Origin of the sequence: Acinetobacter sp. XH1741 (assembly GCF_041021895.1) — a bacterium.
In the GTDB taxonomy this organism is placed as follows: domain Bacteria; phylum Pseudomonadota; class Gammaproteobacteria; order Pseudomonadales; family Moraxellaceae; genus Acinetobacter.
Genome location: NZ_CP157428.1, coordinates 171,385 through 286,727 on the forward strand (window position 1 = coordinate 171,385; position 115,343 = coordinate 286,727).

The following is a 115,343-nucleotide window of genomic DNA, read 5'->3' on the forward strand; positions in this document are numbered from 1 at the left end:
CAAGCACGTTTGCAACAGCCATCATTAAGCCAATGTGTAAAATAGCGTGTCCTGTCGGGATAAAGAAACTCAATGCAGCCAAATTGGTCATAAAATTACCAATTTTTGACAAAGCTGAAGCATGCAAGAAATCAACTTGTAAAAAACGGATAAAGAAGAAAATAAAGAAACTACCTGTACCTGGCCCAAAAATACCGTCATAAAAACCAATCGCTAAACTACCTATAGCAGCTAAAATCAGCATTTTATTAGTAATTTTTTGCTCAGTGTGAACCTGCCCGAAGTTCTTTTTAACTAGCGTATAAACGGCGATCACAATCAACATCACGAATACGAAAGGACGTAATACAGATTGAGGAATAAGCGATAGACAAGCTGCTCCAGCAAAAGAGCTAATCAGAGCACAAACTGCAATAACTGCTAAAAGCTTCCATTGCAACTTCACTCTTTTTGCAAATGTATAAGCAGCCGATGCCGTACCAAAAATGGATGAGACTTTATTGGTACCAATCACAGTAGCAGTCGACATGTTAGGAAAAGTACTCATGATACCTGGAATCTGGATGAGTCCACCGCCACCAACAGCAGCATCAATAGCTCCCGCAGTAAACGCAAAAAAGATCAAACTAAGGATAACATCCCATTCCATGCCCATGCTCTATACTCTATATCTACTACAAATTTAAGATACGTTTAGGTACCAACCGTTTTTTATCGGTAATCTCGGCTAACCCCAAACAGCGCTCACCCGAAAAAACCAACACTTCTGCTTCTGCAATATGATCAATATTGCTTTCCAGACCATTCGAAAAATATTTTTCCCGTCCTTCAGGAACCTGAATTTTTAAGAAATGGTCAATTGGAGCATACACCGGAAGTAATAAAGCTTCTCTTTGCTCTTCCGTTAAGCTTTCTAAATATTCAATCGTGTAACTTGGAATTAACTCAAAATGGCCAGTTTGAATACGGTGAAGCATAGTAAGGTGCCCACCACAACCCAGCGCTGTTCCGATATCTTCACCCAATACACGAATATATGTTCCTTTAGAACAAGTTACATCTAGCGTGATACTGTTTTCAGTAAATTCAATTAACTCTAAAGCATAAATCGTGACTGGACGTGCCTCACGCTCAATCTCTATCCCTTTTCTAGCAAGCTCATATAAAGGTCTACCTTCTTTTTTCAAAGCCGAGTACATAGGCGGAACTTGTTGAATATCGCCTCTGAACTTTTCTAGAGTTTGTTCAATAAGCTCTTGGTTCAGAACAGGAATAGAACGCTCCTGTAAAACTTCACCTTCTACATCACCTGTCGTCGTGATTTGGCCCAATCGAACTGTTGTACGATAGCGTTTTGTTGAGTCCAGCAAGTAATGTGAAAACTTAGTCGCCTCTCCTAAACAAATAGGTAGTAAGCCGGTCGCTAATGGATCTAATGCGCCAGTATGACCCGCCTTTTGGGCACGATAGAGCCAACGCACTTTTTGCAAAGCGGCGTTTGAACTTAGCCCTAATGGTTTATTTAATAGAAATACACCACTGATATGGCGACGAGAAATTTTTTGATTTTTTGTCGTCATTTTTACTGGAACACAAAGCTTGAAAAAAGTGCCGACATGTTAGCAAATTCGGCAGGATATTTTCAGAATATTTAGGTGCCTTTTCACTTATTTTATGGCACATTAATAATCGAGTAAAAAAACAACAAATTAAAACTTAAGGAAGATATCTTTATGCAAAGGATGCAGAAAAAGATATGGTGGTGCGTGCTCGGTTTTTTTATTTTGAGCCTCATCGCATGTGTGTATTGGCTAAGTCCAGACTCAAAAAACTCTTCATCTCAGGTGAATAATAGCGGAGCTAAAAGCTTAGCACCCACGTCTCAAACCACCTTAAATTCACCGCTAAACGAAGAGAATTACCATAGCAAAAGTCAGCAAGGCACTGAAGTTAACTGCCAATTAAAAATTGATAGTTCTCAACATTTGGTCGTTAACAGCCAGACCCGAGATTGCTTTGAATATTTTATTACCCAATATGGCGAAGCCAATTTACAACAAGTTAAAAGCCATTTTGAGAAATTTATACAAGATCAGTATTTAGAACCTGTTCGCTCACAGATTATAGATTTATGGATACGTTATTTAAAATATCGTGAACAACTTGCACAAATTCAATCACCCCAATCTAAACAGCAAAATCAGAATTACTTTCGAAAGATTTTTGACTCAATTCAAGATATAAGAAAACGGTTCTTCTCTGCCTCTGAAATTGAAGGTCTTTTCTCGAGCGAAGATATCTATCAGAACTACACTCTAGATCGAATGCAAATACTTGAGAACTCTTCTTTAAGCGAAATTGAAAAAGCACGGAAGCTTAAGGAACGTTTTGAACAACTTCCAGAAGACTGGCAACAAAACCTGCAAGAGCTATCAAAACTTGATGACTTACATACGCTGACCAAACAAATTAAAGCTCGCAATGGTTCAGCGGAGGAACTGCGTCAAATGCGTACAGCACTTGTAGGAGCTGAGGCAACGCAAAGACTAGAAACATTAGATACACAGCGTAATGCTTGGCAACAGCGAGTAACTAGCTACTTAAATCAACGTGATGAAGTCCTACATAGCAATATGAGTGACAGTGCCAAAAATCAAGTGATTCAACAACTACGCCAGCAACAATTTAACTCATCACAAGAACAACTTCGTCTTCAAACTTTTGAACAAGTCCATGATCAAGGAGGTGAACTACCATTTAACTACTAGGCTTTTCTATTTCAATAGTTAGCCAAATCTTATCCGGCAGTAAAAGCTGCTGCTCATACAAAATAAAAATAGTGAGTAAAAAATGAAAAGGAACTTAAAATTTTTCTGTGCTGCAATATTCTCAGGACTGAGTATTTCAGCAACCCATGCCACAAATGCAGAGCAAGCAAACAGCTCATTTGTCTACTCGAATTATGCACAAACCAAATATCCATTGGTATTTAACCACGGGATGGCTGGTTTTAGCCGAGTTGGAACAGATACATTGGGACTTGATTATTGGTATCAGATTTTGCCTGACCTTGCTCGTAATGGAGGAAATGTATGGGCAACGAGAGTTTCACCGTTTAACTCAACCGAAGTTCGCGGAGAACAACTCGCTCAACAAGTAGAAGAAATTATTGCCATTACTGGCAAGCCTAAAGTCAACTTGATCGGACATAGCCACGGGGGGCCTACAATTCGCTATGTGGCTGGTATCATGCCAGAAAAAGTTGCTTCGCTTACGACTATTGGAGCACCTCACAAAGGATCTCCAATGGCAGATGTCATCTTGAACGTTGAGGGTACTCCTCTGTCTGGACTGGCAACATTAGTAAACTGGTTTTCAGCAGCAATTACGTGGGCAGAAGGCCTAGATCCAACCCGTTATCCTCATGATTCTTTAGCTGGTGCTCACAGCTTATCTACGCAAGGTTCTGCAAAATTTAATGCTCAGTTCCCAATGGGTATACCGACCACTTCTTGTGGCGAAGGTAGTTATCAAGAGAAAGGCATTTATATGTATTCATTCTCAGGGAATAAAGCACTCACAAATCCATTAGATCCTTTTGATATTGCATTAGCTGGAAGCAGTCTAGTTGTCGATCCGTTTGGAGATAATGATGGCCTAGTTTCGCGGTGTAGTGCCAAATTTGGTAAAACTATTCGTGATGACTACAACTGGAACCATCTTGATGAAGTCAATCAGGTACTTGGTATTCGCTCTATTTTTGCAGCAGACCCAGTCTCTGTTTATCGTCAACATGCTAACCGTTTAAAACTTCAAGGACTGTAATTTTTAAATAAAAAAAATGCGCCACTGGGCGCATTTTTTACTCGCTATAAGCTTACGCTTTACGAGCTGGTAATTTTTCACGAATACGTGCAGCTTTACCAGACAAGTCACGAAGGTAGTAAAGTTTAGCACGACGAACGTCACCACGACGTTTCACTTCGATTTTAGCAACAACTGGTGAGTGAGTTTGGAATACACGCTCAACACCAACACCGCTAGAAATTTTACGTACTGTGAACGCAGAGTTCAAACCACGGTTTTTCTTAGCGATTACAACACCTTCAAATGCCTGAAGACGTTCACGATCACCCTCTTTTACTTTTACTTGGACAACAACTGTGTCACCTGGTGCAAAAGCAGGGATATCAGATTTTAACTGTGCATTTTCAACAGCTTGAACTAAAGGATGTTTACCACTCATTGTGGGAATCTCCAATATGTGCGGAGTCAGAAGAGGTCTGGGGTTCCGCTGGGGATAGAGGCTAAAGCGCATATCAACCCGTTTATCTTTCCCTTTACGACAACACGTCTATAAAGAGCCTTTAAATATACATAAAACTATTCATTAAATAGAATTATGCTTTAACTCGAAGCAAAGCTTCTCGTCCTGTTTTAGAACTTTCGTTCCTAAGAACAGTGATTAAGAGTTACCACTATTCTTTTGTGTATCTTTTAGCCATTTTTTCTGCTGCTTGGTCAACTCTACTTGTTCAGCCAACTCTGGTCGACGTTCTAAAGTTCGTTGATATCGCTGCAAAAAGCGCCATTTCTCAATATTGGCATGGTGCCCCGATTTTAAAATTTCAGGAACATCCAACCCTTCAAACTGGTCTGGCTTAGTATATTGCGGACAATCTAAAAGACCATCTACAAAAGAATCTTGTATCGCTGATTGCTCATCTGACATTACATTTGGCAAACGGCGAATAATACTATCAAGCAACACCATGGCAGGCAGTTCACCACCCGATAAAACATAATCACCAATTGACCATTCCTGATCAACATAATGCTGGATCAAACGCTCATCGACGCCTTCATAACGTCCACACAATACAATTAAGCCGTCATAATCAACAAACTGTTGTACTGCCTGTTCATTTAAAGTTTTACCTTGTGGAGACATATACACCACAGGTACATGAACACATCCTGCTTGCGCAGCAAGTTGTTTGGCATGGGTAATTGCTTTTGCTAAAGGCTCAGCCATCATTACCATTCCAGGGCCACCACCAAATGGACGTTCATCCACTCTTCGGTAACTCCCTTCAGCAAAATCACGTGGATTAATACAAGTGACTCGTACAATGTCACGTTTTGCTGCACGCCCGCTAATCCCGTAGGCTGTAATCGCTTCAAACATTTCAGGAAAGAGCGTAATGACTGCAAAAAACACCGCAGACTCCTCTATTTTCCTGCTGCGTTAATCCTTTTAAAAAGGATTAATAATCTACGCCCCAATTGACGTAAATGCGACCAGCTTCAAGATCAACACGTTGTACTACATCTTTATGCCAAGGGATCATGCGTTCTTCTGAATCAATACTGTCTGGTGTAGCGCGTACAACCATCACATCATTGGCTCCAGTTTCAAACAACTCATGAATTTGCCCTAAGTTAACTTCTTGTTCGTCATCATTAAGTCCTAACACTGTTAAGCCTTTTAAATCTGACCAGTAGTACTCGTCTACATCTGCTTTTGGCAGTTGAGATTTAGCAATCCAGATATTAGCGCCAACCAAGCTTTCTGCTCCTGTGCGATCACTCACACCTTTTAGAGCGACAACGAGGCCTTTGCCATGTGTTTTCCAACGTTTTACATCTATTGTTTGCCAACCGGCCTTGGTCTCAATGTACCAAGGCAGGTAGTCAAACATGTTGCTCATAGGTTCTGTATTGGAATACACCCAGAGCCACCCATTCAATCCATAAGCTGAACGTAACTGTCCAATCTGAATACGATCTTCGGGAACATTCTGTGTTGGTGTCATGGGCTACCTACTACAATAATTATGCAGTAGCTTTTTTAGCTTGAGCAGCTAAAGAAGCAACACGTTCTGAAGGTTGAGCACCTTGAGAAACCCAGTGAGCAAAACGGTCTGCGTCTAAACGAAGTTTTTCTGCTTGACCTTGTGCAGTTGGGTTAAAGAAACCGATACGCTCGATGAAACGACCATCACGTGCATTGCGGCTATCAGTCACAACGATTTGATAGAATGGACGTTTTTTTGCGCCGCCACGTGCTAAACGAATAACAACCATGATAAAAGCCTTATAATTCTTACGGATTATCCCTGCGCCGACCATCGGCAACACTTCAAACCCCTTTCATAGAGGGCGACATTCTACGTGATTTTCGCCCTGAAAGAAAGATTAAATTTTGAGTTATCCGCAGTTTTGAATTTAAATTTATTTGCCATCCCAATTCGAAGTTGCAGAAGGAACGCAAGCTGTACCACTATTAATATCTGTTCCCTTTATCCAGCAACGCTCACCACGATAATTTAGAACAATATGCCCATCACCAGCCTGCGGAGTATTTGCAATCGGTGTCGCAGTCAATACCCATGTTTCAGCAGCCAAAGAACCTGATGCAACAGGGGTCACATTAACTGTATAAAGCGGTGTACCTTGTATAGGATAAGATGTAGCAATATTTAAATCAGAACTCGTTGCACCCGTTACTTTAAAATTTGCAATTTTGTAGCGTTGGATCTGCATAGCAATCTGTTGCAACGTAGTTTGCATGTCCACACGCTTAGTACGGCGAATATATTCTTGATAAGAGGGGTAAGCTATCGCCGCTAAAATCGCAATAATTGCTACAACAATCATTAGTTCAATTAAGGTAAAGGCTTTTATTTTATTTACCAAGGCTCAGCTCCAGTGCCACAAGTGATATAAGTAACATTGCTAGTGGCTTTATTCTTGCAACGTAATCCATTACTACCCAACAAATAAGTAAAATTATTAGGATCGGAAGCCTCTGCCCTGATAACCCAGTTTTGCCCTAAAACTGTAGGATCTGTTAAGGGTTTCGTTGTATCGTCACCATCCCGTACCGTTATTCGGTATTTAATAGCACTACCCGGTGCTCCGACAGGCAAATTTACTGGGGCTGTAGACCCGGTAGAGAAACCTTTGTAATTAAAATTTCTAGATTTCTGACGTGCGAGTTGCACTGCGATTTGTTGCATTTGCTGTTGTGCACGTGAAGCATCAGCTCGTAGAACATAGGCCTGATATGAAGGGATTGCAACTGCAGCAAAAATAGCAACAATCGCAACCACAACCATTAGCTCAATAAGAGTAAAGCCTAAAGAATACGTGAATTTACGTTTCATCACCTATTCCTTCTTAACGAACATACCAGCGCTGTGGTATTAAACACATTTTACTACTATTCGAGGCAATAATACCGCCGATAGTGGTAACACCACGATTACCCATATTTACACAATAGTTCTTATTATTGGGACTTCCACCCCCATTACCACCACCACCATCATTATTATTACTACCACCATCATCTACCACTGTAGTATCTTGAATACCGGCTCCTTGCGAACAAGTTGTACCAGGCGCACACTGAAAATCACCATTATTTTCAGCTGTTAGAGTAGATTTGCTACATTGTCCAAAAGGCATACAGAACTGATTTAAAAAGCTTTCACCTTTTACTCCTGCTCCACAATCTCCAGACATACCTGCTTTTCCACCATCAAAAGTAGAAACAAACATACGATGATTTAATACGATTGGTGTTGCAAATACTTTAGCATCTTGAATATTGGCCGACTTGAATCGATAGAACCATCCACGGGTAGCAGAAAGTAAAGCGACTGCACCATCATCATAAGTATTCCAGTTTGAATTAGTAATTTCCCCCAATTGATTAGTATTTGTGATTGGAGTTTGATATACGAAATCAGCTTTATATAAATTTCTATCTGCTACATCTTTGTCGTAAATATTATATACCGCATCATAATTATAACCTTGGCCCGATGCGTACTGAGCTAAAGGTTTACTACGATTACCACTACCAATGGAAACAACAGCAAATGTTGTACCATTATAGTCATATACTGAAAATGCAGGCATTTCATAGAAACGTGGACTAGCCGCACCATTATTTAAATTCAACAACAATTTTGGTGGCTTGGCAAAGCTTGCATTCGTTGCAGCGGTATTATCTAAATCGATACGGAATAGTTGCCCACCTAAATCACCAAAATAAAGATGATCAATCAAACCATCACCATTTCGATCTTCAGTACGAATTTCGCTTACTACGCTATATTTTAAATTATCAGATTGAGTATAGGCTTCAGCACCTTGAGCTGTAGTCGCTTTAGCACTAGCCCACCAAAGCAGCTTACCGTTATCAGCGTCAAACATATATACACCTGCACCTTGACTAATGCTAGGGTTATAGGTATCACTCTCATAGCCTTCATCATAACCACCGCCAACAAACATTACTCGTTTACGCTCAGTAGTTTTACCATCGCTTTTCTTCCAATTTACCCAACCAATACTCGGCTTAGACCAACTTTGGCCCATATTACTTAGCGCAGCATAAGTGTTACTTGAACCGTTATAATAAGTTTTTTGCTCATCGGGAGATATTTGGAACAGTAATTTCGGATTGCTCATATCTTGCAAATTGAGTGCATAATAACTACGCCCCCCCATTCGCAAACCGCCATAAACAATCTGTTTACCCTCTTGAGAACCATAACCTTTACCGACAGTAAGTCCTTTTCGACTACTATCTAATACATACTGAGTATAACTAGCCCAAGGTCCATCAACGCCATAATATAATTGGTCAACTCCTCCATTCATGGCATCGTTTTTCAAAAAAGCTTCTGGTTGTTTTTCGATCATCTCATTTGGTACAAAAGTGAATACCTCTTTTCCACCATTACTATCCACAGAAGTACTATCATTTTTGCCTGCCTTGACTATATGTAAAAGCCCCTGTGTTGTGCCAAATAAGACATAGTCTTCACGATTTTGAGTATCAATTACACCATTTGCATATGTAATTTGACCGCTATTGGTAATTAATAATGGTGAGGAGTGCATTAATGCACCAATTTGTCTTAAAGAAGTGGATGGAGTCGCATTAAGAACTAAATGATCAGGGTCCTTTGCTTGAGTCACAGTCATTGGATACCCAAGCAACGCCATTAAATAACCACGTTTCCCGTCAGTTTGGTAAGTTGTATCTGTTAGATCTGACTTTTTAATTTGTCTTAGAGTTGTTGTCGTTGAACCGTCTGCACTTCGATTCGTTAAAAGATTACGATTCTCTTGTGTTGTTTGATTCATTGTTAGGAGTAACTGTGACCATGCTCCTCCTTTTAGAGTGTAGCTATTACTTCCAGGCGTATTGGAATCAGAATTATCATTTGTACTGTCATTATCGGTATATGCCCAAAAGTCACGATTTGGAAGTATTTGTCCCTTTGTAGCAGTTGCCGTACTAATTAAAGTATTATTATCACGGTCTTTTAAAATCCCATTAACCACTGCATATTTTTTGAGATTACCCGCCCAAAGTTGATAGTTTTTATCTGGAGTCGGTTGGAACTGAGGAAAATAAGCTTGCTTTTGTAATACAGCAGGGTTAAGACTATCTTTAGGAATTGTAGGTGAACCTGTGGTCACAGCAGGAATCTCAGATCCTAGATCACCAAGAAATGCATTTACACTATTTACAACGTCTTGAGAACTTGAACCAGAATACCAACCACCACTTGCATTAACACCCCATTTTGCAGCTTCTTTTTGATTAGCTGATGCGGCAGAGTTATTAATATTTGCCAAGTTCTCCGCTAAAGAAAGCGATCTATTAAAGGATGGAATAATATTAAAATCACTTCCAAAGCCAACAACAGCAGTCTTAATCTTTAATCCAACAGGGTTACTACCATTATTTAGTAAAAATTGCGAGAACTGTTGAATACAATTCCAGCCTGTGTCACTGTCTGTACAAGCAAACGACTTACCGTTTAAAGCTTTCGTCATTAAACTCGATGCAGAAGTATTACTATTTGGCTCTCCATCAGTTAAAACATAAATGCCTTGACCACTACACTGCGTAGTTGTCCCTGTCATTTGTTTAGTAATGCTATCAGGACGTACATAGTTTCCTCCGCTAGTTGCACCTACCCCAGCATAGTTGAAACCACTATTAGTTATCCCTTGAGTGCTTGTACCCATTAAAGCTGCTGCTGCCTCTGCATAAGCATGAGCTGTCGGGGTACCTCCTCTAGCACCAAGTTTCGCAATTTCTTCTATTAATAATCTTCTTTGAGTTTTACCATTGACCACTGCATCCAGACGTCGAGCAGGAATACGAACCTGACCTGTTAAATTGTCTGCAGCAGTCGGCTCACCAGAAGTATTAAATTGTGTTGGACGGGAGAAAGTCGTCAGACCAATTAATTTATCATCAGAAACAGGTAAGATTCCTTTACTAGTATTACCGTTAAGCAGATCAATCATGCCATCTTTTACACGAGTAATACGGTCAGGATATTGAGTATTTGGACCAGCCTTATAGTAATAAGTACTATAATTTGAAGACATTGAGGTCAAACCACTAGTAGAAGGTGCACTCTTTAACTTAGTTGTACAATCACTTTGCGAACTCGAATTACCACAGCTATACCAAGATGTCCCATACTTCATATAATAATAAGTTGGAGCAGTTGCAGTGCAATAATATCGCTTGTATTCGGCAACACCATTACTAGACAACACATTGTTATAACCAGTTTGTACAACATTACTTGGAATATCACATGCACTAGCATCATTTTGAAGCTGCGGATATCCCATAGAACCCGAGATATCTAATACAAACATTAAAGTAATATCACCAGCTTTTGCTTTTTGATAAATATCAATATCACTCGCCTGACTTACACTACTCGCTACTAAGCCTGTGCATAAAGCAGCTATGGCACTTGTTAGAAGCTTTGGATGATATGAAAACTTTAACTCTCTCTTATCCATTATTATTTTCCCCAATTAATTAAAATCTTGTGCAATAGTGTATTCAGTGACATTGGTCGTAAATGGGACATTTAAGCTAGCTAGACATTCAGTTACTGATTTCAATGGATTATCCAAATCAGATTTATTAGTAACATCTGGCGCTGCTGTTCCATCTGGGAGTGTCACTTCACTCATGTGTTGTTGTAGACATTTATTAATATCAGCGCGACTCACACTACTTAAACTTGGCATTAATGACACAGCAAAGACCTTGACTCGTTTAGCTTCTTGGACTTGTCCTTCTTTTTCATCGAGACCACGAGTTCTTGTATAAAATGGATCATCCTCTCCTACAGTCGAGAATTTAACTGCAACCTGAGTCATGACTGCCTTACGGCCACTCGTAAACCAGTTGTTGTTTGTATCAAGCGCATCACAGTATCCATCTGTACCTAATGCATTATTAGTAGGTGTACTATTCCCGTCTATCCACTGCATTAAGCTGGCACGACTAATATTAAAAAAGTCGCTTTGATCTCCGCGATAACAAAAAACTAATTCCTTATTTTTGTCATTTGCATTGCTGATATAACCGAATAAACCAGTTGCACTTAAACTTTGGATCAAGTTAGTTGGATTTTCTATTTGAAAAAAAGAAGAATCTGAATTCTGCAAAACCAATTGCTGTACTTGGCTATTAGTTGCTATATTCAAACTAATCAAACCCTTACGAATTGCTATCGTACCAACAATCATAATTGCAACTAAGAAAATGAGTACAACAATTAACGCTGAGCCACGCTGCTTCAGTTTCATTCCCCACGCTCCCCAAATACATTACGTAAGGCAATTGTTTGTGTTATCACTTGACGCAAATATTTTTTTGTAGAATTTGCAGGCTTTTTGACGGTAATAGTTTGGTCTAACACTGTAAATTGTTGATCATCTTTAATTGCGACTTCTGCACCTACAGGTTGTAATGAGCGGGTTAATAATCCGATTTGTACCGAAACAATACGTGGGCGAGGAGCTGTTAAACTTAAATAATCATGTACCGAAATATACCGTCTACCAGAATCCCCCTGAACATTCAGTAAAACCCGAAAATAGTCTACGCGTTTCATTATAATTTCACCTGCATCCCCATAACGAGTTATCGCAGTTGGATTCCCCGTTAGTGGGTAATAACCAGCATCACAAGCAAGTGCTAAAGGTTGATTAGGTTCATCACTATTATTATTGGTATCTTTTCGTAAAAAATATCGTTGAACTATGACCTGACGTCCACTGGCAAGAGGAAAATTCAGCTTATTCCCTTCACAATCTGTACCGCCTATATATTCATCATCGGCTTGAGTCGGGGTACCTTTTGTATCAATCGTATATTGTGGTACATATTGAATAACGAGTTGGTCACTAGCAATATCACTCCCATTACTCTGGACGTTTGATACTCCAGTCCATGCATTAGCACTACCAATCGCATCTCCCTGACTGCGCGAAAGTAAACTGGTGTTAGCAGTTACGCCAGCAATAGTTTTATAAAGATTGCTAAGAGGTTCATTAGCTGCATCTTTAACAGAGTTAGTCGCAGATGTTAAAACAATACCGCCATAAGCAGTTTGATCATTAATAATTGCTTTGGGATTATTTAAGTTTGCAAGACGAATATCTTGGGTTAAATAGTTAAGTCCAAAATTAGCATTATCTTGCACATCAGAGACCCCCATCTGCATAGATAAACTTTTTTGGCTAGTTAAAAACAATAATATTGCAGCTGCAGTAATGATAAGACCTAAGGCTAATGAAAGTATGAGTTCGATTAATGTAAAACCTTGATATTTTTTCATTTTAATAGGTCTCCATAATCACGCAAGTTGAATTATCATTATATGAAGTATCTTGGGTACAATCTCCCGCACCAGTGCCATTCGTTGCACTGGTGTCCCCCCATGCAATATAAATACATTGCCGATTATTAGTTTTTGGACAAGCAACCATATTGATAGTCATGCCCAAGGAAGAGACAGTTTTAGCAACTTGTGCGACATCGAAATCAGCTAAATCCGTATCACTACAATTGTCTTGAAAACAATTTTTAACGAAGTCTTTTTGTTTACTCGGATCTTGAAGTTGTTGGCTATACACAGCTAAAGAATTACGATTGACTCTAATACGTTCTGCTATATCACGCGCTATCGTAATCGCCTGTACACGTGAGGTACTCTCTGAACTTGCTTCTAATGCTCTGTATTGCAAAGCAACAAATCCTAATATACCTATTGCTAAGATCAGCAAAGCAACTAAGATTTCAATCATCCCCATACCACGTTGGTGTTCCATCCTATTCATGAACATGTCCCCGCCGTGTTTGACTGAATTACCCCCATCCTAGAAATACTAATAATTTTTGATTTATTACCCGCGGCTTTATTACAAATTTCAAATGTAGTATCTCCGGTTGCATCCTTTACCAAACCGGACATCAAAAATATTATGGAGGTAGCAGATCCCGTCTTTAATTGAGCTTTTCCACTTGGCATCCAATTGATTTGATTATCAGTATCTGCAATATAAGTAGAATTTAATTGCACTGTTATTTGTCTACGCTCTACTACTGCTTTCATACGTGCCTGATTTATAGTTGATACCAGATCTTCTGTACTTCTATTTAAATTTTGGTTAATCAACATATCCCCAAATGTTGGCGCAGCCATCATTGCAATAATAGCCATCACCACAATTGTTACCATGAGTTCAATTAAGGTGAACCCTTCTTGCGGAGTAATTCCCCTCATCCCCATAACCCCAATAAATTTAAAAATTTTTATTTCTATATAAATTTTACTTCTTACTTTTACAAAACGAATACAAACCAGATAGATGGTATAAAAAAACAGATAACTGTCATATCACAATTATCTGTTTAACTATTTTAAAATCAGTATGTTAAATAAGTCACACTTTATGCTTGAGTCACATGAATACGCAATTCTTTAGGAAGACTAAAAGTAATATTTTCTTCACGTCCTTCTAACTCTTTAGGAGCTTGAGCACCCCAATCTTGTAAACGCTGAATGACTTGCTTAATTAAGATTTCTGGAGCTGAAGCGCCTGCTGTAACACCAATTTTGCAAGTATCATTGAACCATGATTGTTCAAGTTGATCAGCATTATCGACAAGATACGCGGCCTTACCCATACGTTCAGCGAGCTCACGTAAACGATTTGAATTTGATGAATTAGGTGAACCAACAACCAGTACCACATCGCATTTTTCAGCTAAGTCACGTACCGCATCTTGTCGGTTTTGAGTTGCGTAGCAAATATCATCTTTACGCGGTCCTTGAATTTTTGGGAATTTTGCACGCAAAGCATCAATGACTTTTGCTGTATCATCAATAGATAAAGTTGTTTGAGTAACAAAAGCCAATTTTTCTGGATGTCTTACCTGCAGGGCCTCCACATCAGCCTCATCTTCCACCAGATAAATGTCCCCACCTTTTAATTTGTCATATTGTCCCATCGTACCTTCAACTTCAGGATGACCTTCATGACCAATTAAAATTGCTTCAGTTCCTTCACGAGCATATTTAGTTACCTCAATATGTACTTTAGTCACTAAAGGGCAAGTCGCATCAAAAACTTTTAAGCCTCGACGCTCTGCTTCTTGCTGAACTGCTTTTGAAACACCGTGCGCACTGAAAATGACAATAGAATCATCTGGAACCTGATCCAGCTCATCAACAAAAACCGCCCCTCTTTGACGCAAATCATCTACTACGAATTTATTGTGTACAACTTCATGACGCACATAAATAGGAGGATTAAAGCATTCCAAAGCCCGATTGACGATTGCTATGGCTCGATCAACACCGGCACAAAAACCACGCGGATTAGCTAACACAATTTCCATAACAGCCTCAAAATTTATAAAAATAGGGGAACTTCTATTAAATATTTGCAGTTAAAACTATTCAGTTTAAACGCACGGTACACTACAATAGCGAAGATATTTTATCATATCAGGAAAAATATCATGTCGGGTCTATTGTTTGTCGTTTCTGCTGCATCAGGAACGGGCAAAACATCTTTGGTGAAAGCCCTACTTGACCGTGTGAGCAATTTACATGTTTCAGTCTCGCATACTACCCGAGGTCAACGACCAGGTGAGTTAGATGGTGTTCACTATCACTTCACAACAAAAGATGAATTTCTAGACCAGGTCAACCAAGATGGTTTTATTGAATACGCTGAAGTATTTGGTAACTATTATGGCACTTCGCAAGCAACCGTAAAACAACAGTTAGCTCAAGGACATGATGTCTTGCTTGAAATTGACTGGCAAGGTGCAGAACAAGTACGTAAGCTTTTTCCTGAATCTAAACAAATCTTTATTTTACCCCCTACCCAATTTGATTTACGCCAGCGCTTATCTAACCGCGGTACAGATTCTGTTGAAGTTATTGAACATCGTCTAAGCTGCGCTGTTGAAGACATGCAGCACTATGTAAATTTTGATTACATCATTATCAATGATGACTTTAATAAAGCCCTACATGAGATTGAAGCTGTGATTACAGCAAATCGTTTAGTCTTGTCACAGCAGGCAAAACGCCATCAAACTTTAATTCAAGACTTGATTACTCCTCAACCAAAACAGGAATAACTTGAGTCTAGAACGAAAGCCTTTTATACTATTTAGTCTGTTCAAATTCACCATTCCAAAACGAGAACTTTTATGGCACGCGTCACCGTTGAAGATTGTTTAGATCATGTAGACAACCGTTTTGAGCTTGTGCTCGTTGCAAGTAAACGTGCTCGTCAATTGGCACGTCAAGGCATGGAGCCAACTGTAGAATGGGATAACGACAAACCAACAGTTGTTGCTTTACGTGAAATCGCTGTAGGCCACGTAACAAAAGAAATTCTTAAGCAACGTGAGCAAGATTACCAAACTTCTAGTCTTGATCTTGCCCTTTCTACAAACAGCTTAAATTTAGAAGGTTTTTCTTTCTAATTATTCCTGTTTCTATAAAAAACCATCGTTTTTTTGCGATGGTTTTTTATTTGGATTCATCCATATTAAAAACATATTGAGAAAAGCAATTATTTTCATTGAAAAAAAAATACACTTTTTCAAACGAAAAAATTGACAAGTTCCGCAATATGCTTTTCATTAAGAAGTAGATAGATTTAGTTTTTTAAGCAACAGAAAAAGGGTGGTCTATGCCAGGCGAAGAGGTCAGCCAAGCCAAGCAACAGCTCAAATTAATTATCGACCCTTACTTATCAGTAAGTGAAGTCGAGAAAGTGCTTGCTGCCTGTGATTTTGGAGATCTGGCACACACTGGTATTACCCGTAAAAGTGGTGAACCCTATATTCTGCATCCGATAGCTGTAAGCTGTATTCTTGCTAACATGCGTTTAGATGCTGAAACTTTAATGGCTGCACTTTTGCATGATGTTATTGAAGATACGCAATATACAAAAGAAGATATTACTGAGAAGTTTGGTCTAACAGTTGCCGAGCTAGTAGACGGCGTAACCAAGCTAAGTCAATCAAGCGATAAAGAATATAATAAAGCAGCTTCATTCCGGAAAATCTTGCAAGCCACCTTACAAGATCCGCGTGTCATTATTATTAAATTAGCAGATCGCTATCATAATATGACTACTTTGGGTGCCTTACGTCCTGATAAACGTGCACGTATTGCCCAAGAAACTTTTGATATCTTTGTACCTATGGCAAGGTTAGTCGGCATGAACGAAATGGCTGATAATCTTGAAAATTTGTGTTATCAAAATCTAGATTTAGATATGTTTGATAACGTTCAAAATGCCTTACTCCAAACTAAACCAGAGCGATGTAAATACCAAAGTATCTGGGAACAAAATCTTGCAGAGCTTCTGCACAATTACCATATTCAAGGCCGCATTAAAAAGAAAAATAATAATATTGAGCTATTACGCCATTTCGTTAAAAATGAGATGGATTTACAAGAACTTACTCATAGCCATGCCTTTGAAATCGTTTTACAGTCTATCGTTGACTGTGATCGTTTATTCGCAGCCTTAAAAGAAAATTTCCAAGTCATCGAATATCAAGATCATATCCGTCGTCCATTACCGGGTGGTAATCAGTCTTTATTGATCAAGCTCAAAGGCGAAAAAACGACACTATCGCTTACCATTCAAACTGAGCTCATGCGTAAAGCTGCTCGTTTCGGCGTTGTACTCGGCGAAAATGCTCCGCAAACTTGTCGCTCTGCTATTCAGGCATCAATGCAAAACTTAAATACACTCATTGATGGCGAATGCGCTAAAACAACTTTTAATGATTTACTCGATTACTTACATCAAGAAAAAATTTGGGTCTATACCCCACACGGCCAATTGCATGAATTACCACAAGGTGCAACAGTAGTTGACTTCGCCTATTCAGCAAGCCTTTTCTTGGGTAACCATGCCGTAGGTGCGAAAGTTGATGGTGAAATTAAACCACTTTCAACACCATTAGTTAGTGGGCAAGTCATTGAAATCATCACTGATGTTTTAGCGACTCCAAATCCAGATTGGCTGAGTTTCATTAACACCCAGAAAGCTCGTCGCGCTTTACAACATGTACTCAAAGACCAAGATATTGAAGAACAACGTTTAGTTGGTGCTCAAGCACTATCACGAGCATTAAAACTCTTTAATCGTTCAATCAATGATCTTTCAGAAGCAGATTGGTTAGATCTCTTACAATGGCGTCATATTGATAATAAAGATGCATTATTTGAGCAAATCGCAGTCGGTGACTTACTTCCCCAACTTGTAGCTAACCATTTATTTGCAAATGACAAACATCCACAAGTAGAAAATTCAGACCGATTAATTCAGGGTACTGAAGGCATCGATGTTAAATATGCTCACTGCTGTAACCCTGTATTGGGCGATCTAATTCAAGGTCATTTAACACGCCGCGGATTAATTGTGCATCGCATCCGTTGTCATAATTTAATTCATGAACAACATTTGCACCCAGAAAATATTATGCCACTTCAATGGAAAGCAGATGACGTAGATGATGTACGTTTTACTGCCTACCTTGCGATTTATATGACAATGAATGATGAACAGGTATCAGATCTTATCTATCAATGTCGTAAAAATAATGCAGGGGTAGAAATGGTGCATTCCAATGAACAACGAACGTTCTTCAATATTGTGGTGAATAATCGTAAGCATATTGCAAAAGTCATTCGTGATTTGCGCATGCATTATGGGTTCCCACGTATTGAGCGTTTAGATGCTCCAGCTCCACAAGCGGAAATTTCCAAAGTTAGCTAAAATTTGTTCTGCTTTACTAAAATCTAACTTTCCAGAAGCACATAATTAATTAAATCGATGATACTTTTGTCAAAACGTATCATCGATTATGATGGAAAAAGATTTAATCAAGGAGAACCAAATGTCCCGCCAAGTTATTCATACTGAAAATGCCCCTGCTGCTATCGGCACATATTCTCAAGCCATTTTAGTAGGCAACACCCTCTATCTATCAGGGCAAATTGGTTTAGACCCTTACAGTATGGAACTTGTAGAAGGCATTGAAGCTCAAATCCGTCGTGTATTTGATAACCTAAAAGCAGTATGTGAAGCTGCAGGTGGCTCACTTGCAGATATTGCCAAGCTCAATATTTTTCTTACTGATTTATCTAACTTTCAACTTGTAAACCAAATTATGGGTGAATATTTTGCTCAGCCCTACCCAGCTCGTGCTGCCCTTGGAGTAGCAAGCCTGCCTAAAGGTGCTTTAGTGGAAATGGATGGAATTGTTATTATTAATCAATAATATAAACATTAATCAAATAACCAGTTTTTATAATATTTAGCTCTAAATTAAATACCATCTATATTTAAAAATCTAAATAACTTTTAGATTTCCACTTAGGTGGTATTTTTTTATCCAAAATCCCAATAAAGATAAATGAGATTTTAAATGAATTTCATTGACAAACGATAATAATTATCAATAATATCAATTATCGCATTTATATTTGGGGATCACTCCCATGTACGTTTGCTTGTGTCGTGGCATTACCGATCAGGATATTAAAGACGCTATTGAAAATGGCGCTGAAAGCTATCGTGAAATTCGCGATTTGCTTGATCTAGGTACTTGCTGTGGACGCTGTGCACCTGAAGCACGTGCTATTATTAGTGATGAATTAGCAGAAATTGCTGCGCGTATTTCTGTCGCTGCATAATAAAAATTAATATTTAACAGAAAATTATTGACTCCTCCACCGCTTTTTGCGGAACTTTAATTGTTCCTCATTCAAGCGGTTTTTTTTGGAAGGAAATTCAGCTTTACCAATATTGTGTTGTTTTTGATTGCGATTTTCATTTGCTGTTCTATAAATTACTCGCCATATCTATGATTGTTCACTAAAATGAATTCATAGATTGCCTTAATTGAATTTAAGGCAGAAATTGTTTTGGAGTAGCTACAATGAAAGGCAATCGTGATGTCATTAATCAGCTCAACCAAGTGCTGTATCATCATTTAACTGCAATTAATCAATACTTTTTACACTCTCGCATGTTTAATGACTGGGGAATTGAACAATTAGGTTCTGCTGAATATAAAGAATCAATTCGTCAAATGAAACATGCTGACAAAATTATTGAACGTATCTTATTTTTAGAAGGTCTTCCTAACCTTCAACACTTAGGTAAACTTTATATTGGTCAACACACAGAAGAAGTTCTACACTGTGACATTCGTAAAGTAAAAGAAAACATTGAAGCGATTCAAAAGGCAGTCGCTTTAGCTGAAACAGAACAAGACTATGTGACTCGCGATCTTGTTCAAGAGATTTTAGAAAAAGAAGAAGAATATTGGGATTGGTTAGATACTCAAATTGATCTTATCGGTAGTGTTGGTATTGAAAATTATATCCAGAGCCAAATGTAATTTCTCATAAAAAAATCCCCTTGTACTCAAGGGGATTTTTTTATTTATCTTTTAATAATTGTGGCAGTGTTATTTGCTGCCCATATAAATGCTGCAAAATAAATATTTGCTGTTCTGCTTGCTCTACTTTTCCATTATAAGCAAGCAATTGAGCGTATTTACGTAAGTTATATGGGGTTGCTTTGTTCTTCACGAAATTCCCCCATTGAGCTAATTCCGCTTCTGATAAGGTTATTTGGGGGCTAAGCTCAATCCACTTTAAACGTCGCTCAAACTGCGTTAAAACAAAAATCTGGCTACTTCCCATCAACTCAGCATTTGGCTGCTTATTTTTAAATAGCAAGTTACTATTCATCACATAGACATTGTAGTCGCGCCAAATCGCAACAATCAGTACTAAACTGATCCCCCAAATGAAGCGCAGAATCTGTTTGCTAAGCTCAATACCTTTTAGTACAGGAGTCTGTGCTTGAATTACACCTAATAAAAAACCACAAGTCAGCAAGAAATAAGCATAGCGCTGCGGAAACTCTAACATTGCATGAATAAGCACGGTACACACCATCATTATTGCAATAATCGAGATCGTTTCTTTCGCTTGCTGATTTAAAAAAAACAGCCAGCATGCAAAGTAAGCAATCATCACTGTACCAATTGGAACACCATTCCAAATAATAAGATCTAGCAGCACATTATGAGCACTGGTCGTCCACTCTGAAGTTGGAAAAAGAGCATAAGCTGACATTTGAGCAACACTGGTTTGATTCCAACCATAGCCCAACCAAGGGTGTTGCTGAACAGCAAGTAACATTTGCGTCCAAATATTAAAACGCAAATATCCAGAGCTTGCCCGCTCAGCCAAGCTACTCGCCTGAGTTATGTCTGTATGTGACCATGCCTCAATTAAGCTTGTAAGGAATGGTAAAATAACGCCAGCCATGAGGAAAAAACCAGCACACCATAATAAGCCTTGAAATAGTCCAAAACGCTTAGGTTTATTAAACTGCTTAATGACCCAATAGATAAGTAAGAATGGAAAAACAACCCAGGAAGTTCGGGATTGGCTCAGTACAACTGCAAATAAAACAGTCAATGCTGATGGCAAGAGTAACCAAACTGATGCTTTATTCTTTTCATATAAATATAAGCACCCTAATAGCCCCATAATGAGAAAGGTTGCCATATTGTTAGGTTGGCCAAAATTACCATAGGGGCGATTACCAATCAAATGCAGCATATGTGCAAAATGTGTATCAATATTTAACCACTGACAAATCGCTATAAGGCTAGTTGCAACTGAAACAATAACAGTAAGTAAACTAAACCCTGTAAAGATTTGATCCCGCTGTTGTTGATCTAGTGATAGGTTATAACCTGCCACCACCATAAACCAGAAGCCCAACAAGTAAAGTGAACTTAGCAAAGCTGTACTAAAATCGAAAACTAGACCAAAAGCCCACTGCACTAGTGGAATTAAAATAAATGGCAATAGTAACAATTGTGCGCGTGGAATTTTAATATTTTGATGAAAAAGTGCAGCTAAGACACTTAGACCTGCCGCAAAAGTACTCATCTCGCTAGAAAACATCACCCAAGGGGTATAGTGAAATGGCGATAGCCACGCAAAACCTAACAGAATTGCTGCGAGGAACAGAAAGAATACTTGCATAGTGACAGGTTATAGGCCAAAAACTTGAGAAGGATTATACATGGAAGAAAGTGAGAAGAATTAGCTTGTATATGTATCTTCTCACAAGAGTTCCTAACTTATTTCCATGGTCTCAAATCTACAATTTTAACCACTTGAGCTGAGTTTTTATCCATTAAAACAACCATATCTACAGTATTTGCTTTTAAAGGAACCCATGAATTAGCTTCTGGATATTTTTTCAAAATATTTTCTACATCTTGTTTAGAGTTATATTCTTTAAGTCTTTCTAGATTTTGTAAATGTTGTAAAAGTTGTGATTTTATTTGACTCAATTCTTTATAGTTTTTTGGATCTTGTGCTAAAGCTATTCCACTGAATAACTCTTGAAACATTTCTTTCTGCTTTAATTGAGGAACATTAGAATATTGGATACCAACAAATTTTGGACCTAAACATGAAGGTTGATATGATTTAGAAATCACTTCATTATCACGTATTAATTCAAATTGATCGACACTGTATACTATCCATACAGGTCTGCCTTTAAATACATGATAACAGCCAAAAAGAAGCGCACTAATTTGAAAAATACAAATAATAGTCAAATCAAATTTTAGAGTTTTCTTACCTTCTTTATAAATAAATAAACCTAGTAGGGGCCCAACAATAACATCGACTAAAATTAGTAAAAATAATATATGTTCCAATCCAGTTGCTTTCTGCAAAGGAGTGGGATACCACATAAGAAAAATACAACAAAGCAATAAACTAATGACTATAAGTGAAAAAGTTATATGTACTATAAAAAACTTAATACGTTTACTCATATGTAATCCAAGTAAAAAGCTGGAATAAATCCAGCTTTTTACTTTAAAAATTAATTAGTTTTTACAAGAACCAGGAAGATATTTTGCATCAATATTTGTATCATTTTTAGTGCCTGCCGCTAAAGTAACACCTGTAGGTGTTGCAGCATTACCACAAACCCAAGTAACATTCTTAGCTGCGTCTACACCAGGAATAAGGGTTAAGATTTTTGCAGCTAATGCATTACTATTCGCTTTGTTACCATAAGTTACGTTTACAGCACCCGAAGCTACAGCAATATCAGTCACATAGTTACCTTTATAATCAGTACTTGTACCACCAGCACATGCTGCAGAGGCATTTTTACCACAGACTGCTGCTTGAATATCGGTTGGCCATGAACCAACATCTGTATAATAGTCATTGACTGCAGTTTTAACACCACCTGCCATATTAAGACCTTCAGTCACTTGTGAGCGAACTGTATAATCTTGATAAGCAGGAATCGCGATTGCCGCCAAAATACCGATAATCGCAACAACGATCATAAGTTCAATTAATGTAAAACCTTTTTGTGCATTCATAGCCTTTTCCCCAAAGATTGTATATCTGTTTTTATATAAGCTTTTTCAGCTATCAACTATATAGCATCAACTGTGCCAACTTTTATTTTAATTTAAAAACAATAAGTTATGATTTAAAACTGTTAAGCTTAAAAGTATACTAGGCAAATAACTGACGAAAATTGTCACTCTAATTTTATTAGGACTGAATCACCAATAAAAACTACTCCGTAGCCTACTTCTTTTTTTTATTCTTTAATGTGATAAAAATCTCTTTAAAAATAGTTAAATAGGTGACATTTTTTGTCAGTCGTTACATCAAGAATTAATTTAAAAAACAGCTAAATTTTTATGGAAAAAAACTAATTTATAATAATCGGTGCATTCCCCAATTCATTTAGTTGATCTGGCAAGTTTTCATCGTAAAAGCGTGACATCACATCACCAATTTGCTGAACACCAATCACTACAGCTTGTAAATACTGTTTTTGTTTGAGCTGCTGCACAATAGACGCACAAATCTGTTGCCACACTTGATCAGTGGTCGCGTTTCTAATACCACGGTCAAATACAATTTCAACTGTGCGTTCACATAAGTTTAAATAGAGCAGTACACCACTATTGAGCTCTGTATCCCAAACACCAAGTTCTGCAAATAATTGCTGCGCCCTTAAGCGCGTATTTTGTCGATACGCTTGTGAACATGGAATATGGCCTTCTATAACGACCTGTATTTCACCGGCGTGTCCAAGTTCTGCCTGTTGTACCGCTTTAGCGATAGTTTGCTTATCTTGTTTGGTAAAATATCGGCTACTAGCTGGGAAATAACATAGGTGTTTAAACCAACGTTTTAGACTTGGCTCTACCGTCCCATCAATTTTGGGCTGAGTAATGATATGCGTTGTTTCTGACGTTGTTACCATGAGCCCGATGCACCTCCACCACCAAAACGACCGCCACCACCACCGTAGCCTCCTCCACCGCCGCCGAAGCCTCCACCGCGTCCACCACCACCGCCAGAACCGCTAAGAATAGCCTGTAAAATAAGCTGGGCAATTGAGGTAATGAGTAAAAAGAAGATACCAAATCCAAGTAGTAAACTAGTAACCAAGCCAGCACCGTTTACAAAGCCTGCCACAGCTGCGGCAACACCTGCTGTAGATGCACTAAGTGGTCGACCAACAATAAAAGACCCCACAATTCCTGCAATTAAAATAAACAAAGCCATTGTGAGCGTTGTTTGTTTAGCTTGCTGTTCTTCAACAGCTTGATGTTGGCGTTCTTTTAAATCCTGAGCAGCTTGCTGAGCAACTTCCGGATCTAAATTTAAAATCCTTCCGATTTCATCAAGACCTGCATTTAACCCTTGGGCATATTGGGCTTGTTTAAAATAAGGTGTAATTTGGTTTCGAATAATCCGGCTCGCAACAATATCGGGTAATACACCTTCTAAACCATATCCAGTGAGAATTTGTATGCGATGATCATTAACTGCAACTGCGATAAGCAAACCATTATCTCTTTTACTCGAACCAAGTTGCCACTTTTCGCCTACCCGCAAGGCATAATCAAAGATATCTTCTTGACCAGTAGTTGGCACAATCACAATACCTATTTGCGCCTTACCTTGTTGGTATAGATTTAAAATTTTCTGATTAAGCTGCTGCTTTTCAGCCTCACTCAAAATATTAGCTTGATCAATCACAGGTTGATTTAGTGTAGGCAAACCACGAATTGATTCACCATCAGCCATATCACTCGCAACCTGAGCTTGAGGGGCGGCACCCGAAGCAGCCTGTTCATTTACTTTAGGCTTCGATGCTTGAGCTTGCTGCTGTTGAATAATTTTACCAGCGACTACCGTATCGGTTTCATCTGTAGCAGTGGCAATGTTATTCTCACTCCAAGCCGCATTCTGAAACAGAACACCGCAGCAGAGCAGAATTAAGGTAATAACAAATACCCTAATTTGCTTAGACTGAAGCAATATAGTATTTCTCATGCGGCACTCCCTTGATTCAGATTAATCAAAAGAAACTTTTGGAGCCTGTTGAGCCGATGCTTCGGCAGAGAAATTGGCTTTTGGATGCATACCAATCACTTTTGCAGTCACTGCTTGCGGGAACTGACGTACATAAGCATTATAGTCTTGTACCGTTGTAATATAACGATTACGTGCGACTGCAATACGGTTTTCTGTACCCTCAAGCTGAACTTGTAGTTCCTGGAACTGAGTATTGGCTTTCAAATCTGGATAATTTTCTGAGACTGCAATAAGACGAGATAACGCCCCAGTTAACTGGCTTTGTGCCTGTTGGTATTTTTCAAGTAATGCAGGATCTTCTAAAACTTCTTTATCAACCTTTAAACCAGCAACATTTGAACGTGCTTGGGTCACTTCAGTTAATACCTGTTCTTCATGCTTCGCATAGCCTTTTACTACATTCACAAGATTTGGTACTAAATCTGATCGACGTTGATATTGGTTTTGTACTTCAGACCAAGCTGCTGTTACAGCCTCATCTTTAACTTGCAAAGTATTATAGCCGCACCCAGAAAATAGTAAGGTACTGGCAAGTGTCGTCGCGATCGCTAATTGTTTCAACGTTTTCATCGTCACATTATCCTCAAGTTTTTCTTTATATTTTTAACCTCTTGACCCGATTGTATGATGAATTTGGCATTATTGTGTTGCTTTTATTTTATAGATTTAAAAAAACCGGATCTTAAAATCCGGTTTTTTACTTAGCTTAGCCTTTGGGCTTTTTCCTCTTGGAAACTTGCCATTTGATATTCATCTGCTAAATAACTTTTCCAGTAATCGACCATATGCCCATAATCTTTTTGGCTGGGATGAAAGTCTTTTTTGTAATAGGTAAAGTATTCGGGAGCCAGCTGAACAAGCATTTTAATAAGCAAATATAAACCAGATATATTTCCTCCCAATTTAGGCAAGCTCCTCCATTTATCTTGCCAAAATAATCTTGTCGTTCCATAAAAAGCAAGGCTTGCGAAGCCTGTAGTAACACTACGCATGAGTAAACGGCGAATACGGTCATCACCATATACGTGTTGATAGACATCAAATGCAACTGAACGATGTTCAATTTCTTCAATTGCATGCCAGACCCAAAGTTTTAAAGCATCTTGATCCAGAGTTTTTAATAATTCGGGATGCTGTAAAATATACCCTCCTAGCAAAGCGGTAAAATGCTCAAATGCGCAGGTAAGGGCCAGCTGTAATTTAGGCGAAATCGTTCTTAAATATTTATCACGCTCATCTAACCAAGCCTGAAAACGATCCAGATTGTAGTCATCACGGCGCCAAGCTTCATTAAACTCACTATGGGCTTTCGAGTGCATAGCCTCTTGCCCAATAAAAGCTGCAATCTGTGCCTGTAATTGAGGGTCGGAAACTTTATCACGTACATTACGCACACTATTTACAAAAAACTGCTCCCCTACAGGAAATGTTGAAGAAAGTGCAGTTAAAAAATGAGACATCAAAGGTGAATTTGCAAAATAATAGCGCTTAATTGCCTGAGGATTAAACTCAAGGCGACGTACTGTAATACCCAATGCTTTTCGACGATTTAAATATGATTTTTCTGACGTCATACCTGCGATGTTCATACTCAACACCTATTGTATTGAAGAAGGAAGCTTTGAGTATGTCGTGGGCTTATACAGTCAAAAAGGGCAAAAAAGCTTATTGTATATGCCAAAAGCATCAAACTGATGAGTGGAAAAAATAAAGCCTGCATGTCGCAGGCTTTATTAAAAACTTAAGAAGTGATTTTTAAATTAAACACCGAGGTAATCCAAAATGCCTTCAGCAGCTTGGCGACCTTCCCAGATCGCAGTAACCACAAGATCTGAACCACGCACCATATCGCCACCCGCAAAGATTTTTGGGTTTGATGTCTGGAATTTGAATTCTTGCTTTTCAGGCGCAACAACACGGCCTGAACCATCAAGATTAATATTCGCATTACCAAACCAATCCGCAGGACTTGGACGGAAACCGAAAGCTAGTAAAACTGCATCAGCTGGCAATACTTCTTCAGAACCCGGAATTGGCTCAGGGCTACGACGGCCACGACTATCTGGTTCACCCATTTGTGTCGTTACTACTTTGACGCCTGTCACTTTGCCGTTTTCACCAACAATTTCGATCGGCTGACGGTTAAACAAGAATTTTACGCCTTCTTCATACGCATTTTTTACTTCGCGTGCAGAACCCGGCATATTGCTTTCATCACGGCGGTATGCACAAGTAACATCGTGAGCACCTTGACGTAGTGAAGTACGGTTACAGTCCATTGCAGTATCACCACCACCAAGAACAATAACTTTTTTACTATCTAAGCTGATGTATTCACTTGGGTCTTTTTCCCAACCTTGGCAACGGTTCACGTTAGAGATTAAGAAATCAAGCGCGTCATAAACGCCATCAAGATCTTCACCTGGGAAACCACCTTTCATGTAGGTATAAGTTCCCATACCCATGAACACTGCATCATATTCTGCAAGTAATTCATCAATAGTGATGTCTTTACCAATTTCAGTATTTAAACGGAATTCGATGCCCATACCCGTGAAAATTTCACGACGGCGTTTCATGACATCTTTTTCCATTTTAAATTCTGGAATACCGAATGTAAGTAAACCACCAATTTCAGGACGCTTATCGAATACAACCGGTTTAACACCACCACGAGCTAGAATATCCGCACAGCCTAAACCCGCTGGACCAGCACCAATGATTGCAACTTTTTTGTCAGTCCATTTTACGCCTGACATATCTGGACGCCAGCCCAAAGCAAAGGCTGTATCATTGATATATTTTTCAGCATTACCGATCGTTACTGCACCAAAACCATCATTTAAAGTACAAGCACCTTCACATAAACGGTCTTGTGGGCATACGCGACCACATACCTCAGGTAGTGTGTTCGTTTGATGACAAAGCTCAGCAGCTTGGAAAATTTGGCCTTCAGCGATGAGTTTCAACCAGTTAGGAATGTAGTTATGTACAGGACATTTCCATTCACAATAAGGGTTACCACAGCCTAAACAACGGTGAGTCTGATTAGTGACCGTTTCCGATGTAAAAGGTTTATAAATTTCCACAAATTCTGCTTTGCGGACAGTAATATCTTTTTTCTCTGGATCTTGACGTGGTACATCCAGAAATTGAAAGTCATTATTTAGGCGTTCTGCCATGTCTCTCTCCGTGGGTAGGCGCGGATTTCCTTGTTGCCCGCACCTGCCTATGTCTTTGCAGTCGTGGAATTATTGTGGGTCAGCTTGTGTTGTTTTCAAAAGTGATTGCAAGTTAGCAGCTTTTGGTTTTACAAGCCAGAATTTACGGCTGTAGAAATCGAACTCATTGCGGATTTTATAAGCCCAAGCACTACCAGTTTCTTTGATGTGCTCATCGATAATACGCAACAAGAACTCTTTATGATCTTCCATAGATTCTGTTGAAATACGATTTAAATCAATCAATTCGTGGTTATAGTAATCTACGAAGTCATTATCAAGGTCAAGTACATAGGCAAAACCACCAGTCATGCCTGCACCGAAGTTATGGCCTACTTTACCAAGTACGGTCACCACACCACCTGTCATATATTCACAGCAGTGATCACCTGCACCTTCGATTACAGCAAATGCGCCAGAGTTACGAACTGCAAAACGCTCACCTGCTGTACCTGCTGCAAAAAGCTTACCGCCAGTTGCACCATACAAACACGTATTACCAATAATTGCTGTATTTTGTGTTTGGAAAGGTGAACCTTGTGGTGGGAAAATCGAAATACGACCACCCGCCATACCTTTACCTACGTAGTCGTTTGCATCACCTTCAAGACGGATGTGTAAACCACCAGCATTCCATACACCAAGTGATTGACCCGCTGTACCTATTAAGTTCATGACAACCGGATGTGCTTCCATGCCTAAGTTACCATAGCGACGAGCAATTTCACCTGACACACGAGCACCGATCGAACGGTCACAGTTCACGACATTAAAGTTGAACTGGCCACCTGCACTTGACTCAATTGCAGGAAGCATTTCAGCAACCATTTTCTCAGCTAATACGCCTTTATCAAATGGTGCATTACCTTGTACTTCACAGTACTGCGCTTTACCTTCAGCAGAAGGATGTGAAGTTAACAGTGCACTTAAATCAAGGTGAGCATGTTTTTCAGTTTCACCCGGCAACACTTCAAGTAAATCAACACGACCAATTAAGTCTTTCAGTGATGAAACACCTAATGCCGCTAACCATTCACGCGTTTCTTCCGCAATAAAGTGGAAGAAGTTGATGAGCATTTCTGGCTCGCCAATATAGTGTTCTTGACGTAAATGATCTTGTTGAGTTGCAACACCGGTCGCACAGTTATTTAAGTGACAAATACGGAGGTATTTACAACCTAAAGCGATCATCGGTGTTGAACCAAAGCCAAAGCTTTCAGCACCTAAAATTGCTGCCTTGATCACATCAAGACCAGTTTTTAAACCGCCGTCAGTTTGTACACGCACTTTGCCACGCAAGTCATTTACACGAAGTGCTTGATGCGCCTCGCTAAGACCCAATTCCCATGGAGAACCCGCATGGTGAATTGATGAAAGTGGAGATGCTGCTGTACCACCGTCATAACCAGAAATGGTAATGAAGTCTGCATAGGCTTTTGCAACACCTGCTGCAATTGTTCCTACACCCGGTTCAGATACCAACTTCACAGATACCATGGCTTTAGGGTTAACTTGTTTCAAATCAAAGATAAGTTGAGACAAATCTTCAATTGAGTAAATGTCATGGTGTGGAGGAGGTGAAATAAGTGTTACACCCGGTACCGAGTAACGCAAACGTGCGATTAAGCCATTTACTTTACCGCCCGGTAACTGACCACCCTCACCTGGTTTCGCACCTTGAGCGACTTTAATTTGTAGCACTTCAGCAGAAGTTAAGTAAGCAGGCGTCACACCAAAACGACCAGATGCAATTTGCTTAATTTTCGAGTTACGAATTGTGCCGTAACGCGCAGGATCCTCACCGCCCTCACCCGAGTTTGAACGACCACCAATCGTGTTCATCGCAATCGCAATCGCTTCATGAGCTTCTGGTGAAAGCGCACCTAAAGACATCCCTGCCGAGTCGAAACGTGGCAAGATATCTTCAACAGATTCAACTTGTTCAACTGGAATCGGATTGGTTGTTTTCAACTTAAATAAGTCACGAATTGTCGCGACCGGACGGTTATTTACCAACTCCGCATATTCTTTAAAGTCTTCGTATTTACCAGAGCGGACTGCTTTGTGTAGCGAGTTAATCACATCTGGGTTGAACGCATGGTACTCTTTATCAAATACGAATTTAAGTAAACCACCTTGATCAATTGGTTTACGATTTGACCAAGCTGTTGCTGCTAATTTTTTCTGGTCTTTTTCAAGGTCAACAAATGTAGCACCCTGAATACGACTTGGGACACCTAAGAAACACTGATCTACCACTTCAGAAGATAAACCTACTGCTTCAAAAAGCTGACCACCACGGTAAGAAGCAACGGTAGAGATACCCATTTTTGAAAGAACTTTTAGTAAGCCTTTTTCAATACCTTTACGGAAGTTTGCTTGCGCATGGATTGGATCACCTAAAAGCTCACCCTTAGCAATCAAGTCGTTGATTACGTCATATGCAAGATATGGATAAACTGCTGTAGCACCAAAACCGAGTAACACCGCAAACTGGTGCGGATCACGTGCAAAACCAGTTTCAACCATGATGTTTGCATCAGTACGTAAACCAGTTTTGATGAGGTAATGGTGTACCGCGCCAGTTGCGAGTGCAGCGTTTGCAGGTAAGTAACCTTGACGAATATTTTTATCTGTTAAAACAATTAAAGTTTTACCATCACGAACAGCTTGTGCAGATTCTTCACAAATACGGGTAATTGCCGCCTGTAAACCTTCTGTTTCCGCATAGTTCAAATCAATATCAACTGCTTCATAACCCGGGCGCTCAATGCTACGGATTTGCTGCATTTTTGAATTTGACAAAACAGGGCTAGAGATGATGATACGATCAGCATGCTCAGGGCCTTGCTCAAATACATTCTGCTCACGACCTAAACAGGTTTCGAGCGACATGACAATTGACTCACGCAGTGGGTCAATTGGTGGGTTGGTCACTTGAGCAAACTGTTGACGGAAATAGTCTGTCACATGGCGTACTTGACGAGACAATACAGCCATTGGCGTATCATCACCCATCGAACCAACAGCTTCCTGACCACTTTCAGCAATTGGACGTAATAACTGATCGCGCTCTTCAAATGTCACCATAAACATTTTTTGAGCTGCTTTTAAAGCATCGCCAGTTAAACCCTTATCAACCAATTGTTCTTCAAGTTCTGGATTTGCATTTAAACGAATCGCATGATCACGTAACCATTCACGGTACGGACGCATGTTTTTCAGATGAGTACTCACATCTTTAGTATCAAGGACTTTACCTGTTAAGGTATCGACTACCAAAATTTGGCCCGGGCCTACACGACCTTTAGACACTACATCTTCAGGCTCATAACCCCACACACCAATTTCAGATGCCAAAGTAATGTAATCATTTTTGGTGATCACCCAGCGCGCAGGACGCAAGCCATTACGGTCAAGCATACAGATTGCATGACGACCATCTTGAATAACAAGACCAGCTGGACCATCCCAAGCTTCCATATGCTTAGAGTTAAACTCATAAAATGCACGTAAGTCTGCATCTAAAGTTTCTACGTTTTGCCAAGCTGGCGGTACAAGCATACGTAAGGCACGGAATAAATCCATACCGCCACCGACCAAGATCTCAAGCATGTTATCCAAGCTTGAAGAGTCAGAACCCGTACGGTTTACAATCGGGTTAAGCTCAGTAAGACCAGGTAATAATGGGTTTTCAAATTTAGGAGTACGCGCCAATGCCCAGTTACGGTTTGCCGTAATGGTATTAATTTCACCATTATGCGCAAGATAACGGAATGGCTGTGCCAAAGGCCAACGCGGTAAGGTATTTGTAGAGAAACGTTGGTGGAATACCACAATATGTGATTTTAAACGCTCATCAGCCAAGTCAGTATAAAACTCAGCAATGGCAGCAGGCATCATTAAGCCTTTATAGCTAATCACTGTCGAACAAAGCGTAGTCACATAAAATAGCGGATCATTTTGAAGTTGTTGTTCCGCACGACGACGTGCCAAGAATAACTTACGGTTGAACTCAACCTCTGTTACACCCATTGGACAGTTGACAATAACTTGTTCAAAAGCAGGTAAAGATTGAAGCGCAATCTCACCTAATGCATCGTTGTTTGTAGGGACAATACGCCAAGCGAGTACACGTAAACCTTCTGACTCGATTTCTTTTGTTAAAATATTTTTAGAGTGCTGTGCTAATGCTGGATCAATATTTAAAAATACCGTACCCACAGCAAAAATTTCACTTAGTGTAATGTCACTCAGTTTTTTTGCTTCATCACGGAAAAATTGCTTTGGCATCGCCAATAATAAGCCGCAACCATCTCCCGTCTTGCCATCTGCGGCAATACCACCACGGTGCGTCATGCAACTTAAACTGTGAATCGCGGTTTCTACTAGATGATGACTTGATTCACCCTTCATATGGGCGATCAGTCCAAAACCACAGTTATCCTTAAACTCATCAGGCTGGTATAAACCTTGAGCGGGAGCTACAGTATTAGGCGATGGCATGTGCATAGCGTACCCTTCTTTCAATAAGGCTCTTTCGAGCGTCAAACAAACAACTTCTCTTTGCGATAGTGCCTACGGATGATGGTTAGCTCAATGTTTCGCAAAAAAAAATTTTGGGCGGATAAGCCAATATACGCTGTTCAATAATTGCGTACACTGGTTTTTGCTAGAAAAATGTTTTGACTTATTTCGCACTCTTTTAAAGCAGTTCGACCCCACGACTCTGCATAGAATTCACTTCTTAGAGGGCTAAAATAGTTTGCAGCACATTAATAAGCACAACAATAAAGCAAAAACTATGCCAACCTAAAAAAATTGGATTAAACCTTTATAATTATTAGAAATATATTTGTTTTATTCGCGTTATCACCTAGAAAAATGACCAAATATGCACCAAATATGATCAAAAAATATTATCACAACCTCACATTGCACCATTTTTGCGCAGAAAATTGGTTGGTTTAGTTTCCTTTTGTGCCCTCATTTGTAGCATTTTTTGGTTGATTGTCATTTGTACGAGTTTGATTCGGCTTATTAGGTTGATCAATATTAGAATTTGATTGCTGCACATCAACCACATTTCCTTGTGCATCACGGCGAACAATTGTCGTTTTTGTAGCTGAATTAGTTGCAGGTGCTTTCGGCTGAGCATTTATAGCGCCGCTAGTGCCTGACATTAATAAAGACTCATCAATGGTAGGCAAAGCTGCTGGGCGCAATCTAACTTCATAAAGCTGATTATTACCCCCTTTCATCTCATCTGCCCCCAAGTCATTTACCAATGAGGCATAACTTGAGAACTGCTGTGGCTGAGGTTTAACTGACTCAGGTAAATGGAGATTAATTTGTGTTAATTGTTGAACCGCATCTTCTGAACGTTTATATATCCCATAAACTAACACGTACTGTTCTGCTTGCTGTTCCCCACTTAAGCGGAAATAAATAAATTTATTACGATCGGTACGATTCTTTAAAAAGTTTTTAATGATGTCTTCATCAGAGGCACGGAACAGTTCAAGCGTCCATTGTTTTTTATTTTCATTAATAAATTTGGTACCACGAAATTCAGGCTCATGCTCACCCGAAGCAGCAACAGTGCGTGTAGTCAAATCGAGTGGACGCACTTCGTCAGCCAAAGCACCCAAATTAGGTGTAGTCGCAACTTTTTCTGGTTGAATTTGTACAGGTGCTTCAGAATCAGCGGACTTTTCAACTTCAACCAGTTTTTTGCTATCGGTAATGACCCAAAAAATAAACGCGAGGAATAAGCAGGCAATACCACCAACCAACCAGATATATTGTTGAACATTCTGCCAAAGTGTACGTGATACAGTCATGCTTTACCTTATTTGTTATCCGTGTTGATTTGCCAAAATAGCCTGTTTCATCAATTCGACATCAAAGTCTTTAGTAATTACAGCTTGTCCAAGTTGCTTTAACAACACCAAACGTAATTGCCCATTCAGAACTTTTTTGTCATGAGCCATATATCCAAGGAAATCATCCAATGGAATTTGTGGACATGATATCGGCAAATTAGCACGTTGAATGATTTTTTTTGTACGAGCTAAATCATCATTTGAGATCCAGCCCAAACGCTGTGATAAGTCTGCCGCCATGACCATACCTGTTGCTACAGCTTCACCATGCAACCATGTACCATAACCCAGATATGACTCAATCGCATGACCGAACGTATGACCTAAATTTAGTAAAGCACGCTCACCTTGCTCTTTTTCATCATTCGCCACAATACGCGCTTTATGAGCACATGAACGATAAACTGCTTCAGCAAGTAGGTCAGCATCTCCTGCAACCAACCCATCCATGTTTTCTTCAAGCCAAACCAAGAAATCGACATCACCTAAAAGTGCATATTTAATGACTTCGGCTAAACCAGCTGACAGTTCACGTTCTGGCAATGTCTTTAATTGTGCCATGTCAGCTAAAACGACTTGTGGTTGCTGAAAAGCACCTAACATATTTTTGCCAAGTGGATGGTTAATGCCTGTTTTTCCACCAACACTTGAGTCTACTTGTGAAAGTAATGTGGTTGGCACTTGGACAAAATAAACGCCACGCTGGAAACAAGCGGAAGCAAAACCAGCCATATCTCCAATCACACCACCACCTAAAGCTAAAACCGTACAATCACGATTAAAACCTGCTTCAAGTAATGCATCAAAAATCAAATTTAAATGCTGAATATCTTTGTATTTTTCACCATCAGGCAAAATACATGTTGCAACCGTTTTACCTAAACTTTTTAAAGCATCTTGATAATGGCTTAAATATAAAGGTGCAACCGTAACATTGCTTACTATCATGACCTGTTGACCATGAATATAAGGTTCTAATAGTTGTTTCGGGTCAAGTTGACTACCAATAAAAATAGGATAACGGCGTTCGCCTAATTCAACATGTAAAGTTTGCATGAATTTATAAAACCACTAGTCAGTTCGTCTATTTTAACTTGTTCGATAGAATAAGTTGCAAAATCTTTTGTGCAAGATCACGTGCAGCACCTTGATTAGTTTCAATCGTATAGTGTGCAACTTCACGATATAAAGGATCTCTGATCTTTAATAAATCCCGTAATTTCTGTTCAGGATTTTCAACTTGTAATAAAGGTCTGTTTTTATCGCGATAAGTTCTTTGTAGTTGTAATTCAACAGGAGTATAAAGATAAACAACGATTCCACGTTGTTTTAAAAATTCTCGGTTAGGTGCTTGAGTAATTGCGCCACCACCAGTTGCTAACACCAATGCTCTACGTGAAGTCAGCTCATTTAAAACCACTGTTTCACGAGTACGGAACCCCACTTCTCCTTCTTTTTCAAAAATCCAAGGAATAGTCGCCCCTGTCTTGCGCTCAATTTCATGATCACTATCTAAAAATTCACGCCCTAATAGTTCTGCTAAATGACGTCCAACGGTTGTTTTTCCTGCCCCCATGGGCCCTACCAAATAAATATTTGGTAGGGTTTCAAACGCTTTGCTTGGCAAGGCGCCACCTATTTCAATTGCTTTCATTAAAAAATATATTAATGATTTCTCGCTAAAGTGTCATTAACAATTCGTGGTGTTACGAAAATCAATAACTCTTGTTTATCATCAGACTTTACATCTTTTCTAAATAAACGACCGACTAAAGGAATATCACCAAAGAAAGGAACTTTAGTTTGGGTGTTCGTCGTTGTTTGCTCAAATACACCACCTAAAATGACGGTTTCTCCATTATCAACTAGCACATTGGTATTAATATTATTCTTATTCAGAATTAATTCACCATTCGGTGCTTCACCCGCTACAGAGTCCTTAGAAATATCTAATTTCATTTGAATCTTACCATCAGGTGTAATGCTTGGTGTAACATCAAGACTTAAGAGCGCATCTTTAAATGATGTCGTTGCTGTAGAACCAGCACCAGAAGTGGTTGTCATTAGATAAGGAACTTGTTGACCCGTAGCAACTTTCGCAGTTTGCTTATCAGCAGTCATCACTTTTGGAGTCGAAATAACTTCACCATAGCCATCAGCCTGTAAAGCCGAAAGCTCTAGATCCAACATAAAGTCAGACATACTAATGAGACCAAAGGCAATACTTCCCGCTGGATTAGACACGCCTAAATCTACGTTTAAGTTGTCTGGACGCTCAATCGTATACTTATACCCCCCAGTAGTTTCATCTTTTTTAGGGTCACGTAAGTTCCACAAGGTTGTTTCACTACCACCAACCAATAAATTTTTATTATTGGTAATACCTTGCGAAAGAATACCCCACTTTACCCCAAGTTCTTTTGTAAATGAGGTAGAAGCTCTAACAATACGTGCCTCAACCATAACCTGTTTGACTTGTACATCAAGCAACTCAATCATTTTACGAACTTTATCAATATTTTGTGCTGTATCATTTACAATCAAGGTATTAGTGCGTGTATCAGCAACCGCGCTACCACGAGAGCTTAACAAACTTTCTAAAGCAAGAGCATCTGAATTGGTAGTACGGTTTGCAGCTGCCCCTTTTGCATCACGAGAATCTTCGATTAACTTAAGTACATCAACAGCTTTCGCATAACTCATACGGATATAATCTGTTTGGATCGGTGCCAACTTAATAGTTTGTGCTAAAGCTTTTGCCTGATCATCCTCTGCTTTAATTAACTCCGCAACTGGAGCAATCCAGATCACATTTCCATTACGGCGTTTATCAAGATTCTTAGTTTTTAAAATAATATCGAGTGCTTGATCCCAAGGTACATCTTTTAAACGTAATGTGATATTACCCTGCACACTATCAGCCGCCACCATATTAATGCCTGTAAAATCAGCAAGTAACTGTAAAACACGGCGCACTTCAATATCTTGAAAGTCTAGTGAAAGTTTATTCCCAGAGTAATTTGGTGTTTTATATAAAGATGTTACATTCTTATCTTGTGGGCGCTTAAGACTGATTGTTAACTTATTTTCAGCCTGATATGCCATATATTCATAGCTACCAGATGACTGAATCGTAATCACACCCGTGCCTTTATCATTATAAGCATCAACACTTGAAACGGGAGTCGCAAAATCATTCACATTTAAACGGCGCGCTAAATGTGTAGGAATTTTCGTGCCTAAAGTTTTTATAACAACTTTACTGCCTTGCTGTTGAACATCTACAGGAGTATTACTTCCTAAAAGGTCTACAACAACTAATCCCTCACCCTGACTACCGCGTTGAAAACCAATATTTGAAACGCCTTGTGGCTGTACTTGAGCAACTGGTATAGGCTTGTTACTGGTTTGAACCGAATTGATTTTTAAAATAAAGGTATTGCCTTCTACACGCGTTGTAAATGCACCGGCATCCTTTAGATTTACAGTCAAACGTGAGCGCTGGTCATCTGAGGTGATATCAACTGAACTTGCTTCATTGGTTGTAACAGCAATTTTAGATTGTTTAAAACCTTGCTGTGTCTTATCAAAATCCAGAATTAAACGCGAAGGATTTTCAAGTTGATAAGCTTGTGGTTGTGGTGGCAAGCCATTAAACATAACTCTAATTTCTGTGCCCTGACCTGCAATTTGCATTGGTACAATATTGGTCATGCTGACCTGTGCAGATGCAGCCTGCATAATTGCAATCGCTACAGCCCCCATAGAAAACTGACGGAATACCTGATTCATTGTCTGACCATCCCCAATTAAATAATCTTTAAAAATACTTTTTCGTTGTTATTCCCTAGGTCTTAGGGTGCAGGCCCAATCAGGACCAATGTTCTCGGTCTCTCAACATAGCCTTCTCGACCATCTGGTACGATCTCGACCAGATCAATTTGGGTCGGACTAATATGGGTAATACGGCCTTGATTCATACCCATATAATTACCCACTTGCACTCGTTCAACTTGATGATCTGGTGTCTGAATAAGAGCCAATATTTGGCCACTATTATTACGCATGCTTCCCTTCATATTTAAAGCTTCAAGTGCATAACTTTCTAATGGCTGAGGAGCACGTGAGAAATTCGGATAAACCCGTTTCCCCGCCATAATTTTAAGTTCAGCAGCAAGAGAACTTGGCATAAATGGGCTTTTTAATTGATGCGCTGCATAATTAAATTGTGGCACTGGCGTAAAAATCGGAGCCGGCTCAATAGGCAACGGTGGTTGATTCCGGATATTTGCCATTTGTTGATTAACAGCATCAATGCGTGAATCACATCCCACAAGAGCAGCACAAGCCAAAATACAAAGAGTAATTTTCTTAATTTTCATCATAACTCTCCTATTTCGGCTGAGCATTAGTGCTCGTTGGAGCAGGTGATGCTGGCGCCTTGGCCGGTTTTGCCGGTGCGTCTGTTACTTCTACATAGCGATACGTTTTCGCTTTAATAGAGTAATTTAGTACAGGAATATCTGATTTACTGTCTTTATCAGGAGCAGCTTCCACAACAAAATCATGCATGGTCACAATACGTGGTAAAGCAGCGATACTACTTACGAAAGCACCAAAGGCGTGATAATCGCCAGTTGCCTCTATGGCAATCGGTTGCTCAATAAAGATTTCCTGTTTTACTTCATTTTCTAGACGGATATTCTTAAATTTCAATCCAGAATTAACGCCTGTTAAGTTGATATCTTCAACTAAACTAGGAATCTCTGTTTCTTTTGGCAACTGCTCTAATTGCTGATTGAAATTTGCCTGCATTTCTTGAAGCTGCGCTTGGTACTGCTGTAAGTTACGTAATTTCGAATCTTTTTCTCGAAATTCATTTAATAAATTACTTTCTTGCGCTTGAGCATTATCAATAGCTTGTAATTTTGGCTGAATCACAACGAAATAACCCAAAGCCAATACGGCAAAGAAAATAAAAATCCAGCATGTAATTTTTACAGATATTGGCCAACTACCATAGTTGTTCATATCAAGCGTATTAAATTGCTGAAGGAATTTATCGAAATTAAATTTCTTTTTCTTTACAGTTGATTGTTCTAATGCCAATTCTTGAAGTTCATCTTGACTCATTTGGCTGCCCCCGCACTTTTATCTACGGATGGTTTATCAGCATCATCAGTTGTGGTCACGCCCATTTCCCCCAAATCGACAGTCACAACAAAACTACCGTAGTGGTCTTCTACCCTAGGAAGAAGAGAACTCGCAGTCTTATCTTTTTTCTCTTCAGTAGCCAAAAAAGAGTTCATAAATGCATTACGATACCAAGGCGATGCTTCAAGATTACGAAGTAATTCAGCAACTGTATTTGGACTTTCCGCTTTACCTTCAATCGTAAATTTATCCCCAGTTCGGCTAAACTTAGTGAGATACATTGCTGGTGGTGTAACTCGAACAAGTTCATCAACCAGTCTTACGACTACTGGGCGTTGGCTTTGTAAACCCTGAATCAACTTCATACGCTCAATGATGGCATCGCGCTGTTCTTGTAAACCGTTTAATGCTTTTAATTGTTGATCGAGGTTTTGATTGGTACTTGTAATCAGTTGATTTGCCTGTTCTTGATCATTTAATTTTTGATCAAAATAAAACCATCCCCCAAATACGGTTGTAATTCCTAAAACGACTACCCCAAAGCATAAAGTTATAAATTGTTTTTTTCGTTGCTCCCTCAGCGCTTCGCGCCAAGGCAGTAAATTAATTGTTGCCATTAATTAAAACTCCTTAAAGCCAAGCCACATGCCACCATTAAAGATGAAGCATCATTTTCAATTTTTTGAACATCGACTTGAGGAGAAAAACCCATTTGTAAAAACGGGTTAGCAATAGTGACACGATAACCTAATTTTTGCTGTAAAAGCTTCGCAAGGCCCGGAATATTGGCATTGCCGCCTGCCAGTAAAATATGGTCTATTTCGTTAAACTGAGATGAAGAGAAGAAAAATTGTAATGAGCGCGCTGCTTGCTGAACCACAGCATCTAAAAATGGCTCTAGAACTTCGATGTCATAGTCATCAGGTAAAGAGCGATCTTTTTTTGCTCGACTCGCTTCTTCTAACGACAAACCATAACGACTTTGAATTTCAAGCGTGAGTTGTTTACCACCGAAAACTTGTTCTCGGGTATAAATAATTTTGCCATTTTGCATGACAGATAGTGTTGTCATAGTATGACCAATATCTAAAATCCCTATGGTATTTGCACCCATGGGTAAGCTATCAGCAAACACACTAAAAGCGCGCTCAACAGCATAACTTTCGACATCAGCCAATTTAGGATTTAAATCTGCCAATTCAAGGACTTCAACACGTGTTTCAACGTTTTCAGTTCTTGTTGCAACCAAAAGTACATTTACACGATTGGGATTCGCAAGGCGATCAGGCAAAACCTCAAAATCAAGGCTCACCTCATCCAACGGGAACGGTATATACTGCTCCGCATCAACGCGAATCTGAACTTCACGTTCGTCGTCGCTCATATCTGCATCCATTTCGATGGTTTTATGAATCACCGTCGAGGTCGGAACAGCAATTGCAGCATTACTGGTCTGGGGATTTGCTAAACTCATCGCCCTTTCCAAAGCTTCCGCTACTGCTTCTGGATTTAAGATATTTTTTTCAACTACACTGTTTTCAGGTAAAGGCATCAAAGCATAGCTTTCTACCCAATATTTACCGTTCTTGACAGAGAGCTCTAACAACTTAACAGAAGTCGAACTAATATCGACGCCCATTAACCCCTTATTAGGTTTACGATATAACCTGAGCACACTATTGTCCTATTATTTTTTTATCCCCAAAAAAAATTACAAACCAATAATCTCGGTCTTTATTTTTACACGGATACAATATCTCATCTAACAATCCGCATGTCTAAAGGCTATACTGACCACAATTAGTTTGTATTCGATCTTATTAAAGCTTACTTATCATGAAAAAGCTATCCAGTTTGGGCTTCGTGCGTCCAATTTTTTTGATCATTATTATTATCTTAGTCTCACTTCCGATGGGATTTTATGGCATGTATCTCTATATTGCCCCAACCCTTCCGGAAATGAGTTCATTAAAGAAAGCACCGCTTTTAAAACCACTGCAAGTCTATACAGCTGACAATCAACTTATTGCTGAGTACGGTGGTAAACTTTCTATTCCGGTTGAATACAAACAAATTCCTCCTGCTTTTATTCATGCATTCCTAGCCGCAGAAGATTCATCTTTCTTTGAGCATAGCGGTATTAGCTTTAAAGGTTTAGGCCGTGCGCTAAGTGAAAGCGTGACTGGTTCTGATGTGCAAACTGGTGGTTCGACTATCACAATGCAGGTGGCAAAAAACTATTATTTAAGCCCAGAAAGAACCTTAAAACGTAAGCTAACAGAAATCTTTTTAGCTCGAAAAATTGAGCAGAATTTATCTAAAGAAGACATCTTAAGTCTTTATGTAAATAAGATTTTCTTAGGTAAAAATGCATACGGTATCGCAGCTGCTGCAAAAATTTACTACAACAAGAGTATTAATGAGCTTAGCATTGCCCAAATGGCGATGATTGCCGGCTTACCAAAAGCACCATCTAAATATAATCCAGTGGTTAACCCTGAGCGTGCTCTTGAACGCCGTAACTGGATTTTAGGCCGTATGTTACAGCTCGGTTATATTACTCAAGCACAATATCAAAAAGCTGTTGCTGAACCGATTAATTTAAGCATGCCGAACCGTGATCTAAATAATATTCATCCATATGCAGGTGAAATGGTTCGTTCAGAGCTTGTAAAACATTTTGGCGAACAAGCAATTGACTCAGGCTATAAGGTTTACACCACAATTAATGCCAAACGTCAGGCGATTGCAGAAAAATCTGTACAAGATGGGCTTGAAGCTTATGACCGTCGTCATGGCTGGCGTGGTGCTGAAGCTCACGATAAGCCTTTAAGTGAATTTAGAGCCTATGCCAATACCTATCCAGCAGAAGTGACTAAGGTCAATAGCAGTTCTTTTGAAGCCTTAATGCAAGATGGTTCAACAGTCACTGTGCAATGGTCTGGCATGTCATGGGCCCATCCCTATCGCAATGCAAATAGCGTAGGTCCCGCACCTTCGCGCGCATCTCAAATTGTAAAAGTAAAAGATATTGTACGTTTACGTCCAAATGACGCTAAAACTGCATGGTCTTTAGTCCAAGTTCCAAAAGTTCAGGGACAGCTCATTGCAATTAATCCAAATGATGGCTCAATTGAAGCAATTGTGGGTGGTTATAACTTCTATCAATCAAAATTCAACCGTGCTTTACAAGGCTGGCGTCAGCCGGGTTCTACAATCAAACCATTCCTCTATGCGTTAGCGTTAGAGCGTGGTATGACCCCTTATAGCATGGTCAACGATAGCCCTATTACCATTGGCAAATGGACACCGAAGAACTCTGATGGTCGTTACTTAGGTATGATTCCATTACGCCGAGCTTTGTACTTGTCGCGTAATACTGTATCTGTAAGACTTCTACAAACTGTAGGGATTGAACGTACTCGTCAATTATTTATGGATTTTGGTTTACAAGAAGACCAAATTCCACGTAACTACACCATTGCTTTAGGTACACCTCAAGTGTTACCAATTCAAATGGCAACGGGTTATGCATCGTTTGCAAACGGCGGTTATCGCGTTCAACCTCACTTTATTCAACGCATCGAAGATGCATACGGTAAAGTCATTTACGAAGCTAAACCAGAGTATGCGTGTATTCCATGTATTAATGCCCCTGAAACAACTCAAGATGCACAGGCAACCACACCTGATGATCAAGTTGTAGAAGTGACCAATAAAGAGTTAGAGCAAAAAGAAAAGGCAGCTAAACAGCTTAACCTTAAACAGACTGATAAAAACAACAGTCAATATCGTCAAGCTCAGCGTATTTTAAAATCAAGCTCTGCTTATGATATGGCCAATATCTTACGTGATGTAATTGAACATGGTACAGGTCGTGCTGCGCTTAAAATCGGTCGTAGTGATTTAGGTGGTAAAACAGGTACAACTAACGATGCAAAAGATGCTTGGTTTGCAGGCTTCAATGGCAAATTAGTTGCGATTACTTGGGTCGGTTTCGACCAACCAACAACACTTGGCCGCCGCGAGTATGGTGGTATTGCAGCATTACCAATCTGGATTAACTTTATGGATCAATCCCTTAAAGGTACTCCAGCGGCTTGGGTTAGTTTAGAAAAAGATGCACAAGCTCCTATTTCTCGCGACAAACAAGCAGGTGTTACTGAAGTAGGTGATAAGAAAACCTATCGTGCTGCACCACCACTCGCACGCCCACTCTATCGTCCTGCGCCACCACAACCGAAAGCGAACACCAACAATGACTTTGATGATTTGCCTGGTGAGGAAATTGTAATTCCGTCTAAAGCAGCGCCTCCAGCGATGAAGCCTTCACAAGGCACAGCGCCGAAGCGTGACAAAGATGAATTAGAAAATTTGATTAATCAAATTGAGTAAATATAAAAAAGCCATCGTTAGATGGCTTTTTTATTACGCTTTTGAAAAAGATAAATTTGAAAAGATGCAGTAACTTGCAAATGTGGTTGCTGCTCTAACTGCATACGGCGCTCTGGGGATGCTTTATAAGCATAAGGCGTCATAGCAATTAAGTTTTTTAGGGCTTCTTGATCAAGTAATAAAGGAGCATCTATAACTTGCTGTTCTTTTAACTCAAATAGATCTTGCAGTTGTTCAACAAACTTTTGTGGGGTGTGTGGATTGACCTGTTCAAAGAGTACTTCACGCATTGCATATAAATGCTCCGTTGCGGGAGTCACCACAATTAAATAGCCATCATCTTTTAAAACACGCAAAATTTCTGTCTGTGGAATCGGACTAAAAAGGCTTGTGCATACATCCATACTTTGATCAATCACAGGCAAAGTTGCGCCTGTACCGACCACCCAAGTCACTTTGTCGTTTAACTTTGCTGCGCGCTGTACTGCATTTTTAGCAATATCCACACCAATACATTGCTCAACAACATGTTGCATCGCACTGGTGTAATATCCCTCACCACAACCAATATCGAGTACAGCTTTGGCTTTAAGTTGCTTAAGCAAATCAACTACAGCTTGCTGTAAAGGTTGATAATACCCACCCTGTAAAAAAGCACGACGTGCATCAACTGACTCTGGTGTATCACCCGGATTTTTACTATGTTTGTGCTGTACAACATGCAGGTTCACATAACCTTGTTTCGCAATATCATAGCTATGGCCCTGTTCACATCGCCATGTTTTACTTACTAACTCAAGTCGTTGACGACAGACAGGGCACATTAAATTTTGCATAGTCACTTAATTATTCTCTTGTTCTTTTTGTTGTAAATAAACTTTTGCTTGTGTTCCAACAAATGTACGCCCTGGGTTTGTACCAGAAATCCATTCATCTATTTCAAACAAATCAAATAAACCAATTTTGATTAAAGTAGGAACAGCAAGTTTTAATTCCTCTTCAATTTGGCCTCTTTGTCCCGCATTATACAAATCAATGTTATACAGCATAGTCGCAACTGTTCCAGTTTGTACCTGACTACCATCTTTGAGTACGACTTGAGGTAATACTTGCCCATCACTAACCACTTTTTGATTAATCACAGATAATTGGTCTAGCCCAACAACTTTTGTCATTTACCTCTCCAATAAAAAAAGCCAGTAGAAACTGGCTTTATATTGATACCAAAATAATCTCTAGCGCAATTTTAAGGTCATTAAGCCTAAAACCACCAGTATAATCGTAATGATCCAGAAACGAATAACAACTTGGGTTTCTTTCCACCCTTGCTTTTCATAGTGATGGTGCAATGGCGCCATCAAGAATACACGCTTATTCCGCATTCGTAACGAACCGATTTGTAAGAATACAGATACCGCTTCCATCACAAAGACACCGCCCATAATCGCAAATACGATTTCTTGGCGTACCATCACAGCAATTGTTCCAAGCATCGCACCTAGAGCTAAAGCCCCCACATCGCCCATGAAAACTTGCGCAGGGTGTGCGTTATACCAAAGAAATGCCAAGCCTGCACCAATCATGGCAGAGCAGATTACAACAAGTTCTGATGTGTATTTCACATATGGAATATGCAAATAATTAGCAAAACGGATGTCACCAGATAAATAAGCAAATACACCTAAACCAGAAGCAACCATTACGACTGGCATAATCGCTAAACCATCTAAACCATCTGTTAGGTTCACTGCATTAGACGCACCGTTAATCACCAAATAAGTGAATACAATAAATGCCAAACCTAAAGGAACAATAGACAGTGGAATTGAAAGATTCTTAAAGAAAGGAATCAATAAATCCAGCATATTTGCTGTGTGTTCTGCATTAGATTGTTCAGTTGCAATTAAATATAACGCGATACCAGCACCAAGTGATGCAATAGAAGTCCAGAAGAATTTCTTACGAGCAGGTAATCCAGCATTATCTTTATAGCGAATTTTAATCCAGTCATCTGCCCAGCCAACCGCGCCGAACACAACCATTACACCAAGCACAATCCAAACATAAGGGTTAGATAAATCCGCCCACAACAAGGTACTAATACCAATTGAGAGCAGGATTAAAATCCCGCCCATTGTTGGTGTACCCATTTTTTTGGCATGATTTTCAGGAGCAAACGAACTTACTGCCTGACCGTATTTTAACGCTTGTAATTTACGAATCATGATCGGTCCGAGAACCAAACCAATGGTCAGTGAAGTCAATACACTGAGTAAAGAACGTAATGTTAAATAACGAACGACCTGAAACGAACTGTGATAGCCCGCAAGGTGTTCAAACAACCATAACAGCATTTAAAGTTTCTCCATCAAATCAGCCATCAACGTTTCCATATGAGTAAAGCGAGAACCTTTAAACAGGAAACTCATGGACTGGGGTTGATGTGTTTGGATTAGATTGATTAAAAATGGAAGCGCATCAGCTTGAGTCTGAAATGCTTTCAATTTATTAGAATGAAGGCCTGCACCTTCGAGAGCAGCTGAGGCAAACTGCCCAACTGCAATAATATGGTCTAAAGGAAGCTCGGCGAGATCACGACCTAAATCGTGATGTTCTTGCCAACTGCTATCGCCTAACTCACCAATATCCCCCATCACCATGACTTTAATGCCATTTTGTTGAAGTAATACTTGTGCCGCAGCACGCATAGAGGTTGGGTTAGCGTTATAAGTGTCATCAATAAATAAGTAAGGCGCTTTTTGAATAAAGTTCAAACGGCCTTTTGCACCTTGTGCTTGTTCCAGACCTTGTACAATATCTTCTAAGCTTATTCCTAACGCTAAAGCGAAGGCTACAGCTGCCGTTGCATTTTGTACATTATGCTCACCAGCAAAAGGCAGTCTTACCAGACCAGAACCTTGCGGTGTATGCAACTTGAAATTAGCAGACTGCGGCAATAACTCGATATCTGTTGCAAAGACATCACCACCTGTACCAAAGGTAGAGATTTGATAACCTTTTGCAGCTTCACGGATCTCATTGGTAAAGTCATCTTGTTGCGGAACGATAGCAACGCCCTGCGGCAAAATATGACGATAGATTTCCGACTTAGCGCGGCAAATACCATCACGTCCGCCGAACTCGCCCAGGTGGGCAGTACCAATATTTAAAATACCCGCTACATGCGGCTGAACAAGTTTTGATGTGTAATCAATCTCACCTTGATGACTCGCTCCAAGTTCCATCACGGCATACTGATGTTCCTTGCGAAGTTCAAGCAACATCATAGGCACACCAAGGTCATTATTTAAATTGCCTCGGGTGATCAATGTAGGTGCTAAACGAGATAATATGCTTCCAAGCATCTCTTTCGTGGTGGTTTTACCACTACTTCCCGTCAAAGCAATTACTTTTAATTGTGGGTTTTGCTCACGACGATAAGCACCTAGATGTCCTAAAGCCAAACGGGTATCAGCAACCACAAGTTGAGCAATATCAACATCTAAAGGACGCTCAACAATCGCAATTTGGCAACCATTTGCAGCGACTTGCGCAACAAAATCATGCGCATCAAAACGCTCACCTTTTAGTGCTAAAAAGGCATCCCCACTTTCTGCATGACGCGAATCAGTCAAAACACGTTTAATTTCAGTTTGAGGTATCTGGTCTTTATGCCAGTAACCTTGGGTTGCCTGTTGTAATTGTTGAGCTGTCCACGGTTCCAAAGGCACGGTACTGGTGGTTGAAGTATGCATAATTTGTCCTATTGTGCAGGGTAAGCAGCATCTACCGTATGATGTTGTGCCTCAATTGCAGATTGCACTTCAACCACATCATCAAACCAGTGACGCACGCCATTAATTTCTTGATAATTTTCATGACCTTTTCCAGCAATAACAACAACATCACCAGCTTGAGCTTGCTCTACAACAAATTTAATTGCTTCACGGCGGTCATGAATTTCATGCATACGGTGCCCTGAAAAATCTATTCCTTGCTTCATATCAGCAAAAATTTGCTCAGGGTCTTCTGTTCTTGGGTTATCTGAAGTCAAAATAACCGGATTTGCACCATCTAAAGCTGCTTGCGTCATCAAAGGACGTTTACCACGGTCGCGGTCCCCACCACATCCGAAAACGGCCCAAAGTTGATTCGAAACATGACGTTTTAATGTTTTAAGCACTTGAATTAAGGCATCTGGCGTATGGGCATAATCAACAACAAATAGTCGCTCATCATCACGAATCACTTGCATTCGGCCCGGTGCACCAATCAGTTTGGGTACAAAACCAGTCAACGCTTTTAAATCAAAACCTGCTTGCTCTGCCGCAATGAGCGCAGCAATCAAATTTTCAACATTAAAATGGCCTAATAATGGGCTTTCTACAGCAAATGAACCTTGCTGACTTACCAAATTAAATGTTGCACCCGCTAGGCTATAATTTAAATCGGTAATGTAATAATCAGCTGTATTTTGAGTAAGCGAATAAGTCAAAATTTTAGGTTGAGCAGGATTACTCTTCGCTGAATTAATCATTACATCTGCATGTGCATCATCTAGATTAATTACAGCAACTTTTAACGAACTGAACTGGAACAAACGAGCTTTCGCTTCTGCATAAGCTTCTAAAGTGCCATGGTAGTCCAAATGATCACGACTTAAATTACTATAAACAGCAATTTCAATATGAGAGCCATTGAGACGACCCTGTTCAAGGCCATGCGAACTTGCTTCTAATGACGCAAAGGTTGCCCCTTGCTTAGCATAGTCATGCAATGCCTTTTGTAATTGAAGAGCATCAAGAGTGGTATGAGTCGAAGGAATTAAGTCCGGTAAAATACCATTACCAGTCGTTCCCATCACTGCGCAGCGTTGCTGTTGCGAACTAATTAATTCAGCAATTAAACGAGAAATCGTGGTTTTACCATTAGTACCTGTTACAGCAATAATCCGTAAAGGCTTAATGCTATCAGTTCGCTGCAAATAATCTTTTTGCCACTCCCCCATACGCTGACGTACATCAGGGCAGACCCATTCATTTGCTACATCTAATTTAGTTTCGCTAATTACGGCCAATGCCCCATTCGCTAAAGCAGTTTCAGCAAATGTGCGTGTTTTTTCAGGTTGGCTATAACTGGTCAAAGCAATAAAAATTTGACCCGTTTCAACTTTACGACTATCTAAACTAAAGCCATGAAATGGCTGTTGAGGCCATTTTGCATCAATCTCGATCGGATTAATTTCTTGAAAAGAAACAGTCATAGCTTACCTGCGAATAGGATTTTCTGGAGTATTAAGTGGTTTATCAAGCGGCACATTCATTAAACGTAGTGACTCTTGCATAATACGAGCAAAAACTGGGGCAGCAACTAAACCACCGTAATAACGACCTTGCGGATTTTCCACAACCACAATGACAGCTAAACGTGGATCACTAATTGGTGCGACACCAGCAAATAAGGCACGATATTCACTATTTGAATAACCTTTACCATCGGCACGCAATTTATGCGCCGTACCTGTTTTACCACCTACTCTATAACCCGGAATATTCGCTTGTTTTGCAGTACCGCCAGGCATAGTTACTTGTTCAAGCATTAACAAGACTTGATCTGCAATTTTTGGATTTAGAACTTGCTCGCCTTTAGGTGGTTGGTCCAATTTATGCAAGCTCAGTGGCATTTTGACACCATGATTTGCAAGCATGGCATAACCTTGGGCCAACTGGAGAATCGTCGCATTTAAACCATAACCATATGCCATGGTTCCAATTTGCGAAGAATTTAATTTACTAACAGGCAAAACTAAACCTGAGCTTTCCCCTGGGAACTTTACTGCTGAGCGCTTACCAAAACCAACACGATTAAAGAAGCTCGGCAATGTCTGTTTCGGAAGTGATAATGCAATTTTTGCAGAACCAACGTTTGAAGATTTAATAATGACACCACTTACGGTCAAGGTACCGTAGTTATGGGTATCACGAATCGTATGCCATCCCAAACGCATTGAACCAGGAGATGTATTTACAATCGTATTTGGTGTGTATTGGCCTGTTTCCAATGCAGCAGAAATTGTAAAAGGTTTCATGGTTGAACCCGGCTCGAACATATCGATCGCACCACGGTTACGCATAGCATCTTTATTAGACAAGCCATTCTTATCATTTGGGTTATATGATGGCCAACTGGTCATTGCCAGAATTTCACCAGTTTTAACGTCAACTGCAATTGCTGTTGCTGAACGTGCATTGTTCGCCACACCAGCCGCCGTTAATTCACGATACATGATGTACTGCAAACGAGAGTCGATACTGAGCGTGATATTTTCGCCTGGTTCACCCTCACGAATAACTTCTGAAACTTTTAAACGATTACCACGCTTATCACGAATAACCTTTTGTTCACCATCTACTCCAGAAAGCTGCTTATTCAGCTGCATTTCCAAGCCTTCAACACCTTTACCATCACTATTGGTCAAGCCAATAATCTGAGCATTCGGTTGTGGCTGTGGGTAATAGCGTTTGTAAGTTTTCTCTGCATAGACCCCTTGGAAGTTACCTTTCATAATAAGGTCAGCTTGTTGCGGAGGTACTTCTTTTTTCAAAACCAGATAACGAGAACGTGGGCGTGCATTCATCTGTTTCTTAAGATCAGCACGATCAACGCCAACGACATCGGCAAGCTCATCTAAATTTAAATTTTTATCTGGTAACTGACGTTTTAACTTACGGTTGTTCGGATCTTCTTTTAATTCCGCCGTAATTTGATCATATAAATGTTTAGTATCAAAATAATCACGCGGATCAAGCACGATTTTCATGATTGGACTACTGATCGCTAAAGGTACGCCATGGCGGTCACTGATCACCCCACGCATAGCCTCTATACGTTCAGTACGTAAAATATTGGCATTTGCCTTATTTTGTAAAAAGTCTTTATTAATGACTTGAACATAAAATGCACGTGCAATTAATACCACAAAACACAGTAGCACCACTGCCCAGAGCAGATAAAACCGCCACATATCAAAGGCAAGACTTGGTTTTTCCGAAATAGACTGCTGTTTTTTTCGTGTTTGCTTTGTTCGCTTATCTACCATACAGCAAGGCCTTACTTATTTTGCTCTGAGGTCATCGGTAAAGAAATTACCACCGTTTCTGCAGCAGGTGGCGAAAACATTCGTAATTGTGTGACAGCACGCGTACCAATTTGAGCAGTCGCACCAAAGGTCTGTTGCTCAATCAATAAACGTCCCCATTCAGCATTGAGGTCATCACGTTCACGCATATAAGAGCTTAACTCTCTATAATCATGACGGTATTCAAATACCTGCAATACAACCATCATGGCACTGATAAAAACCAATGCCACCATGACTGTATACACCACAACTTTTTTGACCACTTTTTTTTCTGTGGTTTCGATTTCATCACTGCTTTTCATTACGCGCCTTTTTGTTCCAAGCGTTCAGCAACCCGAAGCCATGCACTACGTGAACGTGGATTCGCTTTTACTTCTTCTTCACTCGCACGAACCCGTGAAATTTTCTTTAATCTTCTCGTATCAATTTGCTGCTCTGGCATACCCCAACCAAAATCTTCAGCTAGAGTTGATTCCTTCTGAATAAACTGTTTGATCAAGCGGTCTTCAAGCGAATGGAAGCTGATCACAGACAAACGTCCTTTTGGTTTAAGCAAGTCTACAGCTTGCGGTAAAAATACTTCAATATCTTCTAGTTCTTTATTAATAGCAATACGAATTGCCTGAAACGTTCGTGTCGCCGGATGTTTATGCTTTTCCCATTTTGGATGAGCTGTTTTTACAATTTCAGCCAATTGAGCCGTAGTATCTAGTTTTCCAGCTTGCTTAATTGCTTTAGCTATACGTCGACTATATCGTTCTTCACCATATTGATAAATAATATTAGCCAACTGTTCTTCTTCAATTTCAAGTAACCATTCAGCCGCAGTCAAACCTTTAGAGTTATCCATACGCATGTCTAAAGGACCATCTTGCATAAAGCTAAAGCCGCGTTCAGCTTGGTCTAACTGAGGAGAAGAGACACCTAAGTCTGCCATAATTCCATCGACACTTTGCACCCCAATTTCCTGCATTTGTTCTTTAATATCAGCAAAACTTGCATGAATAATGGTAAATCGTGGGTCTTCTTGTGCCAAAGCAGCTGCAACTTCTAAAGCTTGAGGGTCTTTATCAAAAGCATAGACTCGAGCATTTTCATCGAGTTTCGACAATAATAAGCGCGTGTGCCCACCTCGTCCGAAGGTTGCATCGATATACACCCCTGTTGTGCGATCTGCCAATAAGCTTTCAACGGTCTCAAAAAGTAAGACAGAAATATGCGACATAGGAGTTAAATCATAGCGTAAAAATGTAACTGCACATTATCACCTTGTTTGCGTTTAACACCAAACGGCTTTTTGTAGGAAAATATTAATTTTTCATAGAGAAAACCGTTTTTTTGCATTTTTTAAGCAAAATAAAAAGCAAGTTCACCTTTTCAGGCTTACTTGCTTCATTATGAAAAAGTTAAGTAATTTTTAAAGTACGACTTTTCCCATCTTTTATTTACTGTTTCCCATCATAAATCTGATCAAAAATAGCACCATTGGCAAAGTGGGTTTTTTGAGCTTTCGCCCATCCCCCAAAAACATCATTAATCGTAAATAATTTAATTTTTGGGAATTGTGCTGCATATTTAGCAGCAACTTGAGGATTACGTGGTCGGAAATAATGTTTCGCTGCCAACTCTTGACCTAAAGGAGAATATAAAAAGTTGAGATAGCCTTTTGCTAAAGTACGGTTACCATCTTTGTCGACAGTTTTATCGACAATCGCAACAGAGGGTTCTGCCAAAATTGAAATCGATGGATAAACAATTTCATATTTGTCTTTATCAAGGCCTTTGGTTGCCAGTAGGGCTTCATTCTCCCAAGAGAGTAGAACATCTCCAATTCCACGCTCAGCAAATGTAGTAAGCGAACCCCGTGCTCCAGAATCTAACACCTTAACGTTGTGATAAAGTTTTTTAACTAACTCTTTTGCTTTAGCATCATTTCCACCAGGCTGTTTTAAAGCATATCCCCATGCAGAAAGATAAATCCAACGTGGTGCTCCACCTGTTTTCGGATTCGGAGTAATAATTTCAACACCCGGTTTGGTTAAATCATTCCAATCATGAATATTTTTTGGATTGCCTTTTCTAACTAAAAATACAACGGTAGAGGTATAAGGTGCAGAGTTATTCGGGAACTCTTTTTGCCAGTTTGGTTGGATATATCCTGCTTTAACAATTTCATCAATATCATTGGCTAAAGCCAAGGTCACCACATCTGCTTGAAGACCAGTAGCTACTGCACGTGCCTGTTTGCCAGACCCACCATGCGATTGTTTAAAATCAACATCCTGACCTGTACGTTGTTTCCAGAATTTTCCAAAAGCCTGATTATATTCTTGATAAAATTCACGGGTTGGATCATAAGAAACATTTAAAAAAGTAGTGGCCGCTTGCACAGCGGTTACCGCTAACCCCATATATGTAGCGACTGCAATAATTGCTATTCTTTTCATTTATAAAAACCATTTTTACTTTTAACCCTACTATATTTTTATTTTTTTGTTTTTCAATCAAACAGTTATACAAATAAATGTTTTACTAATCACTTTAAAAGATATAGTTAACTCTATTTGTTCCTTCTGCTTTTTGAAAATTTTTGTAATTATTCTTATAGTTTATTTATAGACTTCACTTTATCTACACATTAATTTGTTAAATAATGAGACGTAATGGATACAGATAGGCTACATTTAAAAGGTACCAACGTAAAATAAAGGTATTTTTTGTAAAAAGTGTGACATAGTTCTACTTTTTTATTAAAATTTATGTTTGAATCGTAGCGTTACCGTAATTTTACATCTGGTTAAACTCAAAAAATAGATGAAATGTACTGAGGGGATGAGTAAAAAATGAAAATTAGTTATGGAAAAGCTTTGAGTTTGGGTTTGGTGCTAAGTCTTGCATCACAAATGTCTGTTGCCGCAGCACTCAAAGATACACCGAGCAAAAGCATGTCGGATAGACAGTCTTCGCTTATTGAAAAAGCATTAGATCAACAAAAACGTAATACCATAGCCTTACCATCAACAGATGATGAGCTAAAAGTACTCAACACAATTCGTGTGACACCGACACAGAACTTTCTTGCTGTTCAGCACGAACGTTTTTCACGTTTTGTTCAGGCAATATTCCAGCCACATACCTCTTAATATTTGAAACGACCCCTCATCGTTTCAATTTCAGCCCAGTCTGTCGTTAAATAAAAACGTCAGAATACTGGGCTTTTTCGTTATAATAGTTCCAATTTTTATTCTGACCCATTATCTATGAAAGTTCGTACTCGTATTGCACCTTCTCCTACTGGTTTCCCACATGTTGGTACTGCCTACATTGCTTTATTCAATATGTGTTTTGCGAAACAACATGGTGGGGAATTTATTTTAAGAATTGAAGATACAGACCAACTTCGCTCTACACCAGAATCTGAAAAAATGATTTTAGATTCTCTACGCTGGTTAGGTTTGAATTGGTCGGAAGGTCCAGATGTAGGCGGCCCTCACGCTCCATATCGTCAATCAGAGCGCATGGGAATTTATAAGCAATACGCGTTAGAACTTGTTGAAAAAGGCCATGCTTTTTACTGTTTTGCTACAGCAGAAGAACTTGACCAAATGCGTGCTGAACAGCAAGCGCGTGGTGAAACACCAAAATATGATGGTCGTGGTTTAAAACTTTCTCAAGAAGAAGTAACACGCCGTCTCGAAGCGGGTGAACCTCATGTCATCCGTATGAAAGTTCCAGAAGAAGGTGTATGTAAATTTAACGACTTACTCCGTGGGGAAGTAGAAATTCCTTGGGCACAAGTCGACATGCAAGTTCTTCTTAAAACAGATGGCTTACCGACTTATCATCTAGCAAACGTAGTTGATGACCATTTAATGGAAATCACTCATGTATTGCGTGGTGAAGAATGGCTTCCATCTGCACCAAAGCATCAATTACTTTACCAATATTTTGGTTGGGAAATGCCAACGCTTTGCCACATGCCTTTGCTACGCAACCCGGATAAATCAAAACTATCTAAACGTAAAAACCCAACATCAATTAACTACTACCGAGACATCGGCGTTCTACCAGAAGCCTTATTAAACTATTTAGGCCGTATGGGTTGGTCAATGCCAGATGAACGTGAAGTCTTTACTCTTCAAGACATGATGGATCACTTTGATATTCAACGTGTATCTTTAGGTGGGCCAATCTTTGATGTTGAAAAACTCAATTGGTTAAATGGTCAATGGATTAAAGGCTTAACACCAGGCCAACTTTTAGACCGATTACTGACTTGGAAGAATGACCGCAATACGCTAGAAGATATTGCTGCTGCAATTCAACCGCGTATTAACTTACTTTCTGAAGCTGTGAACTGGGCCGGTTTCTACTTTAACCATATGCCACAAATTACAGCTGAAATGTTTGAAAGTAAAAAATTGACACAAGAACAAGTTCGCCAAAGCTTACAATTTGCAATTTGGCGCCTTGAAGGTCAGTTTACTTGGAATAACGACACGGTTAGCCAAACTTTAATGGACTTGGCAAATCAGATGGGTATTAAATTACGTGATTTTATGCCAGCGTTCTTTATTGCAATTGCTGGCTCCACTAGTTCTACACCAGTGATGCAGTCAATGGTGACGATTGGTCCTGATTTAACCTTTGCTCGTTTACGACATGCATTAGAAATTGTTGGTGCACCGAGTAAAAAAGAGGTAAAAAATTGGGAAAAGCTCAATGAAAGCTTAAAATTGCCGAAAAATGAAGCAACTAGCGAAGCTTAATACATTTTTTTATTGACGTGTGGGCGCATTAACCCTAATATTGCGCTCACACAAACTGGGGCCATAGCTCAGTTGGTAGAGCGCTACAATGGCATTGTAGAGGTCAGCGGTTCGATCCCGCTTGGCTCCACCAAGATCCTTTGTGTTTGCCTCATCAAGTCCCTATCGTCTAGAGGCCTAGGACATCGCCCTTTCACGGCGGTAACCGGGGTTCGAATCCCCGTAGGGACGCCATTTTCTATTATAAAAACTCATTTAAAGACTCTTTCGTCACCTTCCTGACTATTCTTTGACTGCTTCTTGATTGCACATTTGTCTATTTTATCTAAAATAGCGTCTTTCTTAAATTCTCTCAATGTGTAATGTAATATGCAGCCATCTGACAATCAACTAGATGCTCAGCATCAGAACAGTACTGCACCTTTAAAAAGAGCCATGAGTACACGCCATCTTGTGATGTTATCGCTAGGTGGAGCAATCGGTACTGGTTTATTTTTGGGTTCAGGGGAAGTCATTTCACAAACTGGACCTATTGGCGCAATTATTGCCTACATTCTTGGGGGTGCAATTGCCTACATGGTCATGCTCTGCTTAGGAGAGCTTGCTGTCCACATGCCTGTTTCGGGCTCTTTTGGAGCATATGCCCAAAAGTACATTAGCCCAAGCACAGGTTACATGATTTCATGGATGTATTGGCTGACCTGGACAGCAACATTAGGAACAGAATTTACTGCTGCTGCTCTACTTATGCAGGAATGGTTTCCACAAATTTCCATGTGGATTTGGACACTGATTTTTGCCATTACGATTTTTGGACTAAATATTAGTTCAACCCGAGTATTCGCCGAGTCAGAGTTCTGGCTAGCACTGGTTAAGGTCGTTACCGTTATTGCCTTTATTGTGCTTGGGTTATTAGCCATTTTTGGTTTAATCCCTTTTCATGGCGCCCAAACTGCTCCTCTGTTTAGTAATTTAACAGCCCAAGGCTGGTTCCCACACGGCTTCCTTCCTATCTTTACTACCATGTTGATTGTGAATTTTGCGTTCTCTGGAACAGAGCTTATTGGTGTCGCTGCTGGTGAAACGAAAGATCCTGCGCAAAATGTCCCGAAAGCAATCAATGCTGCGATCTGGCGCCTTCTTATTTTCTTTGTCGGCACTATTATTGTGATTAGTGCATTACTTCCTTTCCAACTAGCAGGTTTAAGCAGTGAGAGTGTAAGTAGTAGCCCTTTCGTTACAGTATTTAATTACATCGGTATTCCATATGCTGATGACATCATTCGTTTTGTAATTATTACTGCTCTACTCTCTGCCGCAAACTCAGGCTTGTACGCAGCTTCACGAATGATGTGGTCTTTATCAGAACAAAAACTACTTCCAAGTGTATTTTCCACACTTTCAAAAAGTGGAACACCTATTGTTGCTTTGGTTGTTACCATGTTTGGTGCCATCCCTGGTTTATTGTCGGAACAGTTCGCACCTGAAACTATCTTTAAAAATTTACTCGGGGTGGCAGCCTTTACCATGGTGATTGTCTGGATGAGTATTTGTTTAAGTCAGTTCAATTTCCGTAGGCACTGGTACCGTTCTGGACATACAGTTAAAGATTTAAAATATGCCGCGCCGTTATTTCCTATCGTTCCAATTTTAGGTTTTCTATTCTGCTTTATTACCTGTTTAAGTATGGCAGCGGACCCTCAAATGCGTGCTGGTTTTGTAGGTTGCTTGATTTTTACTGCTTTATGTTATGTCAGTTATTTTATTTTTTACCGCAATAAAGCTTAAGTGCTTGTAATTAAAAAGTGTAGCAAAAAGCTACACTTTTTTTTGCCTAGATACTGGCTTTATAGAACCTGCCGTTGTAGATTAAAATTTATATTAAAAACAATTCCTTGTATACAATGAAAATTATATTTATCCATGGGATGAATCAGCAAAATTACACAGCACATCGTTTAAAAGAACATTGGCTAAGGGTATTTAGACTGGGTTTAAAACAACTGCACTGTAGAGTGAACTTAAGAGACTTACATATACATATGCCATTTTATGGCGATTTAATGAAGAAATATCAACTCTCTAACCAGTTAGACCTCAACACCTTACTTCCAAAAAATTTTAATATTCATTTACCTGTTCATTTACACCATCAACCTGCTGGACCGAAGGAACATACCCCCTTTGTTCCCCATCTTCCTGTTTCAACAGATCAGTCAACACAAAGCTTATCAGAGCGTTTATATCTGACATCTCAATTGGTAAAAGATCGTGTACTTAAAGAAATGGTGGTGCTTTTAAATAATTTTCCAAAATTACATGAGAGCTTAATTCAACAATTCTTGATTGAAACATATATGTATTTATCGAACCCCGATTTTATGTATGAAGTTCATCAAAGAATTTTAAAACAAATGCATGATGATGAGGATTGTATCGTCGTTGGGCATTCTTTGGGTTCCGTGATTGCATTTCACTTATTATCAGATCCGTCCTATCATTTTTCAGTAGAGCGCTTTATTACTTTAGCTTCACCTCTCTCTTTTCGGGTCATACAAAGCAAACTTCCCATTCCGATTGAACGCCCAAAATGTCTAAAAGGTGATTGGTACAACTTTTACTCAAAAGATGATTTTTTAACGGCCTTCCCGCTAAGTGAAGCACCCTTTAACTTTGATCCACCCATTATTAACCAAGAAATTTTTACCTTTGCCAACCAACCTCATGAAATTGTAGGTTACTTACAACACCATGCCGTAATTAAGGCAATTATTGAACCTTTCCAATAAAAATACCCCTAAATGTATATATTTTCTACAATTTGAGTTATTTTTAATCGCTTGACCGTTTTTTTTAATATTTCTTCAGAAAACTATTTGACACTTTTATTAAATCGACCTAATATACGCCCACCTCTGAAACGTCCCTATCGTCTAGAGGCCTAGGACATCGCCCTTTCACGGCGGTAACCGGGGTTCGAATCCCCGTAGGGACGCCAATATTTTTCAGATGTATGCCTCAATAAGTCCCTATCGTCTAGAGGCCTAGGACATCGCCCTTTCACGGCGGTAACCGGGGTTCGAATCCCCGTAGGGACGCCAAATTCTAAAAAGCCACTGCATCATGACAGTGGCTTTTTTCTTATCTAAACAATAAAAAAGCTGATCACAAACCAGCTTCTCATCATTGTAATTTAATTCGCAATTCCAACTTGAACCTCAAGACGACCTGATTGAACTCGTAGGCCTTTTATTTCAAATTGATCGACCAGTTGCTGCACAAGCTCACGGCTTTCTCTCAAAATATTGAGCCCGGGTAAAATACTAAAGTCCGTTAAGTTTAAAAGCTTCTCAACCATCCATGAACGGTTATTAATAAAGTCAATAAAGCCTGCTTGCTCGAGGTCAATAAACCACATACGGTGACCATCACGCTGAATACCCGGAATATCACGAATTAAATGATTAATCAGCGATGGTATAGGCAGCATGTTAATGACTTCAAACCCCACTCGCCCAATACGACGAACTGCCCAATTCGATAATGTCCCGCCATGACGGATTTGCACATCTAGACTTTCATCCATTTGGCGTAGGCGTAAAAATTTTTCTTGGCCAATTCGACATTCTAACACCCGAAAATCTAAACTCAGCCGATATAGAAAACGGTGGTAGTGTCCATCAATTTCGACCTGAAACCGATCATTCCCACATTGAACTTTAATATCATCAATTTCTGTACGATCTATTCGTTTACGAATTTGACTGTTTAATAGCATTTCAGGCAAATATAGATTTAATGTACTTTTGCCTAAAAAAGTACGCGCCATAATCAACGCAACTTGTCTCGCAGTTTCACTGGTTTCAGACACCATATCTCTAACAGTCCCTGCTGCCAGATTAGTCATGCCAACGACTCCACGCTTAGTATGAGACGTCACATGATCTAAGGCATCTAAAGCTGCATCTGCAACCTCTGCAAGATTACGTGTCGTGTCGCTAGCAAATCCGACGGCATCATGAGCATGTTGCAAGGTCTTATGCAGCAAACGGCGTGAGAATGACAGTTTTATAGGGTCAGGATTCCCTGAAACTGCTGATGTCGTTATAGGCTCCGACTTATTGTCATCTTCTTGACCCAAGTCCCTCTCCTTTTTATATTTCTTTCGCATCCTATTAATGAGCAGTTCAACTCATTTCCAGTGTTAAACACACTTGGTTTTTATCTAGATTAGCATGCTCTACAGTATTATTTTAACTTTTATGTGTACGAACAAATCATCATTTTTTTATATATCGTTGTTTCAAAAAAGTATTTTACATCTAAGCCTCACATCACTTTTTTAATGCTCTACAAATTTTTTCCTTTCTTTGCATTTCCGTTAGAATAGATTCAAATTTAATGTGGAGTTGTCATGCAATATCGTTGCCCTCAATGTCAAAGTGTTAAAATTATGCCTGTGAGCCAAGGTGTTAATATTGCCAAGCCTGTTGTGCCTAAAAGCTTAGTAATTTTAGTTCCTGCAATTTTTGTGCTTTTACTCTTGGTTGTTATTAGTATTTTTATGTGGATTTTTGGCAATGGTGCAGGCAACTCTCTTCAAATTGCAACAGTAGTTGCTTTTGTTGTCACTGTAGGTGCAGGTTTTATGTTCTGGCGCGATTTGCCTGACTTTAAATTGTCTATGCAAGCATTTATGCAGTCACAAAAGCACTGGAAATGCCGTGAATGCAATCATGAGTGGGATATCTAATAAAGCTTCACATCAGCTTAATGCTGATGTGAATGTGTCTTGTCTGCTTCATCATGCTCGTGTGGAGCATGTTGAGCGATATGCTGACAGTTGATCTCGGCATCATCTTCAATTTGCAGTGTCACTTCGCCAATACCGTGCTCATGCGAAAGCATTTCAACAGCATCTTGATAGAGCTTAGTACGATCAGCTTCAGGCGCAAATAAGTGCACAGTTAAGTGAATATTTTTAGAAGTAATTGCCCATACTTTGAGTTGATGAATACTTTCTACGCCATTTAAAGAAAGTAAATCAGTACGTAACTTTTCAATATCCACCTCTTCGGGTACACCTTCGAGCAAAATATTAATACTTTGTTTAAGCAGAACCCATGTACGTGGTAATACCCAAAAACCAATCAATACTGCAATTATTGTATCGACCCAATACCAGTTGGTGAAGTAAATAACAATCGCACCAATAATTACGCCAACCGAGCCTAACGCATCACTCAATACTTCTAAATAAGCACCTTTTACATTTAGGCTGTTATTGGCACTCGACATGAGAATTTTCATTGAGATAAGGTTAATTACCAAACCAATGGTTGCCACAATCAGCATGCCTACACTTTGAATTTCAGGTGGCTTAGAGAAGCGTATATAGGCTTCATATAAAATATAAATCGCCACCACAAACAGCATAAGCGCATTAAATAAAGCAGCCAGAATTTCAAAACGTTGATAGCCAAAAGTACGTTTATCATCGGCAGGACGCTTAGAAATCTGAATGGCGACCAAAGCAATTGCTAAAGCAGCTGCATCGGTAAACATATGCGCAGCGTCAGAGAGTAATGCCAAACTTTGCGTGATTAAACCAGCAACCACCTCAACAATTAAAAATGTCGAGGTGAGCGCTAAGGCAATCGTTAATTTTTTGGTATTGCCTTCAGCCACTACAGCATGACTATGATCATGACCATGATGTCCACCCATTTTGCGGACTCCTTATTATTTATCTTTATCTTGAAGTAAAAGTAACCATACATATATCGCTACTTTTACCCGCTATAAACACTTTTTTGACCCAAATTCTGTTTCAAAAAAGATATCTCAAATCGATGACATTATGAATGCTCAGCTTTTTCAGCCTTACTTTCATTCATCCATCGATAAATCACTGGCAATAGAACCAAAGTTAATATCGTAGATGAAATAATGCCACCAATGACGACTGTTGCCAAAGGCCGTTGTACTTCTGCACCCGTTCCTGTTGCCAAAGCCATTGGAATAAAACCAAGTGAAGCTACGAATGCTGTCATTAATACTGGACGTAATCGTAATACTGCTCCTTTCCAAGTTGCCGCATGAACATCTAAAGTTGCTCTCAGCTCTTTAATGAACGTGAGCATGACCAAACCATTCAATACAGCAACACCCGATAAAGCGATAAACCCAACCCCAGCAGACATAGAAAGCGGAATATCTCTCAACCATAGAGCCACTAATCCACCAGATAAAGCGAAAGGAACTCCACTAAATACCAGTAAGCTGTCTTTAAAATTACTAAATACAGCCATGAGCAACACAAATATCATGATAAGCGCCATAGGTACGACGATTTGCATTCTTGCGGTAGCAGAAGCAAGATTCTCAAATTGACCTCCATAACCTAACCAATAACCGCTAGGCAGCTTTTGCTGTGCCAATTTGCTTTGCATCTCTTGTACAAAAGACCCAAGATCACGATCACGCACATTTGCCGTCACAATGACACGACGCTTGCCATTTTCACGGCTTACTTGAGCAAGACCCAAAATATTCTCAACCTTAGCGACGTCTTGTAACTGAATCAGACCACCGTTTGGTAGGCGAATCGGCAATTGTGCTAGCTGCTGCGGTGTACGCATGTTTTCCTGCAAACGAATCACAAAATCGAAACGTCTATCACCCTGTAAAATTTGCCCTACACTCTGTCCACCAATACTGGCAGCGACAATATCCTGAATCGATTTGACTGATAATCCGTACTGGGCTGCCAATGCATGATCAACATCGACATTAAGTAGTGGTAAACCATCGGTCTGTTCAACTTTGACTTCACTGGCACCTGAAATGCTACGTAGCTGTTGGGCTATTTTTTCCGCTTCCTGATTGAGGACTTGCATATCGTCCCCAAACACTTTAACCCCGATATCACTGCGTACACCTGAAATAAGCTCATTAAAACGTAGTTCAATCGGTTGTGAAAATTCACTGTTATTACCAGGAATCTGGTTCACGAACTGCAGCATTCTGGCACGTAGTTCATCTATCGTTTCTTTAGGGTTTGGCCATTGATCGTGTGGTTTTAATAAAACAATACCATCGGAAATATTCGGAGGCATGACATCTGTAGCAACCTCGGCCGTTCCTGTTCTTGCAAAAATGGCTTTAATTTCGGGAAAAGCTTTCAATAACTGCTTTTCGACGTTTTCTTGAATTCTAAGTGATTCCTCTATACCAGTACTCGGTGCGCGCATGAGTTGCAGTGCAAAATCACCCTCACTGAGTTGAGGTGCGAACTCACTCCCTACTCTTGTGGCAATAGCACTTGTAAGAATTAAAATACTGACCGCTGCTGTGACCACAACATATCGAAAGGCATAAGCTTTATCGAGTAAGCCTGCATAGGTTTTTTTCAAAGTCATCATCCAGCGACTTTCTTTTTCCTTCACTTCACCTGTAATAAACAGAGCTACTGCTGCCGGTACAAAGGTTACAGATAAAATAATTGCTCCCAATAACGCTAGAACAACGGTCATTGCCATAGGATGGAACATTTTTGCTTCTACGCCTGCTAAAGCAAAAATTGGCAAGTAAACGACCATAATAATGATCTGACCAAAAATTAATGGTCGTCGTGCCTGTTTCGCTGCGAGAAACACCTCTGTGAAGCGCTCTGAGCGTGTTAATAAGCGACCTTTTAAATGCTGCGCTTCAGCTAAACGCCGAATACAGTTTTCAACAATAACAACCGCACCATCGACGATGATCCCGAAGTCCAAAGCACCCAAACTCATCAGGTTGGCACTGATTTTCTGTTCTGCCATACCCGTTAAGGTAAAAAGCATTGCCAAGGGAATAATACATGCAGTGATTAACGCGGCACGAAAGTTCCCCAAAAAAATGAAGAGAATAACGATGACTAAAATCGCCCCTTCAATCAAATTTTTGGCTACTGTTTTAATCGCTTTATCTACAAGGTTACTACGATCATAAACTGTTTCAATTACAACGCCCTGAGGGAGGGATCTTTGAATTTCCTGAACTTTCTGATCAATCGCCTTGGCAATGGTTTTACTATTTTCACCCATCATCATCATGGCGATACCTAAAACAGTTTCCTGACCATTATAGGTAGCACCGCCAGTACGCAAGTCATGACCAATCGATACCGATGCCACATCGGCAACCCGTATAGGTAAACCGTTTTTCGTGGCAACCGTAACGTTCTGAATATCTTGTATAGATGTCAACATGCCCGGTACACGAACTGTGAGTTGCTGGCCGTTCTCTTCAATAAATCCCGCACCGCGATTTTCATTATTATTTTGAAGCGCATCTTGTAAATCGGTCAGTGGAATCTGCAACTGCTGTAACCGCGTCAGATCTGGCGAAACCACATAGGTTTTGTTGTATCCACCAATACTATTAACCTCAGCCACTCCTTGTACACGTTGTAACTGGGGCCGAATAATCCAGTCTTGAATTTCACGCAGGTCCATCGCGCTATAGGCTGAACCATCTGCCTTTTTAGCATTTGGCTCTGCTTTTACGACCCATTGATAAATCTCACCGAGTCCAGTTGAAATTGGAGACATTTGCGGATCAATGCTACCCGGTAAAGCACTCTTAGCTTCTTGTAAACGCTGGTTAATTAACTGTCTTGCCCAGTAAATATCAGTGCCATCTTTAAAGATAATAGTGACCTGAGAAAGACCATATCTGGAAATTGAACGAGTCTGTTCCAGATTTGGAATACCTGACATGGCATTTTCAATCGGGTAAGTAATTCTTTGTTCAACTTCCGGTGCTGTAAAGCCACTGGCCTGACTATTGATTTGTACCTGTACATTGGTGATATCCGGTACGGCATCAATTGAAAGTTTCTGGTAGCTATAAATTCCAACACCAATCCAAGCAATAACAAACATCATGACCCAAATGGCGTTGTTAATTGAAAACTGAATGATCCGATCAAACAAACCTTCAGCCTTGGGCAAATCAGGTTTATTAATGTCCATGCTCAGCCTCCCCTTTTTCAAGTTCAGACTTAAGCAAGAAACTACCTTGGGTCACATATTGCTGCTTTTCAGTAATTCCGGATTTAACTTCTACCCATTTTGCATCTGAAGAATAATTACCTAACTCGACTACAACAGGAGCGAAATGAATTTTGTCTTTCTCCTGTTTGGTAACAAAGACCACATTCTTTCCATCAATCTGTTGTACCGCTGCCTTATTAACCCGTAATACAGTCGCTGCATTATTCTGTTTAAGTAACACATTGACCATTAAGTTAGGACGTAATTCTTTTGAAGGTGTCAGTACCTTGGCACGAACTTGCAAACGACCAGTTTGGCTATCTGCTTCCGAAATTAAACTTTGCACCTGTGCTTTAAAAATATTGTTGGTTTGCAGGGATTTAAATTCAATTTCCTGATTAGGCTGAATATTGGTATTTGTACTTGGTAATACAAACTCAACCCATAGTTGATCTAGGCGATCAATAACAAATAACTGTTTATCAGGACCGATTTGCTCACCAATGACAATATCCTTACTACTGATTACACCGCTTAAAGGTGCTGTTAAAACATATCGTCCTTTACTTGAGCGAGTCGCTCCCAATGCACTTAAACGGCTATTTGCAGCCTGCACCTGAATTTGCGCCTGACGATAAGCATTGTAAGCTTTCTGATAATCTTGACGTGCTGAAACACCTTGTTCCCACAATTGTTTTTCACGCTGATAATCTTGCTGAGCTAATGTCAGCGCCTCTTGCGCCATACTTAAGTTAGCTTGCTGATCGACCAAATCCGGTACAAATAAAGTCGCAAGTGCTTGCCCCTTTTCAACTTGCTGTCCCAGTGCGACATTTACGCTGTCTACTCGTGCAGAAAACGTTGAAGAGACGTGGGCTTGCTGGTCTGTATTTACGACAAGTTTGGCAGGATAAGAAAGGTTCTGCTCAACTTCTCCACGTCCTACTTGTTCTAACTTCACGCCATATTCAACCAGTTGCTTGGAAGTGAGGTTTAAACTTCCTTCCTCTTTTTCAGAATCACTATGACCAGCTTCACCTTCTGCATGTCCTTCTTTACTTTCCTCAGTATTGGCCTGTTTTTTCCCAGAGAAAAATAACCAAGTACTTAAAGCAAGACAGATAATTAGCAATAAAAGAGCAATAAGCCATTGGTTTTTCATTTTTTTAACTGACATTACTCTGCCCCTCCAACTGTCGGCAACTTATAGGTGTCTTGCCATAAATTTTGATTAATTTGATTTAATGCATCTCCAGACATCACCATATTTGGATCGATTCCGAGAGCTAAACTTTCCGCCTCAATAGCTTTTTGCCAAGCAGACTTAAGGAGTTGAACTTTTTTCAAACGTTGTTCTTGTAATTGAAGGGTAGATTGCTGGACATCAGTAATTGCAAATTTACCAACTTTAAAACCAAGCAACATTTTCTCCTGTACCGTTTCTGATAAAGGAATCTGTTGCTCATTCATCAAGTTATATTGTTGCTTTAAACCAGCCAACTCGTACTGTAAAGTACGAATAGAATTCAGACTTTGCTTTTTATAAAAGCTTTGCTGCTGGTCAATCAAATCAAGTTTGGTCTGAGCAACTTTTAAGGCATATTGCTGGCGATTAAAAATGTTTAAAGGAACTGCAATACCGACTCGAATCTGATTTTCAGTACTATTTGTTTCTGCGGTTTTACTACGAACCACGCCCATATTTACGGTAGGTGCAGGTCGATTTTTTGCCTTTAAATAATTCATTTCAGAATTTTGTTGGATGGCTTGAAGTCGCATAGCCTGTTCCAACAAATTTTGTTTTAAGTATTGATCGATATCACTTTCATTTTTTAAAGGCCACGCACTTTTTATATCTGGACGCAACGTGAAGTTATCTTCCGTCTCACCCCATAAGTTCGCCAGTTTTCTTTTGGCACTACTCAGAGATAATTCAACTTCCTGATATAAACGTTGATTTTCAACATGCGTCATTAAAGTTCGATCTAAATCAACCTGAGCAATACTGCCCGCCTGAAAACGTAAACGGGTCGCATCAAGAAGGTTTTTACTCGTTCTTAACTGAGCTTTAGCGACCTCATGCTCAAGCTCTAAAATTGATACTTGTGACCATAAATATTTGACTGCCAGCTTCAGTTGAGCCTCATATAAAACCTGATTTAACTCAACTTGATTTTGCTGAACACTTGCCAGTTTTTTTGCTGTGGAGCGTACACCAAATATATCTAGCTTTTGCGAGATCCCAAGTTCTAGCTCCTGATCTTTTCCAGATTTAAAACCAGTTTGCTGTACGGAAACCGTAGGATTTTCCCATAGCTGGCTCTGTTTGATATTGCTCTTTGCAATATCTTGCTGAGCTTGCCAAATTCCGGTTTGAGCCTGAAACTGCTTGACCTGCTCTAACACTTGATCAAATGTTAAAACATTCTGTACCTGCTGCGATTGAGTATTCTTCACAAGATTTTGATTTGAACTGGCCGCAGTTGTCACGGCACTAGTTGAAAGTGCAACTGCAACAACTAATGACTTAAGCAGCCAAGATGTGTTCAGACTAACGGAACGTTTTTCGTATAAAACAATAGACATAAATTAACCCTATGAAATAAATAATATTTCTGGTGGGCTAATTTTCGGCTACCCCACCTATAGCAGGGTTAAAACAGGAGGTGGGTCTTGTTTAGAGATATGCGGGGACTTATAAGAATTGGACCAATAATATTGTTGTTTTGGCTCAGATGACTGAATTAACGGCGAAACAATTTTTTCTTGCGCTTCAACCATCACCACATGAAAACATGAAGGTAGATGGTCATGATGATCAGACAAACTTAAGGGAGCTTTATGAATAGTCCCCACAACCTCTGTCTTTTCAGTATGGTTATGCTGTGAAACTTCATAATTCAATGCTGCATGATGACCAAAATGATGTAAGGCTTTTTCCTGATTTTCATGCGCGCAAAAAGCTGCTGCTACATTCCATAAACTTTGGAATATAAGCAAACAGAATAAGACGGACATAAAAATTGCAGAACGTGGCAACAGTACACCATGACAGTTAAGAATTTGCACGAAGCAACTATAGCAGGCGAACTACATGTAATAAAATTACAAAACATTGATTTATTGGTTTCGTTCTTTTCACTTAAAGCTAAGCCATTTTTTCTTTTCACAAAAATAATTTTTTAAGAGTAATGCTCATGTATAAAACGCTGACCACTTGCATATTAGTCACTTGTCTTGGCTTAAGTGGATGTGCGACGTCTATGTTATCGACAGCCCTTCCCAATGAGACGACTGAGGTCAAAACAACCATTTTAAAAACAGATCAAATTATTTCCCTTGGGCAAGCAGTTAAAAACCAGCAAGAACAAGGTGTTGTATTTTTAGGTCAAGACTTTAATTATTTAATGACCGAAGGGAGTTCAGAATTTTTAAATATTATTAATAATGTTCCAGTGAACCAAAGGACTCTGCTTATTTCATCTCCTTTAATTCTTGAGATGGATGACTCCACCCATTTTCACGGAGAACTTAAATTTCGATACAACACCCCAACCTCAAAGCTGACCGATTCACAACAAGAAAATTTAAAAAACTTAGGTTTTAAAAATCATCTCATGGTCATGGAAAACCAAACACAGCTTTTATATCCTTACGCCATAATTCGTTTTAAGGGTCAAATTTACCAAACTAGCAGTACTCTAAAAGCCCAACAAATGCTGCCTACCCCTTATCCAATCGCCCTACAGCAAAAAGATGAAATAAAAAAGAAGCATCCGTTTAAACGTGTAACCCGTATGGCACTCTACCCTTTGGCAATGGCATTTGATGTGGTGACAGTAGCTCCCTCACTCATTTGGGCAGATTTACATGGTGACTTTACTAAATAAAAAGATTTTTTCTTAAAATAGACAGCCAGCTCTTACGCTGGCTTTGTTTAAGAATATTTTTTTGTTTGATCTTTATAAATTTTCTGAAATTTTTTACCTTAAATAAAAAGCTATTTTTTTCATTTCAAAAGCTCAAGTTTTCCTAAAGCAGGCCATTATTCTTATAGAAATTTCGCTAATCGTAAAAACACATGTAACTTTTATGTAAGCTAAAACCTCATCATTTTTCATCCAATTGCGCTATATCACATTTACAAAATAAAACATAAGATTTCAATATAAGGGACTAGCTTAAAAGTGTGAGTCAATTCAATCAAATTGAGGAACAAGGGAGACTATCATGAACATGAAATCAATTAAGCATGGACTTAATCACTTGTTTGCTTTTGAAAACTTAACCGCCGATATGCATTCGCAGGCAGTTGATGAAATTGAACAGGGTTTACGCTTTGAGGAGTTGGCAGAGCAAGATCATGAACGCATGCAAAACTGGTTAGATGTAACTCCTAATGATCGAAATGCCATGTGGTGTTACTTAAGAGCAGCTTTACGCGGCAGCTCTGATGCTTCTTTTAAACTTGGTATTGGCTATTTAAATGGTCAATTTGGATTAGATAAAAACTATCGTGAAGCTGAAAAATGGCTACAAAAAGCAGCAAGTCAGGGTCATCCCGATGCTGAACGTTGCCTACAAGAAGCCTTTAGCAAACTCGCATTCTCATAAAAAGATTAAAAAAACCAGCCCTGAGGCTGGTTTTTAAATTAACAGTAATTAACCGCTAATTTTTTTGTATTTAGTACGCTTTTGAACAGCATCTTCACCTAAACGTGACTGACGATATGCTTCGTATTCTGCATAGTTACCTGTGTAGAATTCTGGCTGTTCATTTTCAAATGACAAGATGTGTGTCGCAATACGGTCAAGGAACCAACGGTCATGCGATACCACCATTACCGTACCTGGGAATACAAGAATTGCATCCTCAAGCGCACGTAACGTTTCAATATCCAAGTCGTTTGATGGCTCATCCAGTAAGATAACGTTTGCGCCTTGCTGTAAAATTTTCGCAAGTTGTAAACGGTTACGCTCACCACCAGACAATTCACCTACGCGTTTTTGCTGATCTTGACCTTTGAAGTTAAAGCGACCGATATAAGCACGTGAAGCAATTTCATAATCGCCCACTTTCAAGATATCTAAACCGCCAGATACTTCTTCCCAAACAGTTTTGTTATTGTCTAGGGTGTCACGAATCTGACCAACGTAAGCCACTTTAACTGACTCACCTAAAGTCACAGTACCTGTATCAGGTTGCTGTTCGCCAGTCATCATACGGAATAAAGTCGTTTTACCCGCACCGTTTGGACCAACGATACCCACAATTGCTGTTGGAGGTACAGTAAACGATAAATTTTCGTACAATACGCGGCCGTCAAATGATTTGCTGATCCCTTCAACTTCCACAACTTTATTACCCAAACGAGGGCCAGGTGGAATGTAGATTTCAGACGTTTCATTACGTTGTTGGAATTCTTTAGAGTTAAGCTCTTCAAAACGTTCCATACGCGCTTTGTTTTTCTTTTGCTGACCTTTCGCATTTGAACGAACCCATTCAAGTTCTTTTTTCAATGCTTTAGCAAAAGATTCTTCTTGTTTCTGCTCTTGTTCTAAACGAGCATTTTTTTGCTCTAACCAAGAAGAATAGTTACCTTGGTAAGGAATACCATGTCCACGGTCAAGCTCCAAGATCCACTCGGCAACGTTATCCAAGAAATAACGGTCATGCGTAATCGCAACGATTGTGCCCGGGAAATCTTTCAAGAAACGCTCTAACCAAGATACAGACTCTGCATCCAAATGGTTCGTCGGTTCGTCAAGAAGCAACATGTCCGGTTTAGAAAGCAATAAACGGCAAAGCGCTACACGGCGGCGTTCACCACCAGAAAGCTTAGTTACATCTGCATCCCAAGCTGGAAGGTTCAAGGCATCTGCCGCGATTTCAAGCTGGTTGTTTAGGTTGTGCGCATCCCAAGCATGGATAATTGATTCTAATTTTTCCTGCTCTTTTGCAAGCGCATCAAAATCTGCATCTGGGTCTGCATATTCTGCAAATACTTGATCAAGACGTTCTAAAGCATCTAAAGCTTCACGTACGCCATCTTCAACGTTACCGCGAACGTCTTTAGTCGGATCAAGTGGCGGCTCTTGCTCTAAATAGCCGATTTTAATTCCAGGTTGTGCACGAGCTTCACCAGAGAAATCTTTATCTACGCCAGCCATAATACGAAGCAAGGTAGATTTACCCGCACCGTTCAAACCGAGAACACCAATTTTGGCTCCCGGGAAAAATGATAAAGAGATGTCTTTTAAGATTTCGCGCTTTGGCGGAACCATTTTAGACACTCGGTTCATCGTATAAATATATTGGGCCACGCAGGACTCCTCAATTGAAAAACCAACAGATCGCAATGAGCGAAAAATAGTAGCTATTATATGCTGAACGCGGCAAAAAAATAAGGCGTGATTGAGTTTAATCGGTTTTTATGACTGATAAATGTCGTCAAAATTGTTTCCTGATATAAAAAATGCATGACCTTGAATCATGCATTTTTTCTTTATATCGATGCTTGAGGATCAACCCTTTTCAGTAGATTTATTTAATAAAATTATTGACCAACAAGTTTTTAACATCATCTACCCGACCCGACATTAAGGCTTTAATCGCATAGAGTGAGGTTGAAGAAACCTGATTCAGGTTAGGATCTGGCGGCATCACCAGTTCCATCGGATTGGTATGTACATCAAGTAAAGCTGGGCCATCATGTTTTAAAAAATTCTCAACCGCCTGCTCTAGTCCATTGCCGTGCGTTATTGTTTGCCCATGCAAACCAATTACACTAGCAAGCTGACCAAAATTAGGATTGAGCAAGTCGGTATAATGGTCGAGTAATCCTTCCACTTTTTGTTCAAGCTCCACAAAATTGAGCGAACTGTTGTTAAATACCACAATTTTGATCGGGAGTTTTTCTTGAATTGTAGTAAGCAGATCTCCCAGTAACATAGCTAATCCGCCATCTCCACACAATGCGATGATTTGACGATTCGGGAATGCTTTTTGTGCCCCAAGAGCCTGTGGCATAGCATTGGCCATAGTGCCATGTAACAAACTGGTAAAGGTTCGACGTTTGCCATTGACGTCAATATGTCTTAATACCCATACCATTGGTGAGCCACCATCTCCAAAGAAAATTGCATCCTGATCTGCATAACGGTTGAGTAATGACACCAGATATTGTGGATGAATCAGCCCGTCTTTACCCACCCGTTCTTCTTTATGGCGTGTTTCATCGCTCTCATGTTTTAGAGCAAGACAATGATCTAGAAAGTCACGCTCGTGACGGGTTTCAAGCAGTGGCAATAAGGCATCTAGCGTAGAGGAAATTTTACCTACGGCACCCAATGTAATTGGATGTCGTCGACCCAAATGGGTCGGATCAATGTCGATTTGTAAGATTTTGGCATGACTTGGATAATACTGTGCCCATGCAAAATCGGCACCCAGTAAAATTAGTAAATCACAATCCATAAGAGTGTGATAACCCGCTTTATTACCAAAAATACCAGTCATGCCCATATTGTACGGATTGTCGTATTCTACAAAATCCTTTGCACGCGAGGTATGCGCCACAGGGGCTTTTAACTTCTCTGCAAAAGCCACCAGTTGATCATGTGCACCCTCACATCCCGCACCTGCATAAATTCCAATTTTTTGATGCTGTGAAATCAGGTCCACAATCTGGTTGAGCTCGGCTTTACTCGGCAAAATATCGGGATCTGTTTGACGTGGTACAAAGGGTAACCCCACCTCAGCTGATGCTTCACTAATATTGGCTGGAACAATGACCACCGCTACACCACGCTTGGTCAGTGCAGCCTGACACGCCATGGTCATGATATGTCTGGCTTGCGAAGGTTGGGTTATTTCTTCACAGAAAACTGAATTTTTGGCATAAACCGATTTAAAATCGACATATTGCGGAAAGTCGATAAATCCGGCCATCTCGGTAGAAATCTGGCTGGCAATCAAGATGACTGGGGCACGATTGCGATGCGATTCATACAAACCGTTAATAAAGTGCAGACTTCCTGGCCCACAAGATCCTGCACATGCCGTTAAGTGACCACTGAGTAAAGCATCTGTACCTGCTGCAAAGCCACCAACTTCTTCGTGGCGCACATGAATCCATTCAATTTTACTCTTAGACATGGAGTCGGTGACATGATTTAAGGTGTCACCCACGATACCGTAGCAACGTTGAACACCTGCTTGCTCCAGCACCTCAATGATAATGTCAGATACTTTTTGAGTACTCATTACTTCACTTCTCCAGCTTTTTTATCATGAATTAAGTTAATTTTGCTTTTATAGTGTTCTTGCCGAGTACAGACTGCCAGTAAGTTTTTGTGGGGTTCTCTCAACATCATGTAAATTCAATTGAGTGATCCAAAAAAATAAAAATAAGTGCCGTTATGCTTAAAACTGCTGAACTTTACATAAAAATAGCTAAATCGTGCATAAAGAATATGCTAAAAAATCTGGATTATTCTTTAACCACTTCGATGATAACAATGACATATACATACCGAGACGAAACTTTGGCCATTCACGCTGGCTACACTCCTGAAGCAACAACAAAAGCGGTCGCTGTTCCAATTTATCAAACAACGTCTTATGCCTTTGATAATACACAGCACGGTGCTGATCTTTTCGACTTAAAAGTTCAAGGCAATATTTATACCCGTATTATGAACCCGACCACTGCTGTGCTTGAGCAACGCCTTGCTGCACTCGAAGGCGGCATTGGTGCTTTAGCTTTAGCCTCGGGAATGGCAGCAATTACTTATGCAATTCAGACGATTACCGAAGCTGGAGACAACATTGCTTCAGTCTCAACTTTATATGGCGGCACATATAATTTATTTGCCCACACTTTGCCAAAACAAGGGATTGAAGTTCGCTTTTTTGATTATCAAAAACCTGAAAGCTTGCGCAGCTTAATTGATGATAAAACTAAACTTGTTTTTGTTGAGTCGATTGGCAACCCGCTCGGAAATATCATCGATTTAGAAGAAATTTCAAAAATCGCACATGAATATGGAGTACCTGTCGTTGTCGACAACACTGTTGCTACTCCTGCTTTATTAAAACCATTTCAATATGGTGCCGATATCGTTATCCATTCGCTTACTAAATATATTGGTGGTCATGGCAATAGTATTGGCGGTGCGATTGTCGATAGCGGTAAATTCCCTTGGGGTAAATATCCCGAGCGTTTTAAAGTTTTGAATACCCCAGACCCAAGCTATCATGGGGTAAATTATGTTGAAGCATTAGGTGAAGCTGCTTATATCGCGCGTGCTCGTGTGGTGCCATTACGCAATACAGGCGCTGCAATTAGTCCCCTGAGCGTTTTCTTGATTTTACAAGGCTTAGAAACTCTAAACTTGCGGATGGAGCGTCATACTGAAAATGCTCAGAGAGTTGCCGAATATCTGCAAAATCATCCAAAAGTAAAATGGGTCAATTACGCAGGTTTAAAAGACCATCCACAACATCAACTTGCTCAAAAATATGTCAAAGGTAAACCTTCTGCAATTTTATCTTTTGGTGTTCAAGATGGTCGTGAAGGCGGTACTCGTTTCATTGATGCACTACAGTTATTTACCCGTCTTGTGAACATTGGTGATGCTAAAAGTCTGGCGTGCCATCCAGCAACGACCACCCACCGCCAACTGAATGAACAAGAACTCAAAGCCGCTGGTGTAAGTGAAGATATGGTTCGTCTTTCTATTGGTATTGAGCATATTGATGACCTAATTGCCGATTTAGAACAAGCACTTTCATCTGTATAAATTTTAGACTATTGAATAAGCCTCTGGAATATAGAGGCTTTTTTATTTGCAATTGATTTAACGCTTAACAATAATTAATGGATTAGGGTAATAATTTAGAGTTTTTACTCTAAATAAATTGTTTAATTTCATATATTTACATACTAGACAATTTTTAAACATCTATTAAGATAGGGCAATATTTAGGAGTTCATCAGGATGAACCAACGGTTGTAAAAATAAAAATTACATACCGGAATAAATAGCCCCTGCCCCTACTTAGGTAAAATGCTGTGAATAAAAAATTAGAAGCTCTGTTCCAGGAAAAGGTACAAGGTAAAGTCATTTTAGTGACAGGCGCCTCAAGTGGAATCGGTTTAACGATTTCTAACAAACTTGCTGACGCTGGCGCGCATGTTTTACTGGTTGCCCGTACTCAAGAAACTTTAGAAGAAGTCAAAGCAGACATTGAAAGCCGTGGTGGTCAGGCATCAATTTTCCCATGCGATCTTAATGACATGGATATGATTGATCAGGTTTCTAAAGATATTTTAGCTTCTGTTGACCATATTGATATTTTAATTAATAACGCAGGTCGCTCTATTCGTCGTGCTGTACATGAGTCGTATGACCGTTTCCATGACTTTGAACGTACCATGCAATTGAACTACTTTGGCGCTGTACGAATGGTTCTTAATATTTTGCCTCATATGATTCAACGTAAAGATGGGCAAATTATTAATATTAGCTCGATTGGTGTATTAGCCAATGCAACACGCTTCTCGGCGTATGTTGCCTCTAAAGCTGCCCTTGATGCATTTAGCCGCTGCCTTTCTGCCGAAGTTCATGCACATAAAATTGCGATCACTTCAATTTACATGCCGTTAGTGCGTACCCCAATGATCGCACCAACCAAAATTTATAAATACGTACCGACCCTTTCACCAGATCAAGCAGCTGACTTAATTGCTTATGCGATTGTGAAACGACCAAAACGTATTGCAACGAACTTAGGCCGTTTGGCTTCTATGACATATTCCGTAGCGCCAGGCATCAACAACATGTTTATGTCGATTGGCTTCCGTCTATTCCCAAGTTCGGATGCAGCGAAAGGCCAAAAAACTGAGAAATTGAACTGGGCACAAAAAGCTTATGCACGCATTTTCCCTGGTGAACATTGGTAATTCGACAGATTAAGTTGAGTTAAAAATAAAAAAGCGCTTCTTAAGAAGCGCTTTTTTATTTAGGCTCGTCTACGCATCTAAAAATTCAACATGTCCTGTTTTAACATCGTAAATCGCACCAACAATTGCAATTTCACCACGGTCTAGTAAGTCTTTAAGTACTGTGCTGTTATTAATAATGTATTGGATGTTGTAATGAACATTCATCGCCGTCACCTGATTAATAAATGTTTTATTTAATTCACGTGGCTGCATAATGCTATATACGCTTTCTACCGAATGCATGAGTGGTCCAAGCACATATTGAATATGCGGCATCTCTTTAACATCCGAAACTTGTTTTTGCTGTAAGCGTAATTGACATGCACTAGTCACTGCACCACAGTCGGTATGTCCTAAAACCAAAATAACTTTAGAACCTTTAGCCTGACAGGCAAACTCAAGTGAACCTAGTACTTTTTGACCTGCAATATTCCCCGCAATTCTTAAACTAAATAGATCACCAATACCTACATCAAAAAGCATTTCAGTCGGTGCACGCGAGTCCATACATCCCAAAACAGCCGCAATCGGATGTTGGCCCTCATCTGCGGTGACACGAATTTGACGGTAAATATCACGTTGTAAACGTTCATTTTTTACAAAACGTTCATTTCCTTCTTTCAATAAAGTCACAACTTGCTGTGGACTTAATTTACGCTGTAAATCTCTAGTACTAATGTAGATATCCAGAACTGCATCATCTACCTCTTCATAGTGCTGCTTAAACCCAATAAGCTTAAGATCAACCTGACGCTTAACTGCCGTTTCATTTTGATATTCTTGAATGACCTGATAGATATCTGGATCAATCGAGTCACATTGAGTAGCATCAATAATCAACTGCTGATCTTTATGAACATGTTCCAATGCAGAAATAAGCGCTGAGCGGTTAAGAAAAGTTACTTGTGATGGAAGCTCAATGCGGGTCACGATTCCGTGCAAATGCTTTTCTTTATAAACACGAACGCCTTTATTGAAGTTGCCATATAAAATAAATGCACTACTGGTAAATAGCCCCACCAAAATTCCGGTTAATAAGTCTGTCAGCAAGATTGCAACGAGGGTGATAATAAACGGTAGAAACTGTTTCCAGCCCTTTTGGTAAAGCTGTTTAAATAGCTTTGGATGTGTCAGTTTAAAACCAGTCACAATCAAAATCGCTGCGAGAGCAGACAACGGAATCATGTTCATGAGTTGAACAAAAAACAGAACCGCTAACAGCAATAATAAGCCATGAATAATCGTTGAACACTTACTTTTCGCACCCGTATTTGCATTTACGGAACTACGCACAATAACCGAGGTAACTGGCATTCCACCAATGAGACCAGAAAAAATATTACCCACCCCTTGTGCCCATAATTCACGATTAGGTGGAGATGAACGTTTTTGAGGATCAAGTTTATCGGCTGCTTCTAGGTTTAGTAATGTCTCTAACGAAGCCACAATCGCAAGCGTAATTGCTCCCGTATAAATTAATGGTTCGGCCAAATAGCTAAAATCGGGAAAAACCAGAACCTCTTGCGGCGCTTGCAATATATTTGGCAGTTGAATCAAATTACTGTTTTGCACTGCCCAAGGTGAACCAATATTCATTAAGACAAAATTTAAAACCGCTGCAAGCACCACAGCAATTAAAGCTGAAGGTAAAGCTAACTTCTTAAGCGGACTACTATCCCAAGCTAAAATTAAAAATAAACTCAGTAACCCAATAAATGCAGCTCCCGCATCAAAATGCTGAAAAAAAGCATCAGGTGTACTTGTCCAGATTTTTTGCCATGAAAAGTCTGTCAACCCAAATAAATAAGGTAATTGCGTCACAATAAGAATAGCACCAATTGCAGCCAATAATCCTAAAATGACATTATTTGGAATAAAGTTGGCAAAGAAACCTAACTTAAATATTCCAAACAAAATTTGTAAAATTCCTGCAAATACAATACACAATAAAAAAGCGGCATAATTGCCGCCTAATTGGTCTAACTGTACAAGGATGACCGCAGTCAATCCTGCTGCTGGCCCCGAAACACTGATGTGGGAACCACTCAGCAGGCCAACAATAATTCCACCCACAATCCCGGCAATAATGCCAGAAATGATTGGAGCACCTGAGGCTAAGGCAATACCCAAACACAAGGGTAAGGCCACCAGAAATACGACAACTCCCGAGAGGAGATCGTTTAAATGAAATCTATTTTTCAGTTCTAAAGCCGGCATAAAAACAACCATTTATAATATAAAAAAATAATCAATTTTTAATGTAACTGCCTGAAAGTGAGGAACTTACTTCAAGGCTTTATTGATATTGTCTGACAACTAAAAATGGTTAAAGTTGAGTTATGCTATAACGTTGTAGAGTTGATTGTAGATTTAACACCGTTTTTGTTGATCTTAAGATTCACCTCATCTTTACCACTGCGATTTCTGATGAACTGAATTGAATGATTCCTTAAACATCCTCTTTAAAACAATAAAAAAAACCTCCCATTTGGGAGGTTTTTTTAGGTCTACTCAAGGCTCTTATTTAGAACCTTTAATTCCTGCTTGTAGTAACAAGGCACCAAAACCACCAATTTTTTGCTCTTGTGGTTTTTCTTGTTTGCTACGTTGTGGACGTTCAACCTGATCTTTACGTGGCTGTTGTGGACGCTTACCTTGTGGCTTACGTTCAGAACGTTGTTCGTTATTTTGCTCACGACGAGGTGGACGCTGTGCCTTAACAGGCGCCGAACCTTCCGCACGCATACTCAAGTTCACACGATTACGCTCAGCATCAACTTGCATAACACGTACTTGCACGATTTGACCTGGTTTAACCACTTTATGTGGATCAGAAACAAATTCATTCGCTAATTCAGAGATGTGAACTAAACCGTCTTGGTGTACGCCAATATCAACAAAGGCACCAAAATTCGTCACATTGGTCACAACACCTTCAAGCTGCATACCTTCTGTTAACTGACCAACTTCGGTAATGTCTTCACGGAATTTAGCAGTGCGGAACTCTGGACGCGGGTCACGGCCCGGTTTTTCAAGTTCAGCCAATACGTCTTGAACCGTTGGCAAACCGAATTTGTCATCGACAAACTCATCGGCTTTCACCTGACGAATGATTTCGGTATTACCAATAATGTCCTTAACAGTTGTCGCTTTTGCGGCAACAATTTTCTCGACAAGACCATAACTTTCAGGGTGAACAGCAGAAGCATCTAATGGCTCAGAACCATTTTGGATACGTAAGAAACCAGCCGCTTGTTCAAAAGTACGCTCACCTAAACGTGGCACGCTTTTCAAAGCTTGACGGTTATCAAAACGACCATGCTCTTTGCGATATTCAACGATTTGCTGAGCAATTGCTTTGTTCAAACCTGCGATATAAGCCAAGATTGCTGGTGAAGCAGTATTTACATCTACACCTACAGCATTCACACAGTCTTCTACCACTGCATCGAGTGTTTTGGCCAAACCAGTTTGATTTACGTCGTGTTGATATTGACCTACACCAATTGATTTCGGGTCAATCTTCACAAGTTCAGCAAGTGGGTCTTGTAAGCGACGAGCAATAGACACTGCACCACGAATTGAAACATCAAGCTCTGGAAGTTCTGCCGATGCCAGTTCACTTGCAGAATAAACAGATGCACCTGCTTCACTTACAGTCACACGTGTTAATTTAAGGTCTGTGTTTGCAGCCATCATTTCAGCAACTACAGCTTCTGTTTCACGGCTCGCAGTACCATTACCAATCGCAATGAGCTCTACATTGTATTCACGGCATAAACGAGCTAACTCAGCAATCGAGCCTTCTTTATCTTCTTTAGGCGCAAATGGATAAATCGTGCTATGTGCAAGTACGTCACCTGCATCGCTTACTACAGCCAGTTTCACACCAGTACGAATACCAGGGTCAACACCTAAAGTCGTACGGCTACCCGCTGGTGCCGATAGCAATAAATGACGAAGGTTTTCAGCAAATACCTGCATTGCTTCCGCTTCAGCAGTAAGACGTTTTTCTGTAAGTAATGAATGTTCGATTTGAGGACGAACTTTACCTAACCAGAATAATTTTGCAGTCTGTTTTAAAAAGTCTTGACGCGTTTGTGGCTGAACCTGTTCAAGGTTATATTCAGTTTCAATACGTGCCAATGGTGCATCATCTTCACCATCCACTTTTAAACCAAGTACGTTTTCTTGACGACCACGTAACATAGCCAATAGACGATGTGACGGTAGTTTATTTAGGCCTTCAGAAAATTCAAAATAATCACGGAACTTTTTGCCTACTTCTTTCTTTTCTTCAGATGCAACTGCACTTTTTAATACTGCTGTTTTAGCAAAAGTTGCTTTTAATTCTGTAGTAAGCGCAATGTTTTGTGCCCAATCATCAATCAGAATATGCTGGATCGCATCTAATTGACTTTCAACATCTGGATAGTCTTCATGGCTAAAACCAGCCAATGCTTCTGTCGGGTCAACTTGTTCTGTAATAATTTTTTCGGCGATCGGTCCTAGACCTGCTTCTTTTGCTTTAAAAGACTTACTTGTACGCTTAGGACGGTACGGTGCATAAATTTCTTCTAAAGCATTTTTTGTTTCGGCTGCATTCACACGCGCCAACAAGTCATCACTCAATTTATTCTGTTCTTGCAATGACTGAATAACCTTTTCACGGCGCTCATATAAATCACGTAAATACGCTAAACGAGTATCTAATTGGCGTAACTGCGTATCATCTAAACCTTGTGTTACTTCTTTACGGTAACGGGCAATGAATGGAACACTGGCACCTTCATCAATTAAGCGGATGGCAGCTTCTACTTGGTTTGGACGTACGGCAAGCTCACTTGCCAACTGCTGAACTAAGTCAGTCATCGTGTTTGATCCCACAAGGATAAAGTTTAAAAGCAATGATTATAAAGACCAAGCCCATAAAATCCACACTTGTTTGCGTATTCAAAACGTTTTTTTGTATTGACTATGAATTTTTCACATTCTTATCTTCAAAAAAAGCGCTTATTCAGGCTTTCAAGCCAACTTTTTAATGCTTTAAAAAAGTAAATTAAGGGTGCTTTTTACCCTTAGAACAAAATTTTTAATATAAATTACGAGAAAATGAACATATTGATACATTGCTACAGCGTATAAAAACTTAATTTTGTTTATCTTTATACATAAATAACGGTGACATAAAAGCTACGAAGCTTATCAATATCCACAGAAAATGGATAAAAAAAATAGCTGTTATTTTTTAAATAATTTATTTGAAACAATTGTTTATTAAAATTTAAGCAATAAGAATTATGTTAATGACTAAATGTTTGGTTTTTTATTTGAGGCTTTGCTAAATTATGGACATAAGATGTTGTTTTTTGGTTTCAAGCCCCTACGAAAATTGTAATTTTGAGCAAATTGATACATAGTCTTAACAAGAACATCAGCATTATACTGAGGGCTTGCTGGCAATAAGCCTCAGCGACCCAATAATATATAAATTATGACTTTAAAAGGGAGTACATCATGAGTTTAGTTGTACCTGCTGAACATCCTGAAACCGTACATAACGAAACGGATCGTGTCGAACGCATTTTAGTGGTCGATGACGATGTGCGTTTACGTACCCTCTTGCAACGTTTTTTAGAAGATAAAGGTTTTGTTGTAAAAACTGCCCATGATGCTTCACAAATGGATCGTTTATTACAACGTGAGTTATTTTCACTTATCGTTCTCGACTTTATGTTACCCGTTGAAGATGGTTTAAGTATCTGTCGTCGCTTGCGTCAGTCAAACATTGATACTCCTATTATCATGTTAACTGCACGTGGAAGTGACTCTGACCGTATTGCAGGCCTCGAAGCTGGTGCAGATGACTACTTACCAAAACCATTTAACCCAAATGAGCTTTTAGCACGTATTCGCGCAGTATTACGCCGTCAAGTGCGCGAGGTTCCGGGTGCGCCAAGTCAACAAGTTGAAGTGGTCAGCTTTGGTCCGTGGTCTTTAGATTTATCTACCCGTACGCTTACTCGTGAAGGACAAATCGTTACCTTAACGACTGGTGAATTTGCGGTATTAAAAGCATTAGTACAACATCCACGTGAACCGTTAACACGCGACAAGCTCATGAATTTGGCTCGTGGCCGTGAATGGGGTGCAATGGAACGTTCGATTGATGTTCAGGTGTCTCGTTTACGCCGTTTAATTGAAGACAACCCAGCACGTGCACGCTACATCCAGACTGTATGGGGTGTAGGTTATGTGTTTGTTCCAGACGGTGCTGAATAAGCTTGAGATAAAATAGAGTGAGTTTAGAGCCAATTCCACCACAAACCTTTACCGATTATGTTACGTATTCAGAACGTAAACGGACGAGATGGGAACGTTTTCTCGACAAGATTAAGCCACGATCTGCGGCCATGCGTACCACTATTTTGGTACTGCTGGTGGTATTCTTCAGCCTATTTATGTCATTGTGGTTTTTTTGGCGAACTCTCTATTTACCTGAAATCCAACAACATGCCCGTTATCTGGCCGTTGAACTAGAGCTGGTCAATAACCCTAGCATACGTATTTTCCATGGCGATAATGAAGTTGACGTCGATGCATGGTTACGTAATCGGGTTGGCATTGAATATGTAACCGATCCTAAAGAATATCCAAGTGTCCGCGATAAAGTTATTGCTGAGATTTTTACCAATCAGGTCGAGCAAAAATTAGCCAACGAGATTGGTGCCAAGGATGTTACGGTTTACTTCCAGTTTAAACCTAGCCCACGTATCTGGATTCAAACTCCTGAAATGCATGGGAACTGGGTGCGCGAACCTTTAAAAACCTATGCGAACTATAGTCCCGAGCTATTAATTGGCTGGATTGTAGGTGTTCCATTGGTGTCGGCTATCATTATTTTAATTTTAGTCAGACAAATGAACCGTCCTTTGCGACGTTTGCAAAATGCTGCCAATGAATATAGTAAGTCAGGAACAGCACCTTATTTAGATACCAACCACGGCCCTCTCGAAATTAGACAAGTCAACCAAGCCTTTAACCGCATGGTCTATACGCTCGATCAAACTGAGCGTGAACGACGGATTATGTTAGCTGGTATTTCCCATGATTTGAGAACCCCTCTCACACGTATTCGTTTAACTGCAGAAATGCTGCCAGATGAGTTTTTACGTGAAGGTCTGGTCTATGACGTAGATGATATGGATGCAATTTTGAATCAGTTCATCTCGTATATGCGTGATGGTTCAGATGAAGAACTGAAAGACACCAATATCAATATGTTATTGCAAGAATTGATCGTGCAGTTTAAACCACTTGATATTCATTTCGAGATGCAAGATGTTCCCATTATTCCTGCACGCAGTCTCTCTTTAAAACGCCTCATTGCCAACCTCATTAATAACGCAAAACGTTATGGTGCCGAGCCAATTGAGCTCAGTGCAAAAGTTGAAAATGAACATATTTTGATTACGGTTGCTGACAACGGTGAAGGTATTCCGGAAGATCAAATAGAAGAATTAATGCAGCCTTTTGTAAGAGGCAACTCTGCTAGAACCATTCAAGGTAGTGGTTTGGGCCTTGCAATTGTTAAACGTATTGTCGACATTCATGAAGGTGAAATCCAGATTCACAACCGTGAACAAGGCGGTTTAGAGGTTATTATTTCACTACCTATTCCAAAACCAGCAACTCCAGAAAACACCTCACCCAATCCTTTGGAAAAAATTAAACAAACTTTAAGCGAGCGCTTTTAATTTGATCAATCGACTATTTAAAGCGCCATTTTAAATTTAAAAAAAGACTTTTTAAATCAATATAATAAAAACCATAAAAATAATTTATACCCACATTTATTTAAAAAATTAGACCTTAGCCTAACACCTATGCACTTTTCATTTTTTCATAGCTAAAATCCCGTATGTTTTGACAATATTGAGGATGTCCAATGTCTTTAAGTCGTATTCGCCTAGCTTCTCTTCATGACAAGGTCATCAGTGCTGAACAAGCTGCGCAATTCATCGAAAATGGAATGACCGTTGGTATGAGTGGTTTTACTCGTGCCGGTGAAGCTAAAGCCGTTCCACAAGCACTTGTAGAGCACGCAAAGAAAAATCCGTTAAAAATCACATTAATTACGGGTGCTAGCTTAGGTAATGACTTAGACAAACAACTCACGGAAGCAGGTGTTTTATCTCGTCGCATGCCATTTCAGGTAGACAACACTTTACGCCGCGCAATTAACAACGGCGAAGTCATGTTTATTGACCAACACTTGTCAGAAACTGTTGAGCAAATGCGTAACCAACAACTTAAACGTCCAGACGTTGCAGTTATTGAAGCGATTGCGATTACTGAAGATGGCGGCATTATTCCAACAACTTCAGTTGGTAACTCTGCAAGCTTTGCTATTTTTGCAGAAAAAGTAATTGTTGAAATTAATACTTCATTAAGCGAAAGCTTTGAAGGTTTGCATGACATTTATATTCCGACTTATCGTCCAACACGTACTCCAATTCCATTAACAAAAGTGGATGAGCGCATTGGTACAACTGCAATTCAAATCGATCCTGCAAAAATCGTTGGTATTGTATTTAATGATACGCATGACTCTCCATCAACAGTAACGCCTCCAGATGACGAGACTCAAGGCATTGCAAACCACCTAATTGCTTTCTTTAACAAAGAAGTTGCTGAAGGCCGTTTACCGAAAAATCTTGGTCCTTTACAAGCAGGGATTGGTTCTATTGCCAATGCTGTATTAACAGGTTTAAAAGATTCTGATTTTGAAGACCTCATCATGTACTCAGAAGTACTACAAGACTGTACTTTTGAACTCATTGATGCAGGCAAAATGAAATTTGCTTCTGGTAGCTCAATTACACTTTCAGCTAAATGTGGCGAAAAAGTTTTTGGCAATATCGACGCTTACAAAGACAAATTAGTACTTCGTCCACAAGAAATTTCTAACCACCCTGAATTAGTTCGTCGTTTAGGCATTATCGGCATTAACACTGCGCTTGAGTTTGATATTTACGGTAACGTGAACTCAACTCACGTGTGCGGTACTAAAATGATGAATGGTATTGGTGGTTCAGGTGACTTCGCTCGTAACGCGCACTTGGCAATCTTTGTGACCAAATCAATTGCTAAAGGCGGCGACATCTCTTCTATCGTGCCAATGGTAAGCCACGTTGACCACAGTGAACATGACGTTGATATTTTAGTGACAGAGCAAGGTCTAGCAGACTTACGTGGTTTAGCACCTCGTGAACGCGCTCGCGCTATTATCGACAACTGTGTACACCCACTTTACCGTGATGCATTGAATGACTATTTTGATCGTGCATGTGCTAAAGGTGGACATACTCCTCACTTACTTCGTGAAGCATTGTCTTGGCATGCAAACTTCGAAGAAACAGGTCAAATGCTTCAAGCAGCACCAGTTGCAAAATCAGCTTAAATCACTAATTTCATCCAAGCACTCCTAAGGGGGTGCTTTTTTATTTGTTTAAATTATTGATAAAACACTGCTCAAGCCCGAATTTTTATTTTATCTTTTCAACACATCAAAACAAAAAGTAGAAATCCATATGTTTATTATTCGTCAATTTACAAATGCAGATCTGGATGATGTGGTTATTTTATGGGAAAGCTGTGGCCTAACTCGTCCTTGGAATAATCCTGAAACCGATATTTTCAGGAAACTCTCACAGCAAGATGATTTGTTTTTAGTTGCCATTAAAGACGAGCAACTCATTGGCACGCTTATGGGCGGCTATGACGGCCATAGAGGCTGGATTAATTATTTAGCTGTTCATCCCCACCAACAACGCTTAGGCATCGCTACAGCGCTTGTTCAGCAGCTTGAAAAGCGTCTTATGGCACGTGGCTGCCCAAAGCTTCAATTATTGGTACGTAAAGATAATTTGAATGTACTGAACTTTTACGAACAGCTCGGCTATGAAGAAGTAGAAACTGTGTGTTTAGGCAAAAGGCTCATTCGTGATAACTCACCCGACTAGAGCGCTATTTTTTAAGCTTTAACTTATTTTAGGAAAGATCATTTGAGTTTGGGGATAAGTTACTCTGCTTGTGGATAAATCTCATTTTACCCACAAGTGGTGAAATTATTTATTTAGATAAAACATACGCATGAAAAAAGCCCCATACAAAATGTATGGGGCTTTTTCGAATATGGTGGCGAGACCCAGGATCGAACTGGGGACACACGGATTTTCAATCCGTTGCTCTACCTACTGAGCTATCACGCCGATGGCCTGTATTAAGCCGTATCTCAGAACAATAGTCAACAATTATCCTGAGTTTCTGATTTAAATGAGTATTTTTTATACTTAAAAAAAATCCCTGATGGGATCAGGGATTGAAAACACAAATAATGGTGGCGAGACCCAGGATCGAACTGGGGACACACGGATTTTCAATCCGTTGCTCTACCTACTGAGCTATCACGCCGAAGTGGGCGTATTAAACAATGTTTATAAGAAGACGTCAAGCAACTTCCGTATTTTTTGTAACAAGTGATTATTTTTAAATCATAGCCACAACTAGAACAGCGTTTTAGCTATGTAATTTACCAATATGAGCTAAACAACGATGAATTGCGCCGCAACCTGGTTCAAAAATTTTAACGCCTTTTGACTCTTCTATACGACAAGCTTCTTCTACCAAGCGCTCTGCTACCCCGCGGCCACGGTTAGCCGGATGTACAACAATGTATTCAAGTACCTTGCTTTCACCTTGTCCTGAACACCAGATTGCACCTATAATTTTGGTGTTAAATTCGGCAGTATATAGCGTGGTATACTGCTGTAAATCTTGTTCAAGTTGTTCAATCGCATCGTGCCCGTCACCAAACTCCGGACTTGTATCATACAGTCGCTCAAGCTGATCGCGGATCTCTGAATTATCTAGAGAACTATAAGCATGTACGGTAATAGGCATTGATTAACCCTCCTGAGCAAACTATGATGCTGTCACGAATTCGTCACAGCGAAATTGTCGTTAACATCCAATCATTTTTGACGTTTTTTTGAGGAACGTGTCCATGACGCAACGTATCAGTGAAGTGGTTAGAAATACCAATGAAACCAAAATTCGAGTTCGTTTAAATCTCGATGGTACTGGTCAAGGCACACTAAACACCGGAGTTCCATTTTTAGACCATATGATTGATCAAATCAAGCGACATGGCTTATTTGATATCGATATTCATTGTGATGGAGACCTCGAGATTGACGATCATCATACCGTAGAAGACTGTGGTATCACGCTTGGACAAGCTTTTGCACAAGCATTAGGCGATAAAAAAGGTTTAAAACGCTATGGTCATTTTTATGCACCATTAGACGAAGCTTTATCTCGTGTCGTTGTAGATTTATCTGGCCGTCCGGGTTTATTTATGGATATTCCATTTACCCGTGCACGCATCGGTACATTTGATGTAGATCTATTTTCCGAGTTTTTCCAAGGTTTCGTAAACCATGCGCTTATGACCTTACACATCGATAACTTGAAGGGCAAAAATAGCCACCATCAAATCGAAAGTGTATTTAAAGCGCTCGCTCGTGCTTTACGTATGGCATGTGAAGTTGATCCACGTGCAGAAAACACGATTGCATCGACAAAAGGTAGCCTCTAATGACACGTATTGCGTTGCTTGATTATGGCATGGGCAATTTACACTCAGCTGCTAAAGCACTTGAGCATGTAGGCGCTACAGTTGATGTAACCAATGACCCAAAATTAATTGCACAAGCCGACAAAATTGTTTTCCCAGGTGTTGGGGCAATGCGTGACTGTATACAAGGCATGCGTGAAGCAGGTATTGATGAAGTCGTACGCAAAGCTGCTTTTAATAAACCTGTGCTTGCGATTTGTGTAGGCATGCAAGCATTGCTACAAAGCTCTGAAGAAAATGGCGGTGTAGACGCATTAGGCATTTTTGACGGCGTAGTAAAACACTTCCCTCAAATGGAAGGTTTGAAAGTGCCGCACATGGGTTGGAACCAAGTTCACCAAATGGACCCAAGTCATCCAATGTGGAACAACATTGAACAAGATGCTCGCTTCTACTTTGTACACAGCTACTATGTTGAACCTAAAGATGAAAAACTTGTGGCTGCAACATGCGAATATGGCGTGAACTTCTGCACAGCAATTCACAAAGATAATTTATTTGCGACTCAATTCCACCCAGAGAAAAGTCATACTGCTGGTTTGCAGTTACTTAAAAACTTTGTGGAATGGAATATTTAATTTAGCGAAAGCTTTAAACAGATCAGGTCGAGATGGCCTGATCTTTTTTTTTATTTATAATAATAAGCAATCATTTATAGAATGATATTTTATTCAACAAAATATTGAATATTTATACTTTTAAATAAAACCAAATGATCAGGATAAACACAATGAATTCACCTTTTGAAAATCAGCCTATTCAGCAGGATTCACCTTTTAAGGCAAATGGTCGTTTCGGACGACTCTCTTATGCTGCTTGGACATTCTTATTTACGTTAGTCCTTCTTATCGCCATGCTGCTTATTGCTTTTACTTTTGGATTTACACAAAATGAGGGTATTCCAGGCTTTACTGCGCCGGGTATAATTTCTTTTGTCATTATTTATATTGTCGGCCTTTATATCAGCTTCGTTTTTGCCATTCGCCGTTTGCATGACCGTAATAATACAGGATGGTTATCTTTACTCATGCTCGTACCATTCGTAAATATTGGCTTTGCCATTTATTTATTCTGTGCAAAAGGTACTGAAGGTACCAATGATTATGGCCCAAAACGCCCAACTCTTGGTTGGGAGCGTGTTCTAGGCTGGATCTATATTGTGATTATTCCACTCGCATTTATTTTCGGAGTTATTATTGCAATGATGGTTCCGAGTTATCAAAGTTATATCGAAAAAAGTGAAAGTATTGAAATTGGCACACCTTCTCAGTCTCAATAATTTTTAAAGACAGTCATAAAGCCTAGTCCTCTAGGCTTTATTCATATATAAAGTGGATAGCTCAATTTATTTGTACGCTGTTCAATATGTCCGAAGCCCCCTCCCTCCTTGATAAAGCCTCTATTCAGCAACTTCCACCTTTTAAAAATCTTAACCACCAGAATATTGTGGTGATTGAAAATATTGCGCAATGCAAAAGTATTGAAAAAGAATTAAAAGCCGCTGCAATTTTAGGGTTTGATTCAGAGTCTAAACCGACTTTTCGGGTGGGTGAAGTCTCGACAGGTCCGCATTTAATTCAGCTTGCCACAGAGCACAAAGCCTATTTATTTCATGTAAATTCATCGACTTTAAAGTTTTTACAGCCTATTTTGTCAAATCAAAAACAAATTAAAGTTGGTTTTGGCCTTAAAAATGATAAACATATTTTTCATAAGAAAGGCATAGAGCTTGAAAGCTGCATTGACCTTGCCAAAGGTTTTAGTCACTTTGGCTATAAACAGCAAATGGGCGTACAAAAAGCAGTAGCACTGTTGTTTGGGCAGTATCTTGCGAAGTCGAAAAAAGTTGGAACATCAAATTGGGCACAGAAGCCACTTAGCTCACAGCAAATCAGCTATGCCGCCGCCGATGCTTATGCTGCCTTACTGGTGTTTTTAGAGCTTAGAAAACAAAACCTATTACCGGCTCACATTTCACAAACGATTCAAACCGCACTTCAAGCGTAAAGTTATAAAAGTCTTTTCTAAGGCTTAGCGATTGATCAATACTTTGCTAAGATGTGCACAATTTCATAAACATGATGAAGCAAGGAGCGAAAGCATGCTAATCATTCCAGCAATTGACCTGAAAGATGGTAAATGTGTGCGTTTAAAACAAGGGCGTATGGAAGACGATACCGTTTTCTCTGACGACCCAGTTGCAACTGCCCAGCATTGGGTAAATGAAGGCGCACGTCGTTTGCATTTGGTTGATTTGAATGGTGCTTTCGCAGGTACTCCTATTCATAAACCTGTTGTTGAGGCGATTGCTAAAGCTCAGCCAGAATTGCCAATTCAAATTGGTGGTGGTATTCGCTCATTAGAAACGATTGAACACTACTTAGAAGCTGGCGTGACTTTTGTCATTATTGGTACAAAAGCAGTTCAAGAGCCAGAATTCGTAGAAGAAGCGTGTAAACGCTTTGCTGGTCACATCATTGTTGGTATTGATGCCATGAATGGTATGGTGGCAACTGACGGCTGGGCAAATGTTACTGATGTTAAAGCAACTGACTTAGCAAAACGCTTTGCAGATGCTGGCGTATCTAGCATTGTTTATACAGACATTGCTCGTGACGGCATGATGCAAGGTGTAAACGTTGAGCAAACTGTAAACTTGGCGCAATACTCAGGTTTACCAGTCATTGCTTCAGGTGGTGTAACTAACCTTGATGATGTTCGTAACTTAAAAGGCAAGCCAGGCATTTTAGGTGCAATCACAGGCCGCGCAATTTATGAAGGTACTCTAAACCTTCGTGAAGCTCAGCTTTTGTTAGATGAAAACCGTCTTTAATTTTTAAGATGTAAAAAAGAGCCTGTTTTGGCTCTTTTTTTATATTTAATTTATTAACTTTTCTAAATCAATGACCTCATCTGCAATATCCATTGCATAGGGTGAATGCGTAATCATAATTACGGATGGAACAACTTTCTGAATATATCCAAGTATATTTTTTGCAGTACCTACATCCAAAGCTGCAGTTGGTTCATCTAAGATCATAAGTTGAGGGCGAGCTAAAAGACCTCGAAGGATACAAATCCTTTGCTTTTCTCCTCCTGAAAAATTTTTATAAATTTCAGTTAGATCATCATCGAGTGTTAATTGATGTTTTTTCAGAATATGTAATAAATTAAACTGCTCAAGCATCTCGAGTAAGTAAGGATCTTCATATATATGTTGAGAGTTATAGACCAAATTCTCTCTTAAAGAATAAGGAAAAATAATAGGTTGCTGGGCAACATAAACCACTTCATCAAAAATATGCTTAGAAAAATTATGACTAATATCGACATTTTTATACAAAAGCTGGCCTGACTGAATCTGATATACCCCCATTAAATAATTCATCAGAGAAGTTTTACCTAGCCCTGTTTGGCCAATCACGACATACGTTTTATTAGCCAAGATTGTTAAATTAAAATGATCTACTGCCCTTTTTCCTAATAAAAATTTAGCATCTATAAATTGGAATAGGACTTCGGAATGTTGAATGGTAGATGACGTATATTGTTCTTTCTTGAGATTAAAGTACTGTCGATATTTTGCTAAGGCCACAAAGTTTCCATTTAAACGCATAAGACTCTGCGAAACAGCTAAAAATGGATTAGTGAGCTGAATGATATAAGTACTTATCAATACAAAAGCACCAGGTGTTAATTGCTTTTCTGTTGAAAGAAATACAGTAAACAACATAAAAATAAGTAAGAATAAAAAGATCATGAACAACTGAGAAATCATCAATAGACCTATTTTCTTATTCCTATCTTTTGCCGTTTTGATATATAAATTTAGAGTGTCATTAAATTTTGATAACTGAAATGGCACTGCATTTTTTACTTTAATTTCATAAGAGTTAGATATTTGATGTATTAAATGACTATTCACTAAATTGTCTTTTTCATACATGGCATCGAATAGTGAACTACTTCTTTTATTTATATGAAATGAAACGATAAAAATAACGATAGCTATTAATAAAAAGCTAATACTGAAAAGTAAACTAATGGTCGTAAACAAAACCGCAAAAATCATCACCAATTGGAAAATAATTGGTCCTAAATAAAAAATCAACGTTAAATTAATCTCACCAAAAGCAGTACTTCCTCTTTCAAGATCACTCATTACTGTTCCAGCTTCAATTTGATCTTGTGCATCTTTTTTAAGATTTAAATAATTTTTTAAGCCTGCAGAAATTAATGCTCCTTTGAAATCAACCATCAAATAAGCCCCAAAAATATTTTGCATCCAATGGCATAACTCATTCACCAACCATGCAGTCGCGTAGGCAAGTACTATTAGATATAAAAAATTAAATGGAAGTTGAATATTGAGCAAAAACTTATATTCATGTGCAGAATAATCGATAATAATTTTTAGCAAATATGGCAATAAAGTCGTAAAAAAAGCTGAAAATACCACTAATAAAAACATGAGAAACATACTACTTTTTTGTTTCTTATAATTTTCTTTAGAAATATTCCATATAAATTTATAATTCTGAATATCTTGCGAACTTAATAAAAATTTCATTTCTCTATCTTTTTTCTATCAAAAACAGGCTAAAAATAATTTCATCACACAAGAAATATCATAACTTGTCTTATTTATTGTTCTTCATGTTTTTTGTTTAAAATTAAACTTTCAACTTTTTAAATAAGAGAAATTCGCTATGTAAAATTTAATAGCTCATATAATTTTAAAAAGTAAAGTTAATACACCACATTACGAATAAATTTAAGCACTTGATTACCACTATTGATATAGGTGTAAGTCACTGAACTGGCATATATAAAGGAAGAACCAGCAGTAATAGTTTTTGAGCTATCTGCAAATTGGATGGTTAACTCACCTTCTAATACATAAATAAGCTCTTGCCATCCTTCAGGGTCAGCTTCAGCAACATAAGATTCCCCTACTGCCAACGACCACGTCCAAAGCTCAACTTGGCTATGGGATGGAACCGAAGCGAGTAAAGTTGCTTTGCTTTCTTCCTTTTCGCCTTGCCAAGCAAGTGCATTGACCAAAGCTTGTTCTTTATGCTCAGGTGCACTCACAATCGTTCTAAAGTCTACCCCCAACACAGCCGCAATCGCATCGAGTTTAGCCAAGCTTATATTGACCTGCCCTGTTTCTAAAGCAGCAATGGTTCGTCTACTCACCCCTGCCTGATCAGCCAAGTCCTGTTGGCTTAAACCACGCTCATCTCTTAATGAACGGATATTTGTGCCCACATGTTGTAAAACGGTACTCGACTGGCTCATAAAATAGGATAGTAAAGAAAATATGAGCAATATATTGCACAAAACAGAAGAATATCGCAATATGTGCAGTATATTGCACAATTTCTAATGATTTGAGTATGTCTCCAATTTCAATGAGTTCAAGTAAAGCCCCACAGTTAGCACTCGTTTTGATTACGATGATTTGGGGTGGAACATTTCTTACAGTGCAATATGCACTGCACTTTTCTTCGCCTATGTTTTTTGTGGGTTGTCGCTTTGCCGTGGCGGCTTTAACCTTATTACTTGTTTCATTAAAAAGTATGAAGGGTATTACTTTAAAAGATTTAGGTGCTGGTATCGCAATTGGCTTAGTTATTGTAGGAGGCTATGGAACTCAAACAGTTGGCCTGCAAACCATTCCGAGCAGTGAGTCTGCCTTTCTAACCTCACTTTATGTGCCGCTTGTTCCTATTTTAATGTGGCTCATATTTAGAAAAGTTCCACACATGATGACTTGGGTTGGAGCCACTCTTGCTTTTGTTGGTCTTGTTTTATTGACAGGTAATGGTTTCGAGAAAATTTCATTAAGTTTTGGACAGCTTGTAACAGTACTTGGATCATTGGCGATTGCCTTAGAAATTATTTTTATTAGTTACTTTGCTGGAAAAGTAAATTTACGTCGCGTCACCGTCATTCAACTCGCCGTAGCCTCTTTGGTTTCTTTTGCCATTATGCCTGTGGTGGGTGAACATACAATTCCAGCATTTTCATGGCTGCTTGCACTCCTTGCTGTTGCATTAGGTTTAGCCAGTGCGCTGATACAATTTGTGATGAACTGGGCTCAACGCATGGTTGACCCTTCGCGTGCTGCCATTATCTATGCAGGAGAACCTGTTTGGGCAGGAATTATCGGTCGAATCGCGGGCGAGCGTTTACCAGTGATTGCCCTTTTAGGTGGAGCATTGGTAGTTTTAGGGGTTTTAGTCAGCGAGTTAAAACTTAAGTTGCCTATTAAAAAAACTAAACGAATTCGAGAATAAAAAAGAGAGCTTAACGCTCTCTTTTTTATATGTATTATTTCTTCTTCAATAATATACAGGGCTCGTAGTACTCAACCGTCGGCATTGGATCATAAAAGGGATGAAGCAATTTCTTCCATTCCTGATAAGCCTCAGCCTTTCTAAATCCTTCGGTATGATGCTCAATCTCATCCCAAAAGATCATTAAAATATAACGATGAGAATCTGTTGCATGCTTAATCAGCTGGAGACCATTAAAGCCTTCCATTGGATAGACAATATGTTTAGCCCGTTCGAATGCCTCAAGGAATTTATCACTTTGCCCAGACTTTATACTCAAATGCACATGTTCAATAATCATGATTTATTGATACATCGGGCGGTTATCATTTAATGCAACCAAACCACGAATTGCACGATATACAATCCAGATCCATGCTGCTGTAATCACACCCACACAGAATACGGTCGATGAGATGGCAACGCCTGCAAATAGATCCGTATTTTCACCCGTAAAGAACAAGAAAATAAACGGCAAAAACGCAATAATATTCCACGCCAGATACCACCAGAATGTTCTGATTTGCCATGTAAAGTGGCTCGCAAAAATTGTCCCTTGTACATCGGAACGTTTTACGTAGTTAATAATGAGAGCAATCACCGCAAGTAAGCCACCTGTAAAAATGGCAACAATATAAAGTACATATAAAATAAGCGTTAAAGTACGATTTGAATCTTGGTCGATAGAACTATTCATTTTTATACCTCTCAAGTTATTAATAAAACAATTTACTTTTATAAGCCCCGCAAGACATTTAAGGGAGAAATTAGCCACAAAATCAAAAGTAAATGAAAGAATATGGTACAAAAATAAATCTTACGGAATGGTTGTTTTTGTGTTTTATGTCTCAATTTTTGTTGTGCCCACCAAGCAGCAGGCCAACCTCCCAAAAAGCTGACAATATGTAAGGTCTGCTCAGGAACACGGCGATTACCTAATTGTGCAGCTTCTTTGTCTTGTGAATAAAGCCAGTAACTTAAGGCATTCATCATCAAGACGAACAACAGCGTATAGGCAGGTAAGACATGGATAAAACTCATAATGCCCATTAAAACAAAATAAAATACGACCCCCATTTGCATGGCAGACCATGGTTTTGCTTGAAATGAAGATTCTGTTTTGACTGACTTTAAAGCTTTACGAGTTTGAGATGCCTTTAAATAGATAACCTGCTGAGCACGAAAGCGTCCTCGCTCATCTAAAATGACCAAATACTCCAGTGCACAGCCAATAATTGGCCGAGGTCCAGGGCGTGCAAAATCTTTGATATGCAAAAAGACTCGCTCTTTTTCAGCATCATCCGGCTGAATAAAGCCATAACCTTTTTCGTCGAACCATTCGACTAATCGCCCCTGATCTCGCATCTCTATTCCTTTTATGCTTTTACATGACTTAAACGGTCTTGCATCATTGCTCGCATTTCTTGCGGGTCTTTTTGCAAAATATCGTCGCCTGTACGTCCTTCTTCTTTATTTTTTTGAGCAACTTGCAAACGCATTGACCAAAAACGGCACGCTGCCATTGCTAAGAATACATCTAAACATTCAAGTTCATCGGAAGTAAGTGTACGAACTTTTTGGTATGCCGCTAAGTAAGCTGCTACTTTCTCTGAGTTTAAATGTGCTTGTGGATATTCGGTACAGAAATCATTGATAGTAATCGCAATATCAAATAGTAGTTCGTCTTGATTTAGCTCATAAAAATCTAAAATACCTTGTAGTTGCTCACCTTCGAACAACGTATTGTCGCGGAACAAATCTGAATGAATAAAACCTGTTGGTCGATTTGAATATTGTGCTGTTTTAGCATTAAAAGCTTGATAGACCTGTTCAAGTAAAGCTTGGTCTTCTTGAGTCATATTTGGCTTAAGCTGCTCTGCAACACCTGTCCAGTATTGATGATCACGTCGATATTCACGCTCAAGCGGAAAATCTTGTAAAGCCACGTGCAACTTTGCCTGTGCATCTGCAATGGCTGCAACCTGTGCTACTGTCGTTTGCATGGGATGGTGCCCCATGAGACGTGGTGCAATCTGTGCAGGTTTGTCTGCAATAACGTGAACTGCTTGTCCGCTGTGTTTTAATGGCACAGCAACGGGTACATCATGTGTCCCTAATTGTTCAAGAACAGGAATAAGTTCACCTGCCCCTTGTGCATCTAACTCTTCAAACACGGTAAGTACATATTGTTTACGGTTTACATCTACCAAAAAATAATTGGTGTTTTGAATACCTCCCTGAATTGGGTTCAGCTCCAACACCTCTAATCCATAAGGTGCAGCAAAGGCGCGAACTTCATCTAAACTCAAAGGGGTATAAACCGACATGGAAAACCTGCAAAAAACATCTGTGAAGTTTGATAGAATACCCGTTCCCTCCATGAAGGTGTAGCGCCTGTGTAGGAACTTTCACCAACGGCGATTATTTTTGGAAAAAGCTATGCTTGCTAAACGTATTATTCCTTGCCTAGACGTTGATAACGGACGCGTAGTTAAAGGCGTTCAATTCCTCGATATTCGTGATGCTGGCGACCCTGTTGAAGTGGCACGTCGCTATAACGAACAAGGTGCAGACGAAATTACTTTTTTAGACATCACCGCTACACATCATGGACGCGACACCACTTATCGTACTGTTGAACGTATGGCCGAGACTGTATTTGTGCCATTAACTGTTGGTGGTGGTGTACGTAAAGTTGAAGATATTCGCTCGTTATTAAATGCTGGTGCAGATAAAGTGAGTATTAACTCAGCTGCCGTATTTAACCCTGAATTTGTTCAAGAAGCTTCTCAGCACTTTGGCGCACAATGCATTGTGGTTGCAATCGATGCCAAAAAAACTGGCGACAACAAATGGGAAATCTTTACTCACGGTGGCCGTAAACCAACGGGTATTGATGCGATTGAGTGGGCGGTAAAAATGGCTGACTACGGTGCGGGTGAGTTACTCATTACCAGTATGGATGCCGACGGTACGAAAGCGGGTTACGATATTGCTTTAATGCGTGCTATTAATGACCGCGTTACCATTCCAACGATTGCCTCAGGTGGTGTAGGTAACTTACAACACCTTGCAGACGGTATTTTACAAGGCGGTGCCGATGCAGTATTGGCAGCAAGTATTTTCCACTTTGGCCAATATACTATTCCAGAAGCTAAACAATACTTAGCTGATCAAGGCATCGAAATGCGCTTGTGAGTTTATTTATAATTAAAGGGGCAATATGCCCCTTTAATTTTTTATGCAGCGCCATCGACCGAATTTATGTCGCTAACGAGTTTAGGCTTTTCTTTTTTCTCGACCCATTTTGCAGGAAAGATTTTTTCTACTGCTTGAGTCAGAGGTTTAGCAAGCGCAGTAGGTAACCATACACCCAAAGGGTTTTGTTCTTTTAAATCTGCCGAAGATACTACTCGCGTTCCCATTACATAATCAAACCACGGCTTGGTTACACACCAATTGGCATCTTGATTAGAGTTCATGTGGTGGTCGTAATGCCATGGAATTTTACGCTTTGCCCAGTCAGGCTCTAAATGTGCACGGCGATGAATATAATAATAATTACCAGCACTGTACCAAGCTGCAAGTGCCATACCTTTTGAAAATGGATAGAAAATTGCACTTGAAACGGTTGCTACGACTGCCAGTGAAATTAACTCATTTTTAGTTCGCCAGTTTCCAACGCCTTCAAGATAGCAATCATCATGAAATTGCTGTTTACGAACTTCACGATGGTGTGCCCAATGGGACTCCATACTTTTTGGTACTGGACTGTAGCGTGCTTGTCCAGTGCGGTGTACACCATGCAAAATATATTTGTGTGCCACCCATTCAAATGCATTCGCAACCGCAATTCCGGCAATAAACCCTTTTAACATCGCCTTACTCCTTTTTCTTTTTATTGAGCATATAAAATTCGTTATGCTAGGTATTGACCAGAATTTATGGTTTCATTGACAAATCACGACAAGAAAGAGGTGGACACGGATGCCACAACTAAAAAATTATACAGGCTCGGTATATGGAGGGCTGGGACATCTATTAAAAGCATATTGCGAAGCGAATGAATTAGCTATTCCTAAACAATTAGAACAAATTCAAAATCTGGAACGCTTTGACTATGTCATTTGGCGTGACTTGTTAGAAGTGATTTATAAACTGAACCCGAAGCCGGGATTAGGCCTCGAAATTGCCAAATATGTACAACCCAAACACTTAGGCATTATTGCCTACCTCGCACTCTCTTGCGATAACTTAGGTGAAGCTCTAATTCGTTATCATGACTTTCACCGTCTGATTTATGACGGAAGCCCTTTAGTGGTTGAGCTATATGGAGAGCATGGTTCTATTCGCTGGGAAGCGACAGAGCTGCACCCTACCCAGCTTACCGACGAAATTGCAATTGCTCTGGTGATTCAATTCTTACGTCTTTTTATGTCTCATGAAGATGTACATTTACACGAAGTCCGCTTTTTAAATGCCGCCCCTAAAAATATCAGGGTGTATGAACAATACTTCCAATGTCCTGTTCGTTTTAGTCAGCCTCGTACAGAGCTGCTTATTCCCATTACCGAAATTAATAAACCACTGAGCAGCGCGGACCACACATTACAACAGCTATTGGTTCAGCAAGCACAAGCGCTTTTAGAACAATTACCAAATTCAACCCAACTTGATCAGCGTTTACAGCACTCCATTTTAACTGGCTTACAAAAGAACCAGTATCAAATTGAATATATTGCAACACAGTTAGGACTTTCTGTTCGACAGCTCCAGCGTCATTTACAACAACAAAACACCACCTTTCAGGAGCGCGTTCAGCAAGTACGCTTTATGCTCGCCACCGAATATTTAAAAGATCCGCATTTGAGCCTACAAGAAATTGCGCTCTTACTCTGTTATTCAGAACAAAGTGCCTTTCAAAGAGCATTCAAGCATTGGACTGATCAAACGCCACAACAATGGAGAGATCAGTTTTTAGACAATAAATAACCTACCAAAACTTACAAATCTTTTCTTGATTAAAACAACACTGAAAACAAAAATTTCATATAGTCACATGCTTAATTTTTTGTGACATATTTCACATTAATTAAAAAATAGATCAATAGATGAGTAATCACAATGAATAAATATTTTGCTGAATTTCTAGGTACGTTTTGGCTAGTCTTTGGTGGTTGTGGTAGCGCAGTATTAGCCGCAGCTTTCCCTGAACTTGGTATTGGCTTTGCAGGTGTAGCCCTTGCCTTTGGTTTAACCGTACTCACTGGTGCTTATGCTCTCGGGCATATCTCTGGTGGACATTTTAACCCCGCGGTCAGTGTCGGTCTTTGGGTCGGCGGCCGTTTTGATGTTAAAGATTTGATTCCTTATATTGTGGCACAAGTGGTCGGCGCGACTGCTGCTGCATTTGTTCTTTATATTATCGCTCAAGGTCAAGCTGGCTTTACTGGTGTGGGCGGTTTTGCTTCAAATGGTTTTGGTGATTTGTCGCCAAACAAATTTGGCTTAGGTTCTGCTTTTATTATTGAAGTAGTACTTACTGCGTTCTTCTTAATCGTTATTTTAGGATCAACACATGGTCGTGCGCCTGCTGGCTTTGCACCTATTGCGATTGGTCTTGCATTAACGCTTATTCACTTAATCAGTATTCCGGTTACAAATACTTCGGTAAACCCTGCACGTAGTACAGGTGTTGCATTCTTTGCTCAAACTGGTGCTTTAAGTCAGTTATGGTTGTTCTGGGTAGCACCGATTTTAGGCGCTGTGATTGGTGCGATTATTTATAAGGTAGTTGCTGGAGATAAGGATTAATTCTTTATAGCCATAATCTGCTATCGCGGTGGGTGACATGGATGTCACCTGTTGAGTAGGGGTACACGGAAGTACCCTCTGCTCAACAAAGCCTTTTGCTTACTTTTGGGCTTTCAAAAGTAAGAAATGTCTATACAAACTCACTAACACCTAACGTGGTATTAAAGACTGTATGGCAACATGACTATGCTAAACATCACACATAGAATATAAAATTATAAAAACGGATTATTCACTTCTTGTTTAGCTGGACGTTCAATTTTCTCAGGCAATTCTTCTTTTTCCAAAGTTGCAACCACATCGTTTAAAAAGCTCTGTAGGGTCTTTGCTTGTTCTAGCCCGACTTTATCTTTGGTAATTTGCAAGTTGCCATAAATGCTTACGCAATCGACATCATTTTCTAATGTTAAATCTTCGATTGAAGAAGACTCTGTACCCTTTTCAAATGGTTTAAACATAAGTGTGGTCTCGTTGTTATATCTACACAGTGTAATACGACCAATTTAAAAAAAATCAATCAAAATTAAAAGTGCCGATAAAATTAAAAAAGCGCCCATCAAGATATTAAAATATTTCAAACGATTGCCTTGATTGAGCACCACTGAAAATTTATCACCGCACAGTCCCCAAAAGAACAGACATACATAGCAGGTAAAAAAATAAATAATGATAAAGATAGGTAAAGCCTTGGGATTTTCAATACTTGTAAACATGGTAATGCCTGACACACAAGCCAACCATGCTTTAGGATTAAGCCATTGCAATAAGAAACCATCTTTAAAATTAGGAATAATAATGTTGTCTACGGGAGCACTTGAAATGGAAATATGGGTAGCAGAGAGAATAATTTTTATACCGATATAACAAACAAATAGCGTTCCGCATACGGCTAAGATTTTTAATAAAAGCGGGAAATTAACCAAAACACTTTGCAATCCAAATGCCATAAAAATCAGAAGCAACGTAAAACCAATGGTCGCCCCTGAAATATAGGGAAGCGATCTTTTTAAACCATGATTTAAGCTGGTCGATAAAATAACGGTATTGACGGGACCCGGGGTAATAGACATTGCAAAAGAAAAAAGGAACATCGAAGCAAACATTATTATTGTCCTTATTAAAATAAAATAGACAGATCTGTCTATTTTATTTTATCTATTTAGGCCGTTATAACAATACTCACAGGCGTTTTATTTTATCATTTGCAAGAAATAGTTCACCAAGGCTTCTACCAATTGTTTCACAATGGCTTTTCTGGTTTCTTCATCAATACTTGGAACTTTTGATTCCATCGGTTCAGAAGAACCACTTTTTTGCTTTTTAAACTGGTCTTGTAAGGCTTTAATTTGCTCAGCACTTAAGTCTCGTTCACACTGACTTTCACCATCCCAGTGTAAATAGTCTAGCTTCTGATTTGGCTTAACTTGGCTAGAAGTTAACGGCAAACGATAAACATTGCGTTTTTGTTGTTCGGTGAGTTGAGGAAATAGGTTAATTCCTAGTTTTTCTTCAACATAACAAACACTCACCACCTTAACCTGCTGAGAGTTATTGTTCGGTGCATAATAAGCGCCAATTGCACCTGTTTTAGGATAGTAAACGGCTTTGTACACAGCGCTTGGAACGATCACACCTCGACCAATGGTTTTGAGTCGCTGCCCTTCAAAGATTGGACCTGTGACGATATAAGCATCTTGCTTTTGTTTAGTCACGACTGCCCGCGTAGCATCTTCAAGCTTACGCCACACTTCCTGATTATTTTTAGGTGCCTGAGGAACCATATTGCTTAATGAAAAGCTATCGTACTGAGAGTCCTTAGTCGGCATATCACCATTTGGTGACATGTGGCCACGGTCATAGCCTGAACCACGATAATCGCTTAAAAGTGAACGATGACGCTCAGGAACACGCGTTTCTTCATGGAAATTATCTTCACGTTTAATTTTAGTGCTTAAACGGTCTGGACTTAGATATTCAGCTGACCATAACGGCGTTTTAGACATGCCCGAGTACAAAACATTGAAACCGTTAAAGCACAGCGGATAACTGTCTTTTTTTAAGCTGTCTTTGTTTAAAGCAGGTGGAATTTCGCGATAAAACTGGTTTAGACAAGTCGAGTTGGTACTTAGCGGCGAAAACCACTGTGAAATTTTTTCACCACCAAAAGCGAAGGCAAAGCTTCCTGCTGCCACTCCGGCAAGTACAATCTTGCCCAAATGCTCACTTAAAGAAAAATTGCCAAAGAGGCCTGAACTACTTTTTTTACTTGCCATGTTTCTATCAATACCACTATCCGTATGCAGCTTAACAATCCTGCTTTTTTAAGTATATCGCTTATCTTTCAAATGGTTAAAACATGGTCATCTTTTTTGTAACTCTATTTCTGGTTCGGTAACAGTTTGTTGGCATTGTGAGGAACTTTCACTATTGAATTGGGTTAATTGCGTATCTTTCATTGAAAAGCGCCGTTGGCTTATGACATGGTTAGCTCCACAAATTTGGATAAAAATATAAACGGAGTCCATTTAATGATCCATTCAAAGATTATTGGTATTGGCGTAATTGCTGGACTATGCAGTATGGCAGCGCTCGCTGAACCTGCGGTTCAACCAGGAGAAACTTTAGAAAGTTTATCTAAAGTAAAAGTCACTACAACAGTCAATGGGCAGCCTGGCTCTATTAGCGATTTAGTGAACAGCGGGAAAGTACAACAAGTTTCTGCTGCACCGACAGGCGCAGCGCCAACAGGTGCTCCTATTCCAGCAGACGTGCCTCCAGCACCTCCAGCTGGCGGTGAAATGGCTCCTCCAGCGCCACAAGACCCAAATACTCCACCGCCACCTGCTAACCCAAACCAGTCAGCAGACCCTATGGCACAGGATGGTGCATTGCCAGCAGATGCACCTATGCCACAAGCTCAATAAAAAGAGCCATAAAAAAACCAAGACATCTGTCTTGGTTTTTTTTACACATTGAACTTTTATATTTCGATTTGACTACCTAACTCAACCACACGGTTGGTTGGAATTTGGTAGAAGTCACTCACCGGACTGGTGTTACGCTGCATCGAGATAAATAATTTTTCTCTCCATGGCGACATACCATCACCCACCGAGTGAACAATACGATCGCGAGAAATAAAGAAGCTGATATGCATTAAGTCATATTCAAGACCTAATTGTTCATAAGCTTTCATAAGCGCTTTTGGCACATTCATTTCATCTTTAAAGCCATAGAAAATTTTAATACGGTAGAAATGTTCAGCCAAATCTTCTGTCGTAATACGCTCTTCTGGTGGAACGAATGGCACATCTTCGATCACCACAGTCACCAAAATATTACGCTGATGCAGCACTTTGTTGTGCTTAATATTATGCAGCATCGCATGTGGCACCACGTTTGGTGTACCTGTCATAAACACGGCATCACCCGGTACCCAGTGCACGCTATTACCAATACTTTTCACAAACAAGTCTAGAGACAACGTGTCATGCTCAAGTTTAGCAAAGGTAAGTTCACGACCACGTTTCCATGTCATTAAGATGGTGACCGCAATACCACCAATGAGCAACGGTACCCAACCACCTGACAACACTTTAAGTGAAGTTGCTGCGACTAAAACCGACTCTAAAATGAAGAATGGAATAATCAGTAACACCACTTTTGGCCAGCTCCATTTCCACGCCGAGTAGATAAAGATGGAAACCAAAATCGTGTCACAGAGCATGGTTAAGGTCACTGCTAAACCATAAGCACTTGCCAAGTTTGAGCTGGTTTTGAAAATCAGAATTAAGATAATAATTGCGATTAAAAGTAACCAGTTTAAGAACGGCACATAGATCTGGCCTTCTTCAGACTCAGAGGTATGTTTAATACTTAAACGTGGTAAATAACCCAATTGAATCGCTTGGCGAGCAAGAGAAAATACCCCTGAAATTACGGCTTGAGATGCAATTACTGTTGCCATGGTCGCCATAATAATCATTGGGTAAAGTGCCCACTGAGGAACCAGTAAATAGAACGGGTTTTCAATTGCCGCAGGGTCACGAAGTAACAATGCCCCCTGTCCTGCATAGTTTAAAACTAAGCATGGCAACACCACAAAGAACCACGCAAGACGAATCGGAACTGGTCCAAAATGTCCCATGTCGGCATAGAGTGCTTCACCACCCGTCACGGTTAATACTACAGCACCCATCACAAAAAAGGTCATGACTGGATGATGGTAGATAAACTGAATCGCCCAATGCGGACTAAACATACCTAATACAATCGGTGTTTGAATGACACTGTGAAGACCTAATGCGCCTAAAGAGATAAACCACACAAGCGTAATTGGACCAAAGAATTTACCTACAAAGGCCGTACCATGTTTTTGCACTAAAAACAGTGTGATGATAATGGCAATTGCAATAGGCATAATAAACGGGTCAAAAACGTCGGTTGCAATAGACAACCCTTCTACTGCCGACAATACCGAAATTGCTGGGGTAATAATACCGTCACCAAAGAACAATGATGCCCCAATAAAACCAATCGCAATCATGTAGATTTTTTTGTTGTCGGCAATTTTAGCTTTACGCAAATTCAATGCGAGTAAGGCCATGATACCGCCTTCACCATTGTTGTCTGCACGCATGACAATTGCGACATACTTGATGCTGATGATCAGCATTAAGCACCAAAAAATAATGGATAAAATTCCTAATACGTTTTCAGGCTGAATTCCCAACCCATGGGCAGCATGGAAGGACTCTTTCAAGGCATAGAGCGGACTTGTCCCGATGTCTCCAAAGACTACACCAAGAGCTGCCAAAGCCGTGGCAGGCAAGGTCGCTTTTTTGGCCGTATTTTGCATTGTGTAATTAAACCAATATGATTTTTATCGCAATCTTATCACCTCTATTATTTTTTTTCTGTAAAGCTCGTCTTAAATCTTGGCAGAACCTATTTTTTTAGTTACTATCGCACGCCTTGGTGAGGTGTCCGAGTGGCTTAAGGAGCACGCCTGGAAAGTGTGTATACGTTTGCGCGTATCGAGGGTTCGAATCCCTCTCTCACCGCCAGAATTCAAAAAAAGACCTAAATCGTTTTGATTTAGGTCTTTTTTATTGGCTAATATAAAAAGCCTTTTCAGCTAAAAATTTTATACTTCATGTTAAATATAAAGATTATCTTTTCCTCGGTTAATATACTAATTTTTATATATTTCTAGCCCTAAAATTAAAAACAGGACAGGTTCTCAAATTGCCTACTTTTAAGTTTGGTGTTCAGCCATAGTACTCGGTGCAATAAGGAAATCCCCCAACATTTTTAACTCCATATTATCACCATCAATGAGTTTATAACCTGAATATAGAGGTGGTCCCACATGTTTGAACAACTAAAAGCTTATTTATAAGTGATACTCTGCTCTAGTTAAGCTACCTTATTTTGTTGTGGTAGCTGGTCATAGTAAAACTCATCTGGAGTCATTTTGTCCAGACTCGAATGAGGTCGTTTCAAATTATAAAATTCAAAATATGCGTTTAATTGCTTCTTCGCATCCAAAACATTGCTGTAGGCTTTGAGATACACCTCTTCATATTTAACGCTCCGCCATAATCGTTCAACCATCACATTATCAACCCATCGACCTTTACCATCCATGCTGATTTGGATGTCATTTGATTTCAATACATCAATAAATGCATCACTGGTAAACTGACTGCCTTGGTCTGTATTAAATATTTCAGGTCGACCATATTTTTCAATAGCTTCATTTAATGTTTCTATGCAAAATGTAACCTCCATACTAATCGATACTCTATGCGCAAGTACCTTGCGGCTATGCCAATCAATCACAGCACATAAATAAACAAAGCCTTTTGCCATAGGGATATACGTTATATCCGTAGACCACACTTGATTACTGCGCTGAATAGCCAATCCTTTGAGCAGATATGGATATTTGCGGTGAGCTTGATTAGCCTGGCTTAAATTTGGTTTGCAATATAACGCATTAATGCCCATTTTCTTCATTAAAGTACGTGTATGACGTCGTCCTATATGATGTCCTTGACGATTCAACAAATCACGCATCATACGGCTACCTGCAAAAGGGTATTGCATATGTAACTCATCCATACACCGCATCAGCTTCAGATCTGATGCACTCACAGGTTTTGGGCGATAGTAATAACAACCACGGGAGACTTTCAGCAGCTGAGCTTGCTTAGATACTGAAATCTGAAGTGAGTCATCGATTAACTTTTGTGGTTGAAGCGGCCCAGTTTCTTCAACACACCTTCTAAAAAATCAATTTCTAATGCCTGCTCACCGATTTTTGCATGTAGTTTTTTTAGATCGATGGGTGGTTCTGTTGGAGCTTTTGATTGATCGAAAGCTTGCGAGGAAGCTGAAATCAGTTGATTTTTCCAGTCGATAATTTGGTTTTGATGAACATCAAATTCAGCACTCAATTCAGCAAGTGTTTTTTCTGCTTTAATCGCAGCAAGTGCTACCTTAGCTTTAAAATCATTTGAATGATTTCTTCTTGGTCTACGTGCCATAAAATACTCCATATATTGATGTTTATAACATCATTTGGGGAGCAAAATATCACTTATAAGTGTTGTTCAAATTTCCTGATCCACCTCTTATATAAAGTCTTTTGAACTATTCGCAATTCCATAAATCTGGAATAGTATTTGATTACTAATTGCTAACTGAAGGTGTCCGCCTACAGAGCCTATATAGCCAGCATCTTTTATCGTTTTAGCTAATCCTTTTAAAGGTGCACGAGAGTCATCACCATAGTTTTTTATATTATTTTTTACCACCTCAACTTGATCGCCAAAGACATATGGCTCCGATAAGTCAATATCAACTGGTTTTATACATTGTTGATCATAGATAGAATTCTTATAAAATTTTAAAGTAAAAGCTTTAAACTTATTAGCATTTTTACAGTACCCAAATAGTAATATTTCCCCTCTAGTTTGACTTTCAAAATTGATTAATGCTTGAGAAATAATATCATAAGTTAGGTCAGAAATTTCTATTAATGAGGGATAGTTACTGATTTCAGGTGTAGGGAATGGTTCATTAGAATAATATTTTTGAATAAGCACCTCTCTAGGTATTTCTTGTAATGGCTGTAATGAACCTAAGAGTGTGATTAGAGTATCTTTGACTGCTTGAGCAATCAGAGTACCGCCTGAAAAAGCGAAACCAATAGATCCAAGATAATTTTTTAATGGAAACAGTGAATACTTAAAACATAATGGTATTTCATGAATTTTAGAAAAATAGTCTGTTATTCGACTACTACTTGTTGAATTTGATATACGAGAATCACTTACTACCCAAAGAGCTTCATTTTCTTTATTTTTCCAACAAACTATAGATGTCATATTTAAAACCTCAAATTATTTAAATTTCAAATCCAAGTTTTATAAATTGAAAACTTAATGTAGATATTTCTCGGTATAAGATAAACAACAATACCTATAAAATCTTCTAATTTTAAAAAATTTAAAAATTAATAACTTACATAAAAATAAGATCTTAGATTTAATTTTTTAGAATTTTATATGTTAATTACATTATATATTTTATTGATAAAAATGTTAAAGTTTGTAAATATTATATTACTTCTAAACTACAAACTAATAAGGAAAGCATATGACTAACTTAAATATGCCTTTACAACCGACAGACTTTACGTTTGAAGGATTACTAATTGATAGAGTGGTTATTCATAAGATCTTTGCTAAAAATCCTGAAAATTCTAATATCGAACTAGATACTAGTGATGAACTTTTAAATTTAGATATATCCTCTTTAGATGCACTTCAAGTACGAATTACAAAAGCATTAGGAAGTAAATCCCATGGCATAGAAGTTTCTATTGAAGAAACAGGTGAAAATAGTTATTTCCAAACTGCTACCTCAATGTTGAATTGTATTGATAAAGATTTTATAGAAAATTCAAAGGTTTTATCCGAAAAACTGTATTTGTCACAAGCAGGTACACGTGGAGCTAAAGACTGCATCATGACAATTATACATGGCACTGTTGGCAATCAACTACTGCCCTTTATAGCAACTATTAAAGCTGAGCTTTCTGATGGTTTTTATCATAAGAAAACTGAAGATAATAAAAATCAGATGGAATATTTGAGCGAGCTAATTCTAACTGCTGCTCAGAAACTTTATAAAATTGGGTTATTAGTTAAAACAGGTCTACAACAAGAAACTACTCCTGCCCACCCTTCAAATTATAGAGCTTTTTTATTTGATCATTTGATGACAAAAACAGAAACCAGAAGTGCTGCAGAATATTTTTATAAAAATTTCTTGGGAATGAGTATACAAGCCTCATCTAAAAAGTTAACCCAAGATTTTTATGATTACACCTGTGAATTTATTAATGCACAAGATATTGAACCAGAAGAAAAATATGAATTATTAGATAGCTTAAGAGTTGAGTTAAAAAGCAATGATGCGACAATAAGTGTCGCAGGTTTTGCTGAAAAATACCTAAAGTCAGAAGTAAAAGATTATTATGAAAAGCATATGATCAAAAAGGGATTTCCTCAGAATTCTGTAAGCAAAGACAATGAATATATTCGTAATAAGTTAAGAAATCGCCGTAATCTAAAATTTACTAATGGAGTTAATATTAATTTTCCGTCAGATAAAACTATTTCCGAACTTTTCAGTGTAGAAAACTTAGCTGACACTGGAGAAACCGTAGTAACTATTAAAGCTAAAGTAAGTAGGCAAGATTAGTGAGCAAAGAAGACTTTTCAATCTTTTTCAATAAAAATTCCCATGCTTTTGAAGCATGGGGAAAGTTTATTATTGAAAAAATTAAAGAAAAGTTAACAATAAAATTAGAAGAGAAAAATATTACAATCAATGAAATTATTAAAATTGAACCATCATTTAGAGTTAAAGATATTGGTTCAGCTTTAGATAAAATTGAACGTAAAAGTTATAATGACCCTATAAATCAAATGACTGATATTGTAGGAGTGAGATTTGTAGTTTTATTAACAGAACAAATTGCTATCATTAGCAATATTATTGAGTCAGAGTCTTTATGGCAGGCAAAAGTTTCCAAAGATTATACAACTGAAATAGAACAGAATCCTAGTGTTTTTGATTATCAATCTAAACATTATGAAATTAGGCCTACTAAGGATATTACTTATGATAATTTAATAATTAATCCTTCAATTTGTTGTGAAATACAAATAAGAACCCTATTGCAACATGCATATGCTGAAATTGTACATGATAATATATATAAACCAAAATCTGATGTTTCTAACTTAGCTAAGAGAAAAGTTGCTAAAGGCATGGCCTTAATGGAAACTACAGATGATCTCTTTTGTGAGATGCAAAAACTTATCGCTGAGGAAACAAAAGAACGTGATAAATTTTCTCATGCATTAAAAAATTTATATATTAAAGAGTTTGGCCCTTTACCAAAAGTTTTTTTAACTAAAACACATTTATTATTGATTGATACATTTGAAAAATATATTAACTCTCAGACTCTATTAGAAGTAGAAAAACTTTTAGAAGCAAAACCTGTTATAAAAAAACAAATAAAGCGTCGAGCTAGTAGTATAGTTTTCTTTTCTCAACCCTTATGTCTTATTACTTATTGGCTGGTTGAAAATTTTGGAGCAAAACGTGTTCGAGATGAGTGGCCTCTTAATAATTATCTACATCAGCTTGATATAGTTTTTTCGGACTTGGGAGTAAATCCTGAACTATATTGATACTTTTCAGGACTTTAGAAAAAATAAACGAGTACCTGTCTATTTAGTTACTCCTTGTAACCCCGAAATCAGCAACTTTACTTTATATCAAAGACCCAAACTCTCACGCTTAGGCCTTTCCCATCTTTAAACCTACTCAGACAACGTTAATAACTTCTGAACATACTGAACCGCATTATCCGCTATGTCTTGTTGAGTAGGCACATCGTCGTCTTCAGAAGGGTTTGTGTCTAAACCATAAAATGCATGAAGTGGTTGATAGACTGCCCCAACATATAAAGCTGTTAGCTCAAATGGAATAAAAACCTTCTCTAAAGAAATTTGATATTCGCCACTTTCTGAATAAACTTGCTCTTGCCCACCCGCAGACACTGCCAACATAAATTTCTTATTTTTAAGTTTGTCGCCAGTTGAACCATACGCCCAACCATAAGTCAAAACTTCATCAAGCCATTGTTTCAAAAGCGGCGGACAGTTAAACCAATACACTGGAAATTGAAAAACTAAATTTTCGTGTTCTTCTACAAGCGCTTGTTCTTTGGCAACGTCAATTACGCCATCTGGGTAGGCTTGATAAATTTGGTGGACTGTAAATTGGTCTGGGTATTTTTCCAATTCCTCTACCCATCTTTTATTTACGACTGATTGTTCTATGTGAGGATGGGTAACAATGACTAATGTCTTTTTCATTATAAAAACACTCTTATCGAAAAGTTGATAAATCGATTATAGAAGTGTGCTTTCCTAAATATAAGTACGGTAATTTATGTTATATACTATACTAAAAGATAGTGTAGATTTTTAAAATGACCGAGTGTGTTCCATCAAATACGCCATTAGAAGATACGGGTTTTGGCTACACCCTTTCTTTGATTAATGGCAAATATAAAATGATTATTATGTATTGGCTATATGAAAAAAATGTCATGCGTTTTAATGAGATGCAACGCTGCATTGGCAATATTTCATTTAGAACACTCAGCAATACACTTAAAGAGTTAGAGAGAGACGAACTGATTATTCGTAAGGAATATCCTCAAATTCCACCAAAAGTTGAGTATCGGCTTTCAGAAAGAGGGCAATCTTTAATTCCTTTGTTAGATATGATGTGCCAATGGGGCGAGCAAAATAAGCCGTCTTAGTTTTATAGACTTGAAGTGATACTCAATATGAGAAATGAATTAAGAGAAATTTTTATTAAGGGATGCGACGATAAAATTGAAAAGAAGGGAGACAATGTCGGTCTGTCTTTTTATGCTTTTTTTAAAAATAAGAATGACAACCCTGAGCTACTCATGGAAGCAGCTCATTGGTGGATTATGGAGCATAAGCTAGATCACTTTGAGAAAGCCGTTAAGATTAAACAGATGGTTTTAAGTGAACAATAATTAGAGTTATTCGAAAAGGCTTAAATTTAAATAGTTTAAGCCTTTTTATTATTTTAAAAGCATTTACTTAACATATGACCAAACATCAGGATCTGTATATTCTTCATCGATATGATAGCCCTCAGCCTTGGCTTTTCTCTCTTCCTTTTCTCGATATTTTTTATTTTCACTTAATCTCTTTTTAAATGCTTGCTCGAATTCACTAGGTGTCATTTTATCAGAGTCAGGAATTGAGTCTCTTTCATTGTAACGAACGCTCTGAAAGCTAAATCTAAGCATATATTGCTCTTCATTACGCTCATTCTTAGCTGTTCTTTTTAAACTTATATCTAAAATAACTCCATTAGCATACAACCTATAACCTAATGATTTTGTAGGAATATTATTTATTATATTTTTCCATTCTTCAAAACTAAAAATATAGCTTGGATCAATAACATCACGACTTTTTGATAGATGTTTAATATTATCTTGTTTAGCGATACGCGGAGCATCTGTGAAGAAATAGTTTTTCCAACCAGCCTGATTAATACGTTTCATTAAGGCTACATAGCTTTGATAAGCTTGCTCTGGAGTAGCGAATTCTTCTTTTGTGAGACCCGCATCGATATCTAAAACTTGAATCCCTTCATTTTTGTCATATTGAGTACCTAAAACAGAAAAAACATGTTCAATTAACAAACTGTTAGTCCCATTCTCTATGGTTAATTTTCCTAAGTTAGGAGGAGAAAATTGAAGTTCTCTAAAGCTAACACCAGCTGGGTGATTATCGACATTTCCATCACTATACTTTGAAAAATCTTGAATACCTTGTTCACCCATATGCAAAGTGTAGGTCTGCTGATTCATAGTCAAATTCTCATTATGTTCTGATGTTGGCTGACAAGCGGAAAGTAATAATCCAAAAATAAAGATTAGGAAATATTGTTTAAATTTTGCCATCATTACTATCTTTCCCTACTTTAAACTCTGCTTTGCTATTTCCCCATCCTGCAATAGTTTCTAATTCTTTTTCTAAAAAGTCTCTTCCTTTATCACTTTGCATTAATCGATGATACTTAGCAGCCGCAACTTTAATCCATTTCATACGACTATCATAAACTTCAACTTGTGTACCCTCTAATGGTTCGCTGTAAACCGTTTCAGGTAATTGGGATAAAACTCCCGCATGACGTCCTTTATACTGTCCTTGTTTATTAGGTTTAACTGCATCGGCCCCATAATCGCTAGATAAAACAAGAGTACTATCGGGTAAACCTGTAATACGCTGTAAGGAAGCCTGTTTCTGAACTTTCCACTCTTTCCACACAAGTTCTTGTAAAATATTAAATTGTTCTTGAACTGCAATCGCCATCAGATGGTCAAAAAGATTTTTAGAAGCCGTTTTGAAATTATCGTTTCGAGTTTTTCCTGCTCGCTTAAAAGTATTTTCAATATCAGGTAAATACCCAAAACCCTCTTCTATCTGGTCAGTCCATCCTAATTGTTTAATAGCTGATAAGGAGTTAGACCAAGGTAAATTTTCGACCTCCTTTTTAATATGCTTAAAGCCAGATACTTTTCGGGCTTTCATACAACTTTTGAAGGAAGCTGATGAAGCACTCCATGCATAATGCCATGGTGCAATATCCATAAATAACCATAAATTACCCTTAGCAAAAGAATGTACTGGGTCTCGAATCATAGAGTTAATAACAGGGGCTGTTAAAACACCGCCCACCGCACCAGAAATCACAGGTGCCCACTTATATCCCCATGCGGTCAATCCATGTTTAAAAATAGCAGCTACGGTTTTAGAGGCAAATGCCCCAAGTCCCATCCAATAGTAACGACCTCTAAATAATTTAGTTGCTGAAATTTCTTGTTCTAAATAAATTCTTGCATAGACAGAAGCAATACGCCTTGCTCTAGCCTCATATCCAGGTTCAAGTTTGTAATGATTCGCACTTTTAAGATTAGAGACTCTTTTTATTGCTTCTTGCTGATAAATTTCCCAGAAAGTTAAACAATCACATTGAACGGTTTTACAGCTATTCTCAGTAGTATTGGTATTACTATCCCAATCAAGACTTCCACTCATTTAGCATCACCATCATTGTCAGCAGAATCAGCCTCGAAACTTATCCAATTTAAATCCAACTTCAAATTTTCTTGCTTAGAAGAGTGAATACGCTTAGATCTGCCCTTGTCATCTGCTTGAGAGATGTATTCATTTCCATCAGTAGAAATTTTATAGTCTACTTTTTTCATAGGTTCACCAGAGGGCAATAACATTTGGAACTTTTCGTTATATGCCTCATAAGCAGGTAATCCTTGAATATTTACTCCAACTTCAGCCCCACCTTTAAATAGGTGTTGTCCAGCTTTTACTTCAAACTTTGCCGGAGTAATTAATGTAATACCATTTTTATTAATAATAATCTGAGAACCGCCAGCCATATACAAAACCTTATCTGGTAAAATTTTATTTGTCTTCCTAAAATAGATTCCATGAAAATTAACTTAACTCTCTTAATATTATGACCTTTATTCTTGCTATTCAACTTGAGGATAGTATTGTGATTGCGACAGACACTCGCAGCACTATACCGCATCAGGATAATGGCTCATATTTATATCAAGATGGTATTCAAAAGTTCTTTCCATGGGAAAACGGTATTATTACAGGAACTGGTGAATTAAACCTTATCCAAAATGTTATATATTCTTTCAATAAATTTAAGAAACATAACATTCACGAACTACCGAATTTATTAAAAGCTTCTAAAGCTATACGTGAACAAGAAATCAAACATTCTCAGTTAGAAATCACAAAATTATTATATTCAACTTATAGTAAAAATGGAGCACAACTCTACTCGATTCAACCTAATAAACTTAAAGAATATGAAGTAATTAGATGCGAGAAAAATGAAATTTTACTATGGACATTTAATCCTGACATCCACTCTATCATTAACAAACTAACAGAACTATATTCCAGTTTAAAACCATTAAATGCATTTAATAATATCTCTGACTGTATCTATTACTATTTAGACCAAATATCTCCTATCTTTCATAAACAAGCACAATATGACTCTATGATGAGTAAAGAATTTAACTTCTTTTTTCAAACCAAAGATGAATATTTTTTTGGAGAATTTTTAAATAATGACTCTAGTACACTAAATAAGAAATAATCTTTAAAGGTAGCGCCGCCGTCAGACCTCCCCACCTTAAAATAAACAATCATCCTCTTACGCCAAACAAAACTATCTCGATTTAAGCCATCCGCCGATTTCTTTTAACACATTAACTAATTTTTCTAGCTTTCGGCCTTCCTCCGTTAAAGAATATTCAACCTTAACAGGAACTTGTGCATAGACTTCTCTTAGAATAAAACCTTCTTCTTCTAAAAAGCGTAGCTCTAACGTCAGCATTCTTTGTGAAATATTCGGAATTGCTCTACGTAACTCATTAAAACGCATGGTTTTTTCTAATAAAAAAGAAATAATGAGCATGCGCCAACGGCCACCTAATACCGTCATGGCTTCTTCGACTGTACAGCCTGAAATATTATCTTTCATAGATGATTACTAAGTATAATAAATATACCTACATAACAAAATAATGCCTAATTTACAACCTATACCTAATTATAAATAATGGTTCTCTCTGACCAGTCACGGATATTCACTGTGGAATATAAAGAAATTTCAAAGAAAACCATCGGGCATTTATATTCAGCTCATTCATCTATTAGATCTTCAGATTTAGACCCAAAACTGATTGCTTTAGCCGAGCTACATGTCTCTCAAATCAATGGTTGTGCGTATTGTTGTGCTTTTCATTCCAAGGAGTTAAGAGACTTTGGCATAGCTCAAGAAGTTATCGACCAAATACCGGGTTATAAACATTCAAAAGCTTTCTCTGAAAAACAGAAAGTCGTGTTGGAGTTTGCCTCCGCAATTACTTCGTTAAATGACCCGAAACAAATTGAGGTGACTCGAGAAAATTTGGCTCATCATTTTAGTGAAAAAGAGATTGTAGATTTAACGGCGAGTATTTCTTTAATGGGAGCCTTAAACAGACTCCGAATTACCTTAGGTGATTAAGTCTCGTAAAATATGTTTTAAGTATTTGAGTTTAAAAAAGGCCTAAAGCTAGGCCTTTCCCCATCAAACCCTTTTCAAAAAATACTCAAGCAAGGCATCTCTTTCCCTTTCATCATCTGAACTTAATAGCTCCATAATTGCGCCATCAATCATAAAAACAAATATCTCCGCTTCTGCATATGAAACCGTTTTTTTGGTTTCCGACAGCAGGCAGAAAATTTCATTTTTAAGCCATCGTCTATAGCGAATTGCGGTTTGATAAGCCGTGGGGTAAATCGATTTAATTTCAAAAACTGCTTTAAACAGTAAGTAATACGGGCTTTTTATGTCGGCATGTAACAGGTAAATTTGCCTGAGTTTGTGTGTCAAAGTGAGGTATTGGGTCGTTTCTATCTCCACTCTGACCTTTTCCATTAACACGTCTTTTTGAAAAGTCAGGCACATTTGAATGAGTCTTTCTTTTGAGTGAAAGTAGTTATAAAAGGTGCCTTTGGTCATTTGAGAGTTAGCAATAATCAGGTCTACCCCTGTCTTGTTAAAGCCATGTTGGTTAAATAAATCTGTTGCCGTATGAATAACGTGTAATGCTCTACGTGAAGCGTCTAAATTTTTCATGTATACCGTTTAAAATAATTTTTTGTTGTAAATAAAAGAGATAGAAATGCCGTCGCTCTTAAATTGAGCGCTAAATACAGGCGTGCAAAAGCCGCACAAAAATGGTGTGCTCGCCTATCTCGGGTTTTAT

General features: G+C 39.1%; 109 protein-coding genes, 7 tRNA genes and 2 pseudogenes (1 of these 118 running past the window's edge). 46 read left to right on the forward strand and 72 right to left on the reverse strand.

Going from position 1 to position 115,343, the window contains the following annotated elements:
• Together ABLB96_RS00920 and truB are read right to left on the reverse strand one after the other, a co-directional pair.
• On the reverse strand, positions 1-655 hold the 5' portion of the coding sequence (locus ABLB96_RS00920; protein WP_348895770.1) for a TSUP family transporter. It extends 122 nt beyond the left edge of the window; 655 of the gene's 777 nt are visible here — the first part of the coding sequence; the start codon lies at positions 653-655; its stop codon lies beyond the left edge, outside the window.
• A 19-nt stretch (positions 656-674) separates the two neighbouring features.
• Positions 675-1,580, reverse strand: a complete 906-nt coding sequence (gene truB / locus ABLB96_RS00925) for a tRNA pseudouridine(55) synthase TruB (protein ID WP_348895771.1) — start codon at positions 1,578-1,580, stop codon at positions 675-677.
• 153 nt (positions 1,581-1,733) lie between these two features.
• Between truB and ABLB96_RS00930 the strand changes: the two genes are divergently transcribed.
• Together ABLB96_RS00930 and ABLB96_RS00935 are read left to right on the forward strand one after the other, a co-directional pair.
• A complete protein-coding gene (locus ABLB96_RS00930) occupies positions 1,734-2,768 on the forward strand; it encodes a lipase secretion chaperone (protein WP_348895772.1) in 1,035 nt (344 codons plus the stop codon).
• 115 nt (positions 2,769-2,883) lie between these two features.
• The gene (locus tag ABLB96_RS00935) at positions 2,884-3,825 is read left to right on the forward strand and encodes a triacylglycerol lipase (RefSeq protein WP_348895865.1); all 942 of its coding nucleotides are present in this window, start codon (positions 2,884-2,886) and stop codon (positions 3,823-3,825) included.
• Positions 3,826-3,877: 52 nt separating this feature from the next.
• Here ABLB96_RS00935 and rplS read toward each other — a convergent pair whose 3' ends face one another.
• The 11 genes from rplS to ABLB96_RS00990 all read right to left on the reverse strand — a co-directional run bounded on the left by rplS (position 3,878) and on the right by ABLB96_RS00990 (position 13,637).
• Complete coding sequence (gene rplS, locus ABLB96_RS00940) at positions 3,878-4,246, reverse strand: 50S ribosomal protein L19 (protein WP_348895773.1); 369 nt, start codon at positions 4,244-4,246, stop codon at positions 3,878-3,880.
• A gap of 219 nt (positions 4,247-4,465) precedes the next feature.
• Positions 4,466-5,221, reverse strand: coding sequence for a tRNA (guanosine(37)-N1)-methyltransferase TrmD (gene trmD / locus ABLB96_RS00945; RefSeq protein WP_348895774.1), 756 nt, complete (start codon positions 5,219-5,221; stop codon positions 4,466-4,468).
• 46 nt (positions 5,222-5,267) lie between these two features.
• Positions 5,268-5,816, reverse strand: coding sequence for a ribosome maturation factor RimM (rimM, locus tag ABLB96_RS00950; RefSeq protein ID WP_348895775.1), 549 nt, complete (start codon positions 5,814-5,816; stop codon positions 5,268-5,270).
• A gap of 19 nt (positions 5,817-5,835) precedes the next feature.
• Positions 5,836-6,087 (reverse strand): 30S ribosomal protein S16, encoded by a 252-nt coding sequence (rpsP, locus tag ABLB96_RS00955; RefSeq protein ID WP_000260334.1) that lies wholly within the window; start codon positions 6,085-6,087, stop codon positions 5,836-5,838.
• A 147-nt stretch (positions 6,088-6,234) separates the two neighbouring features.
• The gene (locus ABLB96_RS00960; RefSeq protein ID WP_348895776.1) at positions 6,235-6,699 is read right to left on the reverse strand and encodes a type IV pilin protein; all 465 of its coding nucleotides are present in this window, start codon (positions 6,697-6,699) and stop codon (positions 6,235-6,237) included.
• The gene (locus ABLB96_RS00965; RefSeq protein WP_348895777.1) at positions 6,693-7,169 is read right to left on the reverse strand and encodes a type IV pilin protein; all 477 of its coding nucleotides are present in this window, start codon (positions 7,167-7,169) and stop codon (positions 6,693-6,695) included. The genes ABLB96_RS00960 and ABLB96_RS00965 overlap by 7 nt, the downstream gene beginning before the upstream one ends.
• Before the next feature lie 13 nt (positions 7,170-7,182).
• Positions 7,183-10,857 (reverse strand): PilC/PilY family type IV pilus protein, encoded by a 3,675-nt coding sequence (locus ABLB96_RS00970; protein WP_348895779.1) that lies wholly within the window; start codon positions 10,855-10,857, stop codon positions 7,183-7,185.
• 15 nt (positions 10,858-10,872) lie between these two features.
• Positions 10,873-11,655: a pilus assembly PilX N-terminal domain-containing protein gene (locus ABLB96_RS00975; protein ID WP_348895780.1), complete on the reverse strand. Its 783-nt coding sequence runs from the start codon at positions 11,653-11,655 to the stop codon at positions 10,873-10,875.
• Complete coding sequence (locus ABLB96_RS00980; RefSeq protein WP_348895781.1) at positions 11,652-12,689, reverse strand: PilW family protein; 1,038 nt, start codon at positions 12,687-12,689, stop codon at positions 11,652-11,654. The genes ABLB96_RS00975 and ABLB96_RS00980 overlap by 4 nt, the downstream gene beginning before the upstream one ends.
• Position 12,690: 1 nt before the next feature.
• Positions 12,691-13,191 carry a type IV pilus modification protein PilV gene (gene pilV / locus ABLB96_RS00985; protein ID WP_348895783.1) on the reverse strand — a complete coding sequence of 167 codons (501 nt, stop codon included), beginning with the start codon at positions 13,189-13,191 and terminating at the stop codon, positions 12,691-12,693.
• Positions 13,188-13,637: a GspH/FimT family pseudopilin gene (locus tag ABLB96_RS00990; protein ID WP_348895784.1), complete on the reverse strand. Its 450-nt coding sequence runs from the start codon at positions 13,635-13,637 to the stop codon at positions 13,188-13,190. The genes pilV and ABLB96_RS00990 overlap by 4 nt, the downstream gene beginning before the upstream one ends.
• Between ABLB96_RS00990 and ABLB96_RS00995 the strand changes: the two are divergent.
• A pseudogene (locus ABLB96_RS00995) lies at positions 13,546-13,792 on the forward strand (hypothetical protein); the annotation flags it as partial. The gene ABLB96_RS00990 and the pseudogene ABLB96_RS00995 sit on opposite strands and share 92 nt — an antisense overlap.
• A gap of 12 nt (positions 13,793-13,804) precedes the next feature.
• On the opposite strand, the gene ispH reads toward ABLB96_RS00995, so the two are convergent.
• A complete protein-coding gene (gene ispH / locus ABLB96_RS01000) occupies positions 13,805-14,755 on the reverse strand; it encodes a 4-hydroxy-3-methylbut-2-enyl diphosphate reductase (protein WP_348895785.1) in 951 nt (316 codons plus the stop codon).
• A gap of 123 nt (positions 14,756-14,878) precedes the next feature.
• Between ispH and gmk the strand changes: the two genes are divergently transcribed.
• The 7 genes and pseudogenes from gmk to bfr all read left to right on the forward strand — a co-directional run bounded on the left by gmk (position 14,879) and on the right by bfr (position 19,804).
• Complete coding sequence (gene gmk / locus ABLB96_RS01005; RefSeq protein WP_348895787.1) at positions 14,879-15,508, forward strand: guanylate kinase; 630 nt, start codon at positions 14,879-14,881, stop codon at positions 15,506-15,508.
• A 72-nt stretch (positions 15,509-15,580) separates the two neighbouring features.
• Complete coding sequence (gene rpoZ, locus ABLB96_RS01010) at positions 15,581-15,859, forward strand: DNA-directed RNA polymerase subunit omega (protein ID WP_000135049.1); 279 nt, start codon at positions 15,581-15,583, stop codon at positions 15,857-15,859.
• Positions 15,860-15,897: 38 nt separating this feature from the next.
• Positions 15,898-16,029: pseudogene (locus ABLB96_RS01015) on the forward strand (hypothetical protein).
• A 39-nt stretch (positions 16,030-16,068) separates the two neighbouring features.
• A complete protein-coding gene (locus ABLB96_RS01020) occupies positions 16,069-18,174 on the forward strand; it encodes an HD domain-containing protein (RefSeq protein ID WP_348895789.1) in 2,106 nt (701 codons plus the stop codon).
• Positions 18,175-18,295: 121 nt separating this feature from the next.
• Positions 18,296-18,679 (forward strand): RidA family protein, encoded by a 384-nt coding sequence (locus tag ABLB96_RS01025; RefSeq protein WP_004705222.1) that lies wholly within the window; start codon positions 18,296-18,298, stop codon positions 18,677-18,679.
• Between the two features lie 220 nt (positions 18,680-18,899).
• Positions 18,900-19,094, forward strand: a complete 195-nt coding sequence (locus tag ABLB96_RS01030; RefSeq protein ID WP_004705220.1) for a bacterioferritin-associated ferredoxin — start codon at positions 18,900-18,902, stop codon at positions 19,092-19,094.
• A gap of 245 nt (positions 19,095-19,339) precedes the next feature.
• On the forward strand, positions 19,340-19,804 hold the full coding sequence (gene bfr, locus ABLB96_RS01035) for a bacterioferritin (RefSeq protein WP_016143648.1): 465 nt from the start codon (positions 19,340-19,342) through the stop codon (positions 19,802-19,804).
• Positions 19,805-19,844: 40 nt separating this feature from the next.
• Here the strand turns inward: bfr and ABLB96_RS01040 are convergent, their stop codons facing one another.
• From ABLB96_RS01040 to ABLB96_RS01120, 17 genes are all read right to left on the reverse strand, one after another.
• On the reverse strand, positions 19,845-21,473 hold the full coding sequence (locus ABLB96_RS01040) for a Wzy polymerase domain-containing protein (RefSeq protein ID WP_348895791.1): 1,629 nt from the start codon (positions 21,471-21,473) through the stop codon (positions 19,845-19,847).
• 98 nt (positions 21,474-21,571) lie between these two features.
• Positions 21,572-22,282 (reverse strand): TfpX/TfpZ family type IV pilin accessory protein, encoded by a 711-nt coding sequence (gene tfpZ / locus ABLB96_RS01045; protein ID WP_348895792.1) that lies wholly within the window; start codon positions 22,280-22,282, stop codon positions 21,572-21,574.
• 54 nt (positions 22,283-22,336) lie between these two features.
• Positions 22,337-22,846 (reverse strand): pilin, encoded by a 510-nt coding sequence (locus tag ABLB96_RS01050; protein ID WP_348895793.1) that lies wholly within the window; start codon positions 22,844-22,846, stop codon positions 22,337-22,339.
• Between the two features lie 341 nt (positions 22,847-23,187).
• Complete coding sequence (locus ABLB96_RS01055; RefSeq protein WP_348895794.1) at positions 23,188-23,748, reverse strand: TPM domain-containing protein; 561 nt, start codon at positions 23,746-23,748, stop codon at positions 23,188-23,190.
• A complete protein-coding gene (locus ABLB96_RS01060) occupies positions 23,742-24,827 on the reverse strand; it encodes a TPM domain-containing protein (RefSeq protein ID WP_348895795.1) in 1,086 nt (361 codons plus the stop codon). Before ABLB96_RS01060 ends, ABLB96_RS01055 begins: the two co-directional genes overlap by 7 nt.
• A gap of 21 nt (positions 24,828-24,848) precedes the next feature.
• Positions 24,849-25,439 (reverse strand): LemA family protein, encoded by a 591-nt coding sequence (locus tag ABLB96_RS01065; RefSeq protein ID WP_348895796.1) that lies wholly within the window; start codon positions 25,437-25,439, stop codon positions 24,849-24,851.
• A 131-nt stretch (positions 25,440-25,570) separates the two neighbouring features.
• Positions 25,571-26,458 (reverse strand): metal-dependent hydrolase, encoded by an 888-nt coding sequence (locus ABLB96_RS01070; RefSeq protein ID WP_348895797.1) that lies wholly within the window; start codon positions 26,456-26,458, stop codon positions 25,571-25,573.
• Between the two features lie 171 nt (positions 26,459-26,629).
• Positions 26,630-28,051, reverse strand: coding sequence for an FAD-dependent oxidoreductase (locus tag ABLB96_RS01075; protein ID WP_348895798.1), 1,422 nt, complete (start codon positions 28,049-28,051; stop codon positions 26,630-26,632).
• A 69-nt stretch (positions 28,052-28,120) separates the two neighbouring features.
• Positions 28,121-32,596, reverse strand: a complete 4,476-nt coding sequence (gene gltB / locus ABLB96_RS01080) for a glutamate synthase large subunit (protein ID WP_348895799.1) — start codon at positions 32,594-32,596, stop codon at positions 28,121-28,123.
• A 461-nt stretch (positions 32,597-33,057) separates the two neighbouring features.
• Entirely contained in the window at positions 33,058-33,933 is an 876-nt protein-coding gene (locus tag ABLB96_RS01085; RefSeq protein WP_348895800.1) for a hypothetical protein, read from the reverse strand.
• A gap of 15 nt (positions 33,934-33,948) precedes the next feature.
• Entirely contained in the window at positions 33,949-35,031 is a 1,083-nt protein-coding gene (gene aroB / locus ABLB96_RS01090) for a 3-dehydroquinate synthase (RefSeq protein WP_348895801.1), read from the reverse strand.
• 28 nt (positions 35,032-35,059) lie between these two features.
• A complete protein-coding gene (aroK, locus tag ABLB96_RS01095) occupies positions 35,060-35,629 on the reverse strand; it encodes a shikimate kinase AroK (RefSeq protein ID WP_348895802.1) in 570 nt (189 codons plus the stop codon).
• Positions 35,630-35,640: 11 nt separating this feature from the next.
• Positions 35,641-37,767, reverse strand: coding sequence for a type IV pilus secretin PilQ family protein (locus ABLB96_RS01100; RefSeq protein WP_348895803.1), 2,127 nt, complete (start codon positions 37,765-37,767; stop codon positions 35,641-35,643).
• Positions 37,768-37,829: 62 nt separating this feature from the next.
• Positions 37,830-38,357 carry a pilus assembly protein PilP gene (locus ABLB96_RS01105; protein WP_348895866.1) on the reverse strand — a complete coding sequence of 176 codons (528 nt, stop codon included), beginning with the start codon at positions 38,355-38,357 and terminating at the stop codon, positions 37,830-37,832.
• A 10-nt stretch (positions 38,358-38,367) separates the two neighbouring features.
• Positions 38,368-39,108 carry a type 4a pilus biogenesis protein PilO gene (locus tag ABLB96_RS01110; RefSeq protein WP_348895804.1) on the reverse strand — a complete coding sequence of 247 codons (741 nt, stop codon included), beginning with the start codon at positions 39,106-39,108 and terminating at the stop codon, positions 38,368-38,370.
• A complete protein-coding gene (locus ABLB96_RS01115; protein ID WP_348895805.1) occupies positions 39,105-39,746 on the reverse strand; it encodes a PilN domain-containing protein in 642 nt (213 codons plus the stop codon). Before ABLB96_RS01115 ends, ABLB96_RS01110 begins: the two co-directional genes overlap by 4 nt.
• Positions 39,746-40,804, reverse strand: a complete 1,059-nt coding sequence (locus ABLB96_RS01120) for a pilus assembly protein PilM (protein ID WP_348895806.1) — start codon at positions 40,802-40,804, stop codon at positions 39,746-39,748. Before ABLB96_RS01120 ends, ABLB96_RS01115 begins: the two co-directional genes overlap by 1 nt.
• Before the next feature lie 161 nt (positions 40,805-40,965).
• Here ABLB96_RS01120 and ponA point away from each other — a divergent pair, with 161 nt between their 5' ends.
• On the forward strand, positions 40,966-43,524 hold the full coding sequence (ponA, locus tag ABLB96_RS01125; protein ID WP_348895807.1) for a penicillin-binding protein PBP1a: 2,559 nt from the start codon (positions 40,966-40,968) through the stop codon (positions 43,522-43,524).
• 17 nt (positions 43,525-43,541) lie between these two features.
• On the opposite strand, the gene ABLB96_RS01130 is transcribed toward ponA, so the two are convergent.
• The 9 genes from ABLB96_RS01130 to ABLB96_RS01170 all read right to left on the reverse strand — a co-directional run bounded on the left by ABLB96_RS01130 (position 43,542) and on the right by ABLB96_RS01170 (position 53,112).
• Positions 43,542-44,366 carry a putative RNA methyltransferase gene (locus ABLB96_RS01130; protein ID WP_348895808.1) on the reverse strand — a complete coding sequence of 275 codons (825 nt, stop codon included), beginning with the start codon at positions 44,364-44,366 and terminating at the stop codon, positions 43,542-43,544.
• Positions 44,367-44,699: a hypothetical protein gene (locus tag ABLB96_RS01135; RefSeq protein WP_348895809.1), complete on the reverse strand. Its 333-nt coding sequence runs from the start codon at positions 44,697-44,699 to the stop codon at positions 44,367-44,369.
• A 60-nt stretch (positions 44,700-44,759) separates the two neighbouring features.
• The gene (gene mraY / locus ABLB96_RS01140; RefSeq protein ID WP_348895810.1) at positions 44,760-45,878 is read right to left on the reverse strand and encodes a phospho-N-acetylmuramoyl-pentapeptide-transferase; all 1,119 of its coding nucleotides are present in this window, start codon (positions 45,876-45,878) and stop codon (positions 44,760-44,762) included.
• Complete coding sequence (gene murF / locus ABLB96_RS01145) at positions 45,879-47,279, reverse strand: UDP-N-acetylmuramoyl-tripeptide--D-alanyl-D-alanine ligase (RefSeq protein WP_348895811.1); 1,401 nt, start codon at positions 47,277-47,279, stop codon at positions 45,879-45,881.
• A gap of 8 nt (positions 47,280-47,287) precedes the next feature.
• Positions 47,288-48,787 carry a UDP-N-acetylmuramoyl-L-alanyl-D-glutamate--2,6-diaminopimelate ligase gene (locus ABLB96_RS01150; RefSeq protein WP_348895812.1) on the reverse strand — a complete coding sequence of 500 codons (1,500 nt, stop codon included), beginning with the start codon at positions 48,785-48,787 and terminating at the stop codon, positions 47,288-47,290.
• A gap of 3 nt (positions 48,788-48,790) precedes the next feature.
• Positions 48,791-50,623, reverse strand: a complete 1,833-nt coding sequence (ftsI, locus tag ABLB96_RS01155) for a penicillin-binding protein PBP3 (protein WP_348895813.1) — start codon at positions 50,621-50,623, stop codon at positions 48,791-48,793.
• A gap of 11 nt (positions 50,624-50,634) precedes the next feature.
• Positions 50,635-50,967: a cell division protein FtsL gene (locus ABLB96_RS01160; RefSeq protein WP_348895814.1), complete on the reverse strand. Its 333-nt coding sequence runs from the start codon at positions 50,965-50,967 to the stop codon at positions 50,635-50,637.
• Positions 50,967-51,890, reverse strand: a complete 924-nt coding sequence (rsmH, locus tag ABLB96_RS01165; protein WP_348895815.1) for a 16S rRNA (cytosine(1402)-N(4))-methyltransferase RsmH — start codon at positions 51,888-51,890, stop codon at positions 50,967-50,969. Before rsmH ends, ABLB96_RS01160 begins: the two co-directional genes overlap by 1 nt.
• A 220-nt stretch (positions 51,891-52,110) precedes the next feature.
• Positions 52,111-53,112, reverse strand: coding sequence for a sulfate ABC transporter substrate-binding protein (locus ABLB96_RS01170; protein WP_348895816.1), 1,002 nt, complete (start codon positions 53,110-53,112; stop codon positions 52,111-52,113).
• A 396-nt stretch (positions 53,113-53,508) separates the two neighbouring features.
• Between ABLB96_RS01170 and ABLB96_RS01175 the strand changes: the two genes are divergently transcribed.
• The 8 genes from ABLB96_RS01175 (at position 53,509) to ABLB96_RS01210 (ending at position 58,535) form a co-directional block, all read left to right on the forward strand.
• The gene (locus tag ABLB96_RS01175) at positions 53,509-53,808 is read left to right on the forward strand and encodes a DUF4179 domain-containing protein (protein WP_348895817.1); all 300 of its coding nucleotides are present in this window, start codon (positions 53,509-53,511) and stop codon (positions 53,806-53,808) included.
• A 117-nt stretch (positions 53,809-53,925) separates the two neighbouring features.
• A complete protein-coding gene (gene gltX / locus ABLB96_RS01180) occupies positions 53,926-55,434 on the forward strand; it encodes a glutamate--tRNA ligase (protein WP_348895818.1) in 1,509 nt (502 codons plus the stop codon).
• Between the two features lie 57 nt (positions 55,435-55,491).
• A tRNA-Ala gene (locus tag ABLB96_RS01185) sits at positions 55,492-55,567 on the forward strand.
• Positions 55,568-55,592: 25 nt separating this feature from the next.
• Positions 55,593-55,668: transfer RNA gene (locus ABLB96_RS01190), tRNA-Glu, on the forward strand.
• Positions 55,669-55,803: 135 nt separating this feature from the next.
• Entirely contained in the window at positions 55,804-57,222 is a 1,419-nt protein-coding gene (locus tag ABLB96_RS01195) for an amino acid permease (protein WP_348895820.1), read from the forward strand.
• Between the two features lie 116 nt (positions 57,223-57,338).
• The gene (locus ABLB96_RS01200; protein WP_348895821.1) at positions 57,339-58,223 is read left to right on the forward strand and encodes a hypothetical protein; all 885 of its coding nucleotides are present in this window, start codon (positions 57,339-57,341) and stop codon (positions 58,221-58,223) included.
• A 133-nt stretch (positions 58,224-58,356) separates the two neighbouring features.
• Positions 58,357-58,432 (forward strand) — tRNA-Glu (locus ABLB96_RS01205).
• Positions 58,433-58,459: 27 nt separating this feature from the next.
• Positions 58,460-58,535 (forward strand) — tRNA-Glu (locus ABLB96_RS01210).
• 92 nt (positions 58,536-58,627) lie between these two features.
• On the opposite strand, the gene ABLB96_RS01215 is transcribed toward ABLB96_RS01210, so the two are convergent.
• Positions 58,628-59,575: a hypothetical protein gene (locus ABLB96_RS01215; protein WP_348895822.1), complete on the reverse strand. Its 948-nt coding sequence runs from the start codon at positions 59,573-59,575 to the stop codon at positions 58,628-58,630.
• Between the two features lie 273 nt (positions 59,576-59,848).
• On the opposite strand from ABLB96_RS01215, the gene ABLB96_RS01220 reads away from it, so the two are divergent.
• Positions 59,849-60,187: a hypothetical protein gene (locus ABLB96_RS01220; protein WP_348895823.1), complete on the forward strand. Its 339-nt coding sequence runs from the start codon at positions 59,849-59,851 to the stop codon at positions 60,185-60,187.
• 17 nt (positions 60,188-60,204) lie between these two features.
• Here the strand turns inward: ABLB96_RS01220 and ABLB96_RS01225 are convergent, their stop codons facing one another.
• From ABLB96_RS01225 to ABLB96_RS01245, 5 genes are all read right to left on the reverse strand, one after another.
• Positions 60,205-61,161 (reverse strand): cation diffusion facilitator family transporter, encoded by a 957-nt coding sequence (locus tag ABLB96_RS01225; protein ID WP_348895824.1) that lies wholly within the window; start codon positions 61,159-61,161, stop codon positions 60,205-60,207.
• Positions 61,162-61,292: 131 nt separating this feature from the next.
• A complete protein-coding gene (locus ABLB96_RS01230) occupies positions 61,293-64,451 on the reverse strand; it encodes a CusA/CzcA family heavy metal efflux RND transporter (protein WP_348895825.1) in 3,159 nt (1,052 codons plus the stop codon).
• On the reverse strand, positions 64,441-65,649 hold the full coding sequence (locus tag ABLB96_RS01235) for an efflux RND transporter periplasmic adaptor subunit (protein ID WP_348895826.1): 1,209 nt from the start codon (positions 65,647-65,649) through the stop codon (positions 64,441-64,443). The genes ABLB96_RS01230 and ABLB96_RS01235 overlap by 11 nt, the downstream gene beginning before the upstream one ends.
• Complete coding sequence (locus ABLB96_RS01240; protein WP_348895828.1) at positions 65,649-67,058, reverse strand: TolC family protein; 1,410 nt, start codon at positions 67,056-67,058, stop codon at positions 65,649-65,651. The genes ABLB96_RS01235 and ABLB96_RS01240 overlap by 1 nt, the downstream gene beginning before the upstream one ends.
• A 57-nt stretch (positions 67,059-67,115) precedes the next feature.
• A complete protein-coding gene (locus ABLB96_RS01245; RefSeq protein ID WP_348895867.1) occupies positions 67,116-67,511 on the reverse strand; it encodes a cation efflux protein, CzcI-like in 396 nt (131 codons plus the stop codon).
• Between the two features lie 158 nt (positions 67,512-67,669).
• Between ABLB96_RS01245 and ABLB96_RS01250 the strand changes: the two genes are divergently transcribed.
• Positions 67,670-68,362 (forward strand): hypothetical protein, encoded by a 693-nt coding sequence (locus tag ABLB96_RS01250; RefSeq protein ID WP_348895830.1) that lies wholly within the window; start codon positions 67,670-67,672, stop codon positions 68,360-68,362.
• 340 nt (positions 68,363-68,702) lie between these two features.
• A complete protein-coding gene (locus ABLB96_RS01255) occupies positions 68,703-69,086 on the forward strand; it encodes a sel1 repeat family protein (RefSeq protein ID WP_348895831.1) in 384 nt (127 codons plus the stop codon).
• A gap of 48 nt (positions 69,087-69,134) precedes the next feature.
• Here the strand turns inward: ABLB96_RS01255 and ettA are convergent, their stop codons facing one another.
• Positions 69,135-70,796, reverse strand: a complete 1,662-nt coding sequence (gene ettA / locus ABLB96_RS01260; RefSeq protein ID WP_005067029.1) for an energy-dependent translational throttle protein EttA — start codon at positions 70,794-70,796, stop codon at positions 69,135-69,137.
• A gap of 220 nt (positions 70,797-71,016) precedes the next feature.
• Positions 71,017-72,738: a thiamine pyrophosphate-dependent enzyme gene (locus ABLB96_RS01265; RefSeq protein ID WP_348895832.1), complete on the reverse strand. Its 1,722-nt coding sequence runs from the start codon at positions 72,736-72,738 to the stop codon at positions 71,017-71,019.
• A gap of 254 nt (positions 72,739-72,992) precedes the next feature.
• On the opposite strand from ABLB96_RS01265, the gene ABLB96_RS01270 reads away from it, so the two are divergent.
• Positions 72,993-74,276: an aminotransferase class V-fold PLP-dependent enzyme gene (locus ABLB96_RS01270; protein ID WP_348895833.1), complete on the forward strand. Its 1,284-nt coding sequence runs from the start codon at positions 72,993-72,995 to the stop codon at positions 74,274-74,276.
• A gap of 272 nt (positions 74,277-74,548) precedes the next feature.
• Complete coding sequence (locus ABLB96_RS01275; protein ID WP_348895834.1) at positions 74,549-75,439, forward strand: SDR family NAD(P)-dependent oxidoreductase; 891 nt, start codon at positions 74,549-74,551, stop codon at positions 75,437-75,439.
• A gap of 69 nt (positions 75,440-75,508) precedes the next feature.
• Here ABLB96_RS01275 and ABLB96_RS01280 read toward each other — a convergent pair whose 3' ends face one another.
• Positions 75,509-77,698 carry a SulP family inorganic anion transporter gene (locus ABLB96_RS01280; RefSeq protein WP_348895835.1) on the reverse strand — a complete coding sequence of 730 codons (2,190 nt, stop codon included), beginning with the start codon at positions 77,696-77,698 and terminating at the stop codon, positions 75,509-75,511.
• A gap of 303 nt (positions 77,699-78,001) precedes the next feature.
• The gene (locus ABLB96_RS01285; protein ID WP_348895836.1) at positions 78,002-80,353 is read right to left on the reverse strand and encodes a Tex family protein; all 2,352 of its coding nucleotides are present in this window, start codon (positions 80,351-80,353) and stop codon (positions 78,002-78,004) included.
• A gap of 645 nt (positions 80,354-80,998) precedes the next feature.
• Here ABLB96_RS01285 and ompR point away from each other — a divergent pair.
• The 5 genes from ompR to ABLB96_RS01310 all read left to right on the forward strand — a co-directional run bounded on the left by ompR (position 80,999) and on the right by ABLB96_RS01310 (position 85,506).
• On the forward strand, positions 80,999-81,763 hold the full coding sequence (gene ompR / locus ABLB96_RS01290; RefSeq protein WP_000060753.1) for a two-component system response regulator OmpR: 765 nt from the start codon (positions 80,999-81,001) through the stop codon (positions 81,761-81,763).
• A gap of 17 nt (positions 81,764-81,780) precedes the next feature.
• Positions 81,781-83,238, forward strand: a complete 1,458-nt coding sequence (locus ABLB96_RS01295) for an ATP-binding protein (RefSeq protein ID WP_348895837.1) — start codon at positions 81,781-81,783, stop codon at positions 83,236-83,238.
• A gap of 27 nt (positions 83,239-83,265) precedes the next feature.
• On the forward strand, positions 83,266-83,394 hold the full coding sequence (locus ABLB96_RS01300) for a hypothetical protein (protein WP_348895868.1): 129 nt from the start codon (positions 83,266-83,268) through the stop codon (positions 83,392-83,394).
• Between the two features lie 35 nt (positions 83,395-83,429).
• Positions 83,430-84,944, forward strand: a complete 1,515-nt coding sequence (locus tag ABLB96_RS01305) for an acetyl-CoA hydrolase/transferase family protein (protein ID WP_348895838.1) — start codon at positions 83,430-83,432, stop codon at positions 84,942-84,944.
• Between the two features lie 130 nt (positions 84,945-85,074).
• Positions 85,075-85,506 (forward strand): GNAT family acetyltransferase, encoded by a 432-nt coding sequence (locus ABLB96_RS01310; RefSeq protein ID WP_348895840.1) that lies wholly within the window; start codon positions 85,075-85,077, stop codon positions 85,504-85,506.
• Positions 85,507-85,679: 173 nt separating this feature from the next.
• On the opposite strand, the gene ABLB96_RS01315 is transcribed toward ABLB96_RS01310, so the two are convergent.
• The 3 genes from ABLB96_RS01315 to ABLB96_RS01325 all read right to left on the reverse strand — a co-directional run bounded on the left by ABLB96_RS01315 (position 85,680) and on the right by ABLB96_RS01325 (position 86,446).
• Positions 85,680-85,755, reverse strand: a tRNA-Phe gene (locus ABLB96_RS01315).
• Between the two features lie 126 nt (positions 85,756-85,881).
• Positions 85,882-85,957: transfer RNA gene (locus ABLB96_RS01320), tRNA-Phe, on the reverse strand.
• Positions 85,958-86,062: 105 nt separating this feature from the next.
• Positions 86,063-86,446: a GNAT family N-acetyltransferase gene (locus ABLB96_RS01325; RefSeq protein WP_002052206.1), complete on the reverse strand. Its 384-nt coding sequence runs from the start codon at positions 86,444-86,446 to the stop codon at positions 86,063-86,065.
• 103 nt (positions 86,447-86,549) lie between these two features.
• Here ABLB96_RS01325 and hisB point away from each other — a divergent pair, with 103 nt between their 5' ends.
• The 5 genes from hisB (at position 86,550) to hisA (ending at position 90,015) form a co-directional block, all read left to right on the forward strand.
• Positions 86,550-87,143, forward strand: coding sequence for an imidazoleglycerol-phosphate dehydratase HisB (gene hisB / locus ABLB96_RS01330; protein ID WP_002116767.1), 594 nt, complete (start codon positions 86,550-86,552; stop codon positions 87,141-87,143).
• On the forward strand, positions 87,143-87,760 hold the full coding sequence (hisH, locus tag ABLB96_RS01335) for an imidazole glycerol phosphate synthase subunit HisH (protein WP_348895841.1): 618 nt from the start codon (positions 87,143-87,145) through the stop codon (positions 87,758-87,760). The genes hisB and hisH overlap by 1 nt, the downstream gene beginning before the upstream one ends.
• Before the next feature lie 152 nt (positions 87,761-87,912).
• Positions 87,913-88,461 carry a DUF805 domain-containing protein gene (locus tag ABLB96_RS01340; protein ID WP_348895842.1) on the forward strand — a complete coding sequence of 183 codons (549 nt, stop codon included), beginning with the start codon at positions 87,913-87,915 and terminating at the stop codon, positions 88,459-88,461.
• Positions 88,462-88,547: 86 nt separating this feature from the next.
• Entirely contained in the window at positions 88,548-89,189 is a 642-nt protein-coding gene (locus ABLB96_RS01345) for a 3'-5' exonuclease (RefSeq protein WP_348895843.1), read from the forward strand.
• Between the two features lie 94 nt (positions 89,190-89,283).
• A complete protein-coding gene (hisA, locus tag ABLB96_RS01350) occupies positions 89,284-90,015 on the forward strand; it encodes a 1-(5-phosphoribosyl)-5-[(5-phosphoribosylamino)methylideneamino]imidazole-4-carboxamide isomerase (RefSeq protein ID WP_002052186.1) in 732 nt (243 codons plus the stop codon).
• A gap of 45 nt (positions 90,016-90,060) precedes the next feature.
• Here the strand turns inward: hisA and ABLB96_RS01355 are convergent, their stop codons facing one another.
• Complete coding sequence (locus ABLB96_RS01355) at positions 90,061-91,752, reverse strand: ABC transporter ATP-binding protein (RefSeq protein WP_348895844.1); 1,692 nt, start codon at positions 91,750-91,752, stop codon at positions 90,061-90,063.
• A 179-nt stretch (positions 91,753-91,931) separates the two neighbouring features.
• Entirely contained in the window at positions 91,932-92,483 is a 552-nt protein-coding gene (locus ABLB96_RS01360; protein ID WP_348895845.1) for an XRE family transcriptional regulator, read from the reverse strand.
• Between the two features lie 98 nt (positions 92,484-92,581).
• Here ABLB96_RS01360 and ABLB96_RS01365 point away from each other — a divergent pair, with 98 nt between their 5' ends.
• Complete coding sequence (locus ABLB96_RS01365) at positions 92,582-93,484, forward strand: DMT family transporter (protein ID WP_348895846.1); 903 nt, start codon at positions 92,582-92,584, stop codon at positions 93,482-93,484.
• Positions 93,485-93,518: 34 nt separating this feature from the next.
• On the opposite strand, the gene ABLB96_RS01370 is transcribed toward ABLB96_RS01365, so the two are convergent.
• Genes ABLB96_RS01370 through ABLB96_RS01385 form a run of 4 tightly spaced genes read right to left on the reverse strand, consistent with a single transcriptional unit; the run spans position 93,519 to position 95,850 of the window.
• Positions 93,519-93,824, reverse strand: a complete 306-nt coding sequence (locus ABLB96_RS01370) for an antibiotic biosynthesis monooxygenase (protein ID WP_348895847.1) — start codon at positions 93,822-93,824, stop codon at positions 93,519-93,521.
• A 3-nt stretch (positions 93,825-93,827) separates the two neighbouring features.
• Positions 93,828-94,220, reverse strand: a complete 393-nt coding sequence (locus tag ABLB96_RS01375; RefSeq protein ID WP_348895848.1) for a hypothetical protein — start codon at positions 94,218-94,220, stop codon at positions 93,828-93,830.
• Positions 94,221-94,258: 38 nt separating this feature from the next.
• Positions 94,259-94,888: a DUF1294 domain-containing protein gene (locus ABLB96_RS01380; RefSeq protein ID WP_348895849.1), complete on the reverse strand. Its 630-nt coding sequence runs from the start codon at positions 94,886-94,888 to the stop codon at positions 94,259-94,261.
• Positions 94,889-94,899: 11 nt separating this feature from the next.
• Positions 94,900-95,850, reverse strand: a complete 951-nt coding sequence (locus ABLB96_RS01385; RefSeq protein ID WP_348895850.1) for a homoserine kinase — start codon at positions 95,848-95,850, stop codon at positions 94,900-94,902.
• Between the two features lie 112 nt (positions 95,851-95,962).
• On the opposite strand from ABLB96_RS01385, the gene hisF reads away from it, so the two are divergent.
• Positions 95,963-96,721, forward strand: coding sequence for an imidazole glycerol phosphate synthase subunit HisF (gene hisF, locus ABLB96_RS01390; protein ID WP_348895851.1), 759 nt, complete (start codon positions 95,963-95,965; stop codon positions 96,719-96,721).
• 41 nt (positions 96,722-96,762) lie between these two features.
• Here the strand turns inward: hisF and ABLB96_RS01395 are convergent, their stop codons facing one another.
• Positions 96,763-97,401, reverse strand: a complete 639-nt coding sequence (locus tag ABLB96_RS01395; protein WP_348895852.1) for a hypothetical protein — start codon at positions 97,399-97,401, stop codon at positions 96,763-96,765.
• A 109-nt stretch (positions 97,402-97,510) separates the two neighbouring features.
• Between ABLB96_RS01395 and ABLB96_RS01400 the strand changes: the two genes are divergently transcribed.
• Complete coding sequence (locus ABLB96_RS01400; RefSeq protein ID WP_348895853.1) at positions 97,511-98,515, forward strand: AraC family transcriptional regulator ligand-binding domain-containing protein; 1,005 nt, start codon at positions 97,511-97,513, stop codon at positions 98,513-98,515.
• Between the two features lie 132 nt (positions 98,516-98,647).
• On the forward strand, positions 98,648-99,337 hold the full coding sequence (gene aqpZ / locus ABLB96_RS01405) for an aquaporin Z (RefSeq protein WP_348895854.1): 690 nt from the start codon (positions 98,648-98,650) through the stop codon (positions 99,335-99,337).
• A gap of 215 nt (positions 99,338-99,552) precedes the next feature.
• On the opposite strand, the gene ABLB96_RS01410 is transcribed toward aqpZ, so the two are convergent.
• From ABLB96_RS01410 to ABLB96_RS01420, 3 genes are all read right to left on the reverse strand, one after another.
• Positions 99,553-99,795, reverse strand: coding sequence for a hypothetical protein (locus ABLB96_RS01410; RefSeq protein WP_348895855.1), 243 nt, complete (start codon positions 99,793-99,795; stop codon positions 99,553-99,555).
• 45 nt (positions 99,796-99,840) lie between these two features.
• Positions 99,841-100,440, reverse strand: coding sequence for a LysE family translocator (locus tag ABLB96_RS01415; RefSeq protein ID WP_348895856.1), 600 nt, complete (start codon positions 100,438-100,440; stop codon positions 99,841-99,843).
• An 87-nt stretch (positions 100,441-100,527) separates the two neighbouring features.
• Positions 100,528-101,610, reverse strand: coding sequence for a DNA/RNA non-specific endonuclease (locus ABLB96_RS01420; protein WP_348895857.1), 1,083 nt, complete (start codon positions 101,608-101,610; stop codon positions 100,528-100,530).
• A gap of 255 nt (positions 101,611-101,865) precedes the next feature.
• Between ABLB96_RS01420 and ABLB96_RS01425 the strand changes: the two genes are divergently transcribed.
• On the forward strand, positions 101,866-102,261 hold the full coding sequence (locus ABLB96_RS01425) for a hypothetical protein (protein WP_348895858.1): 396 nt from the start codon (positions 101,866-101,868) through the stop codon (positions 102,259-102,261).
• Between the two features lie 56 nt (positions 102,262-102,317).
• On the opposite strand, the gene ABLB96_RS01430 is transcribed toward ABLB96_RS01425, so the two are convergent.
• The gene (locus tag ABLB96_RS01430) at positions 102,318-104,195 is read right to left on the reverse strand and encodes a potassium transporter Kup (RefSeq protein ID WP_348895859.1); all 1,878 of its coding nucleotides are present in this window, start codon (positions 104,193-104,195) and stop codon (positions 102,318-102,320) included.
• A 118-nt stretch (positions 104,196-104,313) separates the two neighbouring features.
• On the opposite strand from ABLB96_RS01430, the gene ABLB96_RS01435 reads away from it, so the two are divergent.
• Positions 104,314-104,403, forward strand: a tRNA-Ser gene (locus ABLB96_RS01435).
• A gap of 352 nt (positions 104,404-104,755) precedes the next feature.
• On the opposite strand, the gene ABLB96_RS01440 is transcribed toward ABLB96_RS01435, so the two are convergent.
• Positions 104,756-105,888, reverse strand: a protein-coding gene (locus tag ABLB96_RS01440; RefSeq protein ID WP_225367773.1) for an IS3 family transposase whose coding sequence is annotated in 2 segments (ribosomal slippage) — positions 104,756-105,636 and positions 105,636-105,888 — 1,134 coding nt in all. Because the reading frame shifts where the segments join, the coding sequence is not laid out codon by codon here.
• 87 nt (positions 105,889-105,975) lie between these two features.
• Positions 105,976-106,731, reverse strand: a complete 756-nt coding sequence (locus ABLB96_RS01445) for a hypothetical protein (protein ID WP_348898501.1) — start codon at positions 106,729-106,731, stop codon at positions 105,976-105,978.
• 271 nt (positions 106,732-107,002) lie between these two features.
• On the opposite strand from ABLB96_RS01445, the gene ABLB96_RS01450 reads away from it, so the two are divergent.
• Positions 107,003-108,112 carry a nucleoid-associated protein gene (locus ABLB96_RS01450; protein WP_050676340.1) on the forward strand — a complete coding sequence of 370 codons (1,110 nt, stop codon included), beginning with the start codon at positions 107,003-107,005 and terminating at the stop codon, positions 108,110-108,112.
• Positions 108,112-109,113 carry a GTP pyrophosphokinase family protein gene (locus tag ABLB96_RS01455; protein ID WP_050676341.1) on the forward strand — a complete coding sequence of 334 codons (1,002 nt, stop codon included), beginning with the start codon at positions 108,112-108,114 and terminating at the stop codon, positions 109,111-109,113. Before ABLB96_RS01450 ends, ABLB96_RS01455 begins: the two co-directional genes overlap by 1 nt.
• A 132-nt stretch (positions 109,114-109,245) precedes the next feature.
• Here the strand turns inward: ABLB96_RS01455 and ABLB96_RS01460 are convergent, their stop codons facing one another.
• Positions 109,246-109,803, reverse strand: coding sequence for an NAD(P)H-dependent oxidoreductase (locus tag ABLB96_RS01460; protein WP_348898502.1), 558 nt, complete (start codon positions 109,801-109,803; stop codon positions 109,246-109,248).
• A 116-nt stretch (positions 109,804-109,919) separates the two neighbouring features.
• Between ABLB96_RS01460 and ABLB96_RS01465 the strand changes: the two genes are divergently transcribed.
• Complete coding sequence (locus ABLB96_RS01465) at positions 109,920-110,255, forward strand: helix-turn-helix domain-containing protein (protein WP_002052222.1); 336 nt, start codon at positions 109,920-109,922, stop codon at positions 110,253-110,255.
• 27 nt (positions 110,256-110,282) lie between these two features.
• The gene (locus ABLB96_RS01470) at positions 110,283-110,501 is read left to right on the forward strand and encodes a DUF6500 family protein (protein WP_068613986.1); all 219 of its coding nucleotides are present in this window, start codon (positions 110,283-110,285) and stop codon (positions 110,499-110,501) included.
• A 63-nt stretch (positions 110,502-110,564) separates the two neighbouring features.
• Here ABLB96_RS01470 and ABLB96_RS01475 read toward each other — a convergent pair whose 3' ends face one another.
• From ABLB96_RS01475 to ABLB96_RS01485, 3 genes are read right to left on the reverse strand one after another with little or no spacing between them, the layout of a single operon-like run.
• The gene (locus ABLB96_RS01475; RefSeq protein WP_348898503.1) at positions 110,565-111,446 is read right to left on the reverse strand and encodes a hypothetical protein; all 882 of its coding nucleotides are present in this window, start codon (positions 111,444-111,446) and stop codon (positions 110,565-110,567) included.
• Positions 111,430-112,581, reverse strand: a complete 1,152-nt coding sequence (locus tag ABLB96_RS01480; RefSeq protein WP_348898504.1) for a hypothetical protein — start codon at positions 112,579-112,581, stop codon at positions 111,430-111,432. The genes ABLB96_RS01475 and ABLB96_RS01480 overlap by 17 nt, the downstream gene beginning before the upstream one ends.
• Entirely contained in the window at positions 112,578-112,940 is a 363-nt protein-coding gene (locus ABLB96_RS01485) for a hypothetical protein (RefSeq protein WP_348898505.1), read from the reverse strand. The genes ABLB96_RS01480 and ABLB96_RS01485 overlap by 4 nt, the downstream gene beginning before the upstream one ends.
• An 80-nt stretch (positions 112,941-113,020) precedes the next feature.
• Here ABLB96_RS01485 and ABLB96_RS01490 point away from each other — a divergent pair, with 80 nt between their 5' ends.
• Positions 113,021-113,683, forward strand: a complete 663-nt coding sequence (locus tag ABLB96_RS01490; protein ID WP_348898507.1) for a hypothetical protein — start codon at positions 113,021-113,023, stop codon at positions 113,681-113,683.
• A 72-nt stretch (positions 113,684-113,755) separates the two neighbouring features.
• On the opposite strand, the gene ABLB96_RS01495 is transcribed toward ABLB96_RS01490, so the two are convergent.
• The gene (locus tag ABLB96_RS01495; RefSeq protein ID WP_348898508.1) at positions 113,756-114,070 is read right to left on the reverse strand and encodes a helix-turn-helix domain-containing protein; all 315 of its coding nucleotides are present in this window, start codon (positions 114,068-114,070) and stop codon (positions 113,756-113,758) included.
• Between the two features lie 111 nt (positions 114,071-114,181).
• Between ABLB96_RS01495 and ABLB96_RS01500 the strand changes: the two genes are divergently transcribed.
• Entirely contained in the window at positions 114,182-114,598 is a 417-nt protein-coding gene (locus tag ABLB96_RS01500) for a carboxymuconolactone decarboxylase family protein (protein ID WP_348898509.1), read from the forward strand.
• 63 nt (positions 114,599-114,661) lie between these two features.
• Here the strand turns inward: ABLB96_RS01500 and ABLB96_RS01505 are convergent, their stop codons facing one another.
• Entirely contained in the window at positions 114,662-115,213 is a 552-nt protein-coding gene (locus tag ABLB96_RS01505; protein WP_348898510.1) for a TetR/AcrR family transcriptional regulator, read from the reverse strand.
• Between the last annotated feature and the right edge of the window lie 130 nt (positions 115,214-115,343).

Bases quoted from the DNA above. Each gene is read 5' to 3' on its own strand.
- ABLB96_RS01340 (WP_348895842.1), top strand. From the start codon at position 87,913: ATGAATTCACCTTTTGAAAATCAGCCTATTCAGCAGGATTCACCTTTT.
- hisA (WP_002052186.1), top strand. From the start codon at position 89,284: ATGCTAATCATTCCAGCAATTGACCTGAAAGATGGTAAATGTGTGCGT.
- ABLB96_RS01160 (WP_348895814.1), bottom strand. From the start codon at position 50,967: ATGAAAAGCAGTGATGAAATCGAAACCACAGAAAAAAAAGTGGTCAAA.
- ABLB96_RS00975 (WP_348895780.1), bottom strand. From the start codon at position 11,655: ATGAAACTGAAGCAGCGTGGCTCAGCGTTAATTGTTGTACTCATTTTC.
- ABLB96_RS01450 (WP_050676340.1), top strand. From the start codon at position 107,003: ATGACTAACTTAAATATGCCTTTACAACCGACAGACTTTACGTTTGAA.
- ABLB96_RS01030 (WP_004705220.1), top strand. From the start codon at position 18,900: ATGTACGTTTGCTTGTGTCGTGGCATTACCGATCAGGATATTAAAGAC.
- ABLB96_RS01425 (WP_348895858.1), top strand. From the start codon at position 101,866: ATGATCCATTCAAAGATTATTGGTATTGGCGTAATTGCTGGACTATGC.
- ABLB96_RS01075 (WP_348895798.1), bottom strand. From the start codon at position 28,051: ATGGCAGAACGCCTAAATAATGACTTTCAATTTCTGGATGTACCACGT.
- ABLB96_RS01085 (WP_348895800.1), bottom strand. From the start codon at position 33,933: ATGACTGTATCACGTACACTTTGGCAGAATGTTCAACAATATATCTGG.
- ABLB96_RS01445 (WP_348898501.1), bottom strand. From the start codon at position 106,731: ATGACATCTATAGTTTGTTGGAAAAATAAAGAAAATGAAGCTCTTTGG.
- ABLB96_RS01105 (WP_348895866.1), bottom strand. From the start codon at position 38,357: ATGAAAATTAAGAAAATTACTCTTTGTATTTTGGCTTGTGCTGCTCTT.
- ABLB96_RS01060 (WP_348895795.1), bottom strand. From the start codon at position 24,827: ATGAGAAATACTATATTGCTTCAGTCTAAGCAAATTAGGGTATTTGTT.
- ABLB96_RS00930 (WP_348895772.1), top strand. From the start codon at position 1,734: ATGCAAAGGATGCAGAAAAAGATATGGTGGTGCGTGCTCGGTTTTTTT.
- ABLB96_RS01065 (WP_348895796.1), bottom strand. From the start codon at position 25,439: ATGAAAACGTTGAAACAATTAGCGATCGCGACGACACTTGCCAGTACC.
- aroK (WP_348895802.1), bottom strand. From the start codon at position 35,629: ATGAAAGCAATTGAAATAGGTGGCGCCTTGCCAAGCAAAGCGTTTGAA.
- ABLB96_RS01375 (WP_348895848.1), bottom strand. From the start codon at position 94,220: ATGAATAGTTCTATCGACCAAGATTCAAATCGTACTTTAACGCTTATT.
- ABLB96_RS01385 (WP_348895850.1), bottom strand. From the start codon at position 95,850: ATGTCGGTTTATACCCCTTTGAGTTTAGATGAAGTTCGCGCCTTTGCT.
- ABLB96_RS01465 (WP_002052222.1), top strand. From the start codon at position 109,920: ATGACCGAGTGTGTTCCATCAAATACGCCATTAGAAGATACGGGTTTT.
- ABLB96_RS01370 (WP_348895847.1), bottom strand. From the start codon at position 93,824: ATGATTATTGAACATGTGCATTTGAGTATAAAGTCTGGGCAAAGTGAT.
- ABLB96_RS01505 (WP_348898510.1), bottom strand. From the start codon at position 115,213: ATGAAAAATTTAGACGCTTCACGTAGAGCATTACACGTTATTCATACG.
- ABLB96_RS00990 (WP_348895784.1), bottom strand. From the start codon at position 13,637: ATGAGGGGAATTACTCCGCAAGAAGGGTTCACCTTAATTGAACTCATG.
- ABLB96_RS01115 (WP_348895805.1), bottom strand. From the start codon at position 39,746: ATGGCAACAATTAATTTACTGCCTTGGCGCGAAGCGCTGAGGGAGCAA.
- ABLB96_RS01285 (WP_348895836.1), bottom strand. From the start codon at position 80,353: ATGACTGACTTAGTTCAGCAGTTGGCAAGTGAGCTTGCCGTACGTCCA.
- hisB (WP_002116767.1), top strand. From the start codon at position 86,550: ATGACGCAACGTATCAGTGAAGTGGTTAGAAATACCAATGAAACCAAA.
- ABLB96_RS01400 (WP_348895853.1), top strand. From the start codon at position 97,511: ATGCCACAACTAAAAAATTATACAGGCTCGGTATATGGAGGGCTGGGA.
- ABLB96_RS01265 (WP_348895832.1), bottom strand. From the start codon at position 72,738: ATGAGTACTCAAAAAGTATCTGACATTATCATTGAGGTGCTGGAGCAA.
- ABLB96_RS01055 (WP_348895794.1), bottom strand. From the start codon at position 23,748: ATGGTAACAACGTCAGAAACAACGCATATCATTACTCAGCCCAAAATT.
- ABLB96_RS01025 (WP_004705222.1), top strand. From the start codon at position 18,296: ATGTCCCGCCAAGTTATTCATACTGAAAATGCCCCTGCTGCTATCGGC.
- ispH (WP_348895785.1), bottom strand. From the start codon at position 14,755: ATGGAAATTGTGTTAGCTAATCCGCGTGGTTTTTGTGCCGGTGTTGAT.
- ABLB96_RS01240 (WP_348895828.1), bottom strand. From the start codon at position 67,058: ATGTCTATTGTTTTATACGAAAAACGTTCCGTTAGTCTGAACACATCT.
- ftsI (WP_348895813.1), bottom strand. From the start codon at position 50,623: ATGGTAGATAAGCGAACAAAGCAAACACGAAAAAAACAGCAGTCTATT.
- mraY (WP_348895810.1), bottom strand. From the start codon at position 45,878: ATGCTGTTATGGTTGTTTGAACACCTTGCGGGCTATCACAGTTCGTTT.
- ABLB96_RS00980 (WP_348895781.1), bottom strand. From the start codon at position 12,689: ATGAAAAAATATCAAGGTTTTACATTAATCGAACTCATACTTTCATTA.
- ABLB96_RS01495 (WP_348898508.1), bottom strand. From the start codon at position 114,070: ATGAAAGATAATATTTCAGGCTGTACAGTCGAAGAAGCCATGACGGTA.
- rsmH (WP_348895815.1), bottom strand. From the start codon at position 51,890: ATGTCGCATATTTCTGTCTTACTTTTTGAGACCGTTGAAAGCTTATTG.
- bfr (WP_016143648.1), top strand. From the start codon at position 19,340: ATGAAAGGCAATCGTGATGTCATTAATCAGCTCAACCAAGTGCTGTAT.
- ABLB96_RS01225 (WP_348895824.1), bottom strand. From the start codon at position 61,161: ATGGGTGGACATCATGGTCATGATCATAGTCATGCTGTAGTGGCTGAA.
- truB (WP_348895771.1), bottom strand. From the start codon at position 1,580: ATGACGACAAAAAATCAAAAAATTTCTCGTCGCCATATCAGTGGTGTA.
- ABLB96_RS01345 (WP_348895843.1), top strand. From the start codon at position 88,548: ATGTCCGAAGCCCCCTCCCTCCTTGATAAAGCCTCTATTCAGCAACTT.
- ABLB96_RS01365 (WP_348895846.1), top strand. From the start codon at position 92,582: ATGTCTCCAATTTCAATGAGTTCAAGTAAAGCCCCACAGTTAGCACTC.
- ABLB96_RS00965 (WP_348895777.1), bottom strand. From the start codon at position 7,169: ATGAAACGTAAATTCACGTATTCTTTAGGCTTTACTCTTATTGAGCTA.
- ABLB96_RS01020 (WP_348895789.1), top strand. From the start codon at position 16,069: ATGCCAGGCGAAGAGGTCAGCCAAGCCAAGCAACAGCTCAAATTAATT.
- ABLB96_RS01360 (WP_348895845.1), bottom strand. From the start codon at position 92,483: ATGAGCCAGTCGAGTACCGTTTTACAACATGTGGGCACAAATATCCGT.
- aroB (WP_348895801.1), bottom strand. From the start codon at position 35,031: ATGCAAACTTTACATGTTGAATTAGGCGAACGCCGTTATCCTATTTTT.
- ABLB96_RS01110 (WP_348895804.1), bottom strand. From the start codon at position 39,108: ATGAGTCAAGATGAACTTCAAGAATTGGCATTAGAACAATCAACTGTA.
- ABLB96_RS01070 (WP_348895797.1), bottom strand. From the start codon at position 26,458: ATGAACATCGCAGGTATGACGTCAGAAAAATCATATTTAAATCGTCGA.
- ABLB96_RS01220 (WP_348895823.1), top strand. From the start codon at position 59,849: ATGCAATATCGTTGCCCTCAATGTCAAAGTGTTAAAATTATGCCTGTG.
- ABLB96_RS01355 (WP_348895844.1), bottom strand. From the start codon at position 91,752: ATGAAATTTTTATTAAGTTCGCAAGATATTCAGAATTATAAATTTATA.
- ABLB96_RS01395 (WP_348895852.1), bottom strand. From the start codon at position 97,401: ATGTTAAAAGGGTTTATTGCCGGAATTGCGGTTGCGAATGCATTTGAA.
- tfpZ (WP_348895792.1), bottom strand. From the start codon at position 22,282: ATGAGTAAACGTATTAAGTTTTTTATAGTACATATAACTTTTTCACTT.
- ABLB96_RS01410 (WP_348895855.1), bottom strand. From the start codon at position 99,795: ATGTTTAAACCATTTGAAAAGGGTACAGAGTCTTCTTCAATCGAAGAT.
- ABLB96_RS01050 (WP_348895793.1), bottom strand. From the start codon at position 22,846: ATGAATGCACAAAAAGGTTTTACATTAATTGAACTTATGATCGTTGTT.
- ABLB96_RS01175 (WP_348895817.1), top strand. From the start codon at position 53,509: ATGAAAATTAGTTATGGAAAAGCTTTGAGTTTGGGTTTGGTGCTAAGT.
- ABLB96_RS01040 (WP_348895791.1), bottom strand. From the start codon at position 21,473: ATGCAAGTATTCTTTCTGTTCCTCGCAGCAATTCTGTTAGGTTTTGCG.
- ABLB96_RS01270 (WP_348895833.1), top strand. From the start codon at position 72,993: ATGACATATACATACCGAGACGAAACTTTGGCCATTCACGCTGGCTAC.
- ABLB96_RS01200 (WP_348895821.1), top strand. From the start codon at position 57,339: ATGAAAATTATATTTATCCATGGGATGAATCAGCAAAATTACACAGCA.
- ABLB96_RS01170 (WP_348895816.1), bottom strand. From the start codon at position 53,112: ATGAAAAGAATAGCAATTATTGCAGTCGCTACATATATGGGGTTAGCG.
- ABLB96_RS01490 (WP_348898507.1), top strand. From the start codon at position 113,021: ATGACCTTTATTCTTGCTATTCAACTTGAGGATAGTATTGTGATTGCG.
- ABLB96_RS01280 (WP_348895835.1), bottom strand. From the start codon at position 77,698: ATGCCGGCTTTAGAACTGAAAAATAGATTTCATTTAAACGATCTCCTC.
- ABLB96_RS01485 (WP_348898505.1), bottom strand. From the start codon at position 112,940: ATGGCTGGCGGTTCTCAGATTATTATTAATAAAAATGGTATTACATTA.
- ABLB96_RS01475 (WP_348898503.1), bottom strand. From the start codon at position 111,446: ATGATGGCAAAATTTAAACAATATTTCCTAATCTTTATTTTTGGATTA.
- ABLB96_RS01420 (WP_348895857.1), bottom strand. From the start codon at position 101,610: ATGGCAAGTAAAAAAAGTAGTTCAGGCCTCTTTGGCAATTTTTCTTTA.
- ABLB96_RS01250 (WP_348895830.1), top strand. From the start codon at position 67,670: ATGTATAAAACGCTGACCACTTGCATATTAGTCACTTGTCTTGGCTTA.
- ABLB96_RS01135 (WP_348895809.1), bottom strand. From the start codon at position 44,699: ATGACAAAAGTTGTTGGGCTAGACCAATTATCTGTGATTAATCAAAAA.
- ompR (WP_000060753.1), top strand. From the start codon at position 80,999: ATGAGTTTAGTTGTACCTGCTGAACATCCTGAAACCGTACATAACGAA.
- rpsP (WP_000260334.1), bottom strand. From the start codon at position 6,087: ATGGTTGTTATTCGTTTAGCACGTGGCGGCGCAAAAAAACGTCCATTC.
- ABLB96_RS01430 (WP_348895859.1), bottom strand. From the start codon at position 104,195: ATGCAAAATACGGCCAAAAAAGCGACCTTGCCTGCCACGGCTTTGGCA.
- ABLB96_RS01255 (WP_348895831.1), top strand. From the start codon at position 68,703: ATGAACATGAAATCAATTAAGCATGGACTTAATCACTTGTTTGCTTTT.
- ABLB96_RS01460 (WP_348898502.1), bottom strand. From the start codon at position 109,803: ATGAAAAAGACATTAGTCATTGTTACCCATCCTCACATAGAACAATCA.
- rplS (WP_348895773.1), bottom strand. From the start codon at position 4,246: ATGAGTGGTAAACATCCTTTAGTTCAAGCTGTTGAAAATGCACAGTTA.
- gmk (WP_348895787.1), top strand. From the start codon at position 14,879: ATGTCGGGTCTATTGTTTGTCGTTTCTGCTGCATCAGGAACGGGCAAA.
- ponA (WP_348895807.1), top strand. From the start codon at position 40,966: ATGAAAAAGCTATCCAGTTTGGGCTTCGTGCGTCCAATTTTTTTGATC.
- ABLB96_RS01305 (WP_348895838.1), top strand. From the start codon at position 83,430: ATGTCTTTAAGTCGTATTCGCCTAGCTTCTCTTCATGACAAGGTCATC.
- ABLB96_RS01150 (WP_348895812.1), bottom strand. From the start codon at position 48,787: ATGACTGTTTCTTTTCAAGAAATTAATCCGATCGAGATTGATGCAAAA.
- murF (WP_348895811.1), bottom strand. From the start codon at position 47,279: ATGCATACTTCAACCACCAGTACCGTGCCTTTGGAACCGTGGACAGCT.
- ABLB96_RS01415 (WP_348895856.1), bottom strand. From the start codon at position 100,440: ATGTTTGCTTCGATGTTCCTTTTTTCTTTTGCAATGTCTATTACCCCG.
- ABLB96_RS01470 (WP_068613986.1), top strand. From the start codon at position 110,283: ATGAGAAATGAATTAAGAGAAATTTTTATTAAGGGATGCGACGATAAA.
- rpoZ (WP_000135049.1), top strand. From the start codon at position 15,581: ATGGCACGCGTCACCGTTGAAGATTGTTTAGATCATGTAGACAACCGT.
- ABLB96_RS01230 (WP_348895825.1), bottom strand. From the start codon at position 64,451: ATGGACATTAATAAACCTGATTTGCCCAAGGCTGAAGGTTTGTTTGAT.
- aqpZ (WP_348895854.1), top strand. From the start codon at position 98,648: ATGAATAAATATTTTGCTGAATTTCTAGGTACGTTTTGGCTAGTCTTT.
- rimM (WP_348895775.1), bottom strand. From the start codon at position 5,816: ATGACACCAACACAGAATGTTCCCGAAGATCGTATTCAGATTGGACAG.
- ABLB96_RS01100 (WP_348895803.1), bottom strand. From the start codon at position 37,767: ATGAATCAGGTATTCCGTCAGTTTTCTATGGGGGCTGTAGCGATTGCA.
- hisF (WP_348895851.1), top strand. From the start codon at position 95,963: ATGCTTGCTAAACGTATTATTCCTTGCCTAGACGTTGATAACGGACGC.
- ABLB96_RS01480 (WP_348898504.1), bottom strand. From the start codon at position 112,581: ATGAGTGGAAGTCTTGATTGGGATAGTAATACCAATACTACTGAGAAT.
- ABLB96_RS01235 (WP_348895826.1), bottom strand. From the start codon at position 65,649: ATGTCAGTTAAAAAAATGAAAAACCAATGGCTTATTGCTCTTTTATTG.
- ABLB96_RS01310 (WP_348895840.1), top strand. From the start codon at position 85,075: ATGTTTATTATTCGTCAATTTACAAATGCAGATCTGGATGATGTGGTT.
- ABLB96_RS01325 (WP_002052206.1), bottom strand. From the start codon at position 86,446: ATGCCTATTACCGTACATGCTTATAGTTCTCTAGATAATTCAGAGATC.
- gltX (WP_348895818.1), top strand. From the start codon at position 53,926: ATGAAAGTTCGTACTCGTATTGCACCTTCTCCTACTGGTTTCCCACAT.
- ABLB96_RS01195 (WP_348895820.1), top strand. From the start codon at position 55,804: ATGCAGCCATCTGACAATCAACTAGATGCTCAGCATCAGAACAGTACT.
- gltB (WP_348895799.1), bottom strand. From the start codon at position 32,596: ATGCCATCGCCTAATACTGTAGCTCCCGCTCAAGGTTTATACCAGCCT.
- hisH (WP_348895841.1), top strand. From the start codon at position 87,143: ATGACACGTATTGCGTTGCTTGATTATGGCATGGGCAATTTACACTCA.
- ABLB96_RS00970 (WP_348895779.1), bottom strand. From the start codon at position 10,857: ATGGATAAGAGAGAGTTAAAGTTTTCATATCATCCAAAGCTTCTAACA.
- pilV (WP_348895783.1), bottom strand. From the start codon at position 13,191: ATGAATAGGATGGAACACCAACGTGGTATGGGGATGATTGAAATCTTA.
- ABLB96_RS01380 (WP_348895849.1), bottom strand. From the start codon at position 94,888: ATGCGAGATCAGGGGCGATTAGTCGAATGGTTCGACGAAAAAGGTTAT.